This is a genomic window from Kitasatospora sp. UYEF31 (assembly GCF_057291755.1).
The window spans coordinates 1-113,725 of record NZ_JBXAWK010000009.1 but is presented as its reverse complement, the minus strand read 5'-3'; the positions used below and the strand labels follow the sequence as shown (position 1 = coordinate 113,725).

101 protein-coding genes, 1 tRNA gene and 2 pseudogenes (1 of these 104 cut by a window edge) are annotated in these 113,725 nt (G+C 69.0%); 50 read left to right on the top strand and 54 right to left on the bottom strand.

The window, feature by feature from the left end; all coding sequences use genetic code 11:
* The 4 genes from AC0Z36_RS06990 to AC0Z36_RS06975 all read right to left on the bottom strand — a co-directional run.
* A protein-coding gene (locus tag AC0Z36_RS06990; RefSeq protein ID WP_485461815.1) for a cytochrome P450 family protein crosses the window boundary here: on the bottom strand, positions 1–643 show its 5' portion. It extends 551 nt beyond the left edge of the window; the window shows 643 of its 1,194 coding nt (coding positions 1–643); the start codon lies at positions 641–643; the stop codon falls past the left edge of the window.
* Positions 644–714: 71 nt separating this feature from the next.
* Positions 715–1,767, bottom strand: coding sequence for an FAD-dependent oxidoreductase (locus tag AC0Z36_RS06985; RefSeq protein ID WP_485461814.1), 1,053 nt, complete (start codon positions 1,765–1,767; stop codon positions 715–717).
* A gap of 112 nt (positions 1,768–1,879) precedes the next feature.
* Positions 1,880–2,083 (bottom strand): hypothetical protein, encoded by a 204-nt coding sequence (locus tag AC0Z36_RS06980; protein ID WP_485461813.1) that lies wholly within the window; start codon positions 2,081–2,083, stop codon positions 1,880–1,882.
* Positions 2,084–2,149: 66 nt separating this feature from the next.
* The gene (locus tag AC0Z36_RS06975) at positions 2,150–3,085 is read right to left on the bottom strand and encodes a dihydrodipicolinate synthase family protein (RefSeq protein ID WP_485461812.1); all 936 of its coding nucleotides are present in this window, start codon (positions 3,083–3,085) and stop codon (positions 2,150–2,152) included.
* 125 nt (positions 3,086–3,210) lie between these two features.
* Here AC0Z36_RS06975 and AC0Z36_RS06970 point away from each other — a divergent pair, with 125 nt between their 5' ends.
* Positions 3,211–4,137 (top strand): ADP-ribosylglycohydrolase family protein, encoded by a 927-nt coding sequence (locus AC0Z36_RS06970; protein WP_485461811.1) that lies wholly within the window; start codon positions 3,211–3,213, stop codon positions 4,135–4,137.
* A gap of 3 nt (positions 4,138–4,140) precedes the next feature.
* Here AC0Z36_RS06970 and AC0Z36_RS06965 read toward each other — a convergent pair whose 3' ends face one another.
* Together AC0Z36_RS06965 and AC0Z36_RS06960 are read right to left on the bottom strand one after the other, a co-directional pair.
* A complete protein-coding gene (locus tag AC0Z36_RS06965) occupies positions 4,141–4,587 on the bottom strand; it encodes an SRPBCC family protein (RefSeq protein ID WP_485461810.1) in 447 nt (148 codons plus the stop codon).
* Between the two features lie 10 nt (positions 4,588–4,597).
* The gene (locus AC0Z36_RS06960) at positions 4,598–5,263 is read right to left on the bottom strand and encodes a DUF4190 domain-containing protein (protein ID WP_485461846.1); all 666 of its coding nucleotides are present in this window, start codon (positions 5,261–5,263) and stop codon (positions 4,598–4,600) included.
* Positions 5,264–5,805: 542 nt separating this feature from the next.
* On the opposite strand from AC0Z36_RS06960, the gene AC0Z36_RS06955 reads away from it, so the two are divergent.
* The 4 genes from AC0Z36_RS06955 (at position 5,806) to AC0Z36_RS06940 (ending at position 10,273) form a co-directional block, all read left to right on the top strand.
* Positions 5,806–7,626, top strand: coding sequence for a restriction endonuclease (locus tag AC0Z36_RS06955; RefSeq protein WP_485461809.1), 1,821 nt, complete (start codon positions 5,806–5,808; stop codon positions 7,624–7,626).
* A 220-nt stretch (positions 7,627–7,846) separates the two neighbouring features.
* Positions 7,847–8,275, top strand: a complete 429-nt coding sequence (locus tag AC0Z36_RS06950; RefSeq protein WP_485461808.1) for a hypothetical protein — start codon at positions 7,847–7,849, stop codon at positions 8,273–8,275.
* A gap of 124 nt (positions 8,276–8,399) precedes the next feature.
* Positions 8,400–9,005, top strand: a complete 606-nt coding sequence (locus AC0Z36_RS06945) for a hypothetical protein (RefSeq protein ID WP_485461807.1) — start codon at positions 8,400–8,402, stop codon at positions 9,003–9,005.
* A gap of 80 nt (positions 9,006–9,085) precedes the next feature.
* Entirely contained in the window at positions 9,086–10,273 is a 1,188-nt protein-coding gene (locus AC0Z36_RS06940; RefSeq protein WP_485461806.1) for a PD-(D/E)XK motif protein, read from the top strand.
* 604 nt (positions 10,274–10,877) lie between these two features.
* Here the strand turns inward: AC0Z36_RS06940 and AC0Z36_RS06935 are convergent.
* Positions 10,878–11,387 (bottom strand): hypothetical protein, encoded by a 510-nt coding sequence (locus AC0Z36_RS06935; protein ID WP_485461805.1) that lies wholly within the window; start codon positions 11,385–11,387, stop codon positions 10,878–10,880.
* Positions 11,388–11,445: 58 nt separating this feature from the next.
* Here AC0Z36_RS06935 and AC0Z36_RS06930 point away from each other — a divergent pair, with 58 nt between their 5' ends.
* Positions 11,446–11,733, top strand: coding sequence for a Z1 domain-containing protein (locus tag AC0Z36_RS06930; RefSeq protein WP_485461845.1), 288 nt, complete (start codon positions 11,446–11,448; stop codon positions 11,731–11,733).
* A gap of 16 nt (positions 11,734–11,749) precedes the next feature.
* A complete protein-coding gene (locus AC0Z36_RS06925) occupies positions 11,750–12,121 on the top strand; it encodes a hypothetical protein (protein WP_485461804.1) in 372 nt (123 codons plus the stop codon).
* Here AC0Z36_RS06925 and drmB read toward each other — a convergent pair.
* From drmB to AC0Z36_RS06905, 4 genes are read right to left on the bottom strand one after another with little or no spacing between them, the layout of a single operon-like run.
* Positions 12,105–13,931 (bottom strand): DrmB family protein, encoded by a 1,827-nt coding sequence (gene drmB / locus AC0Z36_RS06920; RefSeq protein WP_485461803.1) that lies wholly within the window; start codon positions 13,929–13,931, stop codon positions 12,105–12,107. The genes AC0Z36_RS06925 and drmB overlap by 17 nt on opposite strands.
* Entirely contained in the window at positions 13,928–17,110 is a 3,183-nt protein-coding gene (locus AC0Z36_RS06915) for a helicase-related protein (protein WP_485461802.1), read from the bottom strand. Before AC0Z36_RS06915 ends, drmB begins: the two co-directional genes overlap by 4 nt.
* Positions 17,103–19,022: a UvrD-helicase domain-containing protein gene (locus tag AC0Z36_RS06910; protein WP_485461801.1), complete on the bottom strand. Its 1,920-nt coding sequence runs from the start codon at positions 19,020–19,022 to the stop codon at positions 17,103–17,105. The genes AC0Z36_RS06915 and AC0Z36_RS06910 overlap by 8 nt, the downstream gene beginning before the upstream one ends.
* Positions 19,019–22,543, bottom strand: coding sequence for a DEAD/DEAH box helicase (locus tag AC0Z36_RS06905; protein WP_485461844.1), 3,525 nt, complete (start codon positions 22,541–22,543; stop codon positions 19,019–19,021). Before AC0Z36_RS06905 ends, AC0Z36_RS06910 begins: the two co-directional genes overlap by 4 nt.
* Before the next feature lie 573 nt (positions 22,544–23,116).
* On the opposite strand from AC0Z36_RS06905, the gene AC0Z36_RS06900 reads away from it, so the two are divergent.
* A complete protein-coding gene (locus AC0Z36_RS06900) occupies positions 23,117–23,242 on the top strand; it encodes a hypothetical protein (RefSeq protein WP_485461848.1) in 126 nt (41 codons plus the stop codon).
* Between the two features lie 168 nt (positions 23,243–23,410).
* On the opposite strand, the pseudogene AC0Z36_RS06895 reads toward AC0Z36_RS06900, so the two are convergent.
* Positions 23,411–23,554 (bottom strand): annotated as a pseudogene (locus tag AC0Z36_RS06895) (hypothetical protein); the annotation flags it as partial.
* 982 nt (positions 23,555–24,536) lie between these two features.
* Here AC0Z36_RS06895 and AC0Z36_RS06890 point away from each other — a divergent pair.
* From AC0Z36_RS06890 to AC0Z36_RS06880, 3 genes are read left to right on the top strand one after another with little or no spacing between them, the layout of a single operon-like run.
* Positions 24,537–26,609: a helix-turn-helix domain-containing protein gene (locus AC0Z36_RS06890; RefSeq protein WP_485461800.1), complete on the top strand. Its 2,073-nt coding sequence runs from the start codon at positions 24,537–24,539 to the stop codon at positions 26,607–26,609.
* Positions 26,606–27,583 carry a hypothetical protein gene (locus tag AC0Z36_RS06885; RefSeq protein WP_485461799.1) on the top strand — a complete coding sequence of 326 codons (978 nt, stop codon included), beginning with the start codon at positions 26,606–26,608 and terminating at the stop codon, positions 27,581–27,583. The genes AC0Z36_RS06890 and AC0Z36_RS06885 overlap by 4 nt, the downstream gene beginning before the upstream one ends.
* A 20-nt stretch (positions 27,584–27,603) precedes the next feature.
* Positions 27,604–28,473, top strand: coding sequence for a DUF6339 family protein (locus tag AC0Z36_RS06880; protein WP_485461798.1), 870 nt, complete (start codon positions 27,604–27,606; stop codon positions 28,471–28,473).
* Between the two features lie 51 nt (positions 28,474–28,524).
* On the opposite strand, the gene AC0Z36_RS06875 is transcribed toward AC0Z36_RS06880, so the two are convergent.
* From AC0Z36_RS06875 to AC0Z36_RS06865, 3 genes are all read right to left on the bottom strand, one after another.
* Complete coding sequence (locus AC0Z36_RS06875) at positions 28,525–29,769, bottom strand: DNA cytosine methyltransferase (protein WP_485461797.1); 1,245 nt, start codon at positions 29,767–29,769, stop codon at positions 28,525–28,527.
* Between the two features lie 75 nt (positions 29,770–29,844).
* Positions 29,845–30,825, bottom strand: a complete 981-nt coding sequence (locus AC0Z36_RS06870) for a DNA cytosine methyltransferase (RefSeq protein ID WP_485461796.1) — start codon at positions 30,823–30,825, stop codon at positions 29,845–29,847.
* Between the two features lie 66 nt (positions 30,826–30,891).
* The gene (locus AC0Z36_RS06865) at positions 30,892–31,371 is read right to left on the bottom strand and encodes a very short patch repair endonuclease (protein ID WP_485461843.1); all 480 of its coding nucleotides are present in this window, start codon (positions 31,369–31,371) and stop codon (positions 30,892–30,894) included.
* A gap of 196 nt (positions 31,372–31,567) precedes the next feature.
* Between AC0Z36_RS06865 and AC0Z36_RS06860 the strand changes: the two genes are divergently transcribed.
* Positions 31,568–32,098, top strand: a complete 531-nt coding sequence (locus AC0Z36_RS06860; protein WP_485461795.1) for a hypothetical protein — start codon at positions 31,568–31,570, stop codon at positions 32,096–32,098.
* A 213-nt stretch (positions 32,099–32,311) separates the two neighbouring features.
* Complete coding sequence (locus AC0Z36_RS06855) at positions 32,312–32,731, top strand: DUF2071 domain-containing protein (protein WP_485461794.1); 420 nt, start codon at positions 32,312–32,314, stop codon at positions 32,729–32,731.
* On the opposite strand, the gene AC0Z36_RS06850 is transcribed toward AC0Z36_RS06855, so the two are convergent.
* The gene (locus AC0Z36_RS06850; protein ID WP_485461793.1) at positions 32,668–33,330 is read right to left on the bottom strand and encodes a GNAT family N-acetyltransferase; all 663 of its coding nucleotides are present in this window, start codon (positions 33,328–33,330) and stop codon (positions 32,668–32,670) included. The genes AC0Z36_RS06855 and AC0Z36_RS06850 overlap by 64 nt on opposite strands.
* 247 nt (positions 33,331–33,577) lie before the next feature.
* Between AC0Z36_RS06850 and AC0Z36_RS06845 the strand changes: the two genes are divergently transcribed.
* From AC0Z36_RS06845 to AC0Z36_RS06830, 4 genes are all read left to right on the top strand, one after another.
* Positions 33,578–34,066: a GNAT family N-acetyltransferase gene (locus AC0Z36_RS06845; RefSeq protein ID WP_485461792.1), complete on the top strand. Its 489-nt coding sequence runs from the start codon at positions 33,578–33,580 to the stop codon at positions 34,064–34,066.
* Between the two features lie 10 nt (positions 34,067–34,076).
* A complete protein-coding gene (locus AC0Z36_RS06840) occupies positions 34,077–34,655 on the top strand; it encodes an arylamine N-acetyltransferase (RefSeq protein WP_485461791.1) in 579 nt (192 codons plus the stop codon).
* Between the two features lie 123 nt (positions 34,656–34,778).
* Complete coding sequence (locus tag AC0Z36_RS06835; RefSeq protein WP_485461790.1) at positions 34,779–35,648, top strand: hypothetical protein; 870 nt, start codon at positions 34,779–34,781, stop codon at positions 35,646–35,648.
* 87 nt (positions 35,649–35,735) lie between these two features.
* The gene (locus tag AC0Z36_RS06830) at positions 35,736–36,221 is read left to right on the top strand and encodes a GNAT family N-acetyltransferase (RefSeq protein ID WP_485461789.1); all 486 of its coding nucleotides are present in this window, start codon (positions 35,736–35,738) and stop codon (positions 36,219–36,221) included.
* A 30-nt stretch (positions 36,222–36,251) separates the two neighbouring features.
* On the opposite strand, the gene AC0Z36_RS06825 is transcribed toward AC0Z36_RS06830, so the two are convergent.
* A complete protein-coding gene (locus AC0Z36_RS06825) occupies positions 36,252–36,791 on the bottom strand; it encodes a TetR/AcrR family transcriptional regulator (protein ID WP_485461788.1) in 540 nt (179 codons plus the stop codon).
* Positions 36,792–37,044: 253 nt separating this feature from the next.
* On the opposite strand from AC0Z36_RS06825, the gene AC0Z36_RS06820 reads away from it, so the two are divergent.
* Positions 37,045–38,424: a hypothetical protein gene (locus tag AC0Z36_RS06820; RefSeq protein WP_485461787.1), complete on the top strand. Its 1,380-nt coding sequence runs from the start codon at positions 37,045–37,047 to the stop codon at positions 38,422–38,424.
* Here AC0Z36_RS06820 and AC0Z36_RS06815 read toward each other — a convergent pair.
* Together AC0Z36_RS06815 and AC0Z36_RS06810 are read right to left on the bottom strand one after the other, a co-directional pair.
* Entirely contained in the window at positions 38,417–39,235 is an 819-nt protein-coding gene (locus AC0Z36_RS06815) for an arginase family protein (protein WP_485461786.1), read from the bottom strand. The genes AC0Z36_RS06820 and AC0Z36_RS06815 overlap by 8 nt on opposite strands.
* A 112-nt stretch (positions 39,236–39,347) precedes the next feature.
* Entirely contained in the window at positions 39,348–40,583 is a 1,236-nt protein-coding gene (locus AC0Z36_RS06810; protein ID WP_485461785.1) for a cytochrome P450, read from the bottom strand.
* Positions 40,584–40,848: 265 nt separating this feature from the next.
* Here AC0Z36_RS06810 and AC0Z36_RS06805 point away from each other — a divergent pair, with 265 nt between their 5' ends.
* Entirely contained in the window at positions 40,849–43,197 is a 2,349-nt protein-coding gene (locus tag AC0Z36_RS06805; RefSeq protein WP_485461784.1) for an FUSC family protein, read from the top strand.
* Positions 43,198–43,310: 113 nt separating this feature from the next.
* Here the strand turns inward: AC0Z36_RS06805 and AC0Z36_RS06800 are convergent, their stop codons facing one another.
* Positions 43,311–44,267: a type IV toxin-antitoxin system AbiEi family antitoxin domain-containing protein gene (locus AC0Z36_RS06800; RefSeq protein ID WP_485461783.1), complete on the bottom strand. Its 957-nt coding sequence runs from the start codon at positions 44,265–44,267 to the stop codon at positions 43,311–43,313.
* A 352-nt stretch (positions 44,268–44,619) separates the two neighbouring features.
* Here AC0Z36_RS06800 and AC0Z36_RS06795 point away from each other — a divergent pair, with 352 nt between their 5' ends.
* A complete protein-coding gene (locus AC0Z36_RS06795; protein ID WP_485461782.1) occupies positions 44,620–45,525 on the top strand; it encodes a hypothetical protein in 906 nt (301 codons plus the stop codon).
* Positions 45,526–45,556: 31 nt separating this feature from the next.
* On the opposite strand, the pseudogene AC0Z36_RS06790 reads toward AC0Z36_RS06795, so the two are convergent.
* A pseudogene (locus AC0Z36_RS06790) lies at positions 45,557–45,973 on the bottom strand (allantoin permease); the annotation flags it as partial.
* A gap of 206 nt (positions 45,974–46,179) precedes the next feature.
* Here AC0Z36_RS06790 and AC0Z36_RS06785 point away from each other — a divergent pair.
* On the top strand, positions 46,180–47,370 hold the full coding sequence (locus AC0Z36_RS06785) for a serine hydrolase domain-containing protein (RefSeq protein WP_485461781.1): 1,191 nt from the start codon (positions 46,180–46,182) through the stop codon (positions 47,368–47,370).
* A gap of 9 nt (positions 47,371–47,379) precedes the next feature.
* Here the strand turns inward: AC0Z36_RS06785 and AC0Z36_RS06780 are convergent, their stop codons facing one another.
* Positions 47,380–47,805 carry an alpha-hydroxy-acid oxidizing protein gene (locus AC0Z36_RS06780; RefSeq protein ID WP_485461842.1) on the bottom strand — a complete coding sequence of 142 codons (426 nt, stop codon included), beginning with the start codon at positions 47,803–47,805 and terminating at the stop codon, positions 47,380–47,382.
* 251 nt (positions 47,806–48,056) lie between these two features.
* Between AC0Z36_RS06780 and AC0Z36_RS06775 the strand changes: the two genes are divergently transcribed.
* Positions 48,057–49,211: a nucleoside 2-deoxyribosyltransferase domain-containing protein gene (locus AC0Z36_RS06775; protein WP_485461780.1), complete on the top strand. Its 1,155-nt coding sequence runs from the start codon at positions 48,057–48,059 to the stop codon at positions 49,209–49,211.
* A gap of 76 nt (positions 49,212–49,287) precedes the next feature.
* On the opposite strand, the gene AC0Z36_RS06770 is transcribed toward AC0Z36_RS06775, so the two are convergent.
* The 3 genes from AC0Z36_RS06770 to AC0Z36_RS06760 all read right to left on the bottom strand — a co-directional run bounded on the left by AC0Z36_RS06770 (position 49,288) and on the right by AC0Z36_RS06760 (position 51,590).
* A complete protein-coding gene (locus AC0Z36_RS06770) occupies positions 49,288–50,160 on the bottom strand; it encodes an ATP-grasp domain-containing protein (RefSeq protein ID WP_485461779.1) in 873 nt (290 codons plus the stop codon).
* A gap of 11 nt (positions 50,161–50,171) precedes the next feature.
* The gene (locus AC0Z36_RS06765) at positions 50,172–50,960 is read right to left on the bottom strand and encodes a hypothetical protein (RefSeq protein ID WP_485461778.1); all 789 of its coding nucleotides are present in this window, start codon (positions 50,958–50,960) and stop codon (positions 50,172–50,174) included.
* Between the two features lie 69 nt (positions 50,961–51,029).
* Entirely contained in the window at positions 51,030–51,590 is a 561-nt protein-coding gene (locus AC0Z36_RS06760) for a winged helix-turn-helix transcriptional regulator (protein WP_485461777.1), read from the bottom strand.
* A 26-nt stretch (positions 51,591–51,616) separates the two neighbouring features.
* On the opposite strand from AC0Z36_RS06760, the gene AC0Z36_RS06755 reads away from it, so the two are divergent.
* Together AC0Z36_RS06755 and AC0Z36_RS06750 are read left to right on the top strand one after the other, a co-directional pair.
* Positions 51,617–52,309 carry an MFS transporter gene (locus tag AC0Z36_RS06755; RefSeq protein WP_485461841.1) on the top strand — a complete coding sequence of 231 codons (693 nt, stop codon included), beginning with the start codon at positions 51,617–51,619 and terminating at the stop codon, positions 52,307–52,309.
* A 373-nt stretch (positions 52,310–52,682) separates the two neighbouring features.
* Positions 52,683–53,111, top strand: a complete 429-nt coding sequence (locus AC0Z36_RS06750; protein WP_485461776.1) for an ADP-ribosylglycohydrolase family protein — start codon at positions 52,683–52,685, stop codon at positions 53,109–53,111.
* Positions 53,112–53,217: 106 nt separating this feature from the next.
* Here the strand turns inward: AC0Z36_RS06750 and AC0Z36_RS06745 are convergent, their stop codons facing one another.
* From AC0Z36_RS06745 to AC0Z36_RS06730, 4 genes are all read right to left on the bottom strand, one after another.
* The gene (locus AC0Z36_RS06745; protein ID WP_485461775.1) at positions 53,218–53,673 is read right to left on the bottom strand and encodes a thioesterase family protein; all 456 of its coding nucleotides are present in this window, start codon (positions 53,671–53,673) and stop codon (positions 53,218–53,220) included.
* On the bottom strand, positions 53,670–54,620 hold the full coding sequence (locus AC0Z36_RS06740; protein ID WP_485461774.1) for a 3-hydroxyacyl-CoA dehydrogenase NAD-binding domain-containing protein: 951 nt from the start codon (positions 54,618–54,620) through the stop codon (positions 53,670–53,672). The genes AC0Z36_RS06745 and AC0Z36_RS06740 overlap by 4 nt, the downstream gene beginning before the upstream one ends.
* A 219-nt stretch (positions 54,621–54,839) precedes the next feature.
* Entirely contained in the window at positions 54,840–55,727 is an 888-nt protein-coding gene (locus tag AC0Z36_RS06735) for a beta-keto acid cleavage family enzyme (RefSeq protein ID WP_485461840.1), read from the bottom strand.
* A 39-nt stretch (positions 55,728–55,766) separates the two neighbouring features.
* Positions 55,767–56,594, bottom strand: coding sequence for a TetR/AcrR family transcriptional regulator (locus AC0Z36_RS06730; RefSeq protein WP_485461773.1), 828 nt, complete (start codon positions 56,592–56,594; stop codon positions 55,767–55,769).
* A 240-nt stretch (positions 56,595–56,834) separates the two neighbouring features.
* Between AC0Z36_RS06730 and AC0Z36_RS06725 the strand changes: the two genes are divergently transcribed.
* From AC0Z36_RS06725 to AC0Z36_RS06700, 6 genes are all read left to right on the top strand, one after another.
* Positions 56,835–57,053 (top strand): DUF5302 domain-containing protein, encoded by a 219-nt coding sequence (locus AC0Z36_RS06725; protein ID WP_485461772.1) that lies wholly within the window; start codon positions 56,835–56,837, stop codon positions 57,051–57,053.
* Between the two features lie 808 nt (positions 57,054–57,861).
* A complete protein-coding gene (locus tag AC0Z36_RS06720) occupies positions 57,862–59,229 on the top strand; it encodes an AAA family ATPase (RefSeq protein WP_485461771.1) in 1,368 nt (455 codons plus the stop codon).
* Positions 59,226–59,975, top strand: coding sequence for an HNH endonuclease family protein (locus tag AC0Z36_RS06715; RefSeq protein WP_485461770.1), 750 nt, complete (start codon positions 59,226–59,228; stop codon positions 59,973–59,975). Before AC0Z36_RS06720 ends, AC0Z36_RS06715 begins: the two co-directional genes overlap by 4 nt.
* Positions 59,976–60,198: 223 nt before the next feature.
* The gene (locus AC0Z36_RS06710; protein ID WP_485461839.1) at positions 60,199–61,620 is read left to right on the top strand and encodes an SDR family NAD(P)-dependent oxidoreductase; all 1,422 of its coding nucleotides are present in this window, start codon (positions 60,199–60,201) and stop codon (positions 61,618–61,620) included.
* 104 nt (positions 61,621–61,724) lie between these two features.
* Entirely contained in the window at positions 61,725–63,191 is a 1,467-nt protein-coding gene (locus tag AC0Z36_RS06705; protein WP_485461769.1) for a tetratricopeptide repeat protein, read from the top strand.
* Between the two features lie 63 nt (positions 63,192–63,254).
* Positions 63,255–63,620 carry a DUF952 domain-containing protein gene (locus tag AC0Z36_RS06700; protein WP_485461768.1) on the top strand — a complete coding sequence of 122 codons (366 nt, stop codon included), beginning with the start codon at positions 63,255–63,257 and terminating at the stop codon, positions 63,618–63,620.
* Between the two features lie 23 nt (positions 63,621–63,643).
* On the opposite strand, the gene AC0Z36_RS06695 is transcribed toward AC0Z36_RS06700, so the two are convergent.
* The 3 genes from AC0Z36_RS06695 to AC0Z36_RS06685 all read right to left on the bottom strand — a co-directional run bounded on the left by AC0Z36_RS06695 (position 63,644) and on the right by AC0Z36_RS06685 (position 66,545).
* Complete coding sequence (locus AC0Z36_RS06695) at positions 63,644–64,387, bottom strand: hypothetical protein (RefSeq protein ID WP_485461767.1); 744 nt, start codon at positions 64,385–64,387, stop codon at positions 63,644–63,646.
* A gap of 99 nt (positions 64,388–64,486) precedes the next feature.
* Positions 64,487–65,389 (bottom strand): hypothetical protein, encoded by a 903-nt coding sequence (locus tag AC0Z36_RS06690; RefSeq protein WP_485461766.1) that lies wholly within the window; start codon positions 65,387–65,389, stop codon positions 64,487–64,489.
* A 274-nt stretch (positions 65,390–65,663) separates the two neighbouring features.
* Positions 65,664–66,545 carry an amidohydrolase family protein gene (locus tag AC0Z36_RS06685; protein ID WP_485461765.1) on the bottom strand — a complete coding sequence of 294 codons (882 nt, stop codon included), beginning with the start codon at positions 66,543–66,545 and terminating at the stop codon, positions 65,664–65,666.
* A 231-nt stretch (positions 66,546–66,776) separates the two neighbouring features.
* Between AC0Z36_RS06685 and AC0Z36_RS06680 the strand changes: the two genes are divergently transcribed.
* From AC0Z36_RS06680 to AC0Z36_RS06670, 3 genes are all read left to right on the top strand, one after another.
* Positions 66,777–67,355, top strand: a complete 579-nt coding sequence (locus tag AC0Z36_RS06680; RefSeq protein WP_485461764.1) for an NADPH-dependent FMN reductase — start codon at positions 66,777–66,779, stop codon at positions 67,353–67,355.
* Positions 67,356–67,418: 63 nt separating this feature from the next.
* Entirely contained in the window at positions 67,419–67,874 is a 456-nt protein-coding gene (locus AC0Z36_RS06675) for a nuclear transport factor 2 family protein (RefSeq protein ID WP_485461763.1), read from the top strand.
* A 106-nt stretch (positions 67,875–67,980) separates the two neighbouring features.
* A complete protein-coding gene (locus AC0Z36_RS06670) occupies positions 67,981–70,701 on the top strand; it encodes an AAA family ATPase (protein WP_485461762.1) in 2,721 nt (906 codons plus the stop codon).
* A 257-nt stretch (positions 70,702–70,958) separates the two neighbouring features.
* Here the strand turns inward: AC0Z36_RS06670 and AC0Z36_RS06665 are convergent, their stop codons facing one another.
* From AC0Z36_RS06665 to AC0Z36_RS06655, 3 genes are all read right to left on the bottom strand, one after another.
* On the bottom strand, positions 70,959–71,678 hold the full coding sequence (locus AC0Z36_RS06665; protein WP_485461761.1) for an MBL fold metallo-hydrolase: 720 nt from the start codon (positions 71,676–71,678) through the stop codon (positions 70,959–70,961).
* A gap of 240 nt (positions 71,679–71,918) precedes the next feature.
* A complete protein-coding gene (locus AC0Z36_RS06660) occupies positions 71,919–73,433 on the bottom strand; it encodes an RNA polymerase sigma factor (RefSeq protein ID WP_485461760.1) in 1,515 nt (504 codons plus the stop codon).
* A gap of 207 nt (positions 73,434–73,640) precedes the next feature.
* Positions 73,641–74,111 carry a MarR family winged helix-turn-helix transcriptional regulator gene (locus AC0Z36_RS06655; protein ID WP_485461759.1) on the bottom strand — a complete coding sequence of 157 codons (471 nt, stop codon included), beginning with the start codon at positions 74,109–74,111 and terminating at the stop codon, positions 73,641–73,643.
* Positions 74,112–74,193: 82 nt separating this feature from the next.
* Between AC0Z36_RS06655 and AC0Z36_RS06650 the strand changes: the two genes are divergently transcribed.
* The 5 genes from AC0Z36_RS06650 (at position 74,194) to AC0Z36_RS06630 (ending at position 79,457) form a co-directional block, all read left to right on the top strand.
* Positions 74,194–75,663, top strand: coding sequence for an ABC transporter permease (locus AC0Z36_RS06650; protein ID WP_485461758.1), 1,470 nt, complete (start codon positions 74,194–74,196; stop codon positions 75,661–75,663).
* A 203-nt stretch (positions 75,664–75,866) separates the two neighbouring features.
* Positions 75,867–76,958, top strand: a complete 1,092-nt coding sequence (locus AC0Z36_RS06645; protein WP_485461757.1) for a WD40/YVTN/BNR-like repeat-containing protein — start codon at positions 75,867–75,869, stop codon at positions 76,956–76,958.
* A gap of 66 nt (positions 76,959–77,024) precedes the next feature.
* Positions 77,025–77,666, top strand: a complete 642-nt coding sequence (locus AC0Z36_RS06640; RefSeq protein WP_485461756.1) for a PadR family transcriptional regulator — start codon at positions 77,025–77,027, stop codon at positions 77,664–77,666.
* A 76-nt stretch (positions 77,667–77,742) separates the two neighbouring features.
* Positions 77,743–78,672, top strand: a complete 930-nt coding sequence (locus AC0Z36_RS06635) for an ATP-binding cassette domain-containing protein (protein WP_485461755.1) — start codon at positions 77,743–77,745, stop codon at positions 78,670–78,672.
* A 38-nt stretch (positions 78,673–78,710) separates the two neighbouring features.
* Positions 78,711–79,457, top strand: a complete 747-nt coding sequence (locus tag AC0Z36_RS06630; RefSeq protein WP_485461838.1) for an ABC transporter permease — start codon at positions 78,711–78,713, stop codon at positions 79,455–79,457.
* Positions 79,458–79,603: 146 nt separating this feature from the next.
* Here AC0Z36_RS06630 and AC0Z36_RS06625 read toward each other — a convergent pair whose 3' ends face one another.
* The 6 genes from AC0Z36_RS06625 to AC0Z36_RS06600 all read right to left on the bottom strand — a co-directional run bounded on the left by AC0Z36_RS06625 (position 79,604) and on the right by AC0Z36_RS06600 (position 88,361).
* A complete protein-coding gene (locus AC0Z36_RS06625) occupies positions 79,604–80,398 on the bottom strand; it encodes a metal-dependent hydrolase (protein ID WP_485461754.1) in 795 nt (264 codons plus the stop codon).
* Between the two features lie 97 nt (positions 80,399–80,495).
* Complete coding sequence (locus AC0Z36_RS06620; RefSeq protein ID WP_485461753.1) at positions 80,496–81,872, bottom strand: MFS transporter; 1,377 nt, start codon at positions 81,870–81,872, stop codon at positions 80,496–80,498.
* Between the two features lie 105 nt (positions 81,873–81,977).
* Positions 81,978–82,394 carry a nitrite reductase small subunit NirD gene (gene nirD, locus AC0Z36_RS06615; protein ID WP_485461837.1) on the bottom strand — a complete coding sequence of 139 codons (417 nt, stop codon included), beginning with the start codon at positions 82,392–82,394 and terminating at the stop codon, positions 81,978–81,980.
* Positions 82,395–82,474: 80 nt separating this feature from the next.
* A complete protein-coding gene (nirB, locus tag AC0Z36_RS06610; protein ID WP_485461752.1) occupies positions 82,475–85,060 on the bottom strand; it encodes a nitrite reductase large subunit NirB in 2,586 nt (861 codons plus the stop codon).
* Complete coding sequence (locus AC0Z36_RS06605) at positions 85,057–86,271, bottom strand: NAD(P)/FAD-dependent oxidoreductase (RefSeq protein ID WP_485461751.1); 1,215 nt, start codon at positions 86,269–86,271, stop codon at positions 85,057–85,059. The genes nirB and AC0Z36_RS06605 overlap by 4 nt, the downstream gene beginning before the upstream one ends.
* Positions 86,268–88,361, bottom strand: coding sequence for a molybdopterin oxidoreductase family protein (locus AC0Z36_RS06600; RefSeq protein WP_485461750.1), 2,094 nt, complete (start codon positions 88,359–88,361; stop codon positions 86,268–86,270). The genes AC0Z36_RS06605 and AC0Z36_RS06600 overlap by 4 nt, the downstream gene beginning before the upstream one ends.
* Positions 88,362–88,553: 192 nt before the next feature.
* Here AC0Z36_RS06600 and AC0Z36_RS06595 point away from each other — a divergent pair, with 192 nt between their 5' ends.
* Positions 88,554–89,696, top strand: a complete 1,143-nt coding sequence (locus tag AC0Z36_RS06595) for a uroporphyrinogen-III synthase (protein WP_485461749.1) — start codon at positions 88,554–88,556, stop codon at positions 89,694–89,696.
* Between the two features lie 410 nt (positions 89,697–90,106).
* Here the strand turns inward: AC0Z36_RS06595 and AC0Z36_RS06590 are convergent, their stop codons facing one another.
* Positions 90,107–90,556: a winged helix-turn-helix transcriptional regulator gene (locus AC0Z36_RS06590; protein WP_485461748.1), complete on the bottom strand. Its 450-nt coding sequence runs from the start codon at positions 90,554–90,556 to the stop codon at positions 90,107–90,109.
* A gap of 423 nt (positions 90,557–90,979) precedes the next feature.
* On the opposite strand from AC0Z36_RS06590, the gene AC0Z36_RS06585 reads away from it, so the two are divergent.
* A complete protein-coding gene (locus AC0Z36_RS06585) occupies positions 90,980–91,219 on the top strand; it encodes a chaplin (RefSeq protein ID WP_485461747.1) in 240 nt (79 codons plus the stop codon).
* Position 91,220: 1 nt separating this feature from the next.
* Here AC0Z36_RS06585 and AC0Z36_RS06580 read toward each other — a convergent pair whose 3' ends face one another.
* Positions 91,221–92,147, bottom strand: a complete 927-nt coding sequence (locus AC0Z36_RS06580; protein WP_485461746.1) for a helix-turn-helix domain-containing protein — start codon at positions 92,145–92,147, stop codon at positions 91,221–91,223.
* Between the two features lie 214 nt (positions 92,148–92,361).
* Between AC0Z36_RS06580 and AC0Z36_RS06575 the strand changes: the two genes are divergently transcribed.
* A complete protein-coding gene (locus AC0Z36_RS06575; RefSeq protein ID WP_485461745.1) occupies positions 92,362–93,081 on the top strand; it encodes an SDR family oxidoreductase in 720 nt (239 codons plus the stop codon).
* Positions 93,082–93,228: 147 nt separating this feature from the next.
* Here the strand turns inward: AC0Z36_RS06575 and AC0Z36_RS06570 are convergent, their stop codons facing one another.
* From AC0Z36_RS06570 to AC0Z36_RS06560, 3 genes are all read right to left on the bottom strand, one after another.
* The gene (locus AC0Z36_RS06570) at positions 93,229–94,164 is read right to left on the bottom strand and encodes a pseudouridine synthase (RefSeq protein ID WP_485461744.1); all 936 of its coding nucleotides are present in this window, start codon (positions 94,162–94,164) and stop codon (positions 93,229–93,231) included.
* Between the two features lie 90 nt (positions 94,165–94,254).
* Complete coding sequence (locus AC0Z36_RS06565; RefSeq protein WP_485461743.1) at positions 94,255–95,271, bottom strand: ROK family protein; 1,017 nt, start codon at positions 95,269–95,271, stop codon at positions 94,255–94,257.
* On the bottom strand, positions 95,268–96,722 hold the full coding sequence (locus AC0Z36_RS06560; RefSeq protein WP_485461742.1) for an APC family permease: 1,455 nt from the start codon (positions 96,720–96,722) through the stop codon (positions 95,268–95,270). The genes AC0Z36_RS06565 and AC0Z36_RS06560 overlap by 4 nt, the downstream gene beginning before the upstream one ends.
* A gap of 288 nt (positions 96,723–97,010) precedes the next feature.
* On the opposite strand from AC0Z36_RS06560, the gene AC0Z36_RS06555 reads away from it, so the two are divergent.
* Positions 97,011–98,279: an ROK family transcriptional regulator gene (locus AC0Z36_RS06555; protein ID WP_485461741.1), complete on the top strand. Its 1,269-nt coding sequence runs from the start codon at positions 97,011–97,013 to the stop codon at positions 98,277–98,279.
* Positions 98,280–98,407: 128 nt separating this feature from the next.
* Here the strand turns inward: AC0Z36_RS06555 and AC0Z36_RS06550 are convergent.
* Positions 98,408–98,492, bottom strand: a tRNA-Leu gene (locus AC0Z36_RS06550).
* Between the two features lie 194 nt (positions 98,493–98,686).
* On the opposite strand from AC0Z36_RS06550, the gene AC0Z36_RS06545 reads away from it, so the two are divergent.
* The 3 genes from AC0Z36_RS06545 to AC0Z36_RS06535 all read left to right on the top strand — a co-directional run bounded on the left by AC0Z36_RS06545 (position 98,687) and on the right by AC0Z36_RS06535 (position 101,522).
* The gene (locus AC0Z36_RS06545) at positions 98,687–100,018 is read left to right on the top strand and encodes a M20/M25/M40 family metallo-hydrolase (RefSeq protein ID WP_485461740.1); all 1,332 of its coding nucleotides are present in this window, start codon (positions 98,687–98,689) and stop codon (positions 100,016–100,018) included.
* Positions 100,019–100,216: 198 nt separating this feature from the next.
* Positions 100,217–100,456, top strand: a complete 240-nt coding sequence (locus tag AC0Z36_RS06540) for a chaplin (protein WP_485461739.1) — start codon at positions 100,217–100,219, stop codon at positions 100,454–100,456.
* 295 nt (positions 100,457–100,751) lie between these two features.
* Entirely contained in the window at positions 100,752–101,522 is a 771-nt protein-coding gene (locus AC0Z36_RS06535) for a chaplin (RefSeq protein ID WP_485461738.1), read from the top strand.
* Between the two features lie 72 nt (positions 101,523–101,594).
* Here AC0Z36_RS06535 and AC0Z36_RS06530 read toward each other — a convergent pair whose 3' ends face one another.
* Positions 101,595–101,780 (bottom strand): DUF5703 family protein, encoded by a 186-nt coding sequence (locus AC0Z36_RS06530; protein ID WP_485461737.1) that lies wholly within the window; start codon positions 101,778–101,780, stop codon positions 101,595–101,597.
* Positions 101,781–101,827: 47 nt separating this feature from the next.
* Here AC0Z36_RS06530 and AC0Z36_RS06525 point away from each other — a divergent pair, with 47 nt between their 5' ends.
* Positions 101,828–102,466, top strand: a complete 639-nt coding sequence (locus AC0Z36_RS06525) for a hypothetical protein (protein WP_485461736.1) — start codon at positions 101,828–101,830, stop codon at positions 102,464–102,466.
* Positions 102,467–102,560: 94 nt separating this feature from the next.
* Here AC0Z36_RS06525 and AC0Z36_RS06520 read toward each other — a convergent pair whose 3' ends face one another.
* Positions 102,561–104,516, bottom strand: a complete 1,956-nt coding sequence (locus tag AC0Z36_RS06520) for an AAA family ATPase (protein WP_485461735.1) — start codon at positions 104,514–104,516, stop codon at positions 102,561–102,563.
* Positions 104,517–104,566: 50 nt separating this feature from the next.
* Positions 104,567–105,547 (bottom strand): aldo/keto reductase, encoded by a 981-nt coding sequence (locus tag AC0Z36_RS06515; protein ID WP_485461734.1) that lies wholly within the window; start codon positions 105,545–105,547, stop codon positions 104,567–104,569.
* Between the two features lie 167 nt (positions 105,548–105,714).
* Here AC0Z36_RS06515 and AC0Z36_RS06510 point away from each other — a divergent pair, with 167 nt between their 5' ends.
* Positions 105,715–106,764: an LLM class F420-dependent oxidoreductase gene (locus tag AC0Z36_RS06510; RefSeq protein WP_485461733.1), complete on the top strand. Its 1,050-nt coding sequence runs from the start codon at positions 105,715–105,717 to the stop codon at positions 106,762–106,764.
* A gap of 121 nt (positions 106,765–106,885) precedes the next feature.
* On the opposite strand, the gene AC0Z36_RS06505 is transcribed toward AC0Z36_RS06510, so the two are convergent.
* Complete coding sequence (locus AC0Z36_RS06505) at positions 106,886–107,512, bottom strand: hypothetical protein (protein WP_485461732.1); 627 nt, start codon at positions 107,510–107,512, stop codon at positions 106,886–106,888.
* Positions 107,513–107,695: 183 nt separating this feature from the next.
* Positions 107,696–108,670, bottom strand: coding sequence for a magnesium/cobalt transporter CorA (gene corA, locus AC0Z36_RS06500; protein ID WP_485461731.1), 975 nt, complete (start codon positions 108,668–108,670; stop codon positions 107,696–107,698).
* Positions 108,671–108,773: 103 nt separating this feature from the next.
* On the opposite strand from corA, the gene AC0Z36_RS06495 reads away from it, so the two are divergent.
* The 3 genes from AC0Z36_RS06495 to AC0Z36_RS06485 all read left to right on the top strand — a co-directional run bounded on the left by AC0Z36_RS06495 (position 108,774) and on the right by AC0Z36_RS06485 (position 110,994).
* Positions 108,774–109,469, top strand: a complete 696-nt coding sequence (locus AC0Z36_RS06495) for a histidine phosphatase family protein (RefSeq protein WP_485461730.1) — start codon at positions 108,774–108,776, stop codon at positions 109,467–109,469.
* A gap of 146 nt (positions 109,470–109,615) precedes the next feature.
* Positions 109,616–110,185, top strand: coding sequence for a DUF3090 family protein (locus AC0Z36_RS06490; protein ID WP_485461729.1), 570 nt, complete (start codon positions 109,616–109,618; stop codon positions 110,183–110,185).
* The gene (locus AC0Z36_RS06485; protein ID WP_485461836.1) at positions 110,155–110,994 is read left to right on the top strand and encodes an SCO1664 family protein; all 840 of its coding nucleotides are present in this window, start codon (positions 110,155–110,157) and stop codon (positions 110,992–110,994) included. The genes AC0Z36_RS06490 and AC0Z36_RS06485 overlap by 31 nt, the downstream gene beginning before the upstream one ends.
* Before the next feature lie 69 nt (positions 110,995–111,063).
* Here the strand turns inward: AC0Z36_RS06485 and AC0Z36_RS06480 are convergent, their stop codons facing one another.
* Together AC0Z36_RS06480 and AC0Z36_RS06475 are read right to left on the bottom strand one after the other, a co-directional pair.
* Positions 111,064–112,608: an MFS transporter gene (locus AC0Z36_RS06480; protein WP_485461728.1), complete on the bottom strand. Its 1,545-nt coding sequence runs from the start codon at positions 112,606–112,608 to the stop codon at positions 111,064–111,066.
* Positions 112,609–112,777: 169 nt separating this feature from the next.
* The gene (locus AC0Z36_RS06475) at positions 112,778–113,605 is read right to left on the bottom strand and encodes a TetR/AcrR family transcriptional regulator (RefSeq protein ID WP_485461727.1); all 828 of its coding nucleotides are present in this window, start codon (positions 113,603–113,605) and stop codon (positions 112,778–112,780) included.
* Between the last annotated feature and the right edge of the window lie 120 nt (positions 113,606–113,725).

Below are 113,725 nucleotides of genomic sequence, written 5' to 3'. Positions count from 1 at the left end.
CGCCGGCCACGAGCGAGCTGAAGAGGTCGTCACCAGGGGAAACGCGCTTGTCGGCGATCAATCCGGAGAAGTACCCGTGCAGCCCCGACCACGCCTCGTCCACCGCGCCCGGCGGCAGCGCGTCGACGGGGGAGCCGACCCGGTAGGTCCACCCCCGCAGCCGGCCGCGGTCCGCCGCCGGGATGCCGAGGACCTCACCGATGACCAGCACCGGGAGCGGGAACGCGAAAGCGTCGACCAGGTCCACCGCGCCGTCCGGGATGCCGGCGAGCAGTTCCTTGACGACGGCCTCGATGCGCGGCTTCAGCGCGTCCACCCGGGCCGGGCTGAACGCGTCCACCACCGGCTTGCGCAGCCGTGTGTGCCCGGGAGCGTCGAGATTGAGCATGTGCCGGCCCAGGTACTCCCGGGCCCGCTCGGACGCGGTCTGCGGCTTGGGCCGCCCCACCTTCTGTGGTGGCACGTTCGACAGTCGCCGGTCGGCGAGCACCGCCCGCACCTCGTCGTAGCCGGTGACCAGCCAGGCCGACGAGCCGTTCGCCAGGTCCACCCGCGACACCGGGTGCCGCTCCCGCAGGGCCGCGTAGAACGGATACGGATCGGCGGCGAACGCGGGGTCGGCCGGGTCGAGGGGGTTGTCCATGCGGACAGGCTAGAGGACCATGATCCGCGTGTATCCGGGAGGCTGTTTCCGGCCTTTGGGATACACCGGAATCATGAAGCGACCGGCTCGAGCAGCCGTCGTACGTTCCGTACCGCTTCCCGCCCGGCCCGGTTCGCACCGACCGTGCTCGCCGACGGCCCGTAACCGACCAGCTGCACCCGCGGGTCGACGACCACCTGCGTGCCGTCCATCGTGATCCCGCCGCCGGGCGCGCGTAGGCGCAGCGGCGCGAGGTGGTCGAGGGCGGCCCGGAAGCCGGTGGCCCAGACGACCGCGTCGGCCCGGACGGCCCGGCCGTCGGCCCAGACCGCGCCGTCACGTGTCAGGTGGTCGAACACCGGCAGCCGTTCCAGCGCGCCGTTCGCGCGGGCTTTCCGTACAAGATCATTCTGGGGCAGGCCCGTCACCCGGACCACACTCTCGGGTACGAGCCCGGCCCGGACCCGCTCGTCCACCCGCGCGACGATCGCGCGGCCGGTCTCCAGGGTGAACTCCTCATCCCGGAAGACCGGCGGCTTGCGTGTCACCCACGTCGTTGTGGCGACCTCCGACAGCTCGGCGAGGTGGTGGACCGCCGACGTCCCGCCGCCGACCACTATCACGTGCTGCCCGCGGAAGGGTTCCGGGCCCGGGTAGTCCCCGGTGTGCACCTGCCGCCCGGCGAAGGTCCCCAGACCCGGGTAGTACGGGATGAACGGGTGCCGCCACGTGCCGCTGGCGTTGATCAGCGCGCGGGCCGTCCAGACGCCCCGGTCGGTCTCGACGCGCAGCTGGCCGTCGCCGTTCTCCCGGACGTGCTCCACCTCGACCGGACGGAGGACGGGCAGGTCGAAGGCCTTCTCGTACGCCGCGAAGTAGGCGGGGACGGCGGTCCGCGCGGGCTCGTCCGGGTCGATGTCCGGCTTGGGCATCCCGGGCAGGTCGTGGATGCCGTGCACGGTCTCCATACGCAGGCCCGCCCAGCGGTGCCGCCACGCCCCGCCGGGGGCGTCGTCGGCGTCGAGCACGACGGAGTCCACCCCGGTCCGGCGCAGGTGGTAGGCGGCCGACAGGCCCGCCTGGCCCGCACCGATCACGACGACGTCCACGTCTTTGCTGGTCACGTGGGCGACAACGTACGGGGTGGGCGGATGCTTCCCGGGCTCAGGATTCGTCGGTCGCGGGCCGGTACCGCACACGGATGATCAGGATTTCCGCGAACCGGCGGTGTTCTTGCTACCAGACGATCAGGCGGCCTTCCGCGAAATCGAGCAGCCGGGAGACTCCGGAATCCTCAACCTGGGGGTCGCCGAGGTATCTGGCGGAGGCCGCGTCGGCCGGCCGTTGAGCCAGAACCTCGACATCTTTCCTGACCTGCGGATCCAAGTCGCCGACAACATGCTCACGGGCAGGCAGGTATTTCCAGGTCCATCCAGTCACGCGACGACCTCGCGGCGGGCCGCGTCGAGGAGCACGGCGATCTCAGCGGCGGCGGCCCGGGCGATTTCACGGGTCTCGGCCCGGGCGACCGGATGCTCCAGTTCGTCCAGCCGCTCGGCGCGCCGCGGGTGGCGGCGCAAGGCCACGAAGACGCCCCAGCGCCGCGTCCAGCGCCCCCGCCGAAGCCTCGAGCAGCGGCAGCCGCACCGCCGCCGTCGGAATCCTCCCCCGCGCGTGCAGCACAGCCTTGGTCACCGCCGGGTTCGGCTCGGCGAACAGCGCAGCGGACAGCCGCGCCAACGAGTGGCCCAGCGCCTGGGGGAGGCCGCCCGTCCGCCACGAGTCGGCCAGCGCCACGAAGTCGGCCGTCCGCAGGTGTGCCGACGCCAGGATCCCGCCGTGCGCGCCGAGGGCGAGGAGTGGCGCGAGGTAGAGGTCGTCGCCGGCCAGGACCGCGAAGCCGGGCGGCGGGTCGGCCAGCAGGTCGACCGTCTCCGCGTCGACGCAGCCGACCGCGTGCTTGACCCCGACGACGTGCGGGAGCGCGGCCAGCCGGCGCAGTGTGTCCGCGCTCAGTGAAAGGCCGGTGCGGTACGGGATGTTGTAGACGACGACCGGCGGCCCGCCGGTCAGCGCCGCGAAATGCGCGACGACCCCGTCCTGCGAAGGGCGGGTGAAGTACGGGACGGTCACGAGCGCCGCGTCCGCGGACTTCAGCGCGCGGAGCGAATCGGCGGCCGTACGGGTGTCGTTCGCGCTGACGCCGACTGTCAGGTGTGCGTCGCGCGCCCGGGTCACCCGTACGCAGACGTCGATGACGGCCTGCCGCTCGCCGGGGGTGAGCGCGAAGACCTCCGCGGTGCTCCCGAGGGCCACGAGGCCGGCCGCGCCCTGGTCGAGGATGTCGTGCGCCAGGGCCTCCAGCGCCTCGGCCGCGACGGTGTCCTCGGCGGTGAACGGCGTGATGAGCGGTACGTGGACGCCCGCGGGGAAGGTTGTCATGCGGCCAGCCTGCGGGGAGTGGACCGTACAGGTCTATTTCATTCTTTTGCATCAAACCGTTAAGGACAGCTGAATTATGGGAAACGGTTAAGGCACGGGGGAGGGATCGTGTGAGGGTGACCGGTATGGAACACAGCAAGACAGCCGCCGACTCCCTGCACGGCCTGGCCCTCGGCGACGCCTTCGGGCAGCGCTGGTTCTTCCGCAAGGGCGACGAGCTGGACGACGCGCTGCGCCGCCGCCGTACGCCCGAAGAATCACCGTGGCACTGGACCGACGACACCGTCATGGCCCTCGACCTGCTGCACGAACTCCACCTGCGCGGCGAAGTCGACCAGGACGCACTCGCGTTGCGGTTCGCGGCCACATACACCGCCGACCCGTACCGGGGCTACGGCGGATCCATGCACGGCGTTCTCAAAGCCATCCACGGGGGCGAACCCTGGCGCGAGGTGACGCGGCGACAGTTCGACGGTCAGGGATCGTACGGAAACGGAACCGCCATGCGGGCCGCACCCCTGGGCGCCTGGTTCGCGGACGACCTCGAAGTCGCGGCGGAGCAGGCGGCGCTGTCCGCGCAGCCCACCCACGCGCACCCGGAGGCCGACGCGGGCGCGGTGGCCGTCGCGGTCGCCGCCGCGCTGGCCGCGCGCAGCCGGGGGAGCGCCGCCCCCGACCCGGTCGTGTTCCTGGGCGCGGTCGCCGACCGCACACCGGTGAGTGACGTGCGGTCAAGGATCCGTACGGCTATGCGTTTTACCGCGGACACCTCCGTACGCCACGCGGTGACCGTGCTCGGCAACGGACTCCAGATGAGCACCTTCGACACCGTTCCGTTCGCACTGTGGAGCGCGGCGTGGAACTTCGACTCGCTCGAAGACACACTGTGGACCACCGCGACCGGGATGGGCGACGTGGACACGACGTGTGCCATCGCGGGCGGAGTCGTCGGAGCGCGTACGGGGGTCGCCGATGTCCGGTCCTCCTGGCTGGAGTCCTGTGAGCCGGTGCCGGGCTGGGTGGACGGGGGCCCGGTCGCAGGCCGCTCCTGACCGTCAGGCGGCGAGCAACCTCCGCAGCCCCCGCCGCCCCTGACGCATCATCAGCGCGTGGTTGGCCCGGAACGCCGGCCGGGCCACCACCGCGAGCCTGCGCAGCAGCGCCTTGTCCGCGACGACGTCCTCCTCGAATACGGCCGACGTGCCGCCGCCCGGGGCGGAGCTGACGGTCCATCGGGACATCCCGACGAGATCCCCGGCCAGTGAGGCTTCGAGGACACCCGCGGCCGGGTCCTCCCGTACCGAGGTCAGGACGAAGGACAGGTCGTACGGGAGCACCGACCGCACGGTCATCGTGCCGCTGGAGTCGTCGATCTGCCGCACGTGCCGCACCTGCGGCCACCACAACGGATACCGGTCGGGGCGGCACAGTTCCCCGTACACCCGGGCGGGGCTGGACGGCAGGGCCCAGGTGCTCGTGAACGTGTACCGGTTCCAGTCCATGATCCGCAGTCTAGGGGGAGCCGACACTGTCGGCCGTCAGCCCCAGGGCCTCGTGCGCAGCGGACGCCCGGGTGCGGGCGTGGTCCCGGTCAGGCGCCGGCCGCAGGCGCGTTGCCGTCCCGCAGTCCCAGGACGCCGCGCGCGGGTACAGGTAGTTGATTTCGGCTTCCTCCGGGACGGCCGCGGTGTCCATGACGTAGCTGGTGACGAGTGCGTCACACTGCTCGTCGCCGCGCTTCTTGAGGGCGGTCTCGCCGGGGAACTCCGTGCCGGGGACCTGCAGCGAGGCGTAGACCTCGGCCGTGTGCGGCTGGGCGCAGGAGAAGGTGGGGATCCGGCCGCGCACCGTGGTCCCGGTTCCGCTGTCGTTGAAGCAGTCCCCCGGCGCGAGCCTGGCGAGCGAAGGCGTCCGCGGGCCGGCGGGGAGGGAGTCGTCGTCGCTGTCGGTGTCGGTGTCGGTGTCGCCGAAGGCGAACGCCAGGGCGATGACGACGGCGAGCAGCACTGCGCACAGGCCGGAGATGACCAGACCGGTGACGGCCATCCAGCGGCCCTGCTGACCGGACCGCCTGATCTTCGACAGACTTATGCAGCCGAAGATGATGCCCAGCGGGAACCAGCCCAGGACGGCCAGGACGAACGACGCGACGGCGAAACCGTCGGTGCCGGTGTTCAGCGGCGGCGGATAGTAGGCACCCGGGTACGGGTACGGGCCCGGGTACGGGCCCGGGTACTAACCCTGCTGCCCCGCCGGTGGATACGGCTGCGGATTCTGCTGGTACTGCGGGTAGCCGGCTGGCGCGTAGTACGGCCCTGGAACGGGGCCGGGTATCTGCTCGGGTGCGGGCTGGTTCTCTGATCCGCCGACGGTCACTGCTGGGGATTCCCTCTCCGGTGCGACCGATCGCGGCGACCGGCGGACGAAGCGTAGCCACCCGGGTGGCGTGAAAAGTTCCCGGAAAGCTCCGGTGTGACGGATATCGCTGCTGGTCGCGACGCCGCGGCGCGGCTCACGGGCGGGCCGCGGCCAGCCGGGACGCGGCGTTCCCACGCCGGTTGCGGCAGGGTGGCACCGCCGGGTGTCCCGGGCCCGCGTTTCCCGTCATGCTGTGGACCGGAGCGACAGCGGGAGCTGCGGGGCCGGGATTCCAGCGGCCACCGGCCCGGGGGTTCCAGCGGCCACAAGGGCGGGCGAAACGGGTGTGGGGGCGTTCGGGTATGACGAGGCGACGCAGCGCGGGGATCTACGGAGCGCTGACCGAGGTCCAGCGGCAGCAACGGCGTCAGCGCGAGGCCGAACTGCGTGAGCGGGCGCAGGCGCAGCGCGCGCACGAAAGACAGCAGCGCGAAGCCGACCGCACCGCGGCCCGGGACGAACGCGCGGCCAGGCAGGCCTACACGCAGAGCCGGGAGACCGAGGCCGCGCAGCGCACCACGGAGATCGGGCGGCGGGTCGCGGAACTGCGCGGGCTGCTGCAGACCCGCCTGGCGCAACCGCCGTTCGAGGTGGCGGCGCTCCGGCGGGCGGTGGCCGCCGAAGGCTATGACGTACGGGTCGACCACCTGGTCTACCGCGCCTCCGGGGGTGACCCGGAGGCCGTCGAGGAGTTCTTCGGGGTCGTGCTGCTCACCGCGCCGTCGTGGCCGCCGGGGTTCCCCTTCGTGCTCGAACTCGCGTGGGACAAGCCCGCGAAGCAGGTGGTGGTGGAGTATCGACTGCCGGGGATCGACGTCGTCCCGGAGGTGTCCAGGGTCAGGTACAACCGCGCCGACGACCGCGACACCGAAGCGGCCCGCTCCGTCAGCGACCGCCGCGAGGTCTACCGGGACGTTCTGGCGCAGACCGCGCTGCGGGTGCTCGCCGAACTCTTCCAGGCCGACAGCTGGCAGGCGGTGCAGTCGGTGTGCTTCACCGGTCTTGTGGAGGCGGTGGACCCGGCGACGGGCCGGGAGGCCTCGTTGTGCCTGGTCTCGGCGACAGTCCACCGTACGGATTTCTCCGCCGTCGCCCTCGACCGGGTCGACGCGGTCAGCTGCCTGGAGGCCATGGGCGGGCAGGTCTCCGCGCGCCCCGACCGGCTGACCGCCGTACGGGCGGGCCGCGGCGTCGCGTCGGTGGCCGCACTGCCCACCCGCCCCGCGCCCCGGGCCGCGGAGCCCGGCGACCCCGACCTGTTCCGGATGGACCCGGTCGAGTTCGAGAACGTGATCGCCGGACTCTTCTCAGCGATGGGGATGCGCGTCGCCACGACCGCGCGCAGCGGCGACGAGGGCGTGGACGTCGTCGCCGAGGACCCCGACCCGATCCGCGGCGGGAAGATCGTCATCCAGGCGAAGCGCTACCGGAACACCGTGTCGCCGACGGCCGTACGGGACCTCTACGGCACGGTCCAGCACCACGGTGCGATCAAGGGCATCCTCATCACCACGGCGGGATTCGGGCCCGGGTCCCACGAGTTCATCCGCAACAAGCCGCTCACACTCATCAGCGGCCCCGAACTGGTGGACCTGCTGGCCCGGCACGGCTTGCCCGGCAGGCTCGGTGACGGTGGGTCAGACACCTCGGCGGGCATCCTGGTCCAGCTGACCGGAGTCGCCGACGGGGTCCCGCCACTGGACCCGTGCGCGTTCGTCTGCTCGGCCGGCCGGGTCCTGGACGACGAACACTTCGTGTTCTTCAACAACCCGGAATGCCCCGGAGGCGCCGTACGGGTCGGCGACGGTGTCGCCTTCCTGCTCGACCTCGACAGTCTCCCGGCGCACGCCGACCGGGTGGTCCTGGGCGCGGCGGTCGACGCGGCGCAGGCGGCCGGGCGGGACCTGACGGCGCTGCGCGGGGCGCAGATCCGCTTCCTCGACCAGTCCGACGGCCGCGAACTGGGCCGCTACGCCGTGGTCGAGCACGGTCCCGGCCGGGACGCCCTGGTCTTCGGGGCGTTCGTCCGGGAGGGCGCGGACTGGACTTTCACACCGTCGGCGGCCGGGAACTCGGGCGGTCTGCTCGGGCTGGCCGTCCGGTACGGGGTGGATGTCGAGTAGGGCGCTGGCAGTGGCAGTGGCACTGGTTCTGGCTCTGAATGATCGACGGGTGCCGGGTGCCGGGTGCCGGGTGCCAGGTGCCGGCGAGCGCGTGTCGCTGGTTCGGCCAGTTCGGCCAGTTCGGCCAGTTCGGCCAGTTCGGCTAGTTCACCTGGTTTGTTTGGTTCGTTCGGTCCGGCTGGTTCGAGGCGCTTGAGCGGCGCTTTGCGACAATGGGGAGATGGGGAATGAGCAGTTGAGGTTCAGGGACCCGGGTCTGAAGCTCTGGGATTTCCATGGTGAGCACCTGGTGGTGTGCCCCGCGTGCGACGGGATGGCCCACGTGCGTCCCGCGCCGGGGGACCAGGGCGCGTCGTGGCGGCTGATCTGCGGTCACTGTGGGTGCAACCGGAACCGGACGGGGAGCCCGGACGGTGATCTGTGGCTCCAACGCCCTTGCTGCGGCGGGACGTTGTGGGCGTACAACTACCGCCACCTCGACCTGCTGCACGACTACATCGCCGCCGGCCTCCGGGAACGTGTCGACCCGGAGTCCACTCCGTACCGCCTGACGCTGGTCGCCCGGCTGCCGAAGTGGATGAAGGACGCGAAGAACCGCGAGGCGCTGCTGCGCGGGATCGCGACGCTCCGGGCGAAGACGGCGCGGTAGGCACTTCCGGCTGGGAGGTCAGCGAACTCCGGGGTCCGACTTGCGGCGCGGGAACGGGATCCGCCGCTGTCGCGTCAACCAGGTGCCTGGGATGATCCGGGTTTCCGGTCGAGGGGAGCGCGACGTGCGCAGGTTCACGGTGTCGGTCGGCGCGTTCGCGTGTGCGGTGGTCCTGGCCGGCTGCGGAGGTGATTCGACCGGTCCCGTACGGACTGATGACCCGTCGTCGTCGGCTGCGGCGGCCGGACCCCGCAGTGGTCCGCCCGACCACTCGGAGATTTTCGACACGGGGAACATGGCCTTCACGGTCGCGCTGGCCAAGGGGGAGAGGCTCGAACGGCCGGAGCCCGGCCCCCTCCCGGCGGCCTGCGCGGTCGAGCGGCTCTCCACGGGTCACCTTGACATCGAGTCGTACGGGACCGGCTGCGCGTTCAGCGCCGGCAGCCCGGGCAACGGGAACCACGGCCACTACCGGACCGCCGCGGACCTCCCGGCTGACTCCCGGGCGCAGGCTGTGCGGGTGGCCACTCCCCTGGGGGTGGCATTGGTCTTCACACAGAAGTACTACGAGGCCACGAACTCGTACAAGAGCTGGCAGGAGCCGGTCGCCCTGATCACTCTGGACAGGCCGAAGAGCCCGGGGAACCCGACGCTGATCGTGCGGGCGGACAAGGGGGCGCTGGACCAGGCGGCGCTGACCGGGTGGATCCGCACCCGGCTGACCCGGTAGCCGTCCGGCAGTCGTTCGCAATACGTGTCCGCCCGACCCGCCATCCGACGCTTGATCGACATAAGCTCGAAAATGATCAGATGGCACGGCCGACCAGTGGGGGTGCGGTCGCCCGTCCGGATGACCTGGGGCGAGAAATGGCCGACCGGCAGTTCGATGTACCAACCACGGGCAGCGGGCGGCTCCCACCGGACGCGCGGTACACGGACGCCCCGACCAGCCAGGGCTACGGCTCCGAGACCGCCGTGGTGATCACCTCCGGCGCGGGGAATCCCGCGGCGCGGGACGGGACCGCGCACCTGGAGTGGGCCGCCTTCGCCCGCTACATCATCGACGGGACACCCGTACGGATCCCCGTCCCCGGCACCCCGGCCCTCGAATACTTCGTGGACCCGGGCGGCGGACGCATCGGCCTGCGCGCCGGCGTCTCACCGCGCGACGCGATCCCGAAATCCCCGCTGTCAGCGGTCAGAACGGCCAAAGTCTCGTACGGTGGAGAGCTCTTCCTGGAACTGGCCACCACCGAACGCACCCTTTACCGTGACTTCCACGACCTGGCCGGGTCGGTCGTCGACCGTGTCCGCTACGACGGACGCACACCGGGCCAGGCCTTCACCACAACCGTGCAGGCCTGGAAGCGGCTGCTCGCCGGGCCCGTGCGCATGGGTGTCGAGCAACAGGTGGGCCTGCTCGGCGAGTTGCTCGTCGTGAAGGAGGTCGCCGACCGCGCGGGCTGGGCCGTGGCACTCGGGTCCTGGAAGGCCGGCGGGAACGAAGAGCACGATTTTGGTTTTCCGTACGCCGACCTTGAAGTCAAGACGAACGCAGCGGAAAGCCGCGTCCACCACATCTCCGCACTCACCCAGCTCGTCCCGACGCCGGGGCGCGGACTGTGGCTGCTCTCGCTCCAGTTCACGCGCGGCGGGGAGGGTGGTGTTTCGCTGGCGCGGAAGATTGCACTGGTACAAAAGCAGCTCGACCGCGAAGCACCCGACCTCCGCACCGACCTGGACGACCGACTCGCCGGACAGGGCTGGTCCGGACTCCAGGCCGACCTCGACGACGTGCGGTGGCTGCCACGCAGCGAACCGCTCGTCCTCCCAGTCGACGACAGCCTGCCCAGGCTGCACCCGGGACTCCTGGCCGGAGTCCCCGACGACGTACGGCAACGCATCCTGTCCGTCGGCTACCGCATCGACGTCACCGGACTGACGTCCGACACCGACCTCGACGCACTGTTCAAAACCCTTCTGGAGGGTGCTCCGTGAGCACCGGCCCCTTGTGCCTCCTGCACCTCCTCCGCGACGCCGCGCTCGGCGGAATGAAGCGAGGCCCCGGCCGGTGCGGAAAGCCCTTGATTCCTAAGCCGATTCCGGCGAAGCGGCCGTAGTTTCCGAGTTTGACGATGAGACCTTCGTACGGAGGCTCATGGAGGAAAGGCCTGGTGACGCACTGTTGGAACTGCGGCGCCGGACGCTGATTGCCCGGGACCACACCGAAGACGCGGCCTGGACGGACACCCCGCCCAGTACGAAGGAACGCCGTTGTTCCTCCGATGACTTGTCCGGCTTCGGGGAGATCATCCAGAGCCTCTTCGACGCAGTCGCGCCCGTGGCCACCGCCTTCGGTCCGACGGTCATCAGCGACGAGTTCGAAGCCTGGTACAAGCCGGACCAACCCGGCTGGTACTGGCCCGCGTACCGCGACCTGCTGCGCGAACAGACCCAGCGGCGGCTCAACATGGAGCTCGTCGGGCAGGAGAACATCCTGCGGGGCCGGAACGCCGACGACCCCCTGGCGCGGGAGGACGCCGACTACCAGGACGATCCCGACTGGTACAAGGGCAGGTTCCTCAGTCACGGCGATCTTCCGTCACTGCGCGGTGGGTTCGACATAGAGCGGCTGACCACGCGGGACAGCGACTACAAGCAGCTGCGCGCCGGCATCACCGCGCTCGAATTCGAGAAGCGGGAGCCGGGCCTGCCGCTGTACCACCCGGAGAACCTGCACCGGACCGCCGCCCGGCTGATGGTGGTGAAGAAGTGCAAGGAGGTCCTGACCAAGCTCATCAAGGACCTGAAGAACATCAAGACACCGCTCGGCCAGATCCCCGTACTGATCATCGACGACGAATCGGACCAGGCCTCGGTCAACACCTCCAACCCGAAGAAGTGGAAGGAGTGCCAAGCCGAATGTAGCGCCTTCAACGGGCTCATCTCCCAGCTCCTTGGCGTACGTCAGCGCGCCCAGTACATCGGCTACACCGCGATCCCGTTCGCCAACGTCTTCATCGACTCGTCCGACTCGGTCGACATCTTCCGCAAGGACTTCTTCGACTCCCGGGAACGCCCCGACGGTTACATGGGCGTCACCGAATTCCACGCCCTTGTCGTTGCCGTCATCGTTCGACGGACTGATCCCGTACATCGGTGCCGCGGTCATGCGGATCGGCGCCGACGAACAACCCGTCATCATCGTCAACGGCGACCAGGACATCGAAAAGGGTACGGCCGGCTTCGACAAGCGGTCCATCTGGAAGATCCTGGTCGGCGGCACAAAACTGTCCCGCGGATTCACCGTCGAAGGCCTCACGGTCGCCTACTACCGGCGGACGACCGCCCAGGGCGACACTCTCATGCAGACGGGCCGCTGGTTCGGCTTCCGCACCGGCTACCGCGACCTGGTGCGGCTGTACATCGGCCGCGCGCACCGGTCTCGTCCCCCATGACGATCTCGTACGGGTATTGGAAGGTCTGCGGTGGATTGATACAGGGCGGTTCATCCCGCACCTGGACTACCTGAAGGAACTCGGCGAGCACCACCAGGTGGGGGACTGGGTGTTGATCGCCGCACAACAGACCGGCGTCAAACGGGTGGACGCCGGAATCCGGGGTTCGGTCCCACTGTCGCTGGCCGAGCGTGATCGTCGTCGGGCCCCGCTCTTCAGCGCCATCAGTGAACCCGAGCACTGGCAGGCCGCCCGCCGGATCGCGGGCGATGCGGAGCAGGTCGGGGGCCCGGTAGCGGACGGGTTCGCGACGGGCCGACGCGGTGCTCTGTCGGTGCCGGGCGGGTACCGGCCCGGCACCGACCACAGGTTCAGAGCTGACCGCTGAAGAAGCCTTCCACTGTTCCGTCCGGGGTGCCGATCAGCATGGCCCTGTCGAGGAAGGTGTTGTTTGTTTCGCAACTGGTCTCGGGGAGCAGCGCGCAGGCGTGGCAGGCCGCGAGGTTGAGACTGTCGGCACCATTGGCCTCAGACTCCATGCACAGGGGATCGCAGGAGCACCAGGAGATCCGCCGGAGGGCGGAGGCGAGTGACCGGGCGAGTCTGTCCGGCTCCCCTTGGGCGACGACACCGCCGAGACTGCCGGCGGAGTCACTGGTCGCGGTGTAGATCAGGACCCCGGCCATCTCCTCGCCGACGTACAGCCGCTCGCACAAGGCTGCTGCCGGGTACCCGGCGTCCAGACTCCACTCGTTGACCAGCGCGTGGGCGAGGGTGTGCAGAAGCACGTAGCGGGGTGAGACGGGGGAGCCGGGAAGAGGCTTCTTGAGGTCCGTCGCCTTTTCCCGGATGAGCTTCAGGTGGTTCTGCCGGATCCGTTCAGCCCGCTCCTGGATTTCAGGGATGACCTCCCACGCACGTAGCCGTTCATCGGAAAGACGAACCATCACGCCTTCGCCGATCACCTCATAGGCCGGGAGCCAGTTGGTCTTCTCTTTCGAGAGACGGGCGTGTCGGGTGGAGTCACCCTCACTCGGCGGATCGATACGGGTGAAGGACTTCAAGGCGCGGACTTCGCGGAGTTTTTTCACCAGCATGGTCTGGGCGACGCCCAGCCCGTCGAGCACGGTGGTACCGCCTTCGGGCGCGACGCAGACGAAGTCCTGTCCGTGCTCGGTCTCCGGAGTCTGGGACGTGAGCTGGAGGAACTCCTCCTGGCGCAGGTCGGTCAGGGTCTGTGGGAAACCGGGATCGGCGGAGTCTGCCGGGTCGGTCTGGTCTCTGATGATCCCGACTATGTCGTCCGGAGTGTATTGGGGATACTTCTCCAGCCACCCTTGGACTCTGACGTAGGCCTTGATGTCCGCTTCTTCCTGGCCCTTCAACTTGGCCAGGTCACGGCGTACGAGTTTGTAGAGCCCTTGCGACCACGGCGGAATGGACAGAGCCGAGGCGACGACGGGATGCCAGGCGGCTGAGGAACCCCGCTGCAGGGTGCGGGGCGCCCGTGTACACGGAACCGCGGAATCGCAGGTGATCCAGGGGCTCAGTCCCGCACACCTGATTCCCAGGTCGGTCAGCGCCTTACGACGGAAGGCGCCTTCGAGCGAAGCGCTCTTCCCACAGGAGCACGTGATCTGTATGGATCGCAGGGAGGCCGTGGTCCCTGTTGTCGTCAGTGAGAGGTTGTGTGGACCTGACGCGCCGGTCTGTTCGGTCCCGCGGTGGACCCAGGACCAGTAGGGGAATTCGTCGAGATGTCCGTCTTCGCAGGCGACGACAAAACGCGACGGAGTCAACTTCCGTCCTGTGCATTCGCCGCATTCAGCCTTGCCCCGTGGGGGATTGAAGGTGCGGAACCTGCCCAGCGACGAGCATTCGGGGCACGAGTACGTTTCGGGGAAGCGCCGTGCCCGGACACCGTCGGCCCCTGACTGGTCTGGAGCGGGTGCGGGCGGGAGGACGAAGGAATCAACACCGAGGATGCGTGCCAGTTGCGGTTCATGGACCACCGGCGCGTCGTCGATCTTCCAACTGTCGATACCGCAGACGATGAACGATTCGTTGTCGACCGCCACCATGGCCCCTACGCCGTACGTGGTGATCATCTGTGCGCGACGTACCGCGCCCAGTCGCCGGCGGGCACGCTCTGTGGGGCCACCCGCGAAGCGGCTGGGACGGCCGGGGGCGGGACTCATCGGTTCTTCTCCTCGAACAGGCCCGACTCGGCATCGACGTCCCGCAGGCTCCACAGCGTGGGCCACCCGTCCGGGTCGTCGTGGTCGAAGGCAGTGAGCAGAGCGGACTCGCCACTGTTGCGCTTCGCCTCGTAGACGAGGTCAGCCGACTCGGCGCGGACGTGCCACCAGTCGATGATCCCGTCGAGTGCGGCGGCGGTGGTCTCGAATTCGGCGGGGTCGACGTCCCGGACCCGCTCCAGGATCAGCTCGCGGACTCCGAGCAGCTTCTCGTCGTAGTCACCGATCCGGGCCGCAGCCTCGTTCGACCGCGCCGTCGGGATCAGGAGCCGGGCGAGGGCGATGAACACGGCGTGCAGCCCACGGTCACGGGACCGTGCGGAGAACGGGGTCACACTGCTCGACTCCACTTCGCGGTACAACGCGGAGTGGAACGTCTGGAACTCCTCGTAGTGCGAACGGTCCCGGGAGCGCGCCGCGTTGAGGAGTGTCACGACGAGGCCGGGGTGCTGACGTCCTACTCTGCTGGTCGCCTGGATGTACTCAGCCGTGGTCTGCGGCTGCCCCATGACGGCCATCAGACCGAGCCGGTCCACATCGACTCCGACAGAGATCATGTTGGTCGCGAGGAGGACATCCACGGTGTCCGGATCGGGGAGTGCCCGTTCCAGGTCCTTCAGCCGACGGGGGACCTCGGTGGCGTCGGCCCTACTTGTCAGCTCAGTGAGCTGCACGACCTTACGGAGTGTTGACCCGTCCCGTCCTGCCAGGAACTCAAGTCGGTCCTGGACGTCGTCGTAGACCTGGAGTTCGGCGGCGGCCAACAGACGCAGGCTGTTGAAGTAACCCACCAGGGTCCAGTAGGCGTCCCGCGTCTCTGCGTCAGCCCCGCAGTTCTCAGCCTGGTGCAGCAGGGAGGCGTAGGCCCGGACGAGCAGGGTCGCCTGGCTCGTGTTCGGGGTCAGCAGGCCGACGTATCGCCGGGTGGCCTTCCGCTCCTTCGGCGTCTCGACGGCGAACCATGAATCGCGTGCGTCCAGTCCGGCTGGCGGGAACTGGCTGACCCTACGGTTGAACAACGCGTGCCCCTGATGACCGGCACGGCGGATCGTCGCTGTGGAAGCGATCACCTTGGGGCGGTCGGCAGCGATGTCGACAGCCGTCTCGTACAGCCCGGTGAGTGTGCCCAACGGCCCAGAGATCAGGTGTAGTTCGTCCTGGACGATCAGCTCCGGCGGCGGGGTTGTACTGCCCCGATGCCGGTTGAACAAGGACGCGGTGGCCTCACGCCAGGGGAGGGAGGCGAACTTGTCGACAGTGGCGATCACCAACGTCGGCCGGGCGTCGTACACGGCCTCGTCGACGAGGTGGACCGGCAGTCCGCTGTGGAAGGCGCAGTCAACGGCGGGACAGCGGACGATGAGGCGCTTCAGCGCCAGGTCGACGGAGTAGGCGTGTACGTCCATGGCTGTTCCACACCAGGGGCAGGCCCGGAGTTGGACCGGGTTCTTCTCTTGAAGTGCCGTGCCCTTGGCGATGGCCTTCAGGCTTTCCCGCGCATCCTCAAGGTGGTTTGGTGTGGCCGAAGCACCCACCCACATACCGATGGAGATCGGTTCGGTGCCGAGTCGGTCCGGCTGTGCCCGGCGTTGCTCCTCCATGGCGCAGATCAACGCCGCTGCGCGTTCGAACTGTTGGAGGGTGAGGAGACGGAGGGTGTAGCGCATCAGTACTGTCACCCCACCGCCGTTGAGGCCGTGTCGGAAACGCCGGAGAAAGGCGGTGAAGGCGATCAGTCCGAGGTAGGCCTCAGTCTTTCCACCACCGGTCGGGAACCACAGGAGGTCCACAGTCCCGCGGTCCTCGTGTCCTCGATCGGCGATCCCGTCCAGACACAACAGCATGAATGCCACCTGGAACGGACGCCACCGCCCGTCGAGGACAGGCTCACCCGACCTACCCGCCTTGATCCAGCTTGTACGTCCGCGCTGATGCGCCATCGCCAGGTTCGCGAGTCGGAACGCCTCCATCACATCGGCGTCGTCCTGGAGGAGGCGGGTGCCGGAGCGCATTCGCTTCAACGTCCCGGTACACAGTCCGAGTTGATGCCGGGCACTGTCGATGAACTCGGTACCGGTCAACCGGTCGATCTCCCGGACCCGTTCCCCGATCCATGCCTCATACCCGTCGAGTAGGCCGTTCAGGGCGGCGACCGTCTCTCCCGGCCCACCCTGGGCCAGGCCCGACATCGTCAGGGCCCGGTCGTCGATCTCCGGATTCGAGTCGGTCAGCAGAACCTCGTAGGTTGGCACGAAAGCAGTCCGCACCGATCCCACCGCGGCCCGGTCGGCGGGACGCTCACCCGGGGCGGGAGGATTCCAGGACCAGTCGGCGGCACAGCCGTGCCCGGTGGCGAACGACGGTGCGTGCCGGTACAGCAGCCGACTCAAAGCCTGCTCGTCATCGACGGATCCGCTGAGCGCTGGACGCTCGACGAGTGGGCTGCCGCCCTCCGGAGCTGAGACGGTCAACCGGGGTTGGAAGAAGCAGTACGCGTCCTGAAGGTCGTAGACGCCGGTGTTATGGGTGTTGACCAATGAAACGGTGACTGTGACCGTCCCGTACGGTCCGGTCGGATTGCGCACCAGGGTTCGGAGTTCAAGGCCTTCGACGAGTTCGTGCTTCAAGCTGCCCGGACGGGTGACGTCCACAGGGACGGTCGGGAGGTCCAGCGGTCGCCGCTTCCACTGCTCACGCTGGTCGTCCGTGCTGCGTGCTTCTGCGCGCTGCGCCTTGACCGGCTTACCTTCACGGTCCTGTGGATCGTATGCGGCGGCTTCGGTCGTCACGAAAATTGTGCTGGAGACGGCGGGATCGGCTGCGAAAGTGATCCCTATCGATGCGGGCCTCCGCTCATTGGCCAGGGAGACCCCGCTGTCGGGGGTGTCACTGTTGCGGATGACAGGCGTCGCGTCCTGTCCGTCGACCTCGGCACCGTGCTCGGCCTCCGGGGCGGGATCGCTCCTCTTCGGGAACAGGACACCGATCGGGTACGCGGTGACGGGCGCGTCGTCGATGAGTTCCTCATCGCTACTTGCGGGACCGAGCAGGTCCCGCCACAGGCCTTCGACTATTCGTTCGCGCAGTGCGTAGTGGGCTGCGTGCTCGGATTCACTCATCGGAGTCCCCCTGCTGGTCATCGTCCTTGCGGAACCGGCCCAGTCCGCAGAGTCGGGGTACGAGCCACACCCCCCGGTCACCGAGACCGGCACGGCTTCCTGCGGCTTCACTGCCCCGTACGGTTTCCACAGCTTCGACCCTGACTCCCGAAATCAGGTCGGGCCACCGGATATCCCACGTCCCGCTGATCTTCAGGAGGCGGTACAGATCGTGGCGTAACCGTTCGGCGACGACAGCGACGGGTCGGCCGTTGTGCAGTACTTCGTAAGGGGGACTCTGCTGCTCCCCACCAGGGAGGTCGTGTATCCGACGGAGAGTCAGTGAGTCCCCCGGGGAGACCTTGTCCCGCAGGTATCCCTGGAGCTCCACGGGATCAGCGTGGAATCCTTCCGTGCCGGCCGGTTCATCCGTGTGGACGTCACGGCTGCCGAATTCGATCCCGTAGCGTCGCCACTTCTCCCTGCCACCCACGTACCAACGGTCAGTCCGTTTGTCGGACTTGCGCATCTGCCAGACCCCGGTGGGCGGAGCCAGAGTGAAGAGACCGTCCCGGGGACGGGTCATCGCGACATAGAGCAACCGGGCCTCAGCCGGCGGGTCGTAGGATTCGGCGACTCTGCCGCCTACTTTCGGCGGATTCAAGGCTTCGGGCACGACCACCAGGACCCGGTCGAACTCCAGCCCCTTCGCCCGGTGCACAGTGGACACCACGAGTTGCGCCGGAGGCTGGGCGGTCAACTCGTCGGACACCCGCCCCTGGGAGATCGCACTGCCCAGTTTCGCCAGATCGACGGTGTTGGAGTTCGGATGCCGAGCGGTACGGAGCAGCGCTTTCCACGCGGTCTCCGAGGTGACACCGACATTGGCGGGCAGACTCGCCGTGATCTCTTCGAAACGGTCAAAAGTGAGGAGGGAGGGGTTGTCGGGTGCGAACAGAGCGGCTACCCACGAAGGGACGGACCGGTCCTGCGTGGAGCGGCGCATCTGGTGGGGGATTCCGGCTCCGGCCATCTGCTCGGAGAGGAGAAGGGCTTCTCCGTTGTTCTTTGTGAGGACGGCGGTCGTCCCCGGATAGTCACGGAGCGAATCGACCGTGAACGGATCTGCGATATCCGGAAATTTCGGAACTGTCGCGAGGAGCGAACGGAGCTCCCGGTGGATCACCGTAGCCTCCCGTGCGGCGACCTCCGCAGCCTGTGGAAGCCTTTGCAGGGCGGAACCGAACGGAAGAGCGGTTCGTGCTTCCTCCGTGCGGGCGCGGAAGTTGCCCGTGAGGTGGAGCTCGGTCAGGTTCCCGTCGAAGCTGGAACGCAACCAGTCGAAGAACCACCCGGTCTCGGCGGCACGTTGCTGTGCATCGGTGACCTGGAACCCGTAAATGGATTGGGCCAGGTCGCCGACCACCGTGAATCCGGCAGAACGGTAGGTGTCCAGCAGGGTCTCGACCATCTCCCGGCGCACCCCCACGAGGTCCTGGACCTCGTCGATGACCACATGGGCGAGATCATCCGCGTACTCCTCGTCGAGGAGCCGCCGGGCGATCGCTTCGGTGGCCGCTTCGATACGTCCTTCGAAGGAGATGCCGGACCAGTCCCTGTCCGGGGCGATAGCCCGGAGCACCGAGGCCGCCCAGGAATCGAAGGTCTGGACGCGCACCCGACGGGCCGACTCCGCATGACGGTCGATGCGTTCACGCAATTCGCGTACGGCAGCCCGCGAGAAGCTGAGTACCAGGATCTCGTGGGCCTCCAGCTCCTCCTGTCCGATCAAGGTGTCGAGCCGGCGCACGAGGGTGTGGGTCTTCCCGGAACCGGCCCCAGCGGTGACCAGGGCATGAGCGTTCCAAGGAAGGTCGACGACGGTCCGCTGTTCAGCTGTGAGATCGGGTGAACCGGAGTAGACATCGCTCACAGCGTGTTCCACAGGTGCTCGAAGCGGGTGAACGCCAGGCCGTCGCCGTAGTTTTCGATGTTGTCGCGCACATTGAGGATCAGGCAGGTCTCCTTGCCGCCGTTCTTCGGACCACGCAGGCCGCGACCGATCATCTGGAGGTAGACGTTCGGGCTGTACGTAGGCCTCGCGACGACCACCGCGCGGGTGGCGGGGGCGTCGAACCCCTGGGTGAGGACTCCGTAGTTCGTCAGAACCTGGATCGCGCCCTTGCGGAAGGCGTCGATCCGTTCGCGGCGTTGCTGGGTCGGAGTCGCGGAGTCGATCGCTGCGGCTTTGAGACCCCGGTCGCTGAGTTTCGCCGCCATGAACTTGGCGTGGGCCACTGACGTCGCGAAAAGGAGTACCGGCCAGTCGCGGGGGAGTCCTTCGATCTCATCGACAAGTCGCTTGTTGCGGTCGTGGTCGTCGGCGAGGCGCTGCTCGGCGGCCTTGGGAAGAATCCCGAAACGCTCAGCGGACTCCTGCTCGCCGGAGTTCAACCGGATCGTTCCACCGGCCAGTTCCCGGTGCTCGACTTTTGCCAACATCCCCAGATCCTGGAGTTCGTGGTACGGGTCGTCGGTGAAGACCCCGTCGTCGATCCGGCGACTACCGAAACGCATGACGAGTCGCTTGGTCTCCTCCTCGTTGGTCCCCCGGTAGGGGGTTGCGGTCAGTCCGACCAGTGGCCGACCGGTCTGGGAGAAGGTGAGGTCAAGGGATTTCAGGATGTCCGTGTAGCGGGAGGAGATCGCCGTATGGGCTTCGTCGACGATAACCAGGGCGGAATCACGGAGCCAGGCGTACTCGGGCTTGTCCAGACAGACGGTCAACTTCGCATCGGTGGCGACGACCAGGTGCGGACGGCCACTGACAGCGGTGGCATCATTGCCCGCCCACAACCGACTGATCGTCAGAGGCTGCTCGGCACCGACCTTCTCCCAGACGAAGGCCCAACTCTGCACTGCCTGTTCGCACAGTTCCTCGGACTGGGCGATCCACAGGACTGGCCCGGACAATCCGTTCCTGGTCTGGCGGATCCACCGGATCACCGCCTCACTCGCCACCCGGGTCTTTCCGGCACCGGTCGGCAGGCTCAGCATGCCACGCTGTGGGGTGGGTGCTGACAACAAGGACAGGAGGTTGGCGACGATGCGCTCCTGGTAGCCGTGCAGCGAGGGGAACTCACGGGGGCCGCGGATGCTCAACCGGGGTTCGAGTCTGTCCGCCTGTGTGCCGGCGAAGGATTCCGGGAAGCCCAACTCGGAGACGAAACGGGAGGCTGTAGTCGAGCCGTTGAACGTGGTGGGTTTGTTCGGGAGGTCTGGGATCTCCTTCACATACTCCCGGAGTACGGCGTCACCGTGTGCACCGTAGGCCAGTTCAGCGATACGCCGCCCGGCAGGGTCCTGTCCGGTCTCGGCGATCTCACTCTCGATCAAGCCTTCAGGCAGACGGGGACGCAGATTCTCGGCACTGACCAGGAGCAGCAGTTTGTCAATGATGCTTTCTGCATCGCGGACAGCCTTGATCCGACCCTGGATCTCCTTGCCCTCCTGCTGCCGCTGATAGGCGGAGATCAGGGCCTCACGGTTTTTGGCGCCCATCCGCCAATGGAATCCGACGTCTGCGGCGGCAAGTTCGGCCATGTCGTCTTCAGGATTCAGAACGAGCACGGTCCGGTCCCGGACGGCCTGCTTGACCGTGGTGTTCTTGGAACCGTTCGCGCTGCGCACGATCTCCTCAAGTTCGGAGCAGCGCTGGATCCACAGACCCTCGATCTCCTTCCCGAAACGCATGCGGAGAGCGGGGAAGCGTTCCAGAACCGGGATGGCGGGACCGTCAGGAACCGATCGCAGATCGTGTACGAGGGCGTCACTGAACTTCAGCATCCCCCACTCAGTGGACATCGCCTCCGCATCCTCCGGAGAAGGCGCAAGCAGGGCGGGGAGACTCTCCTGGACAAGCTGGTCGTACTCGGAACGTACCGCTGTGACAGCGATTTCACCGTCAGGGCGTTCGGACCACTCCGCGCCGACCTGGCAGCGGGTACCACCACCTTCGGGGAAGTCTCCGAACCCGACCTTCAGGAGGACTGCGTAGGAGAGCCCGACGAATTTTGCGTCGGTGCTCATCATGACCCGGCCGAGCAGTTCGGACCAACGCTGCCCGGGCACAGTATCGAGAGTCGCCGGAAGTTCCAGCTGGACTGACTTCTCCACGCTGATCTTTGCTACGGGGAGGAGATCCGAGTAGTTCGAAAGTTGTGCGCCGACGGTCTGACTCAGTGGCAGGAGACCCATCGACGATTCGGCCTGGCCGTGGGTGAGCAACATCCAACGGATCGGAGACATGACCGGGTACCGGGGGGCTGACTTCGCGCCGACCTGTCGGATCCAGGTTCGGAGCATGCCCATGTCCGGGAGGGCTGTGAGGAACGCAGCTCGCCCTTCCGGGGAGAGTCGCGGTAGGAAGGACAAGGGACCGGCCGGGTCGGCTCCTTCCAACCGGATCTGGGAGGGTGTTGCTGGCTTGTCCTTTCCGGAGAGCTTCTCGTTATAGGAGTCCAGGACCCATTTCTGGTAGTCGGCGAACCATGCCTCGTTCCGAGGGTTCCGGCTGACTGCGGGGCGGTCGGACAGACCCAGTTCGCGTAGGGCACGCAGATCGTCAGTGTGGAAACGCGCGTCGACGGCAATCGATGTGTCACGCGACCCGTCCGACGGGACCACCGGGCCCGGAAGCAGGCAGTCCTGCATCACCGAGAACTGGCCGTCGATAGTTCTGACGTAAAGCGTTTCCAGAGGGCACAGGACGTTCTGCTTGAGTTTTACGACGCCGGTGGTGCCGCTGGAGCGGAGCAGCTCCCAGAAGCGGGCCCAGGAATCGGGGCCGTAGCCGTCGAAGCCCTGCTCGACCACTGCGGAGAACCGGCCGGCCGCGTCGGCCTCGTGGATGTTCAACGTTTCCAGGTCATGTGCGGTGGAAGCGTTGTCGGATACTTCGTGTGCGACATAGATGTACGTGTCCCGAAGCCCGTCCTCGGTGGTGCGACGGAACACTTTTCCCGCTTCCGGTGCGACGAACCGGCCGTCCTCGGTGAGGAGGATCCGGGACTTCCGGGCGGCGTCGGCGAGCTCCCGAAGATCCTTACCGCCGATGCTCCGGTCACGTCGGACGAGCTCTGCCGCGATCGACAGGGCCGCGCGGGAGGCAGCCGGGGTCCGATCGTCGACCAGGGCCTCCAACCATTCCTGGAGGGAGGCCGGAGTCTGCGACGCGGCCTCCATGATGTGGCCGACCTTGCCGCGGCGATCCCGGGTCGCATCGACCGAGTGGTGGATCCAGTTCCGGGGACGGCCCTCGTAGTGGACCCACCAGGAGACCAGGTCGACAGGTAGTTCCGCCGGGTGGACACGTACCGTGGACGGCTTCCGCAGGACACCGTCCTGGTCTGGAAGTGACGGTTCCAACGCCGTGAAACGCCAGATCTGCTGCAACAGGTGTCTGTCAGCCCAGTTGGGGGATTCGGACTCACGGTCTCGACCAGGCAGAAGAATCAGGTAAGCGGCAGGATCAGCTGGGGGGGAGAGGCTCGGGAGCGAACGGACTACGAGAGCTGCGGCTTCGGTCAGGAGTTCCTGGTTCAGGGGACTGCCGTTGAGAAGGTTCTGGCGGTCTTCGTTTGTCTTCCATGCGGCGTTGAGGAAACCACTGAGCGTTGTGGGATAGGTAGTCGGGAAGAAAGCCCAGAATGCGCCACGACCGGGAGTGGCGATGTAAAGGTCCTTCTCATTTACAGTGTAATCGGGAACCGCCCAAGAGATGTCGATCGTGACGCGTTCGTGCAACTCTCCGGCAGTTTCACGGGCACTCGGCGTGGGTGAGTGCGCATGCGTGAAAACGGTCCATCCGGAGGTGGATCGGTGCTTTCCGGTGCCGGTTTCACTCAGAACGCTCTTCCGGTCCTGGGTTTCGACGGTCAGTTCACGTCGGTTACCGGGAGTTTTCCGTCGGTCCTCCAAGACCAACCGGCCCACGTGCGGTGAGAAGAGCGGGAAAGCGGCGGGGAAGTGCGCGATGTCCCGGGCAAGTCGGGCGGCGGCCCCGGGCAACAATGGCAACCTGACCACAGTGGTGGCAGTCTTCAGGAGTTCGAGGAGCGTGATGTCGCCGCGCTGCTCCGCAGCCATGTCTAGCGGCCGGGCCATCCGGAGGACGGGCGTCTCGCCGGCAGTCGGGTGGACTTCGCGGATCAGTCTGGCCGACCAGTCCCGGTCGAAACCGAAGGCTCCGGTGCTGCTGAAGAACTCCGGAGCATCGGTGACGGAGAGGATGGATTTCACGCCGACACCGAAGCGGCCGATCTGGCCGCCGCGTTTTTTGCTGACGCCCATCCGGAGGATGGTTTCCGCCCCTTCGGGGCTGACCGGCTTCCCCTGATTCGCGCAGTAGAGGTGGTTTTCGGTCAGGATGACGTGGATCAGGCCGCCGGCACCCTGATCACGCATCTCATCCGCACCGTTCTGGACCAGCTCGAAGAGCTGTCGCTCCCCGTAACCGCCCTGGGTGATCCGGCGTTCTCCGTTTGCTTGTTCCTGGATGAGCCCGGGGTCGGCGCGATACGAGCTGAGTGCGCGCTCTGATTGCTCCGCGACCACGCGGATGACGTCGTTCAGTGAGTCGGACTGCATGGTGAATCCAATCGAATTGAAAATAGATCCGCTTCGGTGTGCTCGCCTCCGGGTGGCGCGGTGTTTCACCGCGCCACCCGGCTGTAAATTTGAACTATGACGCGACGGAAAGCGAGCCCTCAAGGTAGTAATATAGTGGCAATGGTTTGCGTTGCCAAGGTTGCAAACACGACAAATCCGGTTTCAATGCACCGTGTTGTAATACGCCAGGAAGCGTTTCGAAGCTTTGTGCGAATCTGAAAAGAATTATTGTTCTGCGCTGTCCGGTGATTTTCGGATGCGATGAATTTTCCCTGACTGGGTTTGTGGTCTGCTCTAGGCTTGCGTTTGGTGGTGCAGTTCGGGCATCGCCGTGGACGGCGGCCTCGGTGGTTGATCATGACTGTATCCTTTGAGTGGATGGACAGAAAATTTACATGATTAACTAATCGACGGCAGGCGCGAGTTTTCACCTAACCCGGTCTGCTTTCGGGTTGGAATCATTTCACTACTGCTCTTGGATAGCAAGGGAAGTGGCGAGCTGTGGTTTGCTGTAGAACTTACCTCTTGTCCCGTTTGTGTGGGCGAGGTCGAAAAAAGGCATAATCCATCTATTGGTGACGTTTAAATGCCTCGTGTGGAGAATTTTTGGTTCTCCTGGAAGGATTCTGGCGCGGCGACTCTTCGGTGGGTGGTGCCACAGAAACCGAACAAGCCTGGAGGTGGCAGCGTGGAGCCGGGGTAAGGGAAAGTTTACGATGTGGATCTGTTAACTTTGGCTGGTTGATGCTCGAAGAAACGACGGAGGCGGTGCGCGAGGATGGATGACTTCGGGCCATGGTTGGGCCGACAACTGGGACGAGCCGGCATGAGCCAGGCGGACCTAGCCGAGGCGATTCAAGTGACGAGGGCCGCCGTATCCTCCTGGATCAGCGGACGCAACACCCCGCGTCCGGACAAGATCGAGGCCATCGCCAAGGTCCTGGGCCTCGACCAGGCCGCAGTCATGACCAGGCAGGAAGACCCCACGCGCGCTTCGAAACTCGAGTGGTACCACCGGCCCGCACACAAGGACGGCGGCCGCGAAATGGGGAACGCGGCGGCCTTCGCCTTCGATGCGGATCTGTCCGTCCTCGCACGTGAGGCCACGCAGAACAGTCTCGACGAGCAGGTCGATACGACGCAGCCGGTCAGAGTCCGTTACACCCTGCACGAGATCACCGGCGAACGGCTGCGCAGCTTCCAACAGGCGGTGCGCTGGAACGATCTGGAGCCGCATCTCGAAGCAGCCGCCGACCCGGACCAGAAGGTCGGCCGGGTCCTGGCCGACGGACTGCGCGAACTCAACGAGTCCGGAAGTCTCCTGCTCCTGCGAGTGGATGACTACAACGCGAGTGGGCTCACCGGATCGGACTATGACAGTGGCCGGTTCTCGGCTGTCGTCCGTCGTCAACTCGACAGTCAGAAGAGCAGTAAAACGGCCGGTGGTTCGTACGGCCTCGGCAAAGTCACCTTCTGGGCCACCAGTCGGCTAGGCATGGTCATTGTCAACAGCACCCTGTCCGAGCCGCACGAAGGCCACAGTGACCGCCGGATGATCGCCCGGCTCGACCTGCCCTGGCACGAAATCGACGGCAAGGGGTTCGCTGGCCCGGCCTGGTTCGGCGAACCCGACCCGGCCCAGGACGGTGTTGCGCGCTCCTGGTGGGGCGATGACGCCACGGCCGATGATCTTTATCTGTCCCGTGATGGGGATGCGCCCGGTACGTCGTTCCTGATCGTCGGTGCCCACGACGCTTCAGGGGATGCGCACACGCTGGAGGCGATGCACGAGAAGCTGGTGAAGAGCCTCGCCAACAGCTTCTGGGCGCCCATGGTCGCTGCCACTGGCCGTCGGCCTGCTCTGGCGGCGACGGTTGTGGCCCTGCGCGACGGGGCGGTACGTGTTCCGGAGGTCAGGGTTGATCCGTACGCTTTCCAACCCGCCCGCTCCCGCGCAGTCCAAGCCTTCCTCGACGGAACGACCGTCGCCGGGATCGTTGGTCCTGAGGACGTACTGCGGGCGACCGTTGCCCTCGCGGTCCCGGCGCGGAAGATGATTACTGATCCTGCGGATGCTGCGGCGGACCACGAGGCTGTACTGCTTCTGACACCGACCGCTGACGACGATCCGGATCGGAACAGGCTGGTCGCCATGCGCGGGACCCGCATGGTTGTGATCGACCGGAAGGTACCGGACCTTCACATGAACGCTATTTCCTTCCAGGCTGTGCTCCTGGCAGGAAAAGCGACGAACTCACTGATGGCCGAAGCTGAAACCGCTGAGCGGTTCCTGCGGACGGCTGAACCTCCGGAGCACGACGCCTGGAAGAAGACGGACGACCTCACCGCGACGTATGCGAGGGGCGCGGCTACGCGGATCGATGACTTCCGTAGGGACATGTTCGCCAAAGTGCGTGAACTGTCCCGCCGTTCGGAACCCGCCGTCGACGACGAGGGTCCGCCGGCGCTCAGGGACCTACTCCGGTTGGACGCTCCCAAGCCGCCGCGGACCGTCGGGTATCCCGAAGTCCAGCGGGTGTTCGGGGCTCCGGATGCGGACGGTGCCTGGAACATCCGTGTGGATGTCCGGCTCCCGGTCAGGGAGGACCCCTGGACCGTCAGACCGGTCCTCCGTTTCGCCACCCGGTCCGGGACTAAGCCCGTTGCGGATTGGGCGGTCCTGTCTCCAGAAGCGAACTGCGAAGTCACGTCGGACGGTGAGATCAAGTTCGATGCCGGGGCACGGACAGCCTCCTTCCGAGGACTGTCCGACGTCACCAGTCATCCCGTGGCCACAGCGATGGCCGTCGTCGAAATCGATCTCGCCCGCGCGAAGGGAGCCGCATCGTGAAGAGGCTCTTCCCTTACCCGGTCCTCGCCGGCGACATCACGATGGACGTGGTCGGCGTCACGATTGACGGAACCCCCCTTGCTTACGACCTCTTCAAGTCGAAGACACAGGTGGTCGCGCTCCACCAGGTTGAACAACGGAAATGGGAGGAGGCGGAACTCGCCGTCAGAGTCAGGCTCCCGCAAGGCGAACTCAAGGCCGGCCCGTGGGACGACGTCGCATGTGTGGTCATCCACCGGGAACGGCGTACGGCGGTGCGCGTCGGGACCCGACTCGACCGGGAGAGCGAGGGGGTCTGGACCGGTCGGATCAGGATCCACCGGTCCCAGCACATCGCGAGCGTAGAGGTCGAAACGACTGTCACCGCAAGCGTCGACGGAATCCCTGGCAGGACGATCGGGACGGCCGACACTCCATGGACCGTCGACTTCGAAGCGGCACAGCCGACCCGTGAGAAGAATATTTCCACCCGGTGGGCCGACTTCGGCGCGGACGGCTACCCGCATCTCAACCCGTTCAAAGGGGATCCCTGGTTGGTCGAGGCGGTCGGAGACGAACCGACGGTCTATCTCAACCGGGGTTTCGAGGGCCTGGAAGCACTTCTCCACGGCGGTGGATCCGACCGGGCGGCGCGCGATGCGGTCGCATCGCAGCTCGCCTGTGATGTCTGGGTCGCCCTGTTCAACGCGGCGTTGTACGCGACGGACGACGAGGACGACGGACCCCAATGGCCGGACGGGTGGTACGGCGCGACGCTCAGGCGGATGCTCCCAGAGGTCTTCCCGGACCTGTCGCCGGACGATGCCCTGGCGGAAGCTGTGTCCCGACGGCGTAGCGGGGAGGGCGGCGGAGATCTGCAGTCGAGGCTCCTCCACGCCGCCGGCAGACAGGCGAAGATTCCCCGCAACCTGCTCGGATTCATCCGCGCGCAGCACCGCAGCGGTGCCGCCGCCGGACAGGAGGACGAACGTTGAGCACCGGAAGCCCCCCACCTGTGGCACGACTCGCACTCCTCCCGGACGCAACAGTGGGCAGACTGCTCACGGACGGAGTACTGCGCGGCACAGAGCAGGTCGCCCTCGTCGCTCTTGAGAAGTCGTGTACGAGATTGGATGGCGATGCTTCCCGTTGGGACGCTGAACCCGTCCGGCAGTTGATCGACGAGGCCGTCCGACGTTTCTCCGACGGGAAGGTCACGGATTCTGATTCCTGGCTGGCCCCGCGTCTCCACGCGACCCTCCGCCTGACCCGGCGCGAGGCAGCTGTTCCGGCATTGTGGAACTTCCTGGCGTTGCGGTTGGCCCCGGACTACGTGTTGTGGCGTTGGCTGGCCGCTCCGACGCACAAGGAGCCGGAACCCAAGGTGCCTCAAGAGCGGTTCAGCGGTCCCTACTACAAACACGCCCTCGCCCGACTGTGGTGGGCGGCGGAGCTTTTCCGGGACGGTGATGACTACAAGCCGGTCCGGGCCGCGGTACGGAATCAGGAATCGATCAACTCTGTCCTGAGGACTGAAGTGGTACGCCACCGGGCGACGGCTCAGGCGATTGTCCGGATCCAGCAGGAGAAGAACCTGGGTACCCGGGAGCTGAACGCGCTGTCGAAGGTCGTCAACGTTGTCGGGAGCACGCTCCTCTTCGAGAGCCTCGCACCTGACGGGGAGTACGACGACGCGGCCTATCAGGAATGGGTCGACGCGGCGGGGGACGATCTGGTCCCCTATGACGCTTTGCCCGATGGGCCTGACGACAGTCGCGTTCCGGTGGGTTCGGTCGAGGTTCTAGTGCCGCTCTTCGAGAAACTGTACGCCGAGGCACCGATCCGGGGCCGTGAGTTGAACGGGGAGAGCGTAGACCCCGGATAGGACGAACCCCGCGGTCGGATCGTCATGGCCGGCCGCGGGATTTCTCGCTGTTCAGGGATGCTCCAGTCGACTCGGAATTTCCGACCCGCGCAGGGCTGTGTGGATCTGTCGGGCGAGTGCTGTAGCCAGCGGAACAGTGACGGCGTTGCCGATCTGTCGGGCGATCTGGACCTTGGTCCCACACCACTTGAAGTCCATGGGGAAGCCTTGGAGGAGCGCGGCTTCGAGATGGGTGATTGGGCGGTGCACTTCCGGATTGGGATGTAGGTAGCGTCCCTTTTCTGGTTTGTAGAACTCTGTTCGGATTGTCACTGAAGGCAATCCGAGATGCATTCTTCCCATGACGTCGCCCGAACCGCTGTTGTGATTATCCCAACTCTCCGTGGACAGGTATACTCGGGTTCCGTTGATTTTTGCGAACTCGCCACGGAGAGCGTTGCGATTCTGGCCTTCCTTGATTATTTTATAGCGCTTCAAGGAGAGTGGTGTCGGGTTTCTGCCAATGTGGAGTTCTGAAGTCAAGAAAGGCCCGGGAATTCTTACTCCCAGAGGGGCGTGTTCTCTGTCGGGTAGTTCTGTGGACTCGGTTGTTTTGGGGGTTTCGTCGAAGATTCCATCAATTGGAATCCAGTCTTCAAGTGGGAATAGGCTGTCCTTCGCCTGCTTTCCGTCTCGCTGGTGAGTAACCTCCGGGTGTGTGATCGGCGGCAGGTCGCGGTGGGTCGCGATGATGATCACTCGCCGTCGCCGCTGAGGCGCTCCGTAGTCGGCCGAGTTCAGAATCTTCGTCCTGAGCGCGTACTCCCGGAGTTCCCCGTCAGGCTTCGTCGTCGCGGCCTCAAGCTCCGCGTACTCCGGCGAACGAAGGAAGCGGTCGACGTTTTCGATGACGAACACCTTCGGTTTCACTGCTTTGACCACACGCATGTACTCGCGCCACAGCTTGTTGCGGGGGTCGTCCACGTCCTGTTTGCCCAAGCCGGAGAAGCCCTGGCACGGCGGGCCACCGAGGATGACGTCCGCGCTTCTCGCGCCCGCGTCCGGAATCCACTCCTTGATGTCTCCGGCGAAGATGTGATCCGAGCCGCCGGCCTCTTCGGCGAAGTTCTCCGCGTAGGTTGACGCCGCTGCCACGTCGAACTCCACAGCAGCCACTGAACGGAACGCGGCTCCGTTGTCGAAGGCGCGGAAGCCGGCTGTGAAACCACCACACCCCGCGAAGAGGTCGATCACCTTGATGCGGTGATCGGCCTCCGGAGGCGCGGAGGGGTTGGCTTCCTGGATGGGTGACGTCATTGCGGACCTAACGGCGGTATGGGGCAGCGGGTGATCAGTGACCAAGAGTAGCCGGCGTGGAGGGGTCGCCCCTACCTATCGCCTGGACCCGTCGTCGTAACTCAAAGCATGCGCGATCGCGCGACCTACCGCCTCAGCCAGTGGCGGTGGGCAGGCGTGGCCCACCTGACGGTACGAAGAGGTCTTCTTCCCGTGGATCAACCAATCCTCCGGCAAGCCCTGAAGCGTCGCGACCTGCCGCACAGTGAGTCTGGGCATGGCTACAGAGGGGTGCGGAGAATCCGGCTCCGGAGGCTGGTCCCCGATACTCGACCCCTGCACGCCGAGCTTGGCCCATGCTTTCTTCGAGCCGGTGGGGCCGAGGTCCGCTCCACCCCGGTTGGCGGAGCCGCCGACGATCACAGGGGCGACGCGATCCGCACCCCGGGCCCATTCCTCGGCCCACGACCAGCCCCGTGACCCCATGGATTCCCGCAGCACGTCCCCGACCGTCCCCGCGGGCTCACCGGACGGATCAGGCCAGCTGAAATACCGCATGTACTCCGGACGCAAGGCGACCAGGAACCCTGAAGACCGTTGCTGCGGTACGCCGAAGTCCACGGCGTCGAGAGCGTGCCACACACATTCGTACCCGACGTGCTCCAACAGGCCGGTGATCTCCTGGCGGTCCCCGTCGCGTTCCGGAGCGACCGCAAGCCCCGGAATGTTCTCGATCAGTACCGCTTTCGGCAGTACCAAGCCGGCCAGATGCGCGGTGGCTTCGAGGACCCTGCGCTCCTCCACCTCGTTCGCGCGTCCCACAGAGGCGCTCGACTTCAGCCTGGGAAGTCCACCTGCGAGCAGGTCGACGTCCAGGAAACCGGAATCATCGTCCGGGTCGAATTCGAGAAGGTCCGAATGCTGAACGTTCCACGCGGGCCGGTTGAGGCGCAGAGTCCCGCAGCAGTCAGCCTCGGTGTCAAGCAGGAGCACGGGATCGAACCCCGCCCGTTCCAGGCCGAGAGCCTGTCCGCCGACCCCGGCACAGACCTCGATACTGGTGAACCTTCGGTTCATCTCCACTCCCCGGGCAGCGAAGTCGTAACCCTAGACGATCAAGACTGCACAATGTCCGGAGAGGCGTCAGGGAAGCATACGGGCACGGATTGCACGCACAGTCCTGACCACCTCTGCACAACATTCCTGTGTGGGCTCGTGTTCCCAGAACCGCAACACGGTCCACCCCGACGCAGCCAGCAGCGCATCGGTTCCCCGGTCCCGCTCGACGTTGCGGTCGATCTTCGTCACCCAGAAGCCCCGGTTGGTCTTCGGCGTAGTGAAGTGCTGCGGACATTTGTGCCAGAAACAGCCGTCGACGAAGACCGCGACCTTGGTCGGGCCGAAGACGAGATCGGCACTGCGCCTGATCCCTTTCAGAGGCCTCTTCGAGACCCGGTACCGAAGTCCCGCAGCATGGACGAGTTTGCGCAATGCCTGTTCCGGCTTTGTGTCCCGGCTTTTGTTGGACTTCATCGAACGGCGGTTCCCCTCGGAGGAAGCCCACGAGCCCTCCGGGGGAACCCATGGGGTGTCGTCCACCCCGATCGCAACTTCTTCATCCATCCTGAACATCACCCAAGTCTGCCGCCGTCCGCTGTCGCGGCCACGATCACATGCCTCGCCGACATCTAGTGTCTCCTGGCCCCGTGCGGACCTTGAGCGAGCATCGCAGGGACTTCCGTACTCCTGAACGATGGTGGACCGCCGCTCGGTTCCGCAGACCGTGGGGTGCGCGGGATCGGTATCCGTGAAGTGCCGCGTGCAGCACTGCGCACGGTTTGTGGACCGCGAGGAGGTCGGGCTTCTCGGCGCCCCGGCAGCCACGCTCTTCGCGACAGCGAGCCGTACGCTCAACTCCGTTGACGGCACCTCCGGGGAGGAACCGGATGTCGCTGTGTCGCGGGACCGGGACACTTCGGCGACGCGGTCAAGCGGAACCCGCGAGTCCCGCAAGGCGATTCGCCGCAGTCTCAAGCACCTCCGGCGCAAGCGGATCGGCACAGAGCCCACCGAGCCGCGTACGCGAATATCCGTTGTCCGGCTCGACAGAGCACGCGGCCTGCTGGACGCCTGGTTCGCAGTCGTCGAGCCCTTCCGCGGCGAATTCCGCTACCGCTACCGCTGCCGGCGCGCAGTCGCGCAGGACTTCGAAGACCGCTCCCCGCGCGGAGGAGTGAACGGTCGCTCTCCAGATGTGGACCAGGGCGTCGCCGGCCTCAGTGAAGCGGAGCCGTCCGAGGCCCCCCGCCGGCGTCCCGGTCGCGCACCATGCGCCGGTGTCCGCGGCTGAGTGTGCGCCCAGGAAGTCCGGGGTTCCCAGGCTCCGTTGATGTGGACGCCCAGTTCTGCGTCGCTATGACTTGCCCCGACGTCCGCATCGAGACCCGCCCAGCACTCCGGGATCTTCCGGGCACCGGACCATTCGATCCTGTCCAGGGCTGAGGCCCAGTGCCGGCCTTCCACCACATGACGTCGTAGCGCCGCTACCGCATCGGCCCGGCCGGTGAACGTGAGCAACGCGATTACCTGCAAAGACTGTTCGATCTCTTCGACGTCAGCCTCGTACAAGTGTTGCTCGACAGGAGTCAGGCTCCGCTGGGCTCATTTGGACGCGACCGTACGGATTGGCAACCCGATAGCTGAACCTGCCATGCTGGAGGACTTCCTGACGGATCGTCTGGGACTGTGCAGCGGTCGCGGGCACTACCTTCCGGACAGGAATGCGCCGTGGCCGCTGCATGAGGCGGAACTTGTGCATCTGGACGAGTCGTTGCTTCCCGCGGCCGGGTCGGCGGCGCCGTCGGAACCTCCGGCCAGTGTGCTGTCCCCGCCCTGGGCGGCAGTGGAGTTCGGTGTTGTTCAGCCTTCCTGGAGCACAGCGGCAGTCATGGGTGCGCGCAATTCCCAGCCCAGTGCTTCGTAGAGTCCCTTTCCGTCAGGGGTGGCCACCAGGATTCCGCGTACGGAACCCAGCCCTGCCGCGGCAGTCCCGAGTGCGTCCATCACGACACGACCCAGTCCACGGCGGCGGTGGGCCACCGCGGTCACGATCTTGTCGAAGACCGCGCTGTCACCGGTACGGGCGACCTGGCCGTTTGCGGCGGGTTGCCCGTCCGAGGCGACGACCTGCACCTTGACGACGTCACCTGTCGTCGTAACGCGGACTCTGTACCCGGCGGGGACCGCGTGCGGTGACCTGCGTAGCCGGGTGGTCATGAGGAACTCGGGGTCCGTCTGTACCTCCCAGGACACCGGAAGGGCAGGGGCGACGGTTTCCCGGGGTGCGCAGACCTTGAGCCAGGTGCCGGGTGTGGTGATCGTTGTGACCAGGTCGCGGAGTACGGCGGAATCCGCGACGGCCAGTCTGTACCGGGCCGTGTGTCCCGGCAGTCCGACGTCGACTCGGAAGCCTCCGGGGACATCGACCGGCTTTGTGGTGCCGCGGGAGACCGACCAACCGTCGGCCCAGGCCCGTACGACCTCGGTCCGGGCTGTCCCAGGTGTTGTCCGGCTCTTGTGCATGGCTGCTCCCCAGACGAGTGGTCCTTGACCGGCCGATCTTATTGCGAACCTTTCGCAATAAAGCTCGCTCGCAGCCGGCTCCGTCGCCGGCACGGTCGAGATGAGCCGTGTAGCCCCGGTCGTTGCGGACGACGAGCGTGGCGCTTGACTGTGTTCGACCCGATTTTCGGTCGGGGGCAAGTGTGGGGGCGCGTCTTCGAATGCGAACGGGGTGTGCTCGGACAGCGCGGGTTGCGACAGGCCGACAATGGTGTGCATGTGCCTGATCTCCACCGGACGACTCAACCTTGTACCCCTCTGTGTCGAGCACGCGGACGAAATGTCCGTAGTCCTCGCTGACTCCGCCCTTCACACTTTTGTCGGCGGTGCGCCGGCCACCGTCGATGGGCTGCGGGCCCGCTACGGGCGCCAGACCGCGGGTTCTGCCGATCCTGCCGTTACCTGGTCCAACTGGGTGATCCGCGCCGAAGGGGCCCTGACCGGCTACGTCCAGGCCACAGTCACCGGCACGGAGGCCGAGATCGCCTGGGTGGTGGGAACCCCATGGCAGGGGCGCGGAATCGCGAAGGAAGCGGCGACTGCCCTGGTCGCCTGGCTGGAGAAGAATTCCGTACGGATGGTTCTCGCGTATATCCACCCGCTGAACACCGCGTCCCAGGTTGTTGCGGCTGCGGCCGGACTCGTGCCGACCGACGAAGTTGAGGACGGGGAGGTCCGCTGGGTCCGCACCTTCTGAGGCAGGGACGATGGGGTCGAACCTACTCGCGGGAGGGCATCGTGGATCAGCAGACGGTGGACGCCTATCTCAAGCGCATCGGTGTCGATGCACTACCCGGACGGTCAGGACCCCTGCGGCCCGACTCCGCCACGCTTCGTGTGCTGCACGCCGCGTGCAAGGTGAGGACGGTGTCTGGCTGGTCGATGTGGGTTTTGGTTCGCATGCGACCTATCCGCTGGACGCCACTTGCCGCGACGAGCAGTCGGACCCGGCCGGAACGTTCCAGATCGTCGACGCGGCCCATGGGGACCTCCTGATCACGCAGGACGGCGAACCTGCCTACCTCCTTGAACAACGCCCGCGTAGGCTTGCGGACTTCGTGCCGACCTGCTGGTTCCAGCAGTCCTCGCCGCAGTCGCACTTCACCCGGTCGCTCACGTGCTCTCTCCTTGTCGGTGAAGCGGACCGGACCACGTTGTCCGGCGACCGTTTGATCAGGACCGTCGCAGGCCGGCGCGCAGAGGAGAAGTTGCCTTCAGTCGCAGCCGTCCTCGGTGCGTACAAAACGTACTTCGACATGGCGTTGTCGCGGGTGTCTGAGCTGTAAATCCCTTGCTTGATAAGGGATTTAGCGAGTCTGGATACTGCGGAGTGCTCCTCGGGAGTAGTTGGGTACACCCGGTCTCCAGGAGCCGCCCGCGCTGGCGGCGCCGGTGGAACGCTTTGCCCCATGAACCCCGTATCGCGTTCCCGCAAGTTGAAGAAGTCCCGTCCCCGCCAGGACACGAAAGTCGACAGGTCGCCGTACGCCCCGGTGCTGGCGGCGGGCAGGAAGCTGGTCGCGGAGCCCTCGCGGCGGTTCGCGGAGATGTGGGCGTCGTGTCCGCTGGGCCGACTCTGGTCGGGTGCCTGGGAGCGCATGGCGTTCAGCGGCTACCGGCCCCACCTGGACCCGTCCGCCCTGACCGATCAGTACTTCGAGGAGGAATTCGCCGAGCTGATCGCCTACCTGGGCGCCCATCACAGCAAGGCCGCACTGGCGGTGCTCACCGCGCTGGCCCAGGTGGGGCCGGCATTCGTCCGGATGTCCGCCAGGGTCGAGTCGGATCACCTGATCCTGGCCGGCGTGCGGGAGCCTGCCTGGTTCGACCCGGACCAGAAATGGGAGTTCGTCTCCGCGGCTTCCTGCGCCAACGTGGTCGGGCAGATCGAGTGTGTGGTTTTCCAACTGCACTGCGGAGAGCAACTCGGTGCCTTCGCTGTGTTGCTGCAACACGACGGTGGGCCGAGGGTGCTGGAGATCGTCCCGGTGCCCGGGGAGATCCAGCCGTTCGAGTTGCTCGCCGAACTGGCCGAACCCGTTGACGGGTACGGCGGGGGGCTGAAGTTCGGTGATCCGCTGCCGCTCACCCTGGGGCAACTGCTGGAGCGGGTGCTCGATCCCGTCGAGTATCTCCTGATCAGGGGGCCTGGACCGCTGTTCGAGCTGAGCACAGTCGATGAATGCGAGCTCGACGGCCGGCATACCAACTCATCGGTGCTCGACGGCCTGGCGCTGCTGCACGCCCGCCTGTCGGAGCTGGCAACCACCGTTGCTTAAGCCCCTGTTTTTGCTGGGATTTCGAGCCATGAAGGATGGCCCGGCAAAGCCGTTGCGCGCGCCTCGCCATTACGGAAGGGTCCAGGGATGACCGAAGCTGAGATCTCCGTACGCCCCCTGACTGTCGACGACTGGGAGCTCAAGCGCGAACTGCGGCTGACCGCGCTCCGCGACGAACCGGGTTCCTTCCGCGCGAAGTTGGCCGACGAGCAGGACCGTACCGAAGAGGAATGGCGGGCCTGGGGAGCCGGAGACGCAGTCACGTTCGCGGCCTGGCTGGCTGACAAACCAGTCGGGCTGGTCGCCGGCTGGGCACCGCCGGGTGAGCGTGACCTGGTGGAACTGGTCAGCATGTGGGTCGGGCAGAACGCCCGCGGACACCGCATCGCCGGTCTCCTGACCGATGCTGTCGTCGACTGGGCACGCGGTCGGGGTGTCTCCGTTGTGCGCCTGGAATTCGCGGCGGGAAACGACCCTGCGATCAAGGCGTACACCCGCTACGGCTTCCAGTCGGTTGACCGTCCGCCGAGTTGCCCGGGTGGGGCGGTGATGGAGCTGCCGCTTTCGTCCTGACCTGTCCGACGGGCTGTGTCGTCCCCTCCGTCAGGGGTTCGTTTCAGCGGTCGACGTGAAGTCGCCGCTGAACGCCGCAATTCCCGTGCGCCATGCTTCGTCCAGATCAGCGCCCGGCGGAAAACGGCCGTTCAGCTCCAGCGCCACCATGCCGTGCGCGAAAGCCCACACTGCGCGGTACCGGTGTTCGTCGGAGTCCACAGCCCGCACGAGCGGGCCGGTGCACCGGTCATCCAGGCCCGCGGGGAGGTTCTCCCGGGGGAGCGGCTGGTCGGTCAACAGCCGGTACAAATGCGGGTGTTCGCGGGCATAGCCGCGGTAGGCCGCCGCGACCGAAGCCAGACCGCCCGTTTCGGCGGCCTCGAGGACGTCGGCGAGTTCCGTGATCGCCAGCGTGATGATCTCTGCCTCAAGGGCGGACTTGTCCGGGAAATGCTTGTAGAGGGACGGGGCGCGGATCCCGATCAGGTCGGCGATGCGTCGCATCGTGAGCGCGTCGGGGCCTTCGGCTTCCAGGAGCGCGCGCGTGGTTTCGATGATCTGCCGGGCCCGTGGGGAAAGGTCAGCCACGCTGGAATCCGTTACCGGCGCGCAGGCGGGATCCGGTTTCCCGGTCCATGACGATGCGGGAGTGCCGGGCACTCGTGCTCACAGTGGCGCTCCGTCCGTCCGGGAATCGCTGGCCAACATTGTTAGCTTCGCCTTGTTCCGATGGTGGAGCTAACAATGTTAGCCGTCAAGTGGCGGGTGCGAATCCACCCTTCCGGACCTGGTCGCGGGGGACCGGCGCACACATCTCCCGCACCTTTGGGAGGATGAGCACATGAGCCCGGCACCCCGATCCCGCAAGCCGAACAAGTCCGCCAAGCCCGCACAGGGCAAGAAGGCTTCCAAGAAGCCTGCGGGTAAGCCCCCGACCAAGACCCGTCCGACGAAGAAGCAGGTGGCCTCCTCCCCGTACGCCCCGGTCCTTGAAGAGGCCGAAGCCCTGCCGACTGCCCCCTCGCGGGTCGCCGCCGAAGCGTGGGCCGCAGCGGCCCTGGGCCGCCTGTGGAAGGAAGCCTGGACACAGGCCGACGAGATCGCCGAGGCGGCCGAGGCCGCCCGTACGTCATCGCCGGACGTCAAGTCGGGCAAGGTCGAAGAGGAGACCACGTACGCCTGGGAACAGTACGAGAAGTGGTGCCTGGAGCTCATCGACTACCTGGGCGCGCACCGCACCCGGTCGTCCCTGGCCGCACTGCGGGCGTTGAGCGGCGTCGGCGAGCCCTACACCCGGGACGTCGCCGACGAGGTCGCAGAGGAACTGGCCGGGGCCGGCCTCCGGGACCCCGCCTGGTACGACCACGCGGACAAGGCCGGGTTCACCGGCGCGGCCTCCTCCTTCGACCTGTTCGGTGAGGTCGAATACCTGGCGCTCGGCCTGAAGTACGACGGCCACGAGTACGCGGTGATCGTGATGGTCGAGCACGGCGGTGCGGGCATCGTGCAGATCGTCCCCGGCGAGGCGGCCGGCGCGTCCGCCGCGGACCTGCTGGCCGACTTCATCGAGCCCGAGGACGACGACGCGGTGCCGTACAGCGATCCAGTGGAGATCTCCGCCGAGGAACTGACCGCGCGGCTCGCCGCGCCGCTGGGCGCCCTCCTCGACGAAGGGCCGTCACTGCCGGCCTCCTCGCCACTGCTCGACGAGGACGACGATTCGGACGAGCTCCACTCCGTAGCGCAGGGCTGGCCGCTGCTCGCGGCCCGTCTCGATGACCTGGGTGCCTTCTCGGACCCGAAATCGCGTACGGACCGCCGCGAGGAGGTCGTGGACGCGTTCCTGACATCCCTGCGCACGACAGAGATCGCCGACCGCGAGGCAGCCAAGTTGTTCGCGCTGACGGCGACCGGCTGGGCGGAGGACTCAGGTGTCGAGCCGGACGCCTTCGGCCCGCTGGCCCTCAGCCGCCTGCTGCTCGGCGATCTCCCCGACCACCTGCGGCTGACCGACGGCGAGCGCGCCGAGTTGGTGACGATCATCCCCGCCTGGGCACATTTCACGGCTGACCACCGCGATCTGCCCGAGGAGGCGCACGACGCGTGGGACGACGCACTGCCCGAGATCCTCGAAGGCTTCGCTGAGGCTTACGACGACGAGGAAGCCGTCGAGCACCGGGCGACGTGTGAGGACGTGGTGGATTTCCGCGAAATCACCTGACCGTGCCAAGCCCGCTGACGCTGCTGAGGATCATGCGCAGAACCTCTTCGTCGGAAGACGGCTCCTCAACCGGGGCGTACTCGGTGATGGCCGTCCCGGCGAGGGGGAACCGGGTCGTGAGCGCGTCGAGCAGCGCCGTGAGCCGGGCGGGCAGGAGCCCGTCCGGCTCACGGTAGGTGGTGCCCGCGAAGACGGCCGGGTCGAGCACATCAAGGTCGAGGTGGATGTAGAGGTGCCCGGCCCCTGTGCGCCCGACTGCGTCGATGAGGTCGGCGGGCGTGTGGACGACGGGGATGCCCTGCGCTGCTATGTACGCGCTTTCCGGCGGATCGAGACTCCGGGATCCGACGAGAACCAGTTGTTGAGGCTTGAGCGGGGTTTTCGGCACCAGCTGCGCCGGGCCGTCGCCGAGCAGCGTGCGGAGGACCATTCCGTGGAAGCCGCCGCCCGGTGACGACTGCGGAGTGTTCAGGTCTGCGTGGGCATCGATCCAGACGACGACCATGTCGCTGCCGTGCCGGTCGAGCGCGTGGGCCAGCGGAGCGGTGTCGGCGGCACAGTCCCCGCCGAGGGTGAGCACCGGACCGTCGATGCTCCGGAGTGCTTCGTGTACGGCATCCGTGTAGTGCAGGAGCGAGCTGAAGTTTCGTACGCCGTCAATGGTTTCGCTGCCCTGCGCCGAACTGTGCACGGTGACGCGGGGGAGGTCGGGAAGCAGTGCTGCCAGGCGGTGCGCGCCGACGGCGAGTCGTCGCGCACCGGGGGAGGCCGAGCCCTGCCACTGCGGAACGACAAGCCTGGTCAGGTTCAACGGGCCACCCCGATCGAGTCGATATAAATTCCCCACTCTGTATATATTTGCAGAATGCGGTGCGGGTCGCCCCCGGTTTTGCGGAACCGGGTGGCTGAGCTGTCCGGACGGTTCAGTTCCGGCGCTTCCCCGGCGTGAAGCGCACCGGCAGGTGCTTCATCCCGCCCACGAAGTTGGAGCGCAGCACCTCGGGTTCGCCGGCGAGGCGCATGTCCGGGATGCGGTCCAGGATTTCGGCGAACAGCAGGCGCAGTTGCATCCGGGCCAGGTTCGCGCCCAGGCAGTAGTGCGGGCCTCCGCCGCCGAAGGCGACGTGGTCGTTCGGGTCTCGGGTCACATCGAAGGTGTACGGATCGGGAAAGACTTCTTCGTCACGGTTGGCGGAGATGTACCAGAGCGCCACTTTGTCGCCTGCGGCGATGTCGCGACCGCGCAGGGACGTGTCCCGCATCGCTGTGCGCCGGAAATAGTAGACGGGGGACGCCCACCGGAGGATCTCCTCCACACCCGAGCCGAACAGCAGCTCACGGTCGTCCCGCAGCGCTTTGTAGGCATCCCGGTTGGCCATCAGGGCGTGCATGCCCCACGCGGTGGTGTTACGGGTGGTTTCGTTCCCGGCGACGGTCAGCAGCATCATGAACAGGTTGAACTCGAACCCGGTCAACCGCTCGCCGTCGATCTCAGCGTTGATGAGGGTCGTGACGATGTCGTCTCGGGGCTCGGCACGCCGTTGACGGGCCATTTCTTCGACGTACGCGAAGAGTTCGACGGAGGCGAGGGTGCCGTCCGCGCTTGTGTACTCCGGATCGTCGAAGCCGATCAGCCGGTTCGACCAGGTGAAGAGCTTCCGGCGGTCCTCCTGCGGGACCCCCATGATCTCGGCGATGGTCTGCAACGGCAGTTCGGCGGCCAGGTCTTCGACAAAATCACACTCGCCCCGCTCGATGACGTTGTCCACGATGAGTTCGGCGCGGCGGGTCAACTCCCCTTCCAGCGCACGGATCATGCGGGGGGTGAAACCCTTGTTGACCAGTGCGCGGTACCGCGTGTGCTTGGGCGGGTCGGTGGACAGCATCATCACGCCGCGCATGTCCGCGCCGTCGCCGGTCTCCGACGAGTCGAGGAAACTGTTGACCCCCTGGGACTCGGACGAGAACAGTTCCGGATCGCGCCCGGCTGCGACTACGTCTTCGTGTTTGACCAGGTTCCAGAAACCCCGGCCGTACGGGTGCTCATGCCAGTGGACCTGGTCATGTTCCCGCAGGTGACGGAACATCGCGTGGTGTTCGCCGCGACGGAAGCGGTCCAGGTCGCGAAGGTCGACGGTGAATGACGTGTCCCCAGGCATGTGCGTGTCCCCTCGACGGGTGGCGTACGGGGTTCAGCCGTCAGCCGCCCGGCTGTCGATGTGGTTCCCTACCCGGGGGCACGTCGGCGTACACGCCCGTCCTCGGACATTCGGGCCGACCACGGCTTCCGGGCCGACCGTGGCGTAGGCGAGCGCCCGGACCGTCCGGTAAGAGGGGGAAGCCCTTCCACAGCTGACTTGTCGGAAACTCTCCTGTTGCACCGTCTCTGTCCCGTTGTGCGGGTATACGCATAAGCTTTCGATCATGGCGTGGGCGAGTGCACTGAAGGACACCCTCCGGGAGGGGGTCAAGGTCGAACGGTCCTTGACCGAGCCGCAGCTTGCCCTGCGCTCAGTACTCGGGGTGGCCCTCGTCCTCATTCCCCTGCTTCTGGCCGGGTCACCCGGTCTGGCCGCCTCGGCTGCGGCAGGGGCGTTCATCGCCGGGATCACCTCCTTCCAGGCCAGCTACCGGAGCCGACCCGTCCTGGCCCTGGTGGCCGGCCTCGGCATGGGTACCGCAACCCTGCTGGGGGCGCTGACCGCCCCGATTCCAGTGTTGTACGTGTGCGTCGCAGCCCTGTGGGCCTTTGGCTGCGGCCTGGCCTGGGCCGTCGGACCGACCTCCGGCGTGGTGGCCGGCTACACCGCGTCCATGATGGCGGTGGTCGCGGTGGTGGACGTGCCGACTGCGGCCGCATTCGAACACGCCGGGATCGCCGCACTCGGTGGTGTGGTCCAGGCGGGACTGATGGTCGTATGGCCGGGCGGCAGATGGAGCGCACAACGCAATGCGCTCGCCGACGCCTACGCCTCGCTCGCGGACTACGCCCGGGACCTCGCTGAAGACCCGCATGCTCCCTTCGACCCTTCTGCGCTGATCGCCGCCCGGCACGCGGCGGCGGTGACTCCGCACCAGGCCCGCCGCCGGCCCAAGGTGCTGCACGGTATGCGGGGCACCGCAGACCGGATCCGCCCCTCCCTCACCGCACTCGCCGAGTTCGCCGACAACGGCCGCCCGGCACTTCTGGCTGCGGCCGAGGCACTGGACATCGCGGCCGGGGCACTGCGTACGGCGGACACACCCCACGTGCCGCGGGAGCTGTGGGGACGACTGGAACCACCGGTCGGCGAACCCCTCGCGGGTCGTTCGGTACGCCGCCTGGCCTCCCTGTTGCGCGAAGCGTTCGGCACCCTCGCGGACGCCGACCAGCCGCAGGACGGAGTTCGCAGCGCGGAGGCCGAGGAGTCCACGCTCCACGAGCGGATCCGGCTCGCCCGGCTGCGCCAGCGGCGGAAGCACCGGCCCGGACAGTGGATCCGCCGGCAGTCCAGGCACCTGGTGCGCCGGTGGAAACTGGAAGATCTGCCCTTGGACGACGCAGCACCGGGAGACGGGGCCCGCGAGGATGTCGCGCAGAAGGGGGACACCGGCAGTCAGACTGTGGAGCCGGCCGCAGCGGCCACCGACCGCAAGAGCGCCGCCGCGGAACCGGAGCTTTCCTATCTCCCCCGTCCTGGTGTCTTCGGGTTGGTCCCCGAGGCATTCCACGCCATCCGTGCGCATATCGAAGTCCGTTCCCCGGTACTGCGGCACGCGGTCCGGTTGTTCGTGCTGGTCACGATCGTCGCCCCACTGGGCATGTGGTGGCCGCTGGGGCACGGCTACTGGGTGCAGATCACCGCGATGATGGTTCTGCGGCCCGACTTCGCCCAGACGTACCGCCGCGGCGTGGCCCGGCTACTGGGCACGGTGGTGGGTGCGAGCGTTGCCACGGCTGTGCTTCTGGCTGTGCGCCCGGGTGAGACCACCTCCGCTCTGCTCGTCCTGTTGTTCGTGTTGTGCGCGTACTCGGCAATCGACGTGGGGTATCTCGCCGTCAGCGCCTGCGTCACCGCCTACGCCGTCTTCCTGATCGAACTCAGCGGCGTTGAGGAGGGCAGCACCGCTGTCGTGCAGCGGGTCTCGGCCACTCTTGCCGGTGGACTGATCGCGCTCGCGGTGTACGCGGCCTGGCCCACGTGGGAGACCCGGCGGCTTCCTGACCTGCTCGCAGACTGGCTGCGGGCCCACGGCGAGTACGGGGCCGCCGTACTGAGCCGGTACGGCGACCCGGCGGCCCGCGGTAAGCGGCTGATCCGTGACGCCCTCCTGGAGACACGGCGCACGCTGTCCGCGGTGGACACTGCGGTGGCACGGGCTGAAACCGAGCCCGTACGGCACCGGGCCGCCGACCCCGAGGCGATCGACGCTCTGCGTTCGGCGGTCGCGCAGTACGCCCGGTCCGTACTGGTCCTGGAAGGGCACCTGCCGAAGAGGGACGCCGAGCCGCTGCCGGTCGGAGCCTTCGCCGAGGAGGTGCAGGCCGTGATGGAGATGCTGGCCGCCCGGACGGCGGAGGGCACGGGGTTGGACCTGTTGCCTGTGGTGGACCATTCGGTTCCGATGGGGGGTGAGCTGGACATGCTCTACACGGCGCACCGCGAGCTGGCGGAGCAGGTGGCGGACGCTCCGGCGGGTTCCAGCGGGCAGGTGCTCCTGGTAGGCGCGGAGCTGGTGGTCGATGCGTTGGAGGAGCTGGTGTCGGCGGTCGATGCGGCAACCCTGCCGTAGTCCGACCGGCTCCCGCACCCTCCGGATGGACCGGACGGGACAGGCGACTCCGGCCCCCCGGCCGGGAGTACGTGAGTACCGCCGTGGCCGGCAGAGGAACCACCGCGTGGAGGTCAGGCGGCGGCCTCACCCCGGCCCAGGGTCCGGCGCAGCAGGTGCAGGACGTAGTCCGGGCGCCGCACGTCGGCCCAGGTGAAGCGCAGCAGCACGACTCCCAGACCGGAGAGATCGTTCTGCTGCCTCCGCTTGCGGTCGGACACGTCGGTGTCGCAGCCGGCTCCTCTGGCGTCTCCTCTGGCGTCACCGTCCACGGCGGTGCGCTCCGCCGGCCAGCCGAGGTCGGTCACAGCGACCAACCTGCGTTGCCGGTCCATTACACGCCACTTCAAGGTCTGCGGCGGCATCCCGCCGTCGACGCAGACGAGCCGGATCGACGTCTCCAACGGTGAACCCGCCCGGCCGTCTGCCAGCCTGAGCCAGTCCCTGGCCTGCGACACACCAGGCCGGCCGGCCATCCTGGCCGCCACCCCCGGTAGATCGGTGGAGGTCAACAGTCCCCGGTTGAGAGCGGAGTCGAGCACGGAGACCGCGGTCTCCCGGCTGCCGGCCAGGATCAGGTCCGCGACCGTACGGGCGACCCCCGTCACACCGATACCGCCGAGTTCGACACGGTCGGTCCCAGCGGACGGCCACCGGCTCAGCCGGACGCCCGGAGCCGGGAGCATGCTGTAGGGCAGGGCCAGCCGGACAGTGGTCGCGTCGTCCTCGTGGCCGGCGATGCCGTGCAGTTGCGCAGCGGTGCCCAGGACGGCCACCGCGTTCGGCCCGTACAGCAGCTGGGCCGCGCGGACCCTGCTGCGCAGCGGTGGTTCGGCGAACAGCCGCGCGGTGGTCAGGTAGACCCCGCGGAACAGCGGAACCCACGTGCCCCGGCGCAGCAGTGCGCGCAGCTGAACAGCGGTCAGACCGCAGGAGCGGGCCTGGGCGGTGGTGAGTACGCCGTCCTGACCTGCGGCCAGGGCTTCTGCGCGGGCATGGGCGGAGGCGGGGGAGCGATGCGGCGTTTCCATGTCTTCACTGTCCCGGCGGAATCTCCGGCGCCGGTCCGATCGCGCCACGCCTGTGGATAACCCCGGCCTGTGGATCCGGACTTCACCCGTTCCGGGGATAGCGGACGGCCGGAAGCACGTGGCAGGGCCCGGGCGGGAGAACCGGCAGAGCCACCTGACGCAGCGCGACGGGCGGGCTGGGGAGGCTCAGCATGATCGCCTGATGAAGTGCGCCAGGCCGTGGTTACGCCGCTCAAGTGACCGGGAGTAGCTGAGTACGCCCTGTCCGCCGGGCACCTGGGCGGCGGCGGCCCGGCCACCTACGTTTGGCGCACCCGGTTCCCACGGAACGTCAGCGTCATTGGAGGTCCCCATGTCCTCGTGGAAGAACGGCCACAGACTGTCCCCTGCGGAGTCAGGCAACCCGCCGCACGCCCTCCCGACGGTCGCCATGGCCTTGTTGATCGACGAACGCGATTTCGCTGTGATGTGGGACTACCCGAGTTTCGAGTTCCAGGACTACCGCATCTACCTCGACAACTTCGGGGCGTTCCTGGTCAAGCTGGCTGAGCAGGGCACTCTGGTCCGGATCTCCGTCTTCGACCCGGTGGGCTTCGCGTTGTTCTGCGCCGAGCAGGGACTCGACCCGGACTGCTCGGAGTCACGGGCGCGCTACGGCGGGCAGCCTTCGCCCGGGGACGAGTCGGTGTATTACGGCGGTGAACCCCTGGAGTTGCTCCTCGACATGCTGCGGGAGCACGCGTGGAAGGAGGGCATCGTCGGGGTCGCGGAGTTCCTGATGCTGGAAGCGGCGGTGCGGAAGGGTGACGCGGAGGCTGTCCTGAGCCGGGCCGCCCGGCACTCCGTAGCTCGTCTCGGCCGACTGTGGGACGGCCTGGGCGTCGGTCTGCACGCCATGACACTGCGAGTGGATACGGAGCGGGGGCCGCTGACCCTCCACGCCGGTGTTGAACAGGATGACGACCTCGGCATGGCCGCAAGCCCGTCGATGGGCGCGTGGTGCGGGTTGCTGACCGCGTCCTTTGTGCTGGACTCCGACGGTCTGTTGGTGGTGCGCAGTCGTTCGCACACCGCGCATCCGCTGCTCGGCCGTCCCGCTGTGACCGTCCGCGGATGGAAGCTGGTGGCCGGAGACCTCCGGCCGTTGAGCGGCGCGGAGGCGGCGGACATCAGGTGCGTCGGCACCGGCACGGGGCTCCCCGCCGGACCGGAAGTCGGGGTGGAGTACCGCCCCGGATTCAGACTGGCGGGCACATGAGAGGGGCTGGAGGCCGGAGCCACCCCAGGGGCACCTGGCAGGTGTACAGCTCTGCGCTGGGGTCGCCGTCGGCCTCGCGCACAGGCTCGTCGATTCCGTCGTCCGTGCGGCGCAGGTGGTACCTGCCGCCGGTGACGACGGCCGTCAGCGGGGTGAGGAAGGCGGCGAGTACCACCGCGACGATCGGCGGGTAGGGCTGGACGGCGTCACCGGACAGGTGGAAGTAGACAGCGATCGAGGCACCGGCCGCGACGAGGGAGGAGTCCACACCGACCGGGTTGACCGTGTGGAGCCTGCCGCGACGGAACTCCGGCTGCTCGGGGGAGAGTTTGAGGACGTACTTGTTGATCGCGATATCGGTCGCCACGGTCACGACCCACGCGACGGCGCAGTTCGAGTAGAAGCTGAGCATGTCGTTGAGGAAGCTGAACATGTCGGCTTCCATCAAGCATGTTTCCGAACACGCGCGGGAGCGGCGCGGGCCGGGTTCCCGGACCGTCCTGACGGTGGGTCCACCCGCGGGGGTGGGGCCTGCCCCACCCCCAGGACGGTAGATGGCCGGATCGCCGGGGACGCCTGTACCCGATGGAATGAAGGCACACGGGGGGTTCCTCCTCCGGCCGACAGGACTTCATCCCACCGGAGGCAGCCATCATGTCCGCCACTTCAGCCAGAGAGCGCCTCCGTAAGACCGAAGCCCTGTTGCTGGCCGCCGCGGTCGCCGCTGTCTCGGCCACCACGATCGCCACTGCGACGGCGGCACCGCACAGCGACCGGAGCAGCGCCTACAGCAAGAAGATCCTGCAAGCCGACCTAGAAGCGGTAATCACCGCGGGCGGCAGCACCAGCGCACTGGCTGAAGTGGTCGGTGGCAGGAACCCGGTCAAGGCACGCAGCGGCAGAGCGGACCGCGCGACCAAGGGCCCCGTCCCGTGGGACGCGCGGTTCCGCACCGCAAGCACCACCAAGACCTTCGTCGCCACCGTCGTCCTGCAACTCGCGGGCGAAGGCAAACTGTCGCTTGACGACACGGTGGACCGCTGGCTGCCGGGGCTGGTCGCCGGAAACGGCAACGACGGGAAGAAGACCACCATCCGTCAACTGCTGCAGCACACGAGTGGCATCCCGGACTACGTCGAGACTCCGAAGTTCCAGGAGGCGATCAGTTCCCTGCAGAACATGGACAGGACGCGGAACGACGCCACCACCGCTCCCGAGTACGTCGCCCAGGCGACGGCCCTGCCGGCGAAATTCGCACCGGGCACCGGCTGGTCGTACTCCAACACCAACTACATCATCGCCGGCATGATCATCGAGAAGGCGTCCGGAGACACCTGGCGTACGGCGGTCGAGCACCGCATCATCGCCAGGCTGGGACTGAGCGGGACCTCCACCTCAGGCCTCAGCCCGTTCATCCCCGGCCCGCACGCCCGCAACTACGTCCCCACCGGCGGACTCCCCTTCGACGCGACCGACAACAGCTACACCCACGACGCGGACTCGTCGGTCATCAGTACCACCGGGGACCTCAACCGGTTCTACGAGGCCCTGGTACGGGGCGAGCTGTTGGCACCCGGCCAGCTCAAGGAGATGGAGACCACGATCCCGGGCGGTGAACTGGCCGGAGCGCGCTACGGATTGGGCCTGCAGTGGCAGCCGCTGTCCTGTGGCGGAGGTTACTGGCACCATGCCGGTGACGGCCCGGCCAGCCACACCCGGACCGGGGTGACCGCCGACGGCCGCCGCAGCGTGGTGGTCAGCGTGAGCAGCCGGGCCGTGGACTTCGACGCGCTGAACACCACCGCGGCGACCCTGGTCGACCACGCGCTGTGCGCCGCACGGTGAACCCACCGGTCAACGCGAGCGAAGGACATCCGGCGTCAGTTCACCAGGGGGTCTGTGTCCGGACAGGCCCAGAGTGAGGTCCAGGTCGGCGAGGACGCTGCGCACTACGTGCCGGACACCCTCCTGGCCGTCATGGGCCAAGCCGTACAGATAAGGGCGGCCGAGGGACGCAGCGGCCCGTGCGGTGGCCAGTTCCCCGTCCGGGTGCACGATCGACTGCACACCCACCGGAGCGAGCAGGACCGGGGCGGGCATGTCCGTCCCCAGGATGTTCACGGAAAGATCCCGGTCGGTGGCCCCGCGCAGCATCCGCGGCACGATCCGCCACCGGTCGAAGGCGGCCCGGTCGGCCCGGACGGTGGAACCGGAACCCGCGCCGCCGGCCACGTACCAGTAAGGGCCGTCCTCGAGACGGTGCCGGGCCGGGGCCGCCAGGGACTCCGGATCGGTGGTGAACGGCGGCAGCAGGCCGCCGAGGCCGTTCAGGTAGATCTCGTTCTGGTACGCAGCGAAGGACGCGGAACCTCCACCGGTGGGTGACAGAGGATCAGGCTACGTCGACCACTCCGCGCGACGCGGCCGAGCCGCCCGCCGATCCGTCGCCGCCGTGCGGGCACCCTGAGATCTCCCGGTCCCTGAATCCCGCATGATGGTGCGTCAATCCGAAACCCGCCACAGTGATGCTCATGGATTCCCAGGTGAGCATCGTGTACGCGCCGGAACAACCGCCGTCCCACTGGGACGCGAGCATCTTCCTCGCAGGGCCGACGCCGCGCAGTCCCGGCGTCCCGTCCTGGCGCCCGGAAGCCCTCGACCTGATCCGGAAGACCTGGCGCGGTGCTGGAAGACTTGCCGTCTTCGTCCCCGAACCACCTGACGGTGCCCCGTGGCCGACCGTGGAAGCCCAGCGGCACTGGGAACTCGACCACCTCGGCGTCGCCGACCGGGTGCTGTTCTGGATCCCCCGGGAGATGGCCACGATGCCGGCCCTGACCACCAACGACGAGTGGGGCTGGCTCAAGGACTCGGGCCGGGTGGTCCTGGGCGCCCCGCAGGACGCGGTACGCGTCCGGTATCAGCGGGCATACGCCCGTGACCACCGCATCCCGCTCCTGGAATCCCTTGAGGACACGGTCGCTACGACCCTTCGCCTGGTCGGCTGCGGCGCGACCCGCACAGGGGCGGAACGGGACGTGCCACTCAACGTCTGGTCCACACCCGTCTTCCAGCACTGGTACCGGCGACAGCGCACTGCCGGAAACGTCCTTCTGCGGGCCCGTGTGGTCTGGACGTACGGCGACACCTGGTGCTGGGCGCTGCGGGTGTCGGTCGCCGTCGCGGCCGAGGACGGCCGGACCAAGGACAACGAGTTCGTGTTCGCCCGGCCCGACGCCAGCGCGGTCCTGCTGTACCGCCGTGGGAAGACAGTGCAGGATTCCGAGGTGGTCGTCGTCCGGGAGTTCCGCTCCGCGGCCTGTACCGACGACGGCTACATCCGGGAACTGCCCGGCGGTTCCGACCCCGACGGGCTGGTGCCGGGATCCACCCAGGCGGCCGACGAGGTCCGCGAGGAGACGGGACTGGCCATCGACGCCGCCCGGCTGCGTCCCTACGGTGCCCGTCAGTGCCTCGGCACACTCATGGCACAGCGCACTCACCTTTACGCCGCTGAAATCACCGCGGAGGAGTTCACCTGCCTCCGCGACGACACGGGACCCCATGGGTCCGGATCCAGCGAACGCACCTTCGTGGAGACCGCCACCTTCGGTGAACTCCTCCGCTCCGGCACCGTGGACTGGTCGACTCTGGGCATGATCACTCAGGTGCTGCTCGACCGGTGAGCGTGGTGCTTTGCCTGCCCGTCGGGCACGGGATGAGTACCGGTCGATGACAGTTCCGCCGCTGGGTGAGCACTCGTCACACCGCTGATCCGTGGAGGAGCGGGCCGAGGAGCGACAGCGGATCGACGCCTGCGGGCAGATCGCTCACCTGGCCGTCACCCACCTCGACCACCCGCCAGTGGCCGTCCTGACGACGTACAAGGTCTGTGGTGGCGAACGGTGATCCTACGGCGCGGACCGCATCGGCGTACGGGGAGGGGTCAACTCCCCCCGGAAGGTTGTCCGGGGCGTCCGGGTGCGGGGTCGTCAGCACCGGCTCCCCGTCGATCCACCACACCCGGGCCTGTGCGTCTTCGAACTGCTCGAAGGCACGGAGTACCACGCCGCCGGCCAAGTCTTCCCCCTGCCCGTCGAGGAAGGCGCCCACCACCAGTGACAGATGTGCGGTGTCCGCGAGGTCGGGAACGTAACAGGCGGTATCCCACTCGTGCTTCCGTGATTTGACCCAGTCCTTGACGATCCCGGGTCCGGCGGGGAGCCCGGACGCGAGGCCTTCGAGGCACGCGGGGTCAGGACGTTCCCCGACTTGGAGCGGCAGCCACACGCTGGCCGGCGTGAAGTCCCTGAACGCCTCATACCAGTAAGGGAGTTCATGGCCTGCGGCGTACGCCTGAGCGCTGGTCGCCAGCAGGGCGTCACGCTTGTTGAGTTGAGTTTCCAGCGCCGCGTACCGTCCGGCTGGGATCATCCAGCCCCGGTAGTACGTCCTGCCGAGGCCGTGCGGGACCCGGCGGACGGCCTCCGCGGGGTCCCCGCGCAGCAGCGCGTCGTGGTCGATGAGTCCGACGGTCGAACCGGCCTCCCGGGCAGTCGCTGCCTGCCGGGCGAAGTGCGGGTCCGGCCGTCGGGGGTTCAGCGGATCGGCGGGAAGCAGCAGGGCGGCGGTCATGGTCCGTCACCTTACGAGACGGGAGGCAGCAGGCCGCGTGGTCCCTGTTGCACGGCTGCGCGTTCCAGGGCGCGGGTCCTGTCGGCGGGTGGGCGCCCTGGGCAGCTTGTGCACATGGACTGCGGACCCTGGGCGCGGTAGAGGAGGCAGCAGGAGACGCGGCGGACGAATCTGTGGCTGGACACGTCGACGAACCCGGGGCGCGGCAGGTGGACTCCGGCCGACTCGCCGGCCTGTGCGGTCAACGGTCCGGCGAGAGCGGTTGCTTCGCGGATCCGTCCGGTTGCGGTCCCGACCCGGAGCAGCGCCCCGGCGACCGCGTCCACGGCCAGCGCCCAGGCTGCCTGAGGACGAACCGGCACGAGGGCGCACAGGGCGTCGATGTAGACCGCGAGTGCGGGACCGAGGTTCAGCTGATCTGTCGTAGCGGACGAACGGGCCCCGGAGAGCAGGCCGTCGGGTCGTACGTACAACGTGGTGTCCCGAGGGTGCGGAGAGGCCGCGCGGCCGGTCACGACGAGCGTCGCCAACGCTGGGGCGACGACGTTGCTACTGGCTGAGTACCACCACAGGGTCCCGGCGGTGCGTGCGTCGGTGGTCCGCCACAGCCGGGCGGACTCGGTGATGCGGGCCATCAGCCACTGCGGGTCGGCGACCGACACCGCGCCGACCGCCCCGGGCCCCGAACGCAATTGCGGACCGTATTCGGGACAGCGCGCAACGACGAGTTCCTGTAGCGCGTGCGCCGCTGCGCGGTCGTCGTGTGCGCGGTCGTCGTGTGCGCGGTCGTCGTGTCCCATAGGAAAGATGATCGCGTACGGGGGCGCACCCCGGCCGCGCAGCCGGCCAGGGGACTGCAGAAACCCTGCCTACCCGGCTGCTCCGTCTCCCTTCGCTGCTCCGTGACTCGGGGCAGGGAAGAGCGGGTCCAGCAACCGGTGTGGTTTGCGCAGCGCGACGCTGACCGCGTCGACCCGGTTCCGCGCGTTGGGTCCGGGGCCCGGATGCATCACCAGTTCGATGGCTGGTGCGTGCCGGTGGCAGGCCGGGCAGGCACCCGTTGTGTCGACGTAGGTTCCGCAACCCACATGTTCGTACTCCCGTACGAACCCGGCGGCGGACACCAGGTGTGCCCGAGCCCACCGGGCCAGCGCGAAGACCGCAGGCCACAGATCGCGGCCGACGTCGGTCATGACGTACTCGTCGCGAGGCGGGGAGTCCTGGTAGCGGTGCTTCTCGAATACTCCGGCGTCGACGAGTGCTGCCAGGCGGGAGGTGAGCACCGCACGGGGGATGTCCAGGTGGGCCTGGAAGTCGCTGAACCGGCGGACGCCGTGGAAGGAGTCGCGGATGACAAGGAGCGTCCAGCGTTCGCCGACGAGTTCCAGGGCGCGCGAGAGCGCGCAGTCCTGCCCGACACCGTCGCCCACCTGCGCGCCGGGGCGGCCGGGCCGGCCTGGCAGCCACCTCAGCTATCGACGCGATCGCGTCGAACCTGACGGTGTTCGTCATCGGCCGCATCCTCCAGGGTGTCGCCGGAGCCGCGTTGATGACCTCCGGCCTCGGCCTCATCGGACACACCCACACCACCCCGCAGAACAGAGTCCGGGCCACGGCCGTCTTCGGGGCTGCGATCGGCGTCGGCATGACCGCGGGTCCGCTCGTCGCCGCGGGACTCGCGAAGGCCGGTCAGTCCGTCCCGTACTGGGCGATGACTGTGGCAGCGCTCCTCCTCACCGGGGCCGCGGCTGTCCTGCTCACCGAGTCCCGTGCGGATGTCCGCCGCCGACCGGTCTTCGCACTGTCCGTCGGCGGATCGCTGGTCGTCGGCATCGCGGTGATCAGCTTCGCCGGGTACATCCCGACCCTCCTGCAGGGTGTGATGGGGATGAGCCCGCTGGGCTCCGTGGCGTTGATCGGAGTCTGGTCGGCGTCCGCCTGCCTGGTCTCACTGGCGGCGGGCCGGGTTTCCGTCAGTGTGCGGGCACGTCGGCAGGTGGCGCTCGGACTGTTCGTCGCGGCCGCCGGTTTCACCGGGTTGTACGGCATCGACTCCGGAACCTCGTGGGCCCGGCTTGTGCCGGGACTGTTCATCGGAGGCATCGCGGCTCTGTTGGTCCGCGACGGACAGAAAGCCGGGGACAGGTAGAGCCGAAGGCAGCCTGAGCCAGCAGCCAGCAGCCAGCAGCCGACAGCCAGCAGCCGACAGCCAGCGGCCGGACCTGGAACGGGCACTGAACCTCCCGATGCGGACCCGAAGCCGTTGACCGCTCGGCGCTGTAACGGTCCTGGGTACTCCCGGTCCCCGGTCGGGAGTACCCAGGACCGCCGGATCCTGAAAGGTTTTGTGCCGCAGGAGCGCCGCCCGACAGGATCGTCCGCATGACAACACGAGACGAACGGGCAGCGGGAACCGTCCTCGGGACAGCGGTCGGTGACGCGTTGGGCGCACCCTTCGAGTTCGGGCCCGAACAGGCCTATTCACTCCGGTTCCCGACGGCCCGGCGGCCGGCGAAGGCTGCGTGGTCCTGCACGAACTACTACGCCACGCCCTGGACGGCCGCGACCCACAGGAGGCAGTGGCGGAAACCCTGCACCACGTGTTCCCGGAACACCGTGACCGCTGGGCCGCCGTCCTCGCGTCCGGCTGGGACCCGGACCAGGCCACGGCGAACAACGGCGCTGCGTGGCCCACCCTCGGCACCGCGCTGTGGGCGCTGCGAACCGGAAAGGACTTCGAGGACACGCTACGCCGGGCAGTGGACCAGGGCGGCGACACCGACACCGTCGCCGCAGTCATCGGAGCCATCGCCGGTGCGGTGTACGGGGCGGGTGCCATCCCCGAGCGGTGGCTCGCGGCGGTGCACCTGCCGCTGCCGGGTTTCGGAACACGGGTGCTGAGGACGGCGGACCTCGTGGACCTGGCGACAAGACCCGACGGTCGGCACTGAACCCCGGCGTCCGCTGTCCTGAAGCCCCGGCCGGCGCCTGGTTCAGTCGGCGCCTGGTTCAGTCGGCGCCTGGTTCAGTCGGCGCCCGGTTCAGTCGGCGTCTGGCTCAGACCGCGCGGATCGCCCGCCCCGCCCAGTCCGGAGCCTCGGTCACCAGACCTGCGAGGGCACCGTGCACGGAATCCGGAAAGGCACCCGGCACATGAAGTGCGAACAGTTCCTCCGTGGCCACCGGAACCCCGTCCACGTACATCTCGTGGACAAAGCGCAGCTTCCGCCCGTGAACCCCTACGATCCGCGTACGGACGACGAGTTCGGCACCGCACGGGACTTCGCGCAGGTACCTCAGGTGTGCCTCGGCCGTGTACAGCGAACAGCCCGTAACCGCGCGGTACTCCGCGCCCAGTCCGACCGTGTCCATCAGGGCGTCCGTGGCGAAGCCGAAGACCAAGACGTAGTACGCCTCACTGAGGTGCCCGTTGTAGTCGATCCATTCCTCGCGGACCGGCGTGCGGAACTCCGGGACCGGGAGCGGGACCGGGAGCGGGACCGGGGCGGTCACCTGACACCGGCGGGGATGCGCCCGGTCGCCCGAAGGACGTCGATCACACCCTGGTCGCGCTCGGCTATGAGGTCCGCGATCGTCCGCTCACCGGCGGCGTCGTCGCACCCGGCGACCATCGCGTCGCGCAACTCCGAAGTCAGTTCCGGAGCTTCAAGCCGGGTCCACGGCGACTTCAAGGAGGGGCCGAAGTGGTCGAGCATGTGAGCCATCCCGCCCTGGCCGCCGGCCAGGGCCATGGTCAGGCACGGGCCCATGAACGCCCAGCGCAGACCGGGGCCTTCGGTGATGGACGCGTCGATGTCCGCCACGGTCGCCTCACCGGCCGCGACCATGTGCAGGGCCTCGCGCCACAGGGCTTCCTGCAGCCGGTTGGCGATGAAACCGGGCAGTTCGTCGGCCATGGTGATGACCGACTTGCCAGCGGTCTTGTAGAACTCCGAAGCCCAGGCGACGGCTTCCGGGTGTGTCCCCGTGCCGCCGACGACCTCCACCAGCGGGATGAGGTACGGCGGGTTGAACGGGTGGCCGACCACCAGACGGGACGCGTCTGCGGCCTCCGTCTGCATGTCGGTCATCGGGTAGCCGGAGGTCGAGGACGCGATGACCACACCGGCCGGGGTGGCAGCATCCAGCTCAGCGAGCAGGGAGCGCTTGAGTTCCAGTTTCTCCGGAGCGCTCTCCTGCACGAACTGCGTGTCCGCCACTGCCTCGGACAACGTTGCGGTGACCGTCAGCCGGTCCTGGGAGGCACCCTCGGCCAGCCCCAGCTGCTCCAGCGCGGGCCACGCGGCGGCTACCAAGTCGCAGAGCTTCGATTCCGCGTCGGGCGCCGGGTCCCACGCGGTCACGTCATAGCCGCGGGCCAGGTAGTGCGCGACCCACCCGCCGCCGATGACGCCGGCACCGATGCACGCGACACGGCGGACTTCCTGGGGAGAGATCATGTGGGGTTCCTCCAGCGTTCCTGAAATGCGGTTATTCCTGAAATACGGTCGTTCCTGAGCTGCGGTCGTTCCTGAGCTGCGGTGAAGTACTGCAGCCGAACCTTTCCCGGGCACAGTCCTTCAGCCTCGGACCCTCAGCAGCCTCGGACCCTCAGCAGCCTCGGACCCTCAGCAGCCTCGGACCCTCAGCAGCCTCGGACCCTCAGCAGCCCCGGACCTTCAACTCCTGACCTTCAGCCCCAACCGCCTCCGCGCCGACTCCACCGTCGCGACCTTGGCTCCGAGCAGCTCCGTGATCTGCACGGCCCGCTCCACCAACTGCCCGTTGGTCGCCTTGACGCCCTTCGACAGGTAGAGGTTGTCCTCCAGTCCAACCCGCACGTTCCCGCCGAGCAGGATCGACTGCGCGACCCACGGCATCTGCATCCGGCCGATCGAGAAACTCGACCACTGCGCCCCGGCCGGCAGCAGGTCGACCATGGACTTCAGCACCGCGACGTCGGCGGGAGCGCCGTACGGGATGCCCATACACAGCTGGAACACGGACGGGTCGTCGAGCAGGCCCTCCTCGTGCATGACCTTCGCGAACCACAGGTGGCCGGTGTCGAAGATCTCCAACTCCGGTCGTACGCCCAGCTCCTGGATGCGCCTGGCCCCAGTACGCAGCATGTCGGGCGTCGACACGTACAGGCTGCTGCCCTCGCCGAAGTTCAGCGAGCCACAGTCGAGCGTGCAGATGTCGGGGAGGAGTTCCTCGACGTGCGGCAGCCGCTCAAGGCCGCCGACCAGGTCCGTACCGGCAAGGTGCCGAAGCGGGTCGGTGGGGTCGATCACCAGGTCGCCGCCCATTCCGGCGGTGAGGTTGATGATGACGTCGGTGCCGGTCTCCTTGATCCGTTCCACGACCTCGCGGTACAGCCGCGGGTCGCGGGACGGCGCGCCCGTCTCCGGGTCGCGGACGTGGATGTGCACCACGGCCGCACCGGCCTGCGCCGCCTCCAGCGCGGACGCGGCGATCTCCTTCGGCGTCACGGGCACGTGTGGGCTGCGTCCCACTGTGTCGCCCGCGCCGGTGAGCGCGCAGGTGATGATGACTTCACTGTTCATGTCGTCCACGGTGAAATTCCTTACTACGTACGGGGGTGCTCAGGCGCCGGGCGCGTCAAGCCGTTCCTCGACAAACGAGATGAGCACCCGGTGCATGTCATCGGCGGTGTAGGTGGACCCCGCCAGGACCTGTGCGGCGAGCCCGTCGATCAGCGCGGTCAGCATCAGCGCGGTGGACTCCGGGTCCACCGCCCGGAACACCCCCTGTGCTGAACCGCGCATCACCACGTCGGCGACCGTCGCCCGCCACTGGCCGTAGAAGTGCCCGTGCAGCCCACCCACCTCGGTGGAACGCGCGGCCTCGGCCCACAGGTCGAGCCAGACCAGCCACTGGTCGCGTTGCTGCGCCGTCCGCGGCGTCTGCAACGCGATGAGGTGCAGGAGCTCCTCGCGGGCGTCACCGGCGGCGGCCAGCCCGGCCGCGCGCCGTGTCAGGTCCTCGTCCATGCACCACCGGACCGCTGCTTCCAGGAGGTCGCCCCGGCCGGGGAAGTGGTAGTGCACCGTGGCTGTGCTGGTCCCGCACGCCGTGGCGATGTCGGACATCCGTACGGCGTGGAAACCGCGTCCGGCGATCAGCCGCACCGTCTCGCGGATGATCTGGAGGGCGCGACCGCCTTCCGGAGCCGGAGCTGAGGTGTCCGGCGAATCGCTCAGCTGCACACCGAGCAGCCTGCTCGCGTCGACCTCGCCGACGGCGGCGATCCGCACCAGTTCTGCCAGCGTGAACCGGCGCTTGCCGCTCAACGACCGGGACAGCTTGGACGGGTCCATCACGACCCGCCGGGCGAACTCGCGCTGACTGCATCCGGCCGTTTCGATCACCCGCTTGACCCGCTCGGTGACGGCGTCCGTCGTGTCTTCCATGGCCGCAACGGTAGACGAGTGTTGAGATAATCTCAACACAAGAGATCTGGAGCTGAGTCGCAATGCCCATATAGTCTAAGGGTTTCACTCAAATCTATCCTGATGTTGAGCTATTGACTGATCAGTCAGTCAGTCGAGCGCACCACTACCCGGCGCCAGTGGTGGCTTGATATTCCGGGGGATTCCCCCAAGCGGGCGTGCAAAGGTAGTGGCACTGTTCACCCGTTTGTGGAGGTACCTATGACCGCCGATGCAGCCAAGCCGGAAGAGACCGGGAAGTCCGAGGCGGCCGACAGCCCGGCAGACGCCGTGAAGCGCAGGTTCCAGGAGGCGCTGGCCCGTAAGGGCGGCAAGCACGCGGACGGTGCCGCCGCCGGCGGTGCCGCCGACGGCTCGAAGATCCACGGTGCCCACGGCCCGGCCGCGACCCAGCGCACGTTCCGCCGCAAGAGCGGCTGATCCTTGCCGCGGCATGACTGCTGTGGTCTGGCACCCGCAGGGGTGTTCAGACCACAGCAGTCAGTCCGACCGCTGTCCTGCCGCAGCCTGACCGCAGTCCGACCCCTGCTCAGCCTCTGCTCAGTCCCGGGCTGAGCCCGCCCTGCAGGACGGAACCCGACCGCCGCGGGCGGGCAGGCTCACCACCGCGTTGACCCGCCCCGTCAGTTCGGGCACGTCCGCACCCCCGCCGTGTGACTTCATCCACGTGCACAGTTGGACAGAACCTTCGGCGACCGTACGGACGCGCTTGAAGCGGCACTCCACATGTGCCTCGAACACCGGCTGGTCCCACGCGTGTCGTCCCCGCGAACTGCGCCGGATCGGAAATACCTTCACCGCGGCGGCACCCGGCACCTGCAATGCCCTGCGCGTGCGAGTGCGCACGGAAGTGGAATCAGTCCACCCGAAGCGGCTGTCCCCGCGGGCGCACCGTAGGTGCCTGCGGGACGCCCGTGAAAGCTGGAGTCCCCCAGGGCCGCGCCGATCGCGCAAAGTGGGTGGAGTTCCCTCGCCTCACGTGACAAGTGCGAACAATGCCCTAACTGCTAGCAAACCATTCTGGAACCCCTTCAACCGTACGGATCGGCCCATTACAGTTATCGGACGCGGCTCCACCGCGCACGGGACCGCACCGCACCGCCGTCCACGGCTCGACCGCGCACGGCTCCACCCCGCACCGCACCGCCGTCCACGGCTCCACCGCGCACGGCTCCACCCCGCACCGCACCGCCGTCCACCGCCCCGCCGTCGACACGGGAGCCCGGCCATGTACATCGCACGCGTGGAGTTACGCAACATCCGAGGGTTCCACGGTGCGCGTAGCGCCCGCCTGGACTTGGCCCGCCCCGACGGGACGTACGCCGGCTGGACTGTGATCGCCGGGCGCAACGGCGCCGGGAAGACATCCCTGCTCCGCGCGATAGCCCTCGCAGTCAGCGGCCCGGCCGTCGCCCGCAGCCTGGTCCCGGACTTCGCAGACTGGATCTCCGGCGGCCAGGGGAGCGGCGCCGTCGACGTACAGCTGACCTTCGAACCTGAAGTCGAGGGCTTCGGTATCGGGCGACCACCCAAGAACCCAGTGTTCCGCGCCGGGCTCGAATGGACCGCGCCCACCGTCCAGCCCGTGTCCGGCCGTCGCGAAGCACAGCCCGCCCTGACCGAACTCGTCCTGCGCAGCGGCGCGACCCTGCCCCGGCGCGGCCCCTGGCAGGACAATCCGTACGGCTGGTTCTGCGCCGCGTACGGCCCCTTCCGGCGACTGGTCGGCGGAGCCGGTGACGCACAGCGCCTCATGCTGAGCCGCGGGCCCGTAGCCCGGATGGCCAGCCTGTTCCACGAGGACGCCTCCCTTGCCGAAGGCGTCGGCTGGCTGATCGAACAACACCTCCGTACGCTCGAACGCCGTCCCGGCGCCAAGGAGTTGAAGAACGCCGCGCTCGCGGTGCTCGGCGACGGACTGCTTCCCGACGGCTACCGGATCGTCGACGTCGACTCCGACGGACTGTGGGTCGCCGAAGGGCAACTGCGGTTCCCGCTCAGGGAGATGAGCGACGGCTACCGTACGGTCGTCGCGCTCGTCGTCGACCTCCTGAAGCAGATCCACCAGGCGTTCGGCACCATCCCCACCCAGACGCGGGACGGCCGGCTCAGCATCACCGCCCCCGGCGTCGTGATCATCGACGAGGTCGACGCGCACCTCCACGTCACCTGGCAGAAGCGCATCGGCGGCTGGCTCAAGGCGCACTTCCCGCGCATCCAGTTCCTCGTCACCACCCACAGCCCCTACATCTGTCAGGCGGCCGACCCCAACGGGCTCATCCGCCTGCCGGGGCCCGACGAGCAGGTGCCGCCCGGCGTCGTCGACAAGGACCTGTACGAACGCGTCGTCTTCGGCAGTGGCGACGACGCCGTCCTGTCCGACCTGTTCGGCCTGGAGACGCCGTACTCCGAGAACGCCGAAGTGCTCCGCCGCGAACTCGTCCGGATCGAGGCCGCCATCGTCACGGGGACGGCGGGTGAGAACCAGATCGAGCGGTACGGCGAGCTGAAGGACCTGCTCACCAGCTCACCCACCGCCCGCAGCCGCGAAGTCGCCGCCAGACTGGCCTGGAGCGGGGAGGACAAACTGCCGTGATCCGGATCCTGCGGCACACCCTCGACGAGGATCTCGCCGGGCGGCTGACCCGGCTCGGTGAGGAGATCGCCCTCGAACCACCCGGGCAGCAGTACGTCAAAGCACAGTCCGCGTGGCGGCGCGGCACGGTGCGCCGCGACGTCCACCACCCGCTGCGCGGCGTCCTCGCCTCGATGGCCCCGGGCCGTGAGTACTGCATGTACTGCGGTGACAACCAGGGCACCGACATCGACCACTTCGAACCCGTCGCGCGCAACCCGCTGCGCACCTTCGACTGGCTGAACCACCTGCTCGCCTGCTCGGTGTGCAACAGCCATCACAAGCGTGACGTCTTCCCCGTCGCCGACGACGGGGCCCCGCTCCTCGTAGACCCGAGCGCGGAGGACCCCTTCGAACACCTGATGCTGACCCTGACCCTGGGCCAGTACATCCCGCTGACCCGTAAAGGCGAAGTGACGATCGACGTCTGCCGACTCAACCGGCCGATGCTCACCCGGGGCCGCCAGGCGGCCTACGAAGTGGTGATCATGAGCCTGTACGCCTGGCACCGCGCGCAGGGCGACGGCTCGGCCACGTCCATGCGCAAAGCGGTCGTGACCGTACGGGAACAACCGTTCGCCGAGGTCTGTCAGTCCATGCTCCGGCAGGCGGTCGGCCCCGGCGCGTCCATCGTGTTCGGCGACGGCACGCAGACCCTGGAGCTCCTGCGCGAACCGGCCCTGCGCACGGCCCTCCTGGACGACTGACCGCGCGGACCTGGGGCGCCCGGTGATAGGGGACACTGGTACGTACACTTCCGGCACCCTACGGGCGAACACATGATCAAGGAAACGGCAGCAGGCAATGACAGTGAGTGACGAAATCCAGGTCGCGGACGCGCCGGACGCCCCGAACGTGCCGGACGCCCCGAACGTGCCGGACGCGTCGAATCCCCGGACCAGCTGGCCCGAAGGCATCGACCCGGCCCGCATGGAGATCTGTCTGAGCGTGCTCGCCGAGCTGGACCAAATCGACGTCGACCACCCCGACGCGATCGCCGTACGCCGCGCCACCGCGGCCGTCTACCGCGAGGTCAAGCAGCGCCGCCGCCAGGACCGCCGCGCCGCGAAGACCGCCAACGACCGCGCCGTGACGCACGCCACCGCCACCGGATCACCGGACCGCATCGACGACGAGACCCAGGGCATCCACCTCAAGGCCACGGTGGAAGCCGAGATCGTCGGCATACTCGAACGCCCCCGGTCCTGCTACATCTGCAAGACCCGCTACGTCGAGGTCGACGCGTTCTACCACCAGCTGTGCCCCCCGTGCGCCAAGGAGAACCGGTCGCGCCGCGACGCCCGTACGGACCTCACCGGTCGCCGCGCGCTGCTCACCGGCGGCCGGGCGAAGATCGGGATGTACATCGCGCTGCGCCTGCTGCGCGACGGCGCGCACACGACGATCACCACCCGGTTCCCGAACGACGCCGTCCGCCGCTTCGCCGCGATGCCGGACAGCGGCGACTGGCTGCACCGCCTGAAGATCGTCGGGATCGACCTGCGCGACCCCGCGCAGGTCATCGGCCTGGCCGACTCGGTCGCGGCGGCCGGCCCGCTGGACATCCTGATCAACAACGCCGCGCAGACCGTGCGCCGCACCCCGCAGGCGTACGCCGCGATCCTCTCCGCCGAGTCCGAGCCCCTGCCCCCGGAGCTCACCGGCGACCGGATGCCCCGGCTTGAAGTCCTCGGCCGCTTCGGCAGCGGCAGCCCCACGGCGCTGCCCGGCCAGAAGATCCCGGGCCACGACATCCTCACCGCGAACGCGATCACCGCACTCGCGCTGACGAGTGGCTCGGCCAGCCCGGCGCGCATCGAGGCCGGCACCGCCATCGACGCAGGCGGCCTGGTCCCCGACCTGGACTCGACCAACAGCTGGATCCAGACCGTCGAGGAGGTCGACCCCCTCGAACTCCTCGAAGTGCAACTGTGCAATGTCACCGCGCCGTTCGTGCTGGTCAGCCGACTGCGCGCGGCCATGGCCGCTTCTGGGCACCGCCGCAAGTACGTCGTCAACGTCTCGGCGATGGAGGGCCAGTTCAGCCGCGGCTACAAGGGCGCGGGACACCCCCACACCAACATGGCCAAGGCCGCCCTGAACATGCTGACGCGCACCAGCTCGAAGGAGATGCTGGAGACCGACGGCATCCTCATGACCGCCGTCGACACCGGCTGGATCACCGACGAGCGCCCGCACCCGGACAAGATGCGGCTCGCTGAGGAGGGCTTCCACGCGCCCCTCGACCTGGTCGACGGCGCGGCGCGGGTGTACGACCCGGTCGTACGCGGCGAACTGGGCGAGGACCTGCACGGCTGCTTCCTGAAGGACTACGCGCCCGCAGCCTGGTAACCGACCCGCTGGCAAAATCCCCCCGTGTATCCCGGAGTCCGTTTTCGAGCTCTGGAATACACGGGGATCTTGCGTTCCCCGCCCCTTCCCCGCCGTGGTGTTGAATGAGCGTCAGCTCCAATGCCACCCCGGGGGAGGGCTCCACGATGGGCACGGACCAGCACGGCCTCGACGTCTTCAACACGGGTACGGAAGCGCTGCGGCACCTCGACCAGGCGGTGGACGCGCTGTTGTACTTCCGCGAGGACGTGGCGCCGGAGGCCGCCGCGGCCCTCGCCGCGGCCCCCACGTCGCCGATGGCACAGGTGCTCAACGCCTACCTCGGACTGTTCGGCACGGAGGAGCGCGAGGCCGCCGCCGCGCGTGAGCGGTTCACCGCCTTCCGGACCGGCTCCGACGTCTCCGAACTCCCGTACCGTGAATTCCTGCACGTCAGCGCCGCCACGGCCTGGTTGGACGGTGACATCCACCAGGCCGGGAAACTCCTGGAGCACATCGACCCACGCGACGTGCTCGGGCTCTTCGCCGGCCACCAGATCGATTTCCTGACAGGCGATGCCGTACGGCTCCGCGACCGCATCGGCCGCGTCCTGACCTCGTGGAACGAGGACGAACCGCACTACGGACCACTGTTGGGCATGTACGCCTTCGGACTCGAAGAGGCCGGACACTACGACTGGGCGCAGCAGGTCGGCCTGGAGGCCGTCGAACGCAACCCCCGTGACGTCTGGGGGATCCACGCGGTCGTGCACACCTACGAGATGCAGGGTCGTTTCCGGGACGGCACGGCCTATCTGGACTCGCGTACGGGGGACTGGGCGGCGGGGAACTACCTCAACGTCCACAACTGGTGGCACTACGCCCTGTTCGCCATCGAGGCGGGCGACACCGCACGGGCCCTTGAGGTGTACGACTCCGCTGTCTACAACGCCGACTCGGCCGGGCTGGCGATGGAACTGCTCGACGCCTCCTCCCTGCTGTGGCGGCTGTACCTCGACGGCGACGACCAGCCCGAACGCTGGGCGGCGCTCGCGGACGCCTGGGCGGCCCGCAAAGACGGCGCGTACTACGCGTTCAACGACGTCCACGCCGTGATGGCCTACGTCGGCGCGGGGCGGATCGCCGGAGCCGAAGCACTGATCCGGGACCGCGAGGAGTGGCTGACCACAGCCCCGGGGACGGTCGGGAACGGAGCGATGACCGCAGATGTGGGACTCCAGGTCTGCCAGGCGCTAGTCGCCTTCGGGAGGGGCCGCTACTCCGCCGTGGTCGGCGGACTGTCCCCGCTCCGCTACGGTCTCAACACCTACGGCGGCAGCCACGCCCAGCGGGACGCCGTCCAGAGGACCCTCGTCGAGGCCGCGCTGCGAGGTGGCGCGCACGCGTCCGCCCGCGAGCTCCTCGGTGAGCGGCTGGGGCTGCGCCCCACCAGCCCGTACAACTGGCTCCAGCAGGCCCGCCTCGCCGACCAACTGGGCAAGACCGCCGAGGCCGCGACGGCCAGGCACCGGGCCGCGGGGCTGCGGTCCGCCGAACACCAAGCCGTCGAACCCCGAGCCGTCGAACTCTGAACTGTCGAACCCTCAGCCGACGGACTCCGGGCCGCCGCAGCCGGCACCCGTAGGCTCGGACCCATGACCGCGATCTTCAAACTGCTGCCCACCGCCGAGTGGCGGGCCGCCCTGGACACCGGTGTCTTCACCGGCTCCGGCGTGGACCTGACCGACGGGTACATCCACTTCTCCACCGCGGAACAGGTCGCCGAGACCGCCCGGCGGCACTTCGCCGGGCGGACCGGGCTCACCCTGCTGGCCGTGGACGCCGGAGTCCTCGGCGACGCACTGCGCTGGGAACCGTCCAGAGGTGGGGACCTCTTCCCGCACCTGTACGGAGACCTCCCAGCCGGCGCGGTCGGCAGTGCCGTGGACCTCCCGATCGACCAGCCGCTCGACGGCGACGGGACAGCGGCCGTGGTCGCCGGAGCGGCCGCCGCGACCTGACCGGTCAGGAGCGGTGGTTCCCTCTACACCTCCTCCTCCCGCAGCAGCCGCAGGAACGCCTTGATTCCCGAGATCACTTCGCGGTTGTCCGTCAGCTGGTCCACGGTCTCCCCGAAGCGGCGGCCCAGGGCGTCGAGGCGGCCGTCCAGGCGCTCGTCCCGATGCGTGGTGGCGGCGGCGAGTTCGTCAATCAGGCGTCGCAACTCCACGTCAGTGTGCGCGAGTTCGGCAGTCCTGACCTCCAGGGCTTCGACTTTGGTTTCGATGGCGGCGACCCGGTTCTTCAGCTCAAGGACGTCCTCGCGGGGGTACTTCACCTCGCGCAGCATGGCGGTCAGCCGCCGGTTCAGGTGCGCGAAGTACGCCTGGGCGGGCCGGAAGGCCGTGCTGATGAGGTAGAAGCCGGCGAAGTAGTAGCCGACCTCCTTCCCGGAGAAGAAGCTGATCACCGCGATCACGGCGGCGGACACGAGGTGCGCGCCGATCGCCGCCCACCGCAGGCGCTGGGCGATCCGTCGTGCTTCGGCCTCGCGGTCCTCGGGCACGCGCAGGCCGCGCTCACGGCTGGCGTGGATCTCGGTGATGAGCGTTCGGGCCTGGAAGAACAGGTTCCACGGCACGGTCAGCAGAACGATCTGCCAGAACAGGAACAACGCGCCCGCGCCGAGCGACAGCAGGTCGGCGAGCGATACGTCCGTGATGAAGTACAGCAGTGGAGCGACCACAAGCAGTGCGACGAATCCGAAAAATCCCAAGGCTTTGGCCACCGGAGTCCCCCTTGTCCGCCCGCCTGACAGGCGGGTCCCTGGCGCTGAACACTAGGGCTTGGTGCTGTCCGTGCTGTGCGTAGGCGAACTGATGCCCAATCAGCTCCCGTGCTTTTGTGCGGCGGCCCTTTCGCACTCCAGCCGGCGCAACTGCTTCCTGGCCTTCTTCCGGGCCGCCCGGACGGCTTTTGCCTCCTGGGATTCCTGGGAGTCCTGAGATCTCCGGGTCTCCAACTGTTCGCGGCGCAGCTGTTTGAGCCCGTCCCGCCGCTGCTCGTCCTCGGCCTCGCGCAGCGCGGTCACCGCCTGCCGGGCCGCCGGCAGCACCTCGGCCAGGAGTCCGTCCAGTTCTTCGACGGAGAACCGTGCGTGCGCCACGAGTTCTGCCGCCCGGCGGGACTCCGGGGTCCACATGCCGCGGGTCAGGCAGGCCGGCGGGCGCGGGTGGCAGGCGGCCAGCCCACAGGCCCAGGCCACCAGATCGTCGGCACTGGCCGGCTGACCGGTCAGGGCCCGCCGGATGATCCCGACGTCCTCCCGGGCCTGGGCGGCCCGCATCTTCGTCAGTGCGCGGGTGCGTGCCGCACGCTCCCCGGCCTGCTTCCGGATCCCGGCGGGGTCCGTGGGGATGAACTCCTTCAACGCGTCGACATCCCCGGCCCGGTAGTAGCGGACCTCGACGGACTTCCCGTAGTGCGTGATCCATCTGCGGTCCACGACCGGCAGCCCCGTCTCGTCGGCGGCCCGCCGGAACCGGCCCCAGGACACGTTCAGCCGGAGCGCCGCCGTGGTGGAGTTCAACGGCAGTTCGGGGGCGAGCGCGGCATTGAACGCCTCCTGGTCCGCGGCGAACGCCTGGACCTCCTCCGCGTCGAAGGACCTGGTGACCGGGTCGCGGCGCAACAACCCCGCTGTGACCGCGATTTCGACGTACCGCTGGGAAAGGCCCAGTGCGGCCTGGACCTTGCGCAAACCGAAGTTTTCCTGCTCCGGGGAGTCCATGGACTGCCCACCCCTTTCCGCCGGGCACGGACGGTTCCGCCGTGCTGAGGGAATCGAAATTAGCGGCGGAGGAGAGGCGCAGACGGCGGCGACGGCGGATCGGCGGTACATGGAGTGGCTGCGTACTCCCGATCCTGGAAAGGGAGCACGCAGCCACAGAAAAGCAATCAGCGCCCGGAGCGGTGGCGCAGCCAGAGTCCAGCGCCCGGCCAAGGCGCGAACCAAGGCACGAACCAAGGCGCGAACCAAGGCGCGATCAGAGTCCGGTGCCCGTTCACAGCCCGAACTCCCGCGCCGCGTTGTCGTGGCACACGCCCCGCAGCCAGTCGTCCCCCAGGTCGAGGCGGGCCAGCGCCTCCAGTGCGTGGAGGTACGGGTACGGGATGTTCGGGAAGTCCGACCCGAGCAGGATCCGGTCCCCGAGGTCGGCGAGGCGTGGCAGCTCGGCGCGCGGGAACGGTGCCCCGACCTCACTGAAGTCGGTGAACGCCATCGTGGTGTCCAGGAGAACCCCGGGGTACCGCGCGGCCAGGTCGAGGAAGTCCCCGTACTCGGGCATCCCCATGTGCGCCACGATCAGCCGCAGCCCCGGATGCCGGGCCAGCATCCGGCCGATGGGTTCGGGGCCGGTGTGTTTGCCGGGCGCGGGGCCCGACCCGCAGTGCGTGACCACCGGGATCCCGGCCTCGGCGAGCAGTCCCCAGACGGGGTCGAGCAGCGGGTTGTTCGGATCGTACGCGCCCACCTGGAGGTGAGATTTGAACACCCGCGCGCCGGATTCGATCGCCTCACGTACATAACCCCCGACACCCTCCTCGGGGAAGAACGTCGCCGTGTGCAGACAGTCGGGCGTCCGCGCGGCGAAGTCCGCCGACCAGGAGTTCAGCCACGCGGCCATGCCCGGCTTGTGCGGATACAGCATCGACGTGAACGCCCGTACGCCGAAACCGCGCAGCACGGCGATCCGCACCTCCTCCTCGGACCGGTAGGTGATCGGCCACGGCCGTCCGGTCAGCGGGCCGGCCGCGTCGAAGTACGCCCACACCTTGGCCAGCACCCGGTCCGGCATGAAGTGAGTGTGCACATCGATCAGGCCCGGCAGACCGAGCCCGCGCCAGAACCCGGTCACCTGCTCTTCCTCGGCGACTGTCGCCACATCGACCACCTCCGTACGGCCGATCCTTCCATGGAGGTCACAGCACCCCCCCGGCCGTCCGCGACTGCGCGTACGGACACGTGGTCGGACACCGTGCCGGACACCCCGTCGGATAGCAGGTCACCCACCCCAGTCATGTGACGGATGCCCGCACCCACCACCCCCTCGTAACGTCATACCCATCAGCCGGAACACGGCCTGACCAGCAAAAACAGAACCAAGGAGCCCACAATGACCACCAACTTCCGCCTCGCGGTCATCATCGCCAGCACCCGTGAAGGACGCTTCGGCCCCAACGTCGGCACCTGGATCGCCGGCCAGGCCGGACAGCGCGGCGACCTGGACGTCGACGTCGTCGACCTGGCCGGGGTCAAGCTCCCCGACACACTGACCGGCTACGGCGCGGAGAAGCCCGCAGCCGTCCGTGAACTCGCCCCGCGCCTCGCCCAGGCCGACGCGTTCGTCGTGGTGACGCCCGAGTACAACCACAGCTTCCCGGCACCGCTGAAGACCGCTGTCGACTGGTACCTCGAAGAGTGGAAGGCCAAGCCGGTCGGGTTCGTTTCGTACGGCGGCGTCTCCGGCGGCCTGCGGGCGGTCGAGCAACTGCGCCAGATCTTCGCCGAGGTCCACGCCATGACGGTGCGTGACTCGGTCAGCTTCCACAGCTTCTGGGACAAGTTCGACCAGGACGGCAAGCCGGTGAACGCCGAGGACTGCAACGGTGCAGCCAAGACGATGCTCGACCAGCTCACCTGGTGGGCCCACGCCCTGCGCGACGCCCGGACGGAGCGCCCGTACACCGCCTGACAACACGTCAGGCCACCGGAGAGCCGGCCGGGCGGTATCGACAAAGCATCAAGGAGTCGCAACATGACCGCGTCCCTGCAGGAGCAAGTCCAAGCCATATCCGATCGTACGGAGATCATCGCGCTGGCCGACCGGTTCTTCGTGTCGTTGGACGACCGCGGGAAGCCTTACGACGACGCCTGGACAGCGGCGTTCTTCACCGACGACATCCAGGTGGCCTTCCCCGTCGGCGAGTTCACCGGGGCGGCGGGCATGGCCGAGGTGAACAACAGGACGATGGCGGTCTTCGGCCGCACCCAGCACCTCGGATCCGGTCACCTTGTCGACATTGACGGTGACTCCGCCGCTGTCCGCTGGAACGCGATCCACACCCACGAGCACATCAAGGTGGAGAACGGCCTGTTCGTCTCCGGCGGCCACGACCTGGGAGACGTCGTACGGACGGCTTCCGGCTGGCGGTTCCGCAAGCTGGTGCTGAACGTCACCTGGGTCACCGGGACACCGCCCCGGCACGTGTGACACGACCGGCAGCCGACGGCCGGGGTCACCCGGCGGATCCATGCCGATCCGGCGTAACGGGAAGCCACCCCGTCCACAGGGTGGCGGAGTCACTAATGTGACTGGCATGCTGCACGGGCGCTCCACCGAAACTGCCGCGATAGACCGACTCCTCGACCAAGCGCGGGCCGGACGCAGCGGCGTACTGGTCCTGCGCGGTGAGGCCGGCATCGGAAAGTCGGCACTGCTCCACCACGCCGCCGCGGCGGCCGGGGACATGCGCATACTGCGCGGCACCGGCATCGAGTCGGAGAACGCCATGCCCTTCGCGGGGCTCCACATGCTCCTGGGCAAGAGCGCGGACCACATCGGCGCACTGCCCGAGCAGCAGGCCCAGGCGCTGCGCAGCGCCATGGGGATGTCGTCGGCGGCGGACGGGGACCGGTTCCTGGTGGGCCTGGCGGTCCTGACCCTGCTCGCGGACCTGGCCGAGGACCACCCCCTCCTCTGCCTGGTCGACGACGCCCACTGGCTCGACCACGGCTCCGCGCAAGCCCTGCTGTTCGCGGCCCGCCGGCTCGAAGCCGAAGGCGTTGTGCTCATCTTCGCCGTACGCGAACTGGACGCTCCCGAGTTCCCCACCCCCGGGCTCGACGAGCTGAGGCTGACCGGCCTGGACAGCGAGGACGCCGCCGACCTGATCGCCGGACGCACTGTCGAAGTCCCCGGCCACCTGCGGCAGCAGATCATCACGGCTGCCCAGGGCAACCCCCTCGCGCTCCTCGAACTGCCCGGCACCCGGCTCGACGGATCGCCGATGTCGTCGACGTACGACAGGGTTCAACGCGCCTTCGCAGAGCGCATCGGCGAACTTCCGGACCGTACGCGGACATTGCTGCTGACCGCCGCGGCCGAGGACACAGGCGACCCCGACGTAGTCCTCACAGCGGCCGGGACACTCGGCGCGGGCACCGCCGACCTGGACCCCGCCGAGGACCAGCGGATGCTCCAACTCGTCGAAGGGAAGCTGGAGTTCCGGCACCCGTTGATCCGCAGCGCGGCATACCGCGGCGCACCGCTGAGCCGACGCCTCGCCGTACACCGCGCGCTTTCGGAAGTCTTCGCAGAACGCGGCAACGTCACCCAGGCCGCCTGGCAGGCCGCCGCCGCCAGCACCGGGCCCGACGAGGCCGTCGCCGCCGCGCTCGAAAGCAGCGCGACGACCGCGTGCGTCCGGGAGAGCCACGCCGCTTCCGCAGCCCTCGAACGCGCCGCGGACCTCAGCCCCGCCCCGGCGGACCGGGGCCGCCGCCTGACCGCCGCCGCCCGCGCCGCCGCCGACGCAGGCGAGTCCGACCGGGCCGACGCACTCGCCGACCGGGCCGCCGCCGACGCGGCCGACCCCGTCGCCGTGGCCGAAGTCGTCCTGGTCCGCGCGGCCCTCGCCGACGAACAGGGCCGTCCCAAGGAAGCCCACCGACTGCTCGCCGAAACCGCCTTCACGGTGGCCGCCCAGGCCCCCGGGACAGCCGGACGCCTGCTCTTCCACTCAGCGGAATCAGCCGCGCACGCCGGTGACCTCGAAGCCCTCCACCGTACGGCCGAACGCTCCACCGAACTCGGACTCCCCGGCGCGGACCGCATCAGGGCGCTCGCCAGGATGTCCGACGCGCAGAACCAGGGCGACGCGGCCGACGGCAACGATGCCCTGCGCGAACTCCAGCAGACCTTCGCCGGATCGACGGACCCGCGGGAAATCCTCAAGATCGGCTGGTGGCACCTCTTCCTCGCGGACGTCGAAGCCGCGTACGACGTGACCACCGGACTCGACCGCCTCTGCCGCAAGCAGGGCGCGATCGGCGTACTCGCCCTCGTCCTCGTCCTCCGCTCCCGCACCCAGCAGATGCGCGGCGACCACCAGGACGCCCTGGCCAGCGCCACCGAAGGCCTGCGCATCGCCGCCGAGACCGGACAGCAGCGGGTCAGCACCTACCTGGAGACGATCCTCGCCCAGAACGCAGCCATGGAAGGCGACGAGGAACGCTGCGCCGCACTTGCCGCCGGGCCCATCGCCCGGGGTCTGGCGCCCGGCAACGTCCACGCCGCCAGCGCGCTGAGCCTGCTCGACCTGGGCCTCGGCCGCCCCGAGGCGGCCCTGTCCCGGCTCACCGAGATCATGGCCGGCGCCAACCGCCACGGCGCCCTCGCGGCCCTCCCCGACATCGTCGAAGCCGCCGTCCGCCTCGGGCGGACAGCGCAGGCAAGGGAGGCCGCCACCCTGTACGTGGACTGGGCCGCGCACGTCCGCCCGGCCTGGGCTCCGGCGATCGCCGCCCGCTGCCTGGCCCTGCTCGCCGGAGCCGACGGGAGTGTCGGCGGTGACGCCGAGGGGGTGCCGAAAGGCGGCCCCTCCGCCGAACAGCACTACGCACGCGCCGTCGGACTCCACCGGCAGGACGGCGGACGGCCCTTCGAACAAGCCCGTACGGAACTCCTGTACGGCGAATGGCTGCGCCGCGCCCGCCGCCGCAACGACGCCCGCGACCAGCTGCGGTCCGCGCTGGAATGCTTCGAACGCCTCCGCACCACCCCGTGGGCGGACCGGGCCCGTGCGGAACTGCGCGCGGCGGGGGAGAGCGTCACTGCCCCGGACGGGCAGTCCGACCTGCTGGCTTCACTGACCCCGCAGGAACTCCAGGTGGTCCGCCTCGCGGCGACAGGCCTGAGCAACCGGGAGGTCGGCGCGCAGCTGTTCCTCAGCCCACGGACGGTGGGCTACCACTTGTACAAGGCATACCCGAAGCTCGGCGTGACCTCCCGCGGGGAACTGGCCCGGCTGGCCGCGTGACCGGCGCGGCCGGTCGTGTTCCGAAACGACCGGCCTGACGTGATGGGCACGGCCGGTCGTGTTCCGAAACGACCGGCCTGACGTGATGGGCACGGCCGGTCGTGTTCCGAAACGACCGGCCTGACGTGACCGGCATCGACAGGTGTGGTCCGGGGCGACCGGCCTGACGTGACCGGCATCGACAGGTGTGGTCCGGGGCGACCGGCCTGACGTGACCGGCACTTCCCGGCGTGGTCTGAAATGACGGGCCCGCGCCGTCACAGCCAGTCGGTCTCCGGGGTAGCCGCGCGCATCGCCTTGCCCGCGTCCTTCAGGACAGGCTCGCCGTGCGGCACACACACGCTCTCCACGTCCAGCCCGGCCAGCCGCCGGAACGACTCGACGGCCGCGGCCCGGTCCACGTTGAACGGGCCGAGGACCACCCGGCCTTCCCAGGTGGCGACGATGTCACCGGAGAACAGCACACCGCTCGACGGCAGGTGCAGCGCGACGCCGCCGGGGGTGTGGCCGGGGACGTGCAGGACGTCCACCCGCTCACCCCAGCCGTCGAGGCTGCCACCGTCGTGCAGTTCGACGTCCACGGCCGTGTGGCGCAGGGGAGCGGGCTGCGTCTCGGCGAAGCCCGCCATGATCTGGCGGTGCAGGACCAGTTCCGTACCGGTGAACACCGGCGGGGCCTCCGGTGCGGTGCCGCGCACGACCGGGGCGTCCACCGCACCCGCGAGGACCCGGGCCCCGGTGGCCGCGACGAGGTCCGCCGCGGAGCCCATGTGGTCGATGTGGGAGTGGGTCAGCACGATCTTCCGCAGGTCCTGCGGCCCGCCGCCGAGCCGCGCGAGCGCGTCGAGGACCGCGGGGGCGGATCCTGGGACGCCGGTGTCCACCACGGCGAACCCGTCAGGCAGGCGCACCACGTGCACATGCCCGAGGGGGAGGGGCAACTGCCAGACGCTGTCGCTGATCTGAACGAGTGTCATGCGCCGACGGTAACCAGCGGCGGCGGGCGGCGGCCGGTCTTGAGCTGTCAGCGGATTCAGCGCGCGGCGAACCGGGGGCCAGCGGGTCCGCGCACGGACCCGCGCCGCCGGGAAACGGCCGTAGGGAAACGGCCGTAGGGAAACGGCCGTAGGGAAACGGCCGTAGGGAACGACGAAGGCCCCCGGGCCCCCTCCGTAGAGGGGGCCCGGGGGCCTTCGTGCACCTGTTGCCTGGTCCGTCTAGTCCAGGTAGTCGCGCAGCACCTGCGAACGCGACGGGTGACGCAGCTTCGACATCGTCTTCGACTCGATCTGACGGATGCGCTCGCGCGTCACCCCGTAGACCTTGCCGATCTCGTCCAGCGTCTTGGGCTGGCCGTCGACCAGGCCGAAGCGCATGGAGACCACGCCGGCCTCCCGCTCGCTCAGAGTGTCGAGCACCGAGTGCAGCTGCTCCTGCAACAGCGTGAACGCCACCGCGTCGGCCGGGACCACGGCTTCGGTGTCCTCGATGAGGTCACCGAACTCGCTGTCCCCCGCTTCACCCAGCGGGGTGTGCAGGGAGATGGGCTCACGGCCGTACTTCTGGACTTCGACGACCTTCTCGGGGGTCATGTCGAGCTCCAGCGCCAGCTCCTCGGGCGTCGGGTCGCGACCCAGGTCCTGGAGCATCTGGCGCTGCACACGGGCGAGCTTGTTGATGACCTCGACCATGTGGACCGGGATGCGGATGGTCCGCGCCTGGTCGGCCATGGCCCGGGTGATCGCCTGCCGGATCCACCACGTGGCGTACGTCGAGAACTTGAAGCCCTTGGTGTAGTCGAACTTCTCCACCGCGCGGATCAGGCCGACGTTGCCTTCCTGGATGAGGTCCAGGAACAGCATGCCGCGGCCGGTGTAGCGCTTGGCCAGCGACACCACCAGGCGGAGGTTCGCCTCAAGGAGGTGGTTCTTGGCCCGGTGGCCGTCCTCCTTGATGAGCCCGAGTTCGATCTTGAACTTGGGCGTGAGGTCGGTGGCCTCGCTGAGCTTCTCCTCCGCGTAGAGGCCGGCCTCGATCCGCTTGGCGAGTTCGACCTCCTTCTCCGCGTTGAGCAGCGGGACCTTGCCGATCTGCTTCAGGTAGTCCTTGACCGGGTCGGCGGTGGCGCCGGCGACCATGACCTGCTGCTTGGGGCCGTCGTCGTCGTCATCGTCGTCCGACAGGACGACGCTGCTGCCCTTGGGCGTGCCCTTGGGAGCCTCGTCGTCGTCGTCGCCGAGGTTCGTCTCCTCGGCGGGCTCCGCGGTCTCGGTCGAAGCCGCCGCGGCGGCGGCCTTCTTGGTCACCTTCTTCTTTGCGGCGGCCTTTTTGGCGGGTGCTTTTGTTTCCACGGCGACGTCCGTCAAGACGGCTCCGTCCACGTCGGAAACGGCCTCCGCCTTGGCTGCTGCGGCCTTCTTGACACCCGAAACCCGCGTAGTTACCGTCTTCTTGACAGCGCGTGCGGGAGCATCACCGGTGGCTTTCTTGCGGGTCCGCTTAGGCGGCTCGACAGCACTCACCATCAGCGTCACACCTTCCTCTTCGAGGACCTGGTTGAAGCTGCGTAGGACACTCTTCCACTGGGTTACCGGTATCTGGTCTGCTTCGAAAGCCTGGCGTACGTCATCCCCGACGATGTGCCCCTGCGTCTTGCCGCGCTCGATGAGCGCCACCAGGGACTGCGATTCGGCGATTTCCTGCGGGAACGTACGGGATGGGCTGGATGACACGAACAACCTCTCGGAGCAACGGGCAATGACTCGGTGCGGCCGTGCGGCAACACAGCGGTGAATCTGTCGAGCCGGCCTCTCGGCAAGCGCCTCTCGGGATATCGCGCGCCAGCTCCATTCGTTACACCAGCTTACGTGTGGTCTGGCTCACTTTCCGGTTCAACCCCGTGTGGTGCCGGGTAATTCCGCCCCTGCCATGGTCTGTGGTCAGCGCAGACCTTCCCCGGAGGCCTCCGGAAGGCGCAGCGCGTCCGGATTCACACGCTCGACCAGACGGCGGAGCAGAGCGGCGGCCGCGGCCTGGTCCTCGGGGGAGAGGCCTTCCAGGATCTCGGCCTGGACGGTGTCGACCGCGGCCTCGGCCAGTTCGGTCAGGCGCCGCCCCTCGTCGGTGACGCGCACCTGCAGGACGCGTCGGTTGGCGGGGTGCGGGCTGCGGGTGAGCAGCCCGCGTTCGGCGAGCCAGTTCACCGTCACGCCCATGGACTGGGCGGTCACTCCCGAGCGGCGGGCGATCTCGGCGCTGGAGACGCCGGGGGCGAGACTCGCGTGGATCAGCGCGTGCCAGCGGGCGAGGCTGAGGTCGAGCGGTCGCAGGACCTTCTCCAGGCGGGGCGCCATGCCCTGGGAGAACTGCCAGGCCAGGTAGCTGGTCCGGCTGGCTGGGTCCTGGATCACGTGCGGGCTCCCGGGTTATAAGGAAACTGATATCGAACTGGTACGGTTATCAGGTACCTTACATCCGCCCGAGAGGTTCCTCATGTCCGGTTCATCCCCCGTCGACGAGTCCGTCGAGTCCGTCGACGGAGCCGCCGTCCCAAGCGCAGGCGCCTCCGCTGCCGAGCCCGCAGCCGGATCTGTCGACAAAGTCACTGCAAAGGCCGCCGGTGAATCCGCCGAGGGGTCCGACGCGAAGCCCGTGGCGGAACTGGTCGCCGAACTCGTCGCTGAACTGGACGCGAAGGCCGACGCGAAGGCCGACGCGAAGGTCGAGATGAAGGCCGACGCGAAGGTGGAGGCAGAAGTCGACGCCGGGCCCGTCGCGGAGTCTGTCGCCGCCCCGGTGGGAGATACAGCATCAGCGGACGGAACAGTCACAGTGGATAGATCTGTCGATAAATCCGTAGACACATCCGCGGAGCCGGTCGCCGGGCACCAGGCCCCGCTCCACCCCGCCCCCGCGGCGGATGCCGCGCCGAGTCCCGCCGGGGCCGTCGGCGCGAAGGCGGTCTTCCTGCCGGTGGCCATCGCACTGGTCATCTGTTCCATATTCGTCAGCGTCTACCTCGCGGCCTTCCACGCGCCCGAGCCGCACGACCTGCCGGTGGCCGTCGTCGGCTCCGCGCAGGAGGCCGGGCAGGTCAAGGCCGGGCTGAAGGCCGGAATGCCCGGCGGGTTCGAGACGAAGGCCTACCCGGACGCGGCGGCGGCACAGGACGCGCTCAAGAACCGCAAGGTGTACGCCGCGTACGTCCCCGGTCAGCCCGGCCAGCCGGCGAAACTGCTCTACGCGGGCGCCAACGGCGCCTCGGTCACCGCGACGGTCTCCGGCGCGTTCGGCAAGGTCGCCCAGGCGGGCGGCCATCAGCTGGTGCCGGTGGACGTCCTTCCCGCGGTCTCCGGTGACAGTCGCGGGCTGTCCGTCTTCTATGCGGCCTTCGGTGTGGTCCTGGCCGGCTTCCTCTTCGGCATGATGACGTTCCAGATGGGCCCGCGCCTCCAGTTCCGCCAGCGTGTGCTCAGCCTCGGCGTCTTCAGTGTGGTCGGCGGCCTGATCGTCGCGGTCATCGCCAAGACGGGCTTCGACGCGCTGCCGGGCTCGTTCCTCGGGATCGCCGCGCTGGTCGCGATGATGGCCGCGGCCGTCGGCGGCGCGACGATGATGTTCATCCGCCTGGTCGGCCCCGCGGGCATGACCCTGACGTCGGTCGTCCTGCTGATCCTCGGCAACGCCACCAGTGCCGGCATCATGCCCGCGCAGTTCCTGCCGGGCTGGCTGAGCCCGCTGTCCTACGTCCTGCCGGTCGGCGTCGGCGTGCGCGCGATCAATGGCGTGGCCTACTTCGGCAACGACGGACTCACCGCCGGGATCCTTGTCCTCGGCGCGTGGATCGCCGTGACTCTCGGGGTCATCTACCTGAAGGACCTGAAGGACCTGAAGGCGTCGCGCCTCGGCCTGGCGGCAAACGCCGGACCGGTCCCGGCAGCGGAGCCGGTCAACGCCGCCTGACCTCGTGCGCGGCGGGAAGACCAGAAAGAAGATCTCGTACGGGGTTGCTCCGGGCGTTGTCCGGCCGCAACCCGGTACGAAATCTTTTCCGGCGTTCTTCGTTCACCCGTTCGGGCGCAATGACTGCGACGCCCGGGCGGGCCGGCCCCGTGCGGCGTAGCGTGCGGACAGGTAACCGGACCCCAGATGATAGGGAGGCCGCCGTGGCCCCGCCCACCCTGCTCGCCGTCGGAACCCGCAAAGGCCTGTGGCTCGGCCTGTCGGAGAACGGCCGCTGGGACTTCACCGGCCCGCACCACCCCATGACCGGGGTCTACTCGGTCGCCATCGACACCCGCGGCCCCGTGCCGCGGCTGCTGGCGGGTGTCACGAGCGAGCACTACGGCCCGCTCGTCGCGACCAGCGACGACCTGGGCGTGACCTGGCGGGAGCCGTCCGCCGGCGGCGCGGTCGCCTTCCCGAAGGAACTCGGCGCGTCCGTCGAACGCGTGTGGCAGTTGCAACCGGGCCCGGCGGACCAGCCCGGCGTCGTGTACGCCGGGGTCGAGCCGTCGGCACTGTTCCGCTCCGCCGACGGCGGTCGGTCCTTCGAACTGGTCCGCGGCCTGTGGGACCACCCGCACCGGCCGCAGTGGACACCGGGCTTCGGCGGGATGGCCGTCCACACCGTGCTGCCGCACCCGCAGGACCCGCAGCGGGTGACCGTCGCGATGTCGACGGGCGGGGTGTACCTCACCGAGGACGGCGGAAAGAGCTGGAACCCCTCCAACGAGGGCATCCGCGCGTACTTCCTACCGGACGAATACCCGGAGTTCGGCCAGTGCGTCCACAAGGTGGCCCGCCACCCCGGCCGGCCCGACCGGCTGTTTCTCCAAAACCACCACGGCGTCTACCGCAGCGAGGACTCCGGCGCGACCTGGCAGTCGATCGCCGAAGGACTGCCCGCCGACTTCGGTTTCACCATCGCCGTGCACCCGCACCGCCCGGACACCGTGTACGTCTTCCCGATCACCGCCGACTCGCTGCGCTTCCCGCCCGACGGCAACTGCCGGGTCTACCGCAGCGACGACGCGGGGGACACCTGGACCGCGCTGACCGACGGTCTGCCCGAGCGGGGCTTCTGGACGGCCGTCATGCGCGACGCCCTGTGCGTCGACGGAGGCGACCCGGCGACCGTCTACTTCGGCACCCGCTCCGGCGAGGTCTACGCGGGCCACGACGACGGGGACAGCTGGGAGCGGGTCGTCGAGCACCTGCCTGATGTGCTGTGCGTCCGGGCCGCCGTGCTGGCCTGAGCCGGCCGCCGCGGGCTGTGCCTCGCCACGTACCCTGGTCGGACTTGACGAGTAAGGGGTACGGCGATGTCAGCGATCCGGCTGCTGGTCCTCGGCGCAGTCCGCCAGCACGGCCGGGCACACGGCTACCAGGTGCGCAACGACCTCGAATACTGGGGCGCCCACGAGTGGTCCAACGCCAAGCCGGGCTCGATCTACCACGCGCTGAAACAGTTGGCCAAGCAGGGACTGCTGTGCGCCCACGAGGTCGCGCCGTCCACGGCGGGCGGCCCGCCGCGCACCGAGTACGAGATCACCGGGCAGGGCACCGCGGAGTACTTCACGCTGCTCCGCGCGGCCGTCTCCGGGTCCGCCCAGGAGACCGACGTGCTGTCGGCGGGCATCGGCTTGATCGTCGACCTGCCGCGCGCCGAAGCCCTCGCACTCCTGCGCGAACGCGTGCGCGGCCTGGCGGAGTGGCGGTCCTCCGTCACGGACTACTACACGCCCGCGGACGGGCCCGGACAGCTGGGGCACATCGGCGAGATCATGGACATGTGGGTGCACACGGCGGATGCCGGATCGACGTGGACCCGCGGCCTGGTCAAGCGGATCGAAGGCGGCGCGTACACCTTCGCGGGGGAGGGTGAGCCGTTCGTGGGCGTGCTGGCCCCGGGCGAGGAGAACCCGTACGCGACCGGGGTCCCGCACAGCGGGGATCGCGACTAATCAAGTTTGACTAATCCTACGGATGGAGTTACTTTGTCCGAGTAGTCAAGTTTGACTAATTGACTGGAGGAGACGGATGACTGACGCGATCGTCGTCGAGGGCGTACGTAAGAAGTTCGGCGGGAAGCCGGCACTGGACGGTCTCGACCTGACCGTCGCCCGCGGCACCGTGCACGCGGTGCTCGGACCCAACGGCGCGGGCAAGACCACCGCCGTGCGCATCATGGCCACCCTGCTGCGCCCCGATACGGGCCGGGTCGAAGTGGCCGGGTGCGATGTGCGGACCCAGGCGGACGGCGTACGGCACCGCATCGGCCTGCTCGGCCAGCACACGGCGGTGGACGAAGACCTCAGCGGCCGGCAGAACCTCGAAATGTTCGGCCGCCTCTACCACTTGGGCGCGCGGCGCGCGGGAGTGCGGGCCGGCGGACTGCTTGAGCGCTTCGGCCTCGCGGACACCGGCCGGAAGCCGGTCAAGCAGTACAGCGGCGGGATGCGGCGGCGGCTCGACCTGGCGGCGTCACTGATCACCGAGCCCGAGGTGCTGTTCCTGGACGAGCCGACGACCGGGCTCGACCCGCGCGGCCGTACGGAAGTGTGGAGCGCCGTGCGCTCGCTCGTCGGCGGTGGCACGACCGTGCTGCTGACCACGCAGTACCTCGAAGAGGCCGACCAACTCGCCGACTGGATCTCGGTGATCGACCACGGCCGGGTCATCGTCGACGGCACCGCGGGCCAGCTGAAGGCGAAGGCCGGCGGCGACCGCATCGATGTGGTCGTCCGCGACGCCGGGCGACTGCGCGAGGCGGCCGGACTGCTGCCGGGGGAGGTGTCCGTGGATGAGGACCGGCGGCTGCTCAGTGCGCCGGTGACGGACCGGATGGCGGCGCTGAACAAAACCGTACGGGCCTTGGAAGACGCCGGCATCGACGCGGAGGACATCGCCGTCCGCAGGCCCACGCTCGACGAGGTCTTTCTGCACTTTACGCAAGGAGCGGCAGCTTGAGTACGACGCTGGGCTGGGCGGTCACGGATTCCTGGACCATGACCCGGCGCGAACTCGCCCGCTGGGCGCGGCAGCCGGCGCAGGTCGTCGTGGGCCTGGTGTTCCCGGTGATGCTGCTGCTGATGTTCGGCTATCTGATCGGCGGCGGAAAGGGCGTCGAAGGCGACTACGTCGACTTCCTGGTGCCCGGGATGCTCGCGCTGACCATGGCGTTCGGCCTGGAAGCGACGATGCTCGCGGTCACCCAGGACCTCAACAAGGGTGTGGTCGACCGGTTCCGCTCCATGCCGGTGACGAACGGCGCGGTGCTGGTGGGGCGCGCGACCGCGGACATGCTCCAGTCGGCGGTGAGCCTGCTCGTCATGACCGGGGTCGGGCTTGCGATCGGCTGGCGCTGGCACGGCTCTTTCGCGGCGGGACTCGGCGCGATCGGGCTGCTCCTCCTCTTGCGCTTCGCGATGCTGTGGATCGGCATCCACCTCGCGATGGTCGCGGGCCGGCCGGAGATGGTGGCCGCCGTGCAGATCCTGGTCTGGCCGGTCGGTTTCCTCTCCAGCGCCTTCACCACGCCGGAGAGCATGCCGTCCTGGCTGGGCGCGGCCGTCGAATGGAACCCGATGTCCGCGACCGCGACCGCGGTGCGCGAACTGTTCGGCAACCGGAGCGCGGAGGGTTCGTCCTGGGCTGCGGAGCACGCCGGACTCCTGGCGGTGGCCTGGCCGCTGGTGCTGATCGCGGTGTTCTTCCCGCTTGCGGTGCGGCGTTTCGGGATGCTCAGCCGCTGAGGCGGACTGACGGGCCCTGGCGGCATCCGGGCCGGTGATCCAGTGACGGATGATCGCGGCTCCGGGATCATCCGGCACTGGATCGAGAAGGCCCGGCACGACCTTGTCCCGGCTCGACACGTCCCCGCCCCGGTGGGAGCGGGCGGTCAGCCGATGACCCCCAGTGCCCCCACCGCGCCGACCACTCCCGCGCCCATGAACAGTGGCATCAGCACTTTCACCTCTACCTTGCTGCCCGCCCGGAAACGCATGAACTGCGGTGGCCCGATGGGGTACCAGCGCTTCCGGCCTATCGGGATCGGCCACAGGATCGGGCAGCCGGAGACCGTCAGCGCGTCGCCCACGCAGTGCACCAGCGAGCCGAGTGCGATCGGCAGTCCGACCCAGAGGTACTCCTGGCCGGGAGCGGTGAAGAACCAGTCCGCGCCGTTGCCCGGTTTGTCGAGGATGTCCACGAGCATCCACGCGCTCGTCGCCCCGCACAGCCACACCAGCACGTCGCTCGACAGTCGGGCCTGCCGCCACAGCAGGCCCTCGATGGCCAGGACCATGTGCACGAACAGCACCCCGAGCACACCCCAGCGCCCGCCGTAGCCGCAGATCGCCGCCGCGCCCGCGCCGATCAGCAGCGCCCACACCCATGTGTGCGTCAGCGTGCGGTGCCCGCCGCTGCGGCGCGGGTCGCCCTTCTTGCGGGTCGCCTGGTAGACGCCGGAGGCGAGCGCGTCCACCAGGCCGCACAGGCCCCGCGATATCGGCCCGAAGGCCCGCGACACCGTCGCCGCCTTGTGGTCCAGGTCGGGCGCGAGTGCAGCCCCGGCGCAGATCAGCGCGCCCACGATCAGTACCGGCCACGGCATGGGCCGCCCGTACGCCGCCGCGGCGGCACCCGCGCCCATCCAAGCCATCGCCCCGGACAGCGAATGCGCCGGTCCCATCATGTTGTGCCGTCCGCCCCTCGAACTCCCGGGACACAGTGCCGCCCGAGCCGTTCCCGGAAGCCTAGCCGTACGTGATCACACGTCAGACAGACAGATTTCAGACGCCCGCGAGGCGCCGGGCCGACGGCCGCACGTAGACCGCCCACGTCAGCACCAGGCAGGCCGCGTACGCGATGAGGAAGGTCAGGTACGCGGCGTCGCCGTTGTGCGATTCCAGGAACGACTGCCGGAAGGCGATGTTCACCAGCACCCCGCCGAACGCGCCGACCGCGCCCGCGACACCGATCAGTGCGGTGGCCCGGCGGCGCGACTCCTGCTCGGCACGGTCGGCGTCGCCGCCGGCTCCGACGGAGAGCCGCGCCTTCGCCCGGAAGATCGCCGGGATCATCTTGTACGTCGACCCGTTGCCGATACCGCTGAACACGAACAGTGCCGTGAACCCGGCGATGAACAGTGGCAGCGAGTCCTGCCGGGAGGCCGTGAGCACCACCAGCGCGCCTGCTGCCATCGCGCCGAAGGTCGACAAAGTGACCTTCGCCCCACCCCAGCGGTCGGCCATCAGCCCGCCGACCGGACGGGCGAGCGAACCGAGCAGTGGCCCGAGGAACGTCAGGTAGGCAGCCTTGAGCGGAGTGTTGAACTGCTCGGGGAACTGCACCTGGAGCACCTGGCCGAAGGCGAACGCGAAGCCGATGAACGAGCCGAAGGTGCCGATGTAGAGGACCGACACGACCCACGTGTGCGCGTCCCGGGTGATGTCGCGCATGGCCCGCTTGTCGTTGCGGACCATCGTGAGGTTGTCCATCCGCAGCGCCGCACCGAGGGCCGCGAGGGCGGTCAGCGGGATGTACAGGAGCGGCAGCAGCCGGGGGTGACCGGCACCGGCCGTGCTCAGGATCAGCAGTCCGATCAGCTGGACCACGGGAACCCCGAGGTTCCCGCCGCCGGCGTTCACACCGAGCGCCCAGCCCTTGAGGCGCTGCGGGTAGAAGGCGTTGATGTTCGCCATCGACGAGGCGAAGTTGCCGCCGCCCACACCGGCGACGCACGCGACGGCCAGGAGCGTGCCGTACGAGACGCCCGGTTCGAGCACGATCCCGGCGAGCACCGTGGGGACCAGGAGGAGCAGCGCGCTGAAGATGGTCCAGTTCCGCCCGCCGAACCTCGCGACGGCGAAGGTGTACGGAAGTCTCAAGACCGCGCCGAGCGCTGTCGGGAGTGCGGTGAGCGTGAACTTCTGCGCCGGGTCGATCCCGTACTCCGGCCCGAGGAACAGCACGAGCACCGACCACAGGCTCCACACGGAGAAGCCGATGTGCTCGGAGAGTACGGAGAACAGCAGGTTGCGGCGGGCCGTGACGGCGCCGGTGCGCTCCCAGAATTCGGGGTCCTCGGGCCGCCAGTCGTTGATGTCGTACTGCTTGCCGGGGACCGGATCCTGTGTGACGGGTGGTGTTCCGACGACTGTGCTCATGGGGACCTACCAGGGGTGCGGGGACTTCCGTCCGGGACTTCCGGTGTCTGGAAACAGCCTGGAGGCGGGACGTTTCGCCCCGCCTCCCGTCGTGACTCCGTGGTGCTACGGCTCCCGCATGTCACCGGAAGACGGCTGTGAGGACCCGGACGTGTCCGACCGGAGCGCGCGCACCGGCCACACCCGCAGCGCCGCGTCGCTGCCGTCGGGCGCGGTCGCCTCGTCCAGGCAGGCACCCGTACGCAGGTCGAACGCCTGCTTGTACATGGGGGAGGCGACCACCGGCACGTCGCCGCGGCTGCCGACGATGCCGCGGGACAGGACGTACGCGCCGCTGAACGGGTCGCGGTTGCCGACGGCGTACACCGACCCGATGCGGTCGCGGAAGACCGCCACCTGCTCGTCGCCGACCAGCACCGCCACGCCCCGGCCAGGAAGGAGGTCGGTTCCGGCGCACACCGTGTGCCAGCCGGCTCCGTCGTGGATCTCGATCGACAGCTGAACGGCTGCCGGCGCAGCCAGATCGCCAGTCAGGTCAGCAGCCAGGCTGCCAGTCGGGTCACCAGTCGGGTCACCAGTCAGTTCGCCAGTCATCTCACGGGTCATCGCGTACGAACCTCCAGCTCGGGTCCGGCGATCAGCGCCGGGGTGAGGATCCGTCCGTCCTCGTCGGGGCGGGCCGGGCGGATCTGGTTCCGCTCGGGGACAAAGGTGACGGTCGGGTCAGGGGTGCCGGGTGCGTTGGCGAAGGACACGAAGCGGCGCACCCGCTCGGGGTCGGCCAGCGTCGCGGCCCATTCGTCCTCGTACGTCTCGACGTGGCGGGCCATCAGCTCGTCCAGGTCCCCGCAGATGCCCAGCGCGTCGTCCATGATGACCGCGCGCAGGTGCTCCAGGCCGCCGTCGAGGCGCTCCAGCCACGGGGCCGTCCGCTCCAGGCGGTCGGCGGTGCGGATGTAGAACATCAGGAACCGGTCGATGGTCCGCAACAGCGTCCCGCGGTCCAAGTCCGTTGCGAACAAGTCCGCGTGACGGGGTGTCATTCCACCGTTCCCGCCGACGTAGAGGTTCCAGCCCGCGGAGGTGGCGATCACGCCGAAGTCCTTGCTCTGTGCCTCCGCGCATTCCCGGGCGCACCCGGAGACCGCCGACTTGAGCTTGTGCGGGGCGCGCAACCCCCGGTAGCGCAGCTCAAGTTCGATGGCCATGCCCACCGAGTCCTGCACGCCGAAGCGGCACCAGGTCTCACCGACGCAGGACTTCACCGTACGAAGGGCTTTGCCGTAGGCGTGCCCGGATTCGAAGCCCGCGTCGACCAGTCGCTTCCAGATCGGCGGGAGCTGGTCGACCCTGGCGCCGAACAGGTCGATCCGCTGCCCGCCGGTGATCTTCGTGTACAGACCGAAGTCCCGGGCGATCTCACCGATGGTGATGAGGCCTTCGGGAGTGATCTCGCCGCCGGGGACGCGCGGGACGACCGAATAGGAGCCGTTCCGCTGGATGTTCGCCAGGAAGTGGTCGTTGGTGTCCTGGAGCGCGGCCTGTTCGCCGTCCAGGATGTGCCCGTTGCCCAGGCTGGCCAGGATCGACGCGACGGTCGGCTTGCAGACGTCGCAGCCGTCCCCGGTGCCGTGCTCGTCGATCAGCCGGGAGAAGCTGCCGATGCCTTTGACCTGGACGATCTCGAACAGTTCGGCGCGGGTGTACGCGAAGTGCTCACACAGTCCCCTGGCGACCTCAACGCCGCCGGCTTTCAACTCCTCGGCCACGATGGTGCCGAGCAGTTTGACGCAACTCCCGCACCCGGTACCGGCTTTGGTGCACTTCTTGACCTCGGGGACGCTCGCGCAACCCTGATCGTGTACGGATGCCCTGATCGTTCCCTTGCTCACATTGTGGCAGGAACAGATCACCGCACTGTCGGGCAGCACGATCGGGCCCATGGCCGCGCCGACCGAGGCGGGCAGCACCAGTTGCCCGGCCGGAACCGGCAGCGGTCCGCCGCTGAGCGCCAGCGGCCGGAGCGTCGAGTACGCCTCCGCGTCACCCACCAGGACACCGCCGAGCAGCGCACCGTCGGTGCCGATCACCAGCTTCTTGTACACACCCTCGCGGCTGTTCGCGTACAGGACTTCAACGGAGCCCGGCGTCGTCCCGTGGGCGTCGCCGAAGCTGGCCACGTCCACGCCGAGCAGCTTCAGCTTGGTCGACATGTCCGCGCCGGTGAACGAACCCTCCCCGCCGGTGAGTCCGCGCGCCGCTGCCTCCGCCATCGCATAGCCGGGGGCGACCAGGCCGTAGACCCGGCCGTCGACGGCCAGGGCACACTCGCCGATGGCCCAGATGTGCGGGTCGGCCGTACGGCACTGTTCATCCACGACGATTCCGCCGCGTTCGCCGACCGGGAGGCCGCACTCGCGGGCCAGTTGGTCGCGCGGACGGACCCCGGCGGAGAAGACCACCAGATCGGCTGCCAGTGAGGTGCCGTCCGACAGGCTCATCCCCCGTACGCGGCCGTCGTCGCCGGTCTCCACCTGCTGTGTGCCGGCTCCGGTGTGAACCACCACACCCAGGTCTTCGATCTTCCGGCGCAGCACCTCGCCGCCGCCCGCATCCACCTGGATCGCCATCAGACGCGGCGCGAACTCCACCACATGCGTCTCCAGACCCAGCGCCGTCAGCGCGCCGGCCGCCTCCAGACCGAGCAGCCCACCACCTACCACCGCCCCGACGCGGGCGTTCAGCGCACCCGCCCGGATCGCCTCCAGATCGTCGATCGTCCGGTAGACGTGGCACCCGGCGGCGTCATGCCCCGGGACCGGCGGCACAAAGGGATACGAGCCGGTCGCCAGAACCAGCGCGTCGTACGGGAATTCAAGACCGGCGGCGGTGGTCACCGTACGGGCCCCGCGGTCGATCGCCACGGCGGGATCGGCGAGACGCAGCTCAATGCCGTACTTCGTCAGGAACTCCGCCGGACACAAGGAGAGCTCCTCGGCCGAAGTGCCGGAGAACCACGAGGTCAACTGCACCCGGTCGTACGCCGGGCGGTTCTCCTCGGCGAGCACGGTCACCCGCCAGTCCGTCGAGCCCTCGCACAAAGACTCCAGGAAACGCTGACCGACCATGCCGTGACCGACGAGGACCAGTTCTTTGCGTGTCATGAGGTGTGTCATGAGGTGCGTCATGAGGAGGCTCCTTGGGTGGTGAGCAGGTGCAGGGGTGCGGCGGGCATCGGTTCGTCCCGCTCGTAGGCCCGGGTGAGGGCGCCGACCGTGGCCAGGTCGCCCAGGAGGATGCCGCCGACGAGCCGGTCGCCACGCAGCACAAGCTTTTTGTAGGACCCGTACGACCCGGCGGTCGCATCGGTGAGCAGCAGCACGTCCACGTCGGGACCCTCCGGGGCCACCTCACCGAACGCCGCGTACTCCAGCGGGCCAGCGGTCAGCCGGGCCAGCGGACGCGAACCGGTGTACAGCGCTCCCGGATCAGCCCCCGACAGCCGGGCGGCCAGCACATCGGCCATCGCCCAGGCCGGGCCGGACAGGCCGTGCGTGACACCGCGGTGCTCGGCACAGTCGCCGATCGCGTACACCCCGGGACCGCAGGAGAGCGTGTCGTCGACGAGGACCCCGGTGTTCACCGGCAGCCCGGCCGCATGGGCCAGTCCCGTCCGGGGGCGGACTCCGCAGGCCAGCACCACCAGGTCGGCTGCCAGCACATAGCCGTTCGCCAGCTCAACGCCGGTAACCCGGTCGAAGCCGTGCAGGGCGCGGGCCCTGTTTACCGGGTAAACATCCACGCCCAGCGCAGCGAGCCCGCTGCGCAGCAACGCTCCGGCCTGCTCATCCAGATGGCGTTCGATCAGATGCGGTGCCTGGTGGACGATCTCCACCGGCATTCCGAGCGCGGCCAGCGCCCGTGCGGCACTCACGCCGAGGACTCCGCCGCCGATCACGACCGCCCGTTTTGCCTGCGCCGCGTCCTCGGCCAGGCGCCCGCAGTCGGCGACGGTCCGGAAGGAGTGCACCCCGGCCTTCAGCCCGCCGTCCGGAGCGTGCAGCCCGCGGATCGGCGGCAGTACCGGGTTCGCTCCCGTCGCGATGACCAGTTCGTCGTAACCAGCGGTCCGTTGACTGGCGAACAGCAGCTTTCGCGTAGTGGTGTCGATGTCGGTCACCTCGCCGCCAGTGCGCAGCTCGGCCGCCCCGGAGGGCAGGGTGATCGCCGCCGCGTCGTACCGTCCGGTGAGCACGTCGGCGAGCAGCACCCTGTTGTAGGGCGCGCGGGGCTCAGCTCCGTACAAGGTCACATCGGCCTGGCCGTCCAGTGCGGTGAACTGGGCAGCGAACCGGGCGGCGGCCATCCCGGCGCCGACCACGGCGATGCGGCGGGTCATCGGAGGCTCTCCGTGGCGTCCGCGGCTTCCACACGTACTGCGCACACCTTGAACTCCGGCATCTTCGACACCGGGTCGAGCGCCGGATTGGTCAGCGAGTTGGCCCGTCCGGCGCCGCCCCAGTGGAACGGCATGAACACGGTGTCGGGCCGGATGCTGTCGGTCACCCGCGCCGGCGCGACCGCCCGCCCGCGCCGGCTGCTGACCGTGAGGAGATCCCCTTCGGACACTTTCAACTGCGCGGCCAGGTAGGGGTGCAGCTCCACAAACGGCCCCGGCGCGGCCTGGTTCAGCTCCGGCACCCTGCGCGTCTGCGCCCCGCTCTGGTACTGCGCGACCACCCGGCCCGTCGTCAGGAACAAGGGGTAGTCGGCGTCCGGCTCCTCAGCCGCGGGACGGTGCGAGACAGCGGCGAACCGGGCGCGGCCGTCCGGTGTGCCGAAGCGGTCCAGGAACAATCGCGGCGTTCCCGGGTGCGCGGTGTCCGGGCAGGGCCAGAACACCCCGTTCCCGGCGGTGATCCGGTCGTAGCTGATCCCCGCGTAGTCGGCCTGGCCCCCCGCTGATGCCCGGCGCAGCTCATCGAAGACTTCCTCAGCGTCCTCGGAGAACCCTTCCGGGAACCCCAGTCTCGTAGCCAGCTCATGCATGACTGAGAGGTCACTTCGTACGCCTTCCGGTGCGTCCAGAGCTTTCTGACGGAGGATCACCCGGCCCTCAAGGTTCGTCATGGTGCCGGTCTCCTCCGCCCACTGCGCGGACGGAAGCACCACATCGGCCAGCTGGGCGGTCTCCGACAGCACCAGATCACTGACCACCAGGAAGTCGAGTTCCCGCAGCCGCCCCGTCACATGGCCGGCCCGCGGCGCGGACACGACCGGGTTGGACCCCATGAGCAGCAGCGCCCGTACGCCGCCCTCCTGGCCGAGACTGTCGAGCAGTTCGTAGGCCGAACGACCCGAGTGCGGCAGATCGTCGGGGTCCACGCCCCATACCGAGGCGACGTGCGCGCGGGCCGCCGGGTCCTCGATCGACCGGTAGCCGGGGAGCTGGTCGGCCTTCTGGCCGTGCTCCCGGCCGCCCTGCCCGTTGCCCTGGCCGGTGAGGCAGCCGTAGCCGGAGTGGGGCCGGCCGGCCTTCCCCGTCGCCAGGCACAGGTTGATCCACGCGCCGACGGTGTCGGTGCCCTTGCTCTGCTGCTCGGGACCACGGGCGGTCAGCACCATGCCCTGCCCAGCTGACGTGAACATCCCCACTGCCGCACGCAGTTGCCGCACCGGAACGCCCGTCAGCTGCTCCACCCGCTCCGGCCAGTGCGCCATCGCGGCGGCCCGGGCCCCGGTGAATCCGGTCGTCCGGGAGGCGACGAACTCCTCATCCAGATGGCCGTCCGCGATGACCAGGTGCAGCAGCCCCAGGGCCAGGGCGAGATCGGTGCCCGGCATCGGCTGGAGGTGCAGATCGGCGAGCTCGGCCGTCCTGGTGCGGCGTGGGTCGACGACGATCAACCGGCCGCCGTTCTCCTTCAGCTCCCGGAAGTAACGCAGCGCCGGGGGCATGGTTTCGGCCGGATTGGACCCGACCAGGATCACGCAGCCGGTCCGGGCGATGTCCTCCATCGGGAACGGCATCCCACGGTCGATACCGAACGCCTTCCTGTTGGCCGCGGCCGCCGAAGACATACAGAACCGGCCGTTGTAGTCGATGTTCGCGGTGCGCAGCGCAACCCTGGCGAACTTGCCGAGCAGGTAGGCCTTCTCATTGGTCAGCCCACCGCCGCCGAAGACGCCGACCGCATCCCGGCCGTACTGCCGTTGAACGCTGGTGAGCCCGGTCACGACCCGGTCCAGTGCCTCGTCCCACGAGGCCTCACGCAGCTGGTCGCCTTTACGCTCCCGGACCAGGGGAGCGGTCAGCCGGGCGGCAGGGGAGAGTACGGCGGCGGCGGCCTGGCCCTTGCCGCACAGGGCCCCCCGGTTCACCGGGAAGTCGGGGCGCTCCAGGACCTCCACCGCGGCTTCGCCAGTGGTGCGCAGTCGCATGCCGCACTGCAGTGAGCAGTAGGGGCAGTGGGTGTCGGTCGTTGTCATGCGACTGAGAGTCGCCCGCTGCCGTTACGCGGCAGAGTCGCCTGTGTTGCGCTGGTGATATGTCGATCTCATGTGCCCTGACGGCCGCCGTGGGCGTCGCGACATCTCCCGTAACACCAGCGGGGGCATTGCTAACGCCGACGTGACCCCCAGGCAACGACCGCGAAACCTGACTGGCCGACTGTGCACCCTATGGAAACCCGTACGCTCGCCGAAACACTCGTCGGCTTCACCATCGGAGTGACCGCGGACCGGCGGCGCGACGAATTCTCCACGCTGCTCAAACGCCGCGGTGCCCGCGTGGTCGAAGCCCCCGCCCTGCGGATCGCCCAGCTCGACGACGACGTCCCCTTGCGCCGCGCCACCGAGCAGTGCCTCACCGCACCGCTCGACTACGTGGTCGCCACCACGGGCGTCGGCTGGCGCGGCTGGATGGACGCCGCGGACGGCTGGGGCCGCGGCACCGAGCTGGCCGGGGTCTGCGCGGGCGCGGCGGTGCTGACCCGCGGGCCGAAGGCGACGGGCGCGGTGCGGGCCAGCGGCCTGCACGAGGCCTACTCGCCGGAGTCCGAGGCCGTTGACGAACTGCTCGCCTGGCTGCTCGGCCGGGAACTGCGCGGCCGGCGCGTGGCCGTCCAGGAGCACGGGGCCCCGCTGCCAGGATTCGCCGCCGCGCTGCGGGAACGCGGTGCCGAAGTGATCGAAGTGCCGGTCTACCGCTGGGCCCCGCCCGAGGACCCCGACGCCGTACGGCGACTGGCCGAACTCACCGCCCGCGGTGAGATCCACGCGCTGACCTTCACCAGCCAGCCCGCGATCTCGGCGTTCCTGGAGTCCGCCGGCGCGGCCGGGATCTACGCCGACGTCCTCGACCGCTTGCGTACGGATGTCCTGCCGGTCTGCGTCGGACCCGTCTGCGCGCGCCCCTTCGAGGAACTGGGCGTCCCGGCGGTCTGGCCCGAACGGGGCAGGCTCGGCGCGATGGTCCGCACCCTCACCGACATGCTGCCCGAGCGCGGCCGGCGCGAACTCCGCGCCGGGGACCGCACGGTGGTGCTCCAGGGCAGCGCTCTGATTGTGGACGGCGAGAGCATCTGGCTGTCGCCGGTGTCGGTCGCCGTACTGCGCGCGCTGGCCGAACGCCCCGGCTGGGTGCTCAGCCGGGGCGACCTGCTGCGGCGCGTGTGGGCCGGACAACGGGCCGACGAGCACGCCGTCGAGGCGGCGGTCGCCCGGCTGCGCGGCGCACTGGGTGCGCACTCGGGGCTGGTCAGGACGGTGCCGAAGCGGGGGTACCGCCTGGCGGTGGATGTGGTGCGGGGGACGGTGGCATAGCTGAAACCGGTTGGCCGGACCGGAAATCGTCGTCCCGTTCATGAGCAGTCCGTGCCCGGCGGTCACTCCACCGGCCGGCCCCGGACCGTTGTCGCGCACCCGTACGCGCAAAGTGGCGTCCGTGTAAGCGAGTTCGACGTCGACGGCGGAACCCGGCGCGTGCCGACGGGCGTTGGTCAGCGCTTCCTGGACGATCCGGTAGGCCGCGAGTGGTTTTGACGGCAGATCGGCGCAGCAGGCGGTGACGGAGCAGCCCGCGGACCGGTGATGGACCAGTGCGTGAACTGATGACTGATCAATGCGTGGACTGACGACTATTCAGTGCGTGAACTGACGACTAATCAGTGTGTGAACTGACGGAAGGCCAATCCGTGGACCGGTGGCGGATCAGCCCGTGGGCCGACGGCTGGTCAGTCCATGAGCCGGCGGCGGATCTCCGGCCGTTCGGCAAGCCGGGGTGGGTATCCCGGCCCCATGCGCATGCTCGTATCCTCCGCCGTCAGCGGCTCCCGGCAGGCGGCGCAGACCACCTCGGCGTGTGTGTCGTTCCCGCACTCCTGGTGGTGGAACACGACCGGCGAACCCTCCGCGCCGGCCAGCCAGCGGTCGCCCCACCGGTTCATCGCCGCGAGGACCGCGAAGAAGTCGCGCCCCATCTCCGTGAGCACGTAGTCGTAGCGCACCGGCTCCCGCTGGTACGGCTGCTTCTCAAGCAGCCCCTCCTCCACCAGTCGGCGCAGCCGGTCGCTCAAGGTGTTGCGCGCGATGCCCAGCTCCTGCTGGAACTCGTCGAACCGCCGGATGCCGTAGAACGCCTCACGCAATACCAAAGGCGTCCACCAGTCACCCAGTAGATCCATGGTGCGCGCGATCGAGCAGGGCCACCGCGCAAAAGATGTCCGCCTCATAGCGGCCAGCATACGAGGTCTCGGTACGAGACCCAGCAGGTGAAGCCCGGATCTCAGGCCGGTCCGAGGATCAGGTCCGCGCGGGCGTCCAGGCGGAGGGCCGGGGAGCCGAGCAGCACCCGCCGCACGCGGCTGGGTCGCCCCGTACACGAAGATCCGCAGCGTGGAGTTCATCGACCGGATCCCTGAGCCGGCGGCGGGGAAGGTGTTCCGGACAGTGCTGCGCGACCGCGAATTAACCCTGGCGGTCTAGACCATCCGCCGAATGGCGCAGCATTTCCCACCGCGGGGATGAATCAGCACTTCCTGACCGTGTTTGCTTCGTTACTGCTTACGACGAACCCGACCGGGATCGCTTTTGTTGGAGGAGCAGTAATGAACAACATCAAGAAGGCCGCCGTTCTGGTTGCCGTCGTCGGTGGCGTGGCCGGTATGGGCGCGGGCACGGCGAACGCGAGCGCCATGTCGGACGGTGCCGCGACGGGTTCGCCCGGTCTGGCCTCCGGCAACACGGCCCAGGGCGACCTCCACGTCCCGGTGAACATCTGCGGCAACACCGGGGACATCTTCGCGCTGCTGAACCCGTCCTTCGGCAACACCTGCGTCAACAAGTGATCTAACGCCTCGCACTTCGTCCTCCGTGGTCGCAGTCGCTTGCACACAGCAGCCCCGCCCCTGAAGTCCGGGGGTGGGGCTGTCGGCTGTCGTGTGCCGGACCAAGGGATTGTGCGGTCGCGCTGCCGAGCAGGGCGAGCGCCTGTTCGGCGGGACTCCCCGGCTCGGCCTGGTACACGACGAGTTGCTGTCCGGGGGCGCTGTTGACGGCGAAGGTTTCGTAGGCCAGCGTCAGCCTGCCCACCAGTGGGTGGTGGAAGCGCTTGGCCTCAGCGGTCTTGCCACGCACTTCGTGCCTGGCCCACAGGCCGGCGAACTCCGGGCTCTTGAGCGACAGTTCGCCGACCAGCGCGGTCAGCTGCGGATCGTCGAGGTCCGCTCCGGTGGACGCCCGCAGGGAGGCGACGCAGTTCTCGGCGACGGTGCCCCAGTCCTGGTAGAAGTCGCGGGCCCACGGGGTGAGGAACACCGCCCGGATCAGACTGTGTTCGGTGCCGAGCCAGCCGAAGAGCGCTTCCCCGAGCGCGTTGGCGGCCAGGACGTCCAGGCACCGGCCGAGGACCAGCGCGGGGGTGTCCGGCCAGCGGTTCATCAACTGGACGAGACCGGGGTTGACCATCTCCGTCCGTACGGCCTGCCGCTTGTGTGCCGGCGCCGGGCGGGTCAGGCCACGCAGATGTGCCACGGCCTCGGCGTCGAGGAGCAGCGCCCCGGCCAGCGCGTCGATCACCTGGGCGGAGGGATGCTTGTCCCGCCCCTGCTCCAGGCGGATGTAGTAGTCGGTGCTGATCCCGGCGAGCACTGCGACCTCCTCCCGGCGCAGGCCGGGGGTGCGGCGCAGGCCCGGTGCGGGCATCCCGTGGTCCTGCGGCTGGGACAGCTTGCGCCGGGCCCGGAGGAACTCGCCCAGTCGGCTGTCGTTTCCCATGGTCAGCACGTTAGCGGCAGTCTGCCGGCCTTGGGTGGCCCTCCCAGCCCCAGGAACGCGGGGGCCAGTGAGACCAACAGCCGGGTCCGCACAGTGGTGACTCCACAACCTGGTTCCACAACCTGGTTCCACAACCCGGTTCCACAACCCGGTTCCACAACCCGGTTCCACAACCCGGTTCCACAACCCGGTTCCACAACCAAGGAGTCACCTTATGAAGGTCATCCTCATCACTGGTGCGAGTAGCGGAATCGGTGAGGCCACCGCCCGGGTCCTGGCCGCCCAGGGGCACCAGCTCCTGCTCGGCGCCCGGCGCGGCGACCGTCTCGAAAGCCTGGTGAAGGAGCTCCGCGAGGACGGCGGCCTGGCCGACCACCGCCTGCTCGACGTCACCGACGCGAGCGACGTCCAGGCGTTCGCCGACCAGGCACAGACCGCGTACGGACGGATCGACGTGTTCGTCAACAACGCCGGCGTCATGCCGCTGTCCCGCCTCGACGCGCTCAAAGTCGACGAGTGGAACCGGATGATCGACGTGAACATCCGCGGTGTCCTGCACGGCATCGCCGCGGCCCTGCCGGTCATGCGGGCACAAGGGTCGGGGCACTTCGTCAACGTCGCTTCGGTCGGCGCGCACGAGGTGTCACCCACAGCGGCGGTCTACTGCGCGACCAAGTTCGCCGTCCGGGCCCTCTCCGACGGTCTGCGCCGGGAATCCGGCGACATCCGCGTCACAGTGATCTCCCCGGGCGTCACCGAATCCGAGCTGGCCGAGTCCATCTCAGACCCGGTCGGTCGGGAGACCATGCGCACCTACCGGGCGATCTCGATCCCGGCGGAGGCCATCGGTCAGGCCATCGCCTACGCCATCGGCCAGCCCGACGGTGTCGACGTGAGCGAAATGGTCGTACGGCCGACTGCCGCCGTCGGCTGACCCGAGCGTGGAGGTTGACGGCTGATGACGTTGGCGGCGAGCTCCCCGGAGGCTTCCAAGAACGCCCGCGCAACAGATGGATCAGCTCGGCAGGGTTCGGCCGTTCCGCTGTGGGCGCGACGGGCGGGATGGGGAGTCCTGGCCCCTTCAGGGGTTCGGCCACCGGCTCAGCCGCAGCCGGCTTTCGAAACGCAGCTCCTCCCCGGTGACCGGGTCGGTGAACTCCAGTCGCCTGGCCAGGAGTTGCAGCGGCCGACGGTAGTCCTCAACCTCCGGTTCCGGCACCAGGACCGGGTACAGCGGATCGTCGAGGATCGGGACGCCCAGGCCCGCCATGTGCACCCGCAGCTGGTGCGTCCGGCCAGTGAACGGCTCCAGCCTGTACCGGCCCAGACAGTTGTGATGCTCCGTCAGGACGATCCGGCTCGCACTGTTGGGCTCGCCCGGCTCCTCCCGGGCGGCCCACACCCCGGGTTCCTTGACGATCCGGCTGCGCACCGTCACCGGCAGTTCCAGGGACGGGTCGTACGGGGCGAGCGCCTCGTACTCCTTCCGCACCAGGCGGTTCTGGAACAGCTTCTGGTACGCGCCCCGCAGCTCCGGATCGGCGACGAACAGCACAAGCCCGGCGGTGAGCCGGTCAAGGCGGTGGGCCGGTTGCAGCAGCGGCAGGTCGAGCTCGCGCCGCAGCCGGGCCATGGCGGTCTGGGTGATGTGCCTGCCGCGTGGTGTGGTCGCCAGGAAGTGCGGCTTGTCGGCGACCACGATCCGCTCGTCCCGGTGGATCACGGTGACGGGGAACGGCACCACTGACTCCGGCGCGAAGTCCCGGTGGAACCACACGTTCAGGCCTTCTTCGTACGGTGTACCCGCGGTCACGGGCCCGCTCAGGGTGACAAAACGGCCGGTGTCGAGCATCCGCGCCACCTCGGCCACACCGATCACGGAAGCGAAACGCTCCGCCAGATACGCGCCGACGGTGGGCCGGGCCTCTGCCGGACCGGCGGGGAGGCGGAGCCGCACCGGGTCGATCCCGTGACGCTGGGGGAGTGGTGGCGGTGGGGGAGTAGAGCGGCGGCGCATTCCCACGAGCGTACCCGGCGCCGGTGAACCGTAGTGGCACCCGGCAGGACGCGCCGGAGCCTGACCCGGCTGTTTCCGCAACACAACTCGTCAGTGCGCGACCTGCGCCCCCATCGCCAGCGACAGCGCCCCGCGCAGTGCCGCGTCCTGCGGGAACGCCGCGGCCACCAGCTCGGGCGGGAACGGCACCGCCTGGTCCAGCCGCCTGCGCAACGCCGGCAGCACGCGGGGCGCTGACCGCATGAGGCCGCCGGTGACCGCGATGCGTTGCGGGTCCAGGGCGATCGCGAGGTTCGCGACGTGTACGGCCAACTCGTCGAGCGCCGCCCCGACCAGCGCGCGGGCCCTCGGGTCGTCGTCCGCGAAGACTTCGCCGGCGTCGAGTGTCCGGCCGAGCAGCGCGCCGCCGCGCCGGGCCAGGGCGCTCCCCGAGGCGGACTCCTCCAGCGGCGCGCGACCGGCGGCGAACCCGTGGTCGCCGGGTCCGCGCAGGTTGTAGCCGATCTCACCCGCGGCGCCGTGTGCGCCCGCGAGGACGTGCCCGCCGACCAGGACGGCCGCGGCGATCCCGGTGCCGAGGGTCAGCAGGACGGCGGGATCCGCGCCGCGCAGACTTCCCCAGCGCGCTTCGGCCGCCGCGGCGGCCTTGGCGTCGGTGCCGACGGCGACGTGACCGACACCGAGTCCGGCCCGCAGCAGCGCGGGCAGGGCGAGTCCGCCCCAGCCGGGTACGTTCGGTGCGAGGAGCACCCGGTCGGGGAGGACGATCCCGGGGCTGACCGCGCCTACTCCCGTACAGCGTCCGCCCGTTCGCGCGACGGTCCGGTCGATGAGGTCGCGGGCGGCGGAGACCGCGCGGCGTACCGCCTGCTCCGCCCCGGCGCCGGCGTCGGTGGGCAGCAGGACCCGGCCGAGCAGTCCGCCGTCCGCGCGGGCGGTGGCTATCGCCATCTTGGTGCCGCCGAAGTCGATGCCGCAGACGAAGTCGCGCCCCGCGCGCCTGTCCTGCGTACCGTGGCCTGATTCGATTCCTGTGCCGTGCTCCGTGCCGGGGCGGCCCGCGGGCCGCCCCGGCACGGAGTCGCCGGTCAGGTGCGCCGTGCTCACACCGGCTCCGCGTGCGCGGCGGCGGTCTCCTCCTGCGGACGCAGGTACTGCTCGTTGATCTCCTTCGGCCCGAACGGCCAGGTCTTCTCGGACTTCGCCCAGACCAGGAAGGCCGCGCACCCGGCCGCGACCCACACCAGCGCCCACTCGATCGGGTGGCGTCCGGGCGAGTTCTTGTCGGCGTAGCAGAAGATGGCGACCCAGCCGGCCAGCGCGACGAAGCCCGGCACCGGGTAGAGCCACATCCGGTAGGGACGCTTCAGGTCCGGCTGCCTGCGCCGCAGCACGACGAGCGCCGCGATCTGCGCCGCCGCCTGCACGATCACCATGACCGCGGTGAGCAGCACGATGATGGTGTTGAAGTCGGTGTGGTTGCCGATGAGGAAGCCGGCCGCGGTGACCACACCCATCGTCAGCAGGCCCAGGGTGGGGAAGCGGTGCCTGGGGTGCAGTCGTCCGTACGGTTTGAAGAAGACCTTGTCGCGGGCCGCGTCGTAGGGGACACGCGAGCCGCCGAGCAGTCCGGCGAACACCGAGGCGAACGCCGTGACCAGGATCAGCGCGGTGACGGTCTTCGCGACGCCCGAACCCCACGCGTTCTCCAGGACCAGCGAGCCGATCGACGAGGACTCCGTGATGGTCTTGGTGTCGGTCACCCCGAGCACGCCGATCTGCATGACCAGGTAGACGGCCGCGATCCCGGCGATGGAGTAGACGGTCGCGCGCGGCAGCACCCGGCTCGGGTCCTTGACCTCCGCGCCGAGGTACGCGGCGGTGTTGTAGCCGAGGTAGTCGTAGATGCCGATGTTCAGACCGCCCACGAAGGCCAGCCAGAAGCCGGTCGTGCCGATGTCGAACGCGCCGTCCGGGTAGGTGAAGGCCAGGTCCGCGTCGAAGTGTGTGTACGACGCGACGATGACCGCGCCGACGCTCACCAGCATGACCACCCACATCACCGTGCTGAGCAGCCCGATGGACTCGATCTTCCGCCACAGGAGCAGTACGACCAGGGCCACCACGGCCACACCGGTGACGTCCCCCTGTGTCTGGGTCATCGACGGCCAGAGGTACTGCAGGTACTGCACAAGACCGAGGACGCCGGTCGACATGATGAGCGGGATGAACAGCATCGCCGTCCAGACGAACAGGAACGGCATCAGCCGCCCCGTCCGGTACTGGAACGCTTCGCGCAGGTAGACGTAGGTGCCGCCCGCGCCGGGCATGGCCGCGCCGAGTTCGGCCCACACGAGGCCGTCGGCGAGCGCGAGCAGCGCGCCGGCGAGGAATCCGAGGACGGCCTGCGGGCCGCCGAACGTGCCGACCATGAGCGGGATGGTGACGAACGGCCCGATGCCGCACATCTGGCTCATGTTGATCGCAGTCGCCTGGAACAGGCCGATCCGGCGGGGGAATCCGCCGTCGGGCGTGTCAGGTCCGGGACCAGTGCTCACCGTGCTCCTCCTGGGAAAGCGGGGACAGGATCAGGGCGGGGGGCAGAAGACGTTCGCGTACGGATTACAGCCGCGCGGCCGCGGCGTGAACGGGCGCCGGGAAAGCGGCGTTCCGGTCCCGGCGCTTGTAAAGTTAAGTACCTTTACTAAAGCCGTCAAGAGTTAGCCGACGATCCGTCAGGAATGCGACAGGGCCGGGATGCTGACCGTCGGGCCCCACAAGCCGCCGGCGGGCCCGCCGTACAGTGGCGCATACCCCGTCACCGTCCCGCCGTCCGGAGGAAAACGATGAGCTCAGGGCAGTACACCGGCGGACCGGACACCGACGCCGCGGGCGGACAGGCGTGGAACCGGGGCGTGCTCCGCAACATCAACGAACGCGTACTCCTGGACCGGGTCTGGGAGACCGCGCCCGTCTCACGCGCGCAGCTCGCCCGCGACACCGGACTGTCCAAACCCACCGTGTCCAGCGCCCTGGAGAACCTCGAACAGGCCGGACTGGTAAGGCCGCACGGCCTCGACGCCCCCGCCCGCGGCCGCTCCGCGCTGCTGTACGAAACCGACCCGGGCGCGGGCCACGTCGTCGGCATCGACGTCGGCAGGTCGTGGATCCGCGCCGCCGTCGCCGACCTGAGCGGCCGGGTCGTCGCCCGCTCGGACAGCCCCAACCGGGCGCGCAGCGCCGCCGCGATGCTCGCCGCCGCCGTAGACCTCGCCCACGGCGTCGTCACGGGCGCGGGCCTGGGACCGTCCGCCGTCGTGCACACCGTGATGGGCTGCCCCGGCGTGTACGACACGAAGTCCGACCGCATCCGGTACGCCGTCAACCTCCCCGGCTGGGGCAGGCCGGGTCTCCGCGCCCGGATGGGGGAGGCGCTCGCGGGCAGCGTCGACATCGTCAACGACGCCAACCTGGCCGCCCTCGGCGAGTACCACGCGGGAGCGGGGGCCGGCTGCCCGCTGTTCGTCTACATCACCGTCGGCACCGGGCTCGGCATGGGCGTCGTCGCCGAAGGGCGCCTCTTCCAGGGCGCCCACGGCGCCGCGGGCGAGATCGGCTACCTGCCGCTGTCCCCGCGCGCGGCGGCCGGCCCCGGCCCGGGGCCCGTGCCGCGGCGCGGAATGCTGGAGGACGCGGTGTCCGCCGACGCCGTCGTCCGCGGCGCCCGCGCGCAGGGCATGCGCGGCAGCCTCACCGCTAAGGACGTCTTCGAGGCCGCGCGCCTGGGCTCGCGCCCGGCCGGCGAAGCGGTCCGCCAGGAAGCCGGACGCCTCGCCCACGTGGTGGCCGCCGTCACCGCCGTCATCGATCCCGAACTCGTCGTCCTGGGCGGCGGCATCGGGGCGAACGCCGACCTGCTCCTGGCCCCGATGACCGCCGAACTCCACGCGCTGACGCCGCTGCGCCCCCGGGTGGCCGCCAGCACCCTGGCCGGGGACGCCGTCGTGCTGGGCGCGGTGGCCACCGCCGTGGAGACCGCCCGCGAACGGGTGTTCACCCGCTATACGGCGTGGGCGCGGACGGGCGGGCCGTCCGTCGGTCCGCGCGGGATGTGAAATCTCCGCCAACAATTCCGGCGGTCGGGCCGCGGTACACGGGAAACGCGATGAACAGGGAAACGCGATGAACAGGGAAAACGGAGAATCCCGCCCACCGCGGTGCGGTGAACGGGATTCTCCAAGGGTGTCCGAGGGGGGACTTGAACCCCCACACCCGGTAAAAGGTACTAGAACCTCAATCTAGCGCGTCTGCCATTCCGCCACTCGGACAAATGATCGTTCCGACCTGGTGAACTCACGTCCGGGCCGTTCCGACGTGGAGAACAATACCAGCAATCCATGGGCCCTTCGACGCAGGTGGGAGCGGGCCGGAGCGGCCTCGTCCCTGCCCTGGGAGGGGGCGCGGGTGCAGGATGGGGGAGAGCACCAATCGAGCACGTATCCGTATCCGGGGAGTCGCCGACATGTCCGACCGTTCCACGCCCGCAGTGCCCACTGTCACCGCAGAAGACGAGGTCGTGGACCTCTGCCGCGACCTGATCCGCATCAACACCAGCAATTACGGGGACGGCTCCGGGCCGGGCGAGCGGTCGGCCGCGGAGTACGTGGCGGAGAAACTCGCCGAGGTCGGCCTCGAACCGGAGATCTTCGAGTCCGCCCCCGGCCGCGCCTCAGTGGTCGTGCGGATCGAGGGCACCGACTCCTCCCGCCCCGGGCTGCTGATCCACGGCCACACCGACGTGGTCCCGGCCAACGCGGCGGACTGGACGCACGACCCCTTCGGCGGGGAGGTCGCCGACGGCTGCGTGTGGGGCCGCGGGGCGGTCGACATGAAGGACTTCGACGCGATGGCGCTGGCCGTCCTGCGCGACCGCGTGCGCTCGGGCCGCCGTCCGTCCCGGGACGTCGTGCTGGCCTTCCTGGCCGACGAGGAGGCCGGCGGCCTCTTCGGCGCCCGGCACCTGGTGGACAACCACCCCGGCCTGTTCGACGGCGTGACCGAGGCGATCGGCGAGGTCGGCGGCTTCTCCTTCACCGTCAACGACGACGTACGCCTCTACCTGGTCGAGACCGCGCAGAAGGGCATGGACTGGATGCGCCTGGTCGTCGACGGCACCGCCGGACACGGCTCGATGATCGCCAAGGACAACCCCATCACCGAACTGGCCGAGGCTGTGGCCCGGGTGGGAAGGCACAAGTTCCCGGTACGGATGACAAAGACGGTGCGGGCGTTCCTCGACGAACTGTCCGACGCGCTGGGCATCGAGCTGGACGAGGACGACATCGAGTCGACCATCGAACGGCTCGGCCCGATCGCCCGGATCATCGGCGCGACCATCCGCAACACCGCGCAGCCGACGATGCTGAACGCCGGGTACAAGGTGAATGTGATCCCCGGTCAGGCGACCGCGCACCTCGACGGGCGTTTCCTGCCCGGATTCAAGGACGAGTTCTACGCCGAGCTCGACGCGGTCCTCGGCCCGCGCGTGCGCCGCGAGTCGCTGCACGGGGACAAGGCCCTGGAAACCGGCTTCGACGGGGCGCTCGTGGAGGCGATGGCCGCCGCACTGAAGGCTGAGGACCCGAAGGCGCGGACCGTCCCCTACATGCTGTCCGGCGGCACGGACGCCAAGCACTTCGACGACCTGGGCATCCGCTGCTTCGGGTTCGCCCCCCTGAAGCTGCCCGCCGACCTGGACTTCGCCGGGATGTTCCACGGCGTCGACGAGCGCGTGCCGGTGGACGGCCTGAAGTTCGGCGTACGGGTCCTCGACCGCTTCTTGGACGCGGCCTGACCGTTCCCGACCGGTCGGTCCCCAGGCAGTCGGCAAAAACCGACCATATGTACGGCTGCTCCGTCCGTGGAACAGCCGATATGCCGAGTCACTCTCCCGGGTGAATAGGAGATGCGGCCGTAGCCTGCCTGGCCCTACGTCGTTACTCCTGGTGCAGGGCGCAAGCGCACTGTTATTCCACCAAAGAGGACGAATCACATGAAGAAGATGGGCAAGGTCGCTGTTCTCACTGCTGCGACCAGCGGACTCCTGCTCGCCGGTGCCGGTGCCGCGATGGCAAACTCGGACGCTGACGGCGCAGCCGTCGGTTCGCCCGGTGTGCTCTCGGGCAACCTGATCCAGGTGCCGATTCACGTGCCCGTGAACGCTTGCGGCAACACGGTGAGCGTCATCGGCCTGCTGAACCCCGCGTTCGGCAACGTCTGCGCCAACACCTGATAAGGCTTGCGCGCCGTTCCATGGTGCGCACGGGCGGTCCTGAGGTCCTCTTCCAGAGGGCTTCGGGGCCGCCCGCCTTCAGTAGCGGGCACAGACCGGCTCGATCACACCGGCACCCTCAGGTGTCAGCAGATTCCGCAAAACGATCGTAATGCGGGCTGAAACGCACCTATGCGAGCGAATTGCCGCCAGTGCAGTGACCTCGGGTGTCCGGTGCTCGTTGAGTTCTCCGCGGGGTGACTGTCCCCGCCCCTCACTCCGGCTCGTCCGGAAATACAGACTTACAGGGGTGTACATGCAACAGCTCGCCAAGAAAGGGTTGCTGGTAGCTGTCGCCGCGACGGGGACGCTCGCCAGCGCAGCCGTCGGGGTCGCCAACGCCGGCAGTGTCGCGCAGGGCGCTGCCGCGAACTCGCCCGGCGTAGCCTCCGGCAACAACGTCCAGGTCCCGGTGAACGTGCCGGTCAACCTGTGCGGAAACACCATCAACGTCGTGGGCCTGCTCAACCCGGCCTTCGGCAACAGCTGCGCCAACGGCGGTCACACACCGCCGCCGGTGGAGCCGCCGTGCGAGGAGCCGCCACTTCCGCCGCCGCCGCCGGTGGAGCCGCCGTGCGAGGAGCCGCCACTTCCGCCGCCGCCGCCGCCGGTGGAGCCGCCGTGCGACACGCCGTTGCCTCCGCCGCCGCCGCCGGTCGACACCCCGCCGGACGATACGCCGTTGCCTCCGCCGCCGCCGCCGGGCCCGCCGCCGGTCGACACCCCGCCGGACGATACGCCGTTGCCTCCGCCGCCGCGGGTGACGCCGCCGGACGACAGTCCGCCGTTGCCGCCCCCGCCGCGGGTGACGCCACCGACCAGCACCCCGCCGGGAACTCCGCAGGTGTCCACGCCGCCGGGCACTCCCGGTAAGCCGGGCGTCCAGCGCCGGGTCGTCACCAGCAGCACCGTCGCCGAGTTGCCGAAGACCGGTAGCGCCGCAGCGATGACGCTGGCCCCCATGGGTGCCGCGTTCGTTCTCGGAGGTGTAGCGCTCTACCGCCGCTCCAAGCCCGTCGAGGGCTGAGCAGCGGACACAACGACGACCCGCCTCCCCGCGCCACAGTGCGGGGAGGCGGGTCGTCGTGCGTGGAGCCGGTCACATCGTGCGGACCTGCCGGATGATCCGGCGGCGCAGCCGGACCTCCCTGCGGCCGTCCGGGTAGAGCCGCAGTCGGTCCAACTCCCAGTACCCGTACTCGGCGTGGTCGGTGAGGATGCGTACCGCCTGGCCCCGCGTCATACCGCGGGGCAGCGTCAGGTGCTGGAATTCGTAGTCGGCCATCGCTATCCATTGTGCGCAACCCACCCACTAGCGGATAGCTTCTATCCATGACCGGTGAAGAGCAGCCCACCCCCGAGCAGGTCCGTGCCGCGGCGGAGGCGCTCAAAGCGGCGATCGACCGCCACCTCGACGCCGTCGAACGCAGGCAGGGCGAGAGTGACCCCGCGGTGTTCGCGGCCTACGACGAGCTGGAGACCGCGGCGTCGGCGTACGACGACCTGCTGTACGACCTCTACGACGAGGTCACCCCCTTCGAAGTGGAGGACAGCGGCGACGACGCCGACGACTACCTCGGCCCCGAGGACCCGGAGGCGATCAGCGTGCTGATCCGCCGGGACTACACGGTCAAGGACCGCGAGGTGCTGATCGACCACGCCCGCCGCGCCGACCCCGAGCTCAGCGATCTCGCCGAGGACGTCCAGCCAAGCGCGGTGGACAGCACGGCGACGGCGCTGGCCGTGGTGTTCGACGTGTACGACCCCGACGAGATCGCCCAGCGGGCCCCCGAGCTGGGCCTGGCGCCCGGCGACACCACACTGTGGGTCGCCGCGTCGACGGCCGCCGAGTCCGGCGAGTGGCTGCAGGCCCCGTTCGACGACGCGGACCCCGGTACGGTCATCTACCGCTTCGAGACGAGCACGGCGTACGAGGACGACCTGGTGGTCCTGGAGCGCGAGCTCGGCTGAATCCGGTAGGGAACGGACAAGGAGACGGACCAGGGAAGGGGCCCCGCGGCGCGGGGCCCCTTCCCTGGTTCCACGGCGGCTGGTTCCAGGGGCGTCAGCCGGTGGCTTCGAGCACCGCTTGGACCAACCGGGTCGTACGGGTCCGCTCGGGGACGCCGCCGACCGCTCCCGCGAGGGCCGCTCCGGCCGCGTGCACGATCGACAGGTGCCGCTGCGCCCGGGTGAACGCCGTGTAGACCAGGGGGCGGGTCAGCAGCCCGGAGGCTTCACCGGGGAGGACCGCCACGACACCTGGACGGCGTACTCCGGCCGTGTGATGTGCGGTCACCGCCCAGCCGTGCCGCAACTCGCCGAGCCGGTCCCGGGTGACGACGGTTTCCGTGCAGTCCCGGAAGGCCACCCGCAGGCCGTCGTCGAGGGCCTCTTCGACCACCCCGTCGACCAGCCCGGTGCCGGGTACGGGAGGAACCCGTACGACCCGGTCGCCGATGTCGAAACCGCCGTAGCGGCCCTGCCCCGGGTTGAGGCGGGCCTTCAGCGCGGTGTTGAGCGCGGTCGTGCCGGCGGTGCCGCCGTACGCCGGGGCTACGACCAGAACCTCCTCGGCCGGGATGCCGAGGGCGCGGGGGATCGAGTCGGCCACCAGCTGGACGCAGCGGTGCACCGCCTCGTCGCTGCTGCGCGCGGTCACCAGGACGACCTGCCGCGCCGGGTCGTCGACAGGGGGCAGGACGCCGTCCCGTACGCCGGTGGCGAGCGCGCCCAGGACTCCGGAGGCCGCCACCTCCGACAGGACCAGCGGGATCATCCCGGTCGCCGCGATGTCCATGAGGTCGCCGAACACGCGTCCGGGCCCCGCGGACTCCAGCTCGGCCGGATCACCGGCGAGCAGCAGCCGTGCCCCGTCGGGGACCGCCTCGAACAATGTTGTCGCGGCTTCGATGTCGAGCTGGGTGGCCTCCGTGACGACGAGCAGGTCGAGCGGCAGGTTCCCCTCCGCGTCGGACTCCACGGCCTGCCCGGACAGCAGCTCGCGCAGGGTCACCGCCGACAGGTGTCCCGCGGCCCGCAAGCGGTCCCGGCCGTCGACGGTCGGCGCGGCGACGAGGGTCCGCAGACCAGCACCCGCGCCCCGGTCCACGACGTCGAGTACGGCGGCCGGCGGATCCTCCAGCGGGGAGCACGCGTACAGCAGCACGCCCGACCGGGCCAGCCCGCGCCGGAAGTCCGTGCCCTCCAGGGCCCCGTCCAGCTCCGGCGAGGGCTCCAGCGTGGCCGTGAGCCGGACGACGGCCTCGGCGAGGGACTCCTCGGCGAGCGCGTACCGGTCCAGGGCCAGGAGCACCCTTGGCGGCTCGGCCGGTTCTTCAGGACTCACCTCGTCCTCGTCCAGGTCTTCTTCGAACTCGTCCTCGGGGCCGCCCTCGGAGAAGGCCATCACCCGCCCCTCCGCGACTGCCTGACGCAGTGCCGCGTCCGGGTCGGCCACACCGAAGTGCGACAGCACCGACAGGACGGTCGCCGCGTCCACGGCGGTGTGGCCGTCCTGGGCGGAGCGCTGCAACTGCCACACGACGATCGCGCCGACCCGGCGCGGCTCGTCGGCGGTCCAGCCGGGACCCAGGACACCGCGGGCGTACAGGTCGGCCTGCTGCGGGGACAGCCCCGGCAGGGCGAGGAGGTTCCACGGGTCGGCGCGCAGCGCGTCGGCGGCCTGGTATCCGAGGACCGCGAGCACCTGCGGCGCGAGCCTGGCCGGGGCGCCACCGTCGGCCAGGGCCTTCTCGATCCCGGCGACGGCCTGGGCGCGGGCTTCGGCCTCCGCCTCGGCGGGGACCTGGAGCGGGCGCATCCCGCCGGAGGCGTCCGGCCGGGCCGGGGCTTCCGCCGCGGCTTCCGGCCCGCCGGTCACTGCGGTCGGCTCAGGGGAGGCGCCGTCGTCCGCACGTGCGGCGGGCGCGTCCGGGACCTCGGACACTTCAGGCGCGTCCGGGACCCCGGGTGCCTCCGGCAGGTCCGGCACAGCAGGAACATCGGGCACCTCAGGCACGTCGGTTACGTCGGGTACGTCGGTTGCATCAGGAAGTTCAAACATCAGGTTTACGCCTGGCTCCAGTCGTGGTCGGGGTAGCCGGTCACAGGTGCTGAGACATCGTCGAGCGCGCTGCGGATCTCCTGCGGCAGGGTCAGCGACTCAGCGGCGAGCGAGGCCCGCAGCTGTGCCGCGTTGCGCGCGCCCACGATCGGGGCGACCACGCCGGGGCGGTCCCGCACCCAGGACAGCGCGACCTCGACCGGCGCCGCGCCCAGGCCGTCGGCCGCTATCGCAACCGCGTCCACGATCCGCCGGGACCGGTCGTCGAGGTAGGGCTCGACGAACGGTGCCATGTGCTCCGACCCGCCGCGCGAACCGGTGGGTGTCCCCGTACGGTACTTGGCCGTCAGGACACCGCGGCCGAGCGGTGACCAGGGCAGCAGGCCGACCGCCAGGTCGACCGCGGCGGGCAGTACCTCGCGTTCGATGCCGCGCTGCAGCAGGGAGTACTCCATCTGGGCGCTGGCGACGACCACCCGACCCGGGGCGGCGGACTGCCAGGTGGCCGCCTTCGCCAGCTGCCAGCCGCAGAAGTTGGACACCCCCACGTACCGCACCCGGCCGCTGGCCACGGCCAGGTCCAGCGCGTGCAGCGTCTCGTCGAGGGGGGTGTTCGGGTCGTACGCGTGCAACTGCCACAGGTCGATGTGGTCCACGCCCAGGCGGGCCAGTGACCGGTCGAGGGCCCGCAGCAGGTGCCCGCGCGACCCGTCGAACCGGCGTCCGCTGAGCGGCACGCTCCCGGCCTTCGTCGCGATGACCACCTCCGAGCGCGGCACGTAGCCGTCGAGGAGTCTGCCCAGGAGGTACTCGGCCTCCCCGTCGGCGTACACGTCAGCGGTGTCGACGAGGTTGCCGCCGGCGTCCAGGAACACCTTCAGCTGTTCGGCGGCGTCGGCCTCGCCGGTGTCACCCACCCAGGTCATCGTTCCCAGACCGATGCGCGAGACCCGCAGTCCGGTCCGGCCGAGGTGTCGCTGCTCCATGGCTTGCGAGCGTATCCGCTCCCGGTGCCCCGGCGGCGTCCGGCACGGCCGGACAGGTGAGTCCCCTTAAAAGACTCAGCACGTGACTCTCGGAGGTTACCGTCGGGTAGATCACCCGGTAGGGTCCGTACCGACGATCCTGACCCCTCACACCTGTGGAGACCGCCATGCGACTCGGCATCAACCTCGGTTACTTCGGCGCCGGAAACGACGCCGAAAACCTGGCCGTCGCCCAGGAGGCCGACCGCCTCGGATACGCCGTGTGCTGGGCCGCCGAAGCGTACGGGTCCGACGCCGCCACCGTGCTCTCCTGGGTGGCCGCGCAGACCGAGCGCATCGACGTCGGCTCGGCGATCTTCCAGATCCCGGCCCGCACCCCCGCGATGACCGCGATGACCGCCGCCACCCTCGACGTGCTGTCCGGCGGACGCTTCCGCCTGGGCCTGGGAGTCTCGGGCCCGCAGGTCTCCGAGGGCTGGTACGGCGTCAAGTTCGACAAGCCCCTCGCCCGCACCCGTGAGTACGTCGAGATCGTCCGCAAGGCCATGCGCCGCGAGCGCCTCGAGCACCACGGCCAGCACTGGACCCTCCCGCTGCCCGGCGGCCCCGGCAAGCCGCTGAAGCTGACGGTCCACCCCGTCCGCGAGCACATCCCGCTGTACATCGCGGCCGTCGGCCCCAAGAACCTCGGACTCACCGGCGAGATCGCCGACGGCTGGCTCGGTGTGTTCTACGCCGCCGAGCACGCCGACGAGTCGCTCCAGTACGTCCGCGCCGGCCGGGAGAAGGCCGGACTGACGATGGACGGCTTCGACGTCGTCCCGACTCTGCCGCTGGCCGTCGGCGACGACCACGTCAAGGCCGCCGACGCGATGCGCGGCTACGCGGCGCTGTACGTGGGCGGCATGGGCAGCCGCGACCAGAACTTCTACAACAAGCTCGCCTGCCGCATGGGCTACGAGAAGGAAGCCGCCGAGATCCAGGACAAGTACCTGGCCAAGGACTACGCGGGCGCCGCCGCGGCCGTCCCGGTGGACTTCATCGACAAGACCTCGCTGCTCGGCTCCAAGGAGCGCATCGCCGACCGCATGCAGGCGCTGTCCGACTCGGGCGTGACCACCCTCACGATCACCCCGACCGGCCAGACGCTGGTCGAGCGCATCGCCGCGCTGCGCACTGCCGCCGAGGCGCTGGACCTGTCCGGGCGCGCTTCCTGACAACCGGCCTGTAGACCGCAGACGTACGGGAAATCCGTACGCGGAAATCCTTTGACGGCGACCGGCACGAAGAGACCCCGCCTTCCACGACGGAAGGCGGGGTCTCTTCGTGCCGGTCTCTTCAGCGCGGACCCGGGATGCGCTCCGCGATCACGTGGGCGAAGTCCAGGAGGCGCTGGATCTGCCCCGGGCCGCCGTCGTCGAGGGACTTGCTGAAACGGTAGGCTTCCTGCCGGAAACGACCGGTGGAACTGCCGTCCTCACTGCGGACGTTCGTCACTTCCTGGAGCGTCGGCGTGGCCAGGAAGACGTAGGCGCCGCGCAGTTGGCGCGAGCCGTCGACCGATGTGCCGACCAGTGTCCTTATGCCGACGTGCGATACCGACTGGAGCGGGATCACCTGCACCGACGAGTCGAGCACTGTGCCGCCGGGCGCCGTCGGGTCGGTCATGTCCTCGCTGTGCCACAGGACCAGCCGGTGGTCGTCGCACACCGCCGCCTCCTGCCACACGGACGTGCCGCTGGCGTTTATGTCCACGACCCGTTCGAGGGTGAACCCCCGTACGGGACGCCGCCCCAGGACCGCCCCCAGAGCCTGGAGGGCGATGTCCGGGTGCAGCAGATAAGCCCGTACGGCCTCCTCCAGCTGCTCGAAGGACGACCAGTCGGTGCTGCCACCGGACCCCGTCCCGGTGGCCGTTGGCAGTGTGCTGCGCGAAGTGCGCTGCTTGCCGGGCCTGCCGAACATCCCCACCATGATTCCCCTCAGGGCTGTGCCGTGCGTTCTGGACTCCGCCGTCCCACCCGGGAGGCGGAAGACCGTTGCTCCGAAGAGCGTAATCGCCGTTTCGCCGGAGAGTGGGTCCGCGACGCCGTGATCCGCACAACCGGTCGTACCGGAACGGACTGTTCCGGCCACCGGGGGCAGGCCTCAGAGCCAGCCGACACGCCGGAAGTAGCGGTGCAGGCCGGCGCACGCCGCGACCATCAGGAGGACGGCCGCGGGGTATCCCCAGGCCTGTTTCAGTTCGGGCATGTGCTCGAAGTTCATCCCGTACACACCGGCGATCATCGTCGGCACGGCGAAGATCGCCGCCCACGCGGAGATCTTGCGCATGTCCTCGTTCTGCCGCACGCCCACCTGCGCGAGGTTGGCGCCGAGCACGTCGGTCAGCAGCCGGTCCGCGGCGTCTATCTGCTCCGTGACCCGGGTCAGGTGGTCGGCGACGTCCCGGAAGAACGGCCGGGAACCGGCGTCGACGTAGGGCACCTCCTCGGTCGCCAGGCGGCCCATCGGGTCGGCGAGCGGCCCCGCCGCCCGGCGGGCCTCCAGGACCTCCCGCTTGAGCAGGTAGATCGGCTCCGTGTCGTTGTCCCGGTTGTTGGAGAACACCCGGATCTCCAGCTCCTCCAGATCGGTCTCAAGCTCGGCGGCGACGCTGAGGTAGTTGTCGACGACGGCGTCGGACACCGCGTAGAGCACCGCGGAGGGCCCGTGCCGCAGGATGGACTCGCGTTTCTCCAAGCCTTTCCGTACGGCCTTCAACGGGTTCCCCGGCCCGTGCCGGACGGTCACGACAAACGAGTCGCCGAGGAAGACCATCAGTTCTCCGGTCTCCACCGACGAGGTCGCCTCGGTGTAGTGCAGGGTCTTGAGCACCACGAAGAGTGAGTCGTCGAACGTCTCCAGCTTCGGCCGCTGATGCGCTTTCAGCGCGTCCTCGACCGCCAGCGCGTGCAGCTTGAACTCGTCGGTCACCAACTCGAACTCGGCGGGTGTCGGCTCATGCAGGCCGATCCACAGGAACGCGTCCCCGCTCGTCCGCGCCTCGTCGAGGGCGTCGGAGAAGTCGGAGGGTCCTTCGGTCCGCTTGCCGTTGCGGTAAATGGCACAGTCCACGATCACCCGACCATTGTGACCTGCTGCTGGAGCCGGTCAGGGGACGAACGTCTGAAATGTAAGGAATGCCATAATTTATCCGTTAGTTGTTGCCCGTAGAGTGGCCGACGTGACCTTGCTTCTGTTGGTACGACACGGGCGGACCACCGCCAACGCCTCGGGCATCCTGGCCGGCTGGACCCCCGGTGTCAGCCTCGACGACAAGGGCCGCGACCAGGCCGCCGCCCTCGGCGCGCGCCTGGCCAAGGTGCCGCTGACCGCCGTGGTGACCTCACCGCTGGACCGCTGCCGGCAGACCTCCCAGGCCCTGCTCGACGCCCGAGACGGGGCACCCGGCCTCCACGCCGACGAACGCGTCGGCGAGTGCCGCTACGGCGACTGGACGGGCCGGCCACTCGCCGAACTCGCCCAGGAACCCCTGTGGCGCACCGTGCAGGACCACCCGTCGGCGGCCGTCTTCCCCGGACCCGGGGGTGAGGCGCTGCGCGCCACGCAGGCCCGCGCCGTCGACGCCGTGTACGACTGGAACGCCCGCCTGGCGACGCCGGACGGCCCCGAAGCCGCATACGTCCTGTGCTCGCACGGCGACGTGATCAAATCCATCGTCGCCGACGCCCTCGGCATGCACTTGGACCTCTTCCAGCGCATCAACGTCGACCCGTGCTCACTCACCGTGATCAGGTACACCCCGAACCGGGCCTTCGTGCTGCGGCTCAACGACACCGGCGGGGCCGTCGACGACCTCGTCCGCGCCCCTGGACAGAGCCCGTCCGAGGACGCCCCGGTGGGCGGCGGAGCCGGCTGATCCGCCGGAAACGAACACCAGCCCGTAAGGTGCCCTTCGGAAACACCGCAGGTCCGAACAATGTCAGGCCGCAACACCGCAGGCCCCAGCACTGCATCCGAACAGTCCAGCCCGAACACTTCATCCAAAACAGTACGGAGCGGCTCGTGCCCCGCCAGGTCTTCCTGTACGACCCCCCGGAGCGGTTCGTCGCCGGCACTGTCGGCGAACCAGGACTGCGCACCTTCTTCCTGCAGGCCGCGGGCAAGTCCGGTGTCACCACCGTCGCCCTGGAGAAGGCCCAGGTGGCCGCACTCGCCGAACGTGTCGACGAACTCCTCGACGAGTTGGTACGGCGCACCGGCGGCGAGGCCCCCGTGCCCGCCGTGGCCCCGCCCGAACTGGAGGACACCGCGCCCCTCGACATGCCCGTCGTCGAGGAGTTCCGGGTCGGCACCATGGCCCTGGCCTGGGACGCCGACGACGACAGGCTCGTCATCGAAGCGCAGGCCGTCGTCCCCGGTGAGACGAACCCCGAGGAGACGCTGCTCGGCGAGGACGACGAGGAGAACGGTCCGCCACTCCTGCGTGCCCGCCTCACCGGGGCGCAGGCCCGCGCCTTCGCCAGGCGCGCGCTGCTCCTGGTCTCCGCCGGACGCCCGTCCTGCCCGTTCTGCGGCCAGCCGATGGACCCCGAGGGCCACATCTGCCCGCGTGCGAACGGATACCGCCGCTAGTGGACGCCCTGGTCCGCGAGGAAGTCCTCGACCTGCTGCGGCACGGCGCGGTCACGCTTGAGGGCCGCATGGCCGACGCGTCCAACGCCACCTTGTTCGGCCGGGTCGAACTGGACGGTGTCAGCCGCGAATGCGTCTGGAAGCCGGTGGCCGGCGAACGCCCGCTGTGGGACTTCCCCGACGGCACACTCGCGGGCCGCGAGATCGCGACCCACCTCGTCTCGCAGGCCACCGGCTGGGACATCGTGCCGCCCACGGTCCTGCGCGAGGGGCCGTACGGAACGGGCATGTGCCAGCTGTGGATCGACACACCCGACACCGCTGAACTGGTCGCGCTCCAGGAGACCGCCCAGCCCGGGCCCGGCTGGCTCCTCGTCGCCCCCGTCGGCGTCGAGAACCCGGACGGTACGGCCCGGCCCGCCCTCTTCGTCCACCGCGACCGCGAAGACCTGCGCCGCGTCAGCGTGTTCGACGCAGTGGTCAACAACGCCGACCGCAAGGCCGGCCACCTCCTGGCCGACGCGGGGGACCGGGTGTACGGGATCGACCACGGCATCTGCTTCCACACCGAGGACAAGCTCCGCACGGTCGTGTGGGGCTGGGCCGGTCGGCCGCTGCCGGCCGACTGCGTCGAGGTGCTCGGGAAACTCCGTACGTCACTCGCCGGAGAGCTGGGCGAGGAGTTGTCGTTCCACCTGACGGTGGATGAAGTCGCGGCCACCGTAAGGCGGGTGGAGCGGCTCCTCGAGTCCGGCACGCACCCGGTCCCGGACGGCCGCCGCCCCGCGGTGCCGTGGCCGCTGATCTGAACGTTGTGACGATCGTGGAGTCCGCGGGGCAAGGACCGCCCCGCGGACACCACGATCAGTTGTGCCGCCCTACCCCAGGTGTGCGGCCACCGGCACCGGCCCGCCGGTCTCCTGCGGACCGTGCTCCGGCTTCTTCTGGTTCAGCGCCACGGCCACCAGCACCGCGGTCCCCGCGAGGATCACCGCGGCCCAGCCCGTCGCCACCGTGAACCCGTGGACGATGCCCTCGTTGACGGCGGCGAAGCCCTTGGGCCCCTTCGGCGGGTGGTCCTTCATGAACGTCGCCGTCGCACTCGTCGCGACCGTGTTCAGCACCGCGATGCCGACCGAGGCGCCCACCTGCTGCGCCGTGTTGACCGTGGCCGAGGCAGCACCGGAATCCTTCGGGTCCACACCGTGTGTGGCGTAGTTCATGCCCGGCGCCATCACCAGGCCCATCCCGAAGCCGAGCATCAGCATCGACGGCAGGACGTGCGAGGCGTACGACGACTCCGGCTGCAACCGGGTCAGCAGCGCCATCCCGCCCGCCGCGATCAGCAGGCCCGGCACCATCAGCACCCGCGGGGCGACCTTGGGCACCAGTCGCGCCGAGATCCCGCCGCCGGCCACCAGGACCGCCGCCGACATCGGCAGGAACGCGCACCCGGCGACGGCGGGGGAGTAGCCCTTGACGACCTGCAGGTAGAACGTCATGACCAGGAACATCGCGAACATGCCGATCACGGCCAGGCCGATGGTCAGGTAGACCGTGCCGCGCGTCCGGTCGAGGACGACCCGCAGCGGCAGTGCCGGGGCGGCGGACCTGGACTCCACGTAGACGAACAGCGCGAGCAGCACGATGCCGCCGAGCAGCAGACCGAGCACCCGGCCCGAACCCCAGCCGTACTTCTGCGCGTCACTGCACCCGTACACGATCGCGACCAGGCCCGCGGTGATCAGCAGGATCCCGGGGATGTCGAAGCGCGCCCTGCCCCGGGCCTTGTCCCCAGTCGACGGGTCAGCCCTGTCCTGGAGCTTCCGGCCGTCCAGTACCCGGTAGGCGCCGACCGCCGCGACGATCGCGATGGGCACGTTCACGTACAGGCACCAGCGCCAGTCGAGGTATTCGGTCAGCACACCGCCGAGCACCAGGCCGATCGCGCTGCCGCCCGCCGCGATGGCGCCGAACACCCCGAACGCCTTGGCGCGTTCCTTCTGGTCGGTGAACAACACCGCGAGGAGTGACAGTGCGGTCGGCGCGAGCAGTGCCCCGAACGCGCCCTGCAGGGCCCGGGAGGCCAGCAGGACCGGAAAGGTCTGCGCGGCCCCGCCGAGCGCCGACGCCGCCGCGAACCCGCCCAGGCCGATCATGAAGGCCCGTTTGCGGCCGGTGTAGTCGGCGATCCGGCCGCCGAGCAGCAACAGTGAACCGAAGGCCAGGGTGTACGCGGTCAGGACCCACTGCCGGTCGCCGTCCGAGACCTCCAGTGCGGTCTGGACTGACGGCAGTGCGATGTTCACGATGGTCACGTCGAGGACGATCATCAGCTGGGCCAGGCCGATGAAGGCCAAGGCCGCCCACCGCTGCGGGCTCGCTCCGGTGGGCGCGATGGACGTGGGGGCGGTGCTGGTCATGGTCTGCCTCCTCGGCAGTTGTGGTTCCAGCGGTACTCGGAGTGCCGGGTCTCCGCTTGAGGTTCCGGTGCGGCTCCGGCAGTGTTCCGTGTCGGGGACTCCGGCACGACCTATTTTTGAACCGGCCCCGGGCCGGGCCCAGGACGGCTCCGGGCTGACCCCGGACAGGTCAGTGGGGCTTGTTCTTGAACTGGTTCCGGATGGCGTCGAAGTCGTTCAACGTGATGGCCGGTCCGGACAGGTCGGTACGGGCGCCTCCGCCGCAGCCGGCCCGCAGCCCGTCGAGGTAGAGCTCCAGGTGGCGGTGCGCGAGCGCGGCGTCGTCCAGCCCGAAGACCGTGGCGGCCAGCCCGGGGAGCGGCCGGGACAGGCGGACCACCATCAGCGTCAGGTCGCCGAAGGTGATCTCCGGGCGGATCACCCCGGCCCGCTGCGCGCGGGTGAGCATCGCCATGACCGGCCTCCCGACGCCGAGGCGGGCCCGGTCGACCTCCTCGTCGAACTCGACGTGTCCGGCGAGCACGGGCATGGCCGCGCCGATCTTGACGTCCAGCGCCAGGTGCGCGAAACGCCGGACCGCCTGGAAGGGGTCCCGCTCCTGCTCGACGATCACCCGGACGTTCTCCGCCATGACGGCGAAGATGTCCAGGACCACCGCGCGGATCAGCGAATCCCGGTCGGGGAACCGGCGGTATAGGGTGGCGATCCCGACGCCGGCCCGGCGGGCGATCTCGTCCAGCGGGGCGTCGGGGCCCACATCGGTGAAGACCTCGCGGGCGGCGGTGATGATCTGGGCGCGGTTGCGCACCGCGTCGGCGCGCATCCGGCCGCCGGCCGCCGGCTTCCCGGCGGGCGCTTCCGCAGCGGGCAACTCTTCAGCCGCCAACTCTTCAGCCGCCAACTCTTCAGCCGTCACCTCTTCAGCAGGAGCTTCGTCAACCGGTGCGCTTTCCGCCGGTGCTGTGGCGGCCGGTTCTGTGTCGACCGGTGCGTCCATTGCCTGCTCCTCCGTACGGGTCCGTTGAGGAAGTTTCATCGTGATTCGTGCAGGTCACCGGGCCTGGTGTGACAAGTCGTTGGGGTGCTCGCGCAGCTCAGCACGGTGATCGTTGCGGGG

Excerpts from the sequence above, each read along its gene's own strand:
- AC0Z36_RS06810 (WP_485461785.1), bottom strand. The coding sequence starts at position 40,583 with ATGCCTGGGGACACGTCATTCACCGTCGACCTTCGCGACCTGGACCGC.
- AC0Z36_RS06975 (WP_485461812.1), bottom strand. The coding sequence starts at position 3,085 with ATGACAACCTTCCCCGCGGGCGTCCACGTACCGCTCATCACGCCGTTC.
- AC0Z36_RS06510 (WP_485461733.1), top strand. The coding sequence starts at position 105,715 with ATGCGACTCGGCATCAACCTCGGTTACTTCGGCGCCGGAAACGACGCC.
- AC0Z36_RS06605 (WP_485461751.1), bottom strand. The coding sequence starts at position 86,271 with ATGACCCGCCGCATCGCCGTGGTCGGCGCCGGGATGGCCGCCGCCCGG.
- AC0Z36_RS06890 (WP_485461800.1), top strand. The coding sequence starts at position 24,537 with ATGGATGACTTCGGGCCATGGTTGGGCCGACAACTGGGACGAGCCGGC.
- AC0Z36_RS06705 (WP_485461769.1), top strand. The coding sequence starts at position 61,725 with ATGAGCGTCAGCTCCAATGCCACCCCGGGGGAGGGCTCCACGATGGGC.
- AC0Z36_RS06535 (WP_485461738.1), top strand. The coding sequence starts at position 100,752 with ATGCAACAGCTCGCCAAGAAAGGGTTGCTGGTAGCTGTCGCCGCGACG.
- AC0Z36_RS06570 (WP_485461744.1), bottom strand. The coding sequence starts at position 94,164 with ATGCGCCGCCGCTCTACTCCCCCACCGCCACCACTCCCCCAGCGTCAC.
- AC0Z36_RS06850 (WP_485461793.1), bottom strand. The coding sequence starts at position 33,330 with ATGCACAAGAGCCGGACAACACCTGGGACAGCCCGGACCGAGGTCGTA.
- AC0Z36_RS06730 (WP_485461773.1), bottom strand. The coding sequence starts at position 56,594 with ATGGAAGACACGACGGACGCCGTCACCGAGCGGGTCAAGCGGGTGATC.
- AC0Z36_RS06720 (WP_485461771.1), top strand. The coding sequence starts at position 57,862 with ATGTACATCGCACGCGTGGAGTTACGCAACATCCGAGGGTTCCACGGT.
- AC0Z36_RS06635 (WP_485461755.1), top strand. The coding sequence starts at position 77,743 with ATGACTGACGCGATCGTCGTCGAGGGCGTACGTAAGAAGTTCGGCGGG.
- AC0Z36_RS06820 (WP_485461787.1), top strand. The coding sequence starts at position 37,045 with ATGAGCCCGGCACCCCGATCCCGCAAGCCGAACAAGTCCGCCAAGCCC.
- AC0Z36_RS06585 (WP_485461747.1), top strand. The coding sequence starts at position 90,980 with ATGAACAACATCAAGAAGGCCGCCGTTCTGGTTGCCGTCGTCGGTGGC.
- AC0Z36_RS06870 (WP_485461796.1), bottom strand. The coding sequence starts at position 30,825 with ATGAACCGAAGGTTCACCAGTATCGAGGTCTGTGCCGGGGTCGGCGGA.
- AC0Z36_RS06680 (WP_485461764.1), top strand. The coding sequence starts at position 66,777 with ATGACCACCAACTTCCGCCTCGCGGTCATCATCGCCAGCACCCGTGAA.
- AC0Z36_RS06540 (WP_485461739.1), top strand. The coding sequence starts at position 100,217 with ATGAAGAAGATGGGCAAGGTCGCTGTTCTCACTGCTGCGACCAGCGGA.
- AC0Z36_RS06830 (WP_485461789.1), top strand. The coding sequence starts at position 35,736 with ATGACCGAAGCTGAGATCTCCGTACGCCCCCTGACTGTCGACGACTGG.
- AC0Z36_RS06545 (WP_485461740.1), top strand. The coding sequence starts at position 98,687 with ATGTCCGACCGTTCCACGCCCGCAGTGCCCACTGTCACCGCAGAAGAC.
- AC0Z36_RS06555 (WP_485461741.1), top strand. The coding sequence starts at position 97,011 with ATGAGCTCAGGGCAGTACACCGGCGGACCGGACACCGACGCCGCGGGC.
- AC0Z36_RS06930 (WP_485461845.1), top strand. The coding sequence starts at position 11,446 with ATGCGGATCGGCGCCGACGAACAACCCGTCATCATCGTCAACGGCGAC.
- AC0Z36_RS06625 (WP_485461754.1), bottom strand. The coding sequence starts at position 80,398 with ATGATGGGACCGGCGCATTCGCTGTCCGGGGCGATGGCTTGGATGGGC.
- AC0Z36_RS06670 (WP_485461762.1), top strand. The coding sequence starts at position 67,981 with ATGCTGCACGGGCGCTCCACCGAAACTGCCGCGATAGACCGACTCCTC.
- AC0Z36_RS06700 (WP_485461768.1), top strand. The coding sequence starts at position 63,255 with ATGACCGCGATCTTCAAACTGCTGCCCACCGCCGAGTGGCGGGCCGCC.
- AC0Z36_RS06800 (WP_485461783.1), bottom strand. The coding sequence starts at position 44,267 with ATGGAAACGCCGCATCGCTCCCCCGCCTCCGCCCATGCCCGCGCAGAA.
- AC0Z36_RS06575 (WP_485461745.1), top strand. The coding sequence starts at position 92,362 with ATGAAGGTCATCCTCATCACTGGTGCGAGTAGCGGAATCGGTGAGGCC.
- AC0Z36_RS06530 (WP_485461737.1), bottom strand. The coding sequence starts at position 101,780 with ATGGCCGACTACGAATTCCAGCACCTGACGCTGCCCCGCGGTATGACG.
- AC0Z36_RS06650 (WP_485461758.1), top strand. The coding sequence starts at position 74,194 with ATGTCCGGTTCATCCCCCGTCGACGAGTCCGTCGAGTCCGTCGACGGA.
- AC0Z36_RS06675 (WP_485461763.1), top strand. The coding sequence starts at position 67,419 with ATGACCGCGTCCCTGCAGGAGCAAGTCCAAGCCATATCCGATCGTACG.
- AC0Z36_RS06595 (WP_485461749.1), top strand. The coding sequence starts at position 88,554 with ATGGAAACCCGTACGCTCGCCGAAACACTCGTCGGCTTCACCATCGGA.
- AC0Z36_RS06950 (WP_485461808.1), top strand. The coding sequence starts at position 7,847 with ATGGGGAATGAGCAGTTGAGGTTCAGGGACCCGGGTCTGAAGCTCTGG.
- nirB (WP_485461752.1), bottom strand. The coding sequence starts at position 85,060 with ATGACGCACCTCATGACACACCTCATGACACGCAAAGAACTGGTCCTC.
- AC0Z36_RS06515 (WP_485461734.1), bottom strand. The coding sequence starts at position 105,547 with ATGGAGCAGCGACACCTCGGCCGGACCGGACTGCGGGTCTCGCGCATC.
- AC0Z36_RS06915 (WP_485461802.1), bottom strand. The coding sequence starts at position 17,110 with ATGAGTGAATCCGAGCACGCAGCCCACTACGCACTGCGCGAACGAATA.
- AC0Z36_RS06875 (WP_485461797.1), bottom strand. The coding sequence starts at position 29,769 with ATGACGTCACCCATCCAGGAAGCCAACCCCTCCGCGCCTCCGGAGGCC.
- AC0Z36_RS06735 (WP_485461840.1), bottom strand. The coding sequence starts at position 55,727 with ATGAACAGTGAAGTCATCATCACCTGCGCGCTCACCGGCGCGGGCGAC.
- AC0Z36_RS06475 (WP_485461727.1), bottom strand. The coding sequence starts at position 113,605 with ATGGACGCACCGGTCGACACAGAACCGGCCGCCACAGCACCGGCGGAA.
- AC0Z36_RS06805 (WP_485461784.1), top strand. The coding sequence starts at position 40,849 with ATGGCGTGGGCGAGTGCACTGAAGGACACCCTCCGGGAGGGGGTCAAG.
- AC0Z36_RS06770 (WP_485461779.1), bottom strand. The coding sequence starts at position 50,160 with ATGACCGCCGCCCTGCTGCTTCCCGCCGATCCGCTGAACCCCCGACGG.
- AC0Z36_RS06865 (WP_485461843.1), bottom strand. The coding sequence starts at position 31,371 with ATGGATGAAGAAGTTGCGATCGGGGTGGACGACACCCCATGGGTTCCC.
- AC0Z36_RS06765 (WP_485461778.1), bottom strand. The coding sequence starts at position 50,960 with ATGGGACACGACGACCGCGCACACGACGACCGCGCACACGACGACCGC.
- AC0Z36_RS06690 (WP_485461766.1), bottom strand. The coding sequence starts at position 65,389 with ATGGACTCCCCGGAGCAGGAAAACTTCGGTTTGCGCAAGGTCCAGGCC.
- AC0Z36_RS06775 (WP_485461780.1), top strand. The coding sequence starts at position 48,057 with ATGGATTCCCAGGTGAGCATCGTGTACGCGCCGGAACAACCGCCGTCC.
- AC0Z36_RS06665 (WP_485461761.1), bottom strand. The coding sequence starts at position 71,678 with ATGACACTCGTTCAGATCAGCGACAGCGTCTGGCAGTTGCCCCTCCCC.
- AC0Z36_RS06525 (WP_485461736.1), top strand. The coding sequence starts at position 101,828 with ATGACCGGTGAAGAGCAGCCCACCCCCGAGCAGGTCCGTGCCGCGGCG.
- AC0Z36_RS06725 (WP_485461772.1), top strand. The coding sequence starts at position 56,835 with ATGACCGCCGATGCAGCCAAGCCGGAAGAGACCGGGAAGTCCGAGGCG.
- drmB (WP_485461803.1), bottom strand. The coding sequence starts at position 13,931 with ATGAGTCCCGCCCCCGGCCGTCCCAGCCGCTTCGCGGGTGGCCCCACA.
- AC0Z36_RS06740 (WP_485461774.1), bottom strand. The coding sequence starts at position 54,620 with ATGATCTCTCCCCAGGAAGTCCGCCGTGTCGCGTGCATCGGTGCCGGC.
- AC0Z36_RS06600 (WP_485461750.1), bottom strand. The coding sequence starts at position 88,361 with ATGACAACGACCGACACCCACTGCCCCTACTGCTCACTGCAGTGCGGC.
- AC0Z36_RS06630 (WP_485461838.1), top strand. The coding sequence starts at position 78,711 with ATGACCCGGCGCGAACTCGCCCGCTGGGCGCGGCAGCCGGCGCAGGTC.
- AC0Z36_RS06640 (WP_485461756.1), top strand. The coding sequence starts at position 77,025 with ATGTCAGCGATCCGGCTGCTGGTCCTCGGCGCAGTCCGCCAGCACGGC.
- AC0Z36_RS06970 (WP_485461811.1), top strand. The coding sequence starts at position 3,211 with ATGGAACACAGCAAGACAGCCGCCGACTCCCTGCACGGCCTGGCCCTC.
- AC0Z36_RS06620 (WP_485461753.1), bottom strand. The coding sequence starts at position 81,872 with ATGAGCACAGTCGTCGGAACACCACCCGTCACACAGGATCCGGTCCCC.
- AC0Z36_RS06785 (WP_485461781.1), top strand. The coding sequence starts at position 46,180 with ATGTCCGCCACTTCAGCCAGAGAGCGCCTCCGTAAGACCGAAGCCCTG.
- AC0Z36_RS06965 (WP_485461810.1), bottom strand. The coding sequence starts at position 4,587 with ATGGACTGGAACCGGTACACGTTCACGAGCACCTGGGCCCTGCCGTCC.
- AC0Z36_RS06940 (WP_485461806.1), top strand. The coding sequence starts at position 9,086 with ATGGCACGGCCGACCAGTGGGGGTGCGGTCGCCCGTCCGGATGACCTG.
- AC0Z36_RS06955 (WP_485461809.1), top strand. The coding sequence starts at position 5,806 with ATGACGAGGCGACGCAGCGCGGGGATCTACGGAGCGCTGACCGAGGTC.
- AC0Z36_RS06710 (WP_485461839.1), top strand. The coding sequence starts at position 60,199 with ATGGAGATCTGTCTGAGCGTGCTCGCCGAGCTGGACCAAATCGACGTC.
- AC0Z36_RS06590 (WP_485461748.1), bottom strand. The coding sequence starts at position 90,556 with ATGGATCTACTGGGTGACTGGTGGACGCCTTTGGTATTGCGTGAGGCG.
- AC0Z36_RS06835 (WP_485461790.1), top strand. The coding sequence starts at position 34,779 with ATGAACCCCGTATCGCGTTCCCGCAAGTTGAAGAAGTCCCGTCCCCGC.
- AC0Z36_RS06845 (WP_485461792.1), top strand. The coding sequence starts at position 33,578 with ATGGTGTGCATGTGCCTGATCTCCACCGGACGACTCAACCTTGTACCC.
- AC0Z36_RS06480 (WP_485461728.1), bottom strand. The coding sequence starts at position 112,608 with ATGACCAGCACCGCCCCCACGTCCATCGCGCCCACCGGAGCGAGCCCG.
- AC0Z36_RS06580 (WP_485461746.1), bottom strand. The coding sequence starts at position 92,147 with ATGGGAAACGACAGCCGACTGGGCGAGTTCCTCCGGGCCCGGCGCAAG.
- AC0Z36_RS06505 (WP_485461732.1), bottom strand. The coding sequence starts at position 107,512 with ATGTTCGGCAGGCCCGGCAAGCAGCGCACTTCGCGCAGCACACTGCCA.
- AC0Z36_RS06840 (WP_485461791.1), top strand. The coding sequence starts at position 34,077 with ATGGGGTCGAACCTACTCGCGGGAGGGCATCGTGGATCAGCAGACGGT.
- AC0Z36_RS06795 (WP_485461782.1), top strand. The coding sequence starts at position 44,620 with ATGTCCTCGTGGAAGAACGGCCACAGACTGTCCCCTGCGGAGTCAGGC.